Here is a 115,343-nt window from a genome sequence, read left to right as displayed (position 1 = left end):
CACCTCGTACGGGTTCTCCGCGGTGATCCGCTCGTACATGTCGAAGAGGTTGCCGTACTGCTCCTCGACCTTCTTGCGGCCCATGCGCGCCATCGCGTCGGCGAAGTCGAGGTAGACGCCCTGGCCGCCGGGGCCGACGCCGCGGCCCTCGTCGCAGACGTTCTTGGCGGCGCGGGAGGCGATGTCGCGGGGGACGAGATTGCCGAAGGAGGGGTAGAGGCGCTCCAGGTAGTAGTCGCGCTCGTCCTCGGGGATCTCGTTCGGCGGACGGTTGTCGCCCATGGCCTTCGGCACCCAGATCCGGCCGTCGTTGCGCAGCGACTCGCTCATCAGGGTGAGCTTGGACTGGTGGTCGCCGGTGCGCGGGATGCAGGTCGGGTGGATCTGCGTGAAGCAGGGGTTGGCGAAGTAGGCGCCGCGCCGGTGCGCCCGCCAGATGGCGGTCGCGTTGGAGTTCATGGCGTTGGTCGACAGATAGAAGACGTTGCCGTAGCCGCCGGAGGCGAGGACGACGGCGTCCGCGAAGTACGTGTCGACCCTTCCGGTGATCAGGTCGCGGGCGACGATGCCGCGCGCCCGCCCGTCGACGACGATCAGGTCGAGCATCTCGGTGCGCGGGTGCATCTCCACGTTGCCGGCGGCGATCTGCCGGGAGAGCGCCTGGTAGGCGCCGAGGAGGAGCTGCTGGCCCGTCTGGCCGCGGGCGTAGAAGGTGCGGGAGACCTGGACGCCGCCGAAGGAGCGGGTGTCGAGCAGACCGCCGTACTCGCGGGCGAAGGGCACGCCCTGCGCCACGCACTGGTCGATGATCCCGACGGAGATCTGGGCGAGGCGGTGGACGTTGGTCTCGCGGGCCCGGAAGTCGCCGCCCTTGACGGTGTCGTGGAAGAGGCGGTGGATCGAGTCGCCGTCGTTGCGGTAGTTCTTCGCGGCGTTGATGCCGCCCTGCGCGGCGATGGAGTGGGCGCGGCGCGGGGAGTCCTGGTAGCAGAACTGGACGACGTGGTAGCCCTGTTCGGCGAGGGTGGCGCCCGCGGAGCCGCCGGCGAGGCCGGTGCCGACGACGATGATCGTGTGCCCCCGCCGGTTGGCCGGGTTGACCAGCTTGGCCTCGAAACGCCGGGTGTCCCAGCGCTCGTTGATCGGGCCCATCGGCGCCTTGGTGTCGACGACCGGTGCGCCGGTCGCGTAGTCGGTGTAGACGGCGGAAGCAGTCATGTCAGCTCACCACTTTGGTCATGACGCCCACGGGTACGGCGATGAAACCGGCCGTGAGCAGCAGCGCAAGGACATTGGCGATGGTCTTCAGGGCACGGTCGCGGGTGCGGCTGCCGACGCCGAGGGTCTGGGCGGCGCTCCAGAAGCCGTGCCGGATGTGCAGGCCGAGGGCGAGCATCGCGACGATGTAGATGACGTCGCCGTACCAGGTGGAGAAGGTGTCCACGACGTTCTGGTACGGGTGGCCCTCCTGGAAGCCGCCGGGGTGCACGGTGCCGGTCGTCAGGTCCAGGAGGTGCCAGACGATGAACAGGCCGAGGATGATGCCGCCCCAGCGCATGGTGCGGGTGGCGTAGCTCGCCCGCGGCCTGCGGTGCACGTACGCGCTCGGACGCGCCTTGAGGTCACGGCGGCTGAGCTGGTACGCGGAGACGGCGTGGGCGACGACGGCGACGATCAGCACGACGCGGATCAGCCAGAGCGTCCACTCGTAGTGCATGAAGGGTTCGCCGACGGTGCGCAGCCAGTGGGCGTAGTGATTGAACTCGCCCGCCCCGAAGTAGATCTTCAGGTTCCCGATCATGTGGGCGACCAGGTACAGCAGCATGATCAGACCGCTGACCGCCATGACTGCCTTCTTGCCGACGGTCGAGCCCCACAGGGTACGGGCCATGGACGGCCGTCGGTCCGTCCGCGTTGCCAGAGCCATGGCAAGAACGCTAGGGCCGAGGGTCCCCATCGGTCCAAGAGATGGTCCGGCTCGTTTCGATAGGAGGTGCCTATCCTGACTCCATGCAGTTCCATCAGCTCCAGTACTTCGTGGCGGTCGCCGAGACCCGGCACTTCACCCGGGCCGCCGATCTGGTCCATGTCGCCCAGCCGTCGCTCTCGCAGCAGATCAAGGCGCTGGAGCGGGAGCTGGGAGCCGACCTGTTCCTGCGGGCCCGGGGCAACATCACGCTGACCGACGCGGGCGAGGCGCTGCTGCCGCTGGCCCGGCGCATCCTCGCCGACGCCGACACGGCCCGGCACGAGGTGCAGGAGCTGGTGCAGTTGCGCCGGGGCCGGGTGCGCCTGGGCGCGACGCCGAGTCTGTGCACGGGCCTGCTGCCGGATGTGCTGCGCGCCTTCCACGACCGCTATCCCGGCATCCGGCTGCTGATCGAGGAGGGCGGCTCGCACGACCTCGTACGGGAGCTGGCGCGCGGCGCCCTCGACCTGGCCCTGGTCGTGCTCCCGCTGCCCACCCCCTCACCCGCGCTGACCACGGTGGAACTGCTGCGCGAGGACCTGGTGGTGGTGTCCTCGCCCGACGCCCCGAGGCCCGGCGGCGGTCGCCGCACGGTCCGCATCCCGGACCTGGAGGGCGAGCGCCTGGTCATGTTCCGCCACGGCTACGACCTGCGGGAACTGACGGTGGCCGCATGCCGTGCCGCGGGCTTCGAGCCGGACTTCCCGGTGGAGGGCGGCGAGATGGACGCGGTGCTGGGCTTCGTACGCGCCGGGCTCGGGGTGGCGGTCGTACCGCGCATGGTCGCGACGCGGACCGGGCGCGGGCTGCGGGTCACCCCGCTGGCCCGGCCCGGACTCCACCGTACGATCGCGCTGGCCCACCGCAGCGATGTGGCTCCGCCGCGTGCGGCGCGGGAGCTTCAGCGGATGCTGCTGGAGCGGTGAGCGGGCCGCCCACCAGGCGTGCGCTCGGGCACCACCGGGCGTGCCGTCGGGCGTGTGCTCAGGCACCGTCGGCCGCCCGCTCGGACCGCGGCAGTCCCGTTCGGCGGCGACCACGGCGCTGACCCGGGCGGCCGCCTGCGTGGCCGGGACCGGTACGGGAGCGGACCGTGCCCGGGGAGGGCGTGCCGCCGACGCGGCCCGTACACCCCGTGGAGGTGTCAGCCCTTCGCGTCCACCAGCGCGAGTTCGTGCAGCCGCTCCGGCGGGCCCGGGCGGGCGTAGTACCAGCCCTGAGCCGTGTCGCAGCCCAGGATCCGCAGCTGCTCGGCCTGGGCGCCGGTTTCCACGCCCTCGACCGTGACCGCGAGGTCCAGGCTGTGAGCGAGGGAGACGATCCCCTCGACGATCTTGAGGTCGACGGGGTCCGCCGGGAACTGCTGCATGCTCTGGGTGAAGGAACGGTCCAGCTTCAGGATCCGCACCGGAAGCCGGCGCAGGTTGGCGAGGTTGGAGTACCCCGTGCCGAAGTCGTCGAGGGCGATGTCCACCCCCATCTCGGACAGCCGCCGCAGGGGTTTGAGCAGGTCGTCGTCCGCCCCGATCAGCGCCGACTCCGTGACCTCCAGGCAGAGCGCGTCCGGTTCCAGGCCGGCCTGCTCCAGAATGTCCACGGTGTCGGAGACCAGCCCGGGATGGGTGAGCTGGCACGGCGACAGATTGACGTTGATCCGCAGCGGGCCCTTCTGGTCGTGCTTCTTCTGCCACGCACGGGCCTGCCGCACCGCCTCCTTCAGGACCCACCGGCCCAGGGGCACGATCAGCCCGGTCCGCTCGGCGAGCGGGATGAAGCGGTCGGGACCGAGCACGCCGTGCTGCGGATGCAGCCAGCGCACCAGCGCCTCCGCCCCGTGCACGGTGCCGTCGCCGAGATGGACCAGCGGCTGGTACTCGATGAAGAACTCGCCCCGGTCCAGGGCGGTGGGCAGCGCCGTGGTCAGCCCGTGCCGGGTGATGGCGCGGGCGTCGGCCTCGGGGTCGGCGAGCTCGAAGCGGTTGCCGCCCGCCGACTTGGCCCGGTACATGGTGATGTCCGCGCTGCGCAGCACCTCCGCCGGGCCGCGCTCGTCCGCGGGTCCCTCGACGATGCCGATGCTGCCGCGCACGGTCAGCTCCCGCCCGTCGACGCTGATCGGTGTGACCAGCGCGTTCATGATCCGTCCGACGAGTTCGTCGACGCCGCGCTCGGTGTCCGGCCCGGTGGTGAGCGCCACGAACTCGTCGCCGCCGAGCCGCGCCACCATCTCGCCGGGCGCGGTGGCACACGCCTGGAGCCGGTCGGCGACCTCGACCAGCAGCCGGTCGCCGGCCGCGTGCCCGAGGCTGTCGTTGATGGTCTTGAAGCCGTCGAGGTCGAGGTAGCACAGGCCGAACCGCTGTCCCTCGCCCGCGGCGAGCGCCTTCTCCAGGCGCTCGAAGAACAGGGTGCGGTTGGGCAGCCCGGTGAGCGCGTCGTGGGTGGCCTCGTAGCGCAGCCGGAGGTTCAGCAGACGCCGCTCGGTGGTGTCCTCCATCAGCGCGAGCTGGTACTGCGGGTTGCCGTCCGCGTCCCGCAGCAGGGACACCGTCAGATTGGTCCACAGGACCGTGCCGTCGGGCCGGTAGAAGGCCTTCTCGACGTGATAGTGCTCGCGCTCGCCCCGGACCAGTTCGTCGTACAGGCGCCAGACCTGCGGTGCGTCGTCCGGGTGGGTCCACTCGGCGACGTTGCGGCCGCGCACCAGGTGCTCGGAACCGCCGAACATGCGCAGCAGCGCGCCGTTGGCCTCCAGGACGTTGCCGTCCAGGTCGGCGATCCCGATTCCTATGGCCGCGCCCTCGAACACCGCGCGGAAGCGGGCCTCACTGGAGTGGAGCGCCTGCGCCACCACGCCCTGGGCGGTGAGCGCGGCCTCCGCGATGGCCTCCTGCTCGGCGAGCGTGCGTTCCTTCAGGGCCGCCGCGAACCCGGCGGCGATCGCGTGCTGCAATCGCGAGGAGCGGGTCCGCAGGGCCTCCTGCGTCTCCGGGGAGGCGTCCGGGTCGCCGCAGTAGAGCACCAGATAGGCGTCGACGCAGTCGAGCGTGCGGCTCAGGGCCTCCGGGTCCGTGCAGTGCGACTCCATGAGCGCCGCGCCGATCGCCCTGGCCGCGGCCGCGTCGAACGCCCTGGCCCGCAGCGCGTCGCGCAGCCGCCGGGCCAGCGGCAGCAGTTGCTCCTCGAACTCCGGCCGGGTCAGCGAGGTCGAGGTCACGGGGAAGACGGCCCGGCTCCAGATCGTCGCGAACCTGCGCAGTCTGTCCTCCGGCCCGCCCGACTCCCCGCTCACGCGACGCGCCCCACGCCGCCGAATCCGGAGAAGGCATAAGGATCCTCGTCCTCGGGTGCCGTGTCGGGCCGCCACGTCGGCATCGGCACCAGTCCGGGTTCCACCATGTCGTACCCCTCGAAGAACCGCGCGATCTCCTCGCGCGAGCGCATGATCAGCGGATTGCGGATGTTGTTGTACACGCCGACCGTGCCCTCGGCGCGCTCCTGCGGCAGCGGGATTCCCTCGTACGAGGCATGCGTGAGGACGAGCAGGCTGCCCGGCGCGAGGGCGTCGCGCAGCTCGGCCACCGCACTGTACGGGTCGTCCGTGTCCTCCACGAAGTGCAGTATGGCAACGAGAAGGAGGGCGACCGGCCGGTTCAGGTCGATCAGGCGTTCCACCTGAGGGCTCGACAGGATCTCCCGGGGCCTGCGGAGATCGGCCGCGACGACGTCCGCGTCGTCGTTCCCCGCGAGAACGGCCTGGCTGTGCGCCACCGCGACCGGGTCGTGGTCGACGTACACCACACGAGCGCCCGGGTGTGCCCCCTGCGCCACCTCGTGGACGTTGCCGAAGGTCGGAATGCCGGAGCCGACGTCGAGGAACTGGGTGATGCCCTCGCCGACCGCGAAGCGCACCGCGCGGCGCATGAACGCCCGGTTCGCCTGCATGACCTTGGGGAGCCCCGGCATGAACTCCAGCGCCCTGCGCGCCGCCTCGCGGTCGACCTCGAAGTTGTGCGATCCGCCCAGGTAGAAGTCGTACATACGGGACACGCTCGGCACGGAGATGTCGATGCTCCGTGGCGCCCAGGCAGGACGCTCCATGTAGTTCTCCAAGGCGTAGGCGACGGCGAGGTGATCCGGTGTTCGAGCAGAGGCTACTGATCGTCCGCCAACGGAGCGAGTAAAAACGGAAATTGGCCGTCCGTTCCCGGTCACTGCCGCTGGCATGTGCCGTCGAAACCGGCGGACGCCGTCGCAGGCGGAGCGTGCGGCCGCTCGGCGCCCGCGGGTCCGCCGTGGCCCCGCGCGCGGTGCGGACGCCCGGCGGAGCCCGCGCGCACCAAAAGGGGTCCGCCCCCTCCATGCGGTGGAGAGGGGGCGGACCTGGTCGCGCGCGCCTGTGTCCCGTTTGTCCGGCTTGTGCGTCTCACTCCCTTCCGCGATCCGACTGACCGGGCGAGGCGATCGATCGACCCTGGGGAGGTGATCCCTACTGGGACGCGCCGACCGGCTTTCCGTCGGGCGAGACGGCGTACCACGTGCCGCCCACGCCCTGACCGTTGGTCTCTCCGGGGGCCTTGTCACCGGAGAAGGTGTAGATGGGCCAGCAGTTGATGGTCATCTGCTTGGCACCGTCGGGACGGGTGAAGCCCATGAGGCCCTTCTGCTTGACGCCCTTGGTGTCGCCCGCCGGCACCGGCGCGACGACGGGCCACTTCTCCAGGCAGGCACCGGTGCAGTGGGACACCGGCTCGGGCCACGCCTTGTCCTTGAGGAAGCGGTAGACCGTCATGCCGTTCTTGTCGACGACGATCGGGCCGAGCTTGGCGTCGTTGCGGACCGACAGGCCGGGCAGGTCGGAGACGGCGGCCTTCTTGCCGGTGGGCGCGGTCGCGAACCAGGCGCCCTTCACCCCCTCGCCGTTGGCGTCACCGGCCTGGGTGTCCTTGACGTACCGGTACATCGGCCAGCCGGCGATGGTCAGTTGCTTGGTGCCGTCGGACCGGGTGACCTCACCGAGCAGGGACGTGTCGATACCGGAGGCGACCGAGGCGCCCTCGGCGGGAACCGGCGGCCACGTCTTCGCGCAGTCGCCGTCGCAGGAGGACTTCGGCGGTTGTGCCGTGTCCTGGTCGAAGCGGTAGAGGGTGAAGCCCGCACTGTCGGTGACGATCTTGCCGAGCTTCGCGTTGTCGGCGACCGCCAGCGCACCTGCGGACTGGCCGTTCGCCGCGGCGCTCGGGGCGGTCGTGGAGTCGGCGCCGTAGCCGTTTCCGGGGTTGATCGAGGTGGAACCGAAGCCGCCCGGAGCGGCGGTGGCCCCGACGTTCTGGCTGCCCGTCGAGGGGGTGCCGCTCTCCTGACCACACGCCGTCGTGAGCGCCAGCACGGCCGCGGCCGTCGCCACGAGAGAGGCGCTCCGCCAGGATGTCTTCATTCTCAACTCCCGCTGTCCGCTTGGGTGTTGCAGCGTTCTCTGAGCGCCGCTTATGGCCCTAGGTACGGACGGGAGCGCCTTGGGTGTTCAAGCGGGCCGCAAAATTCTTTCCGGAATCCGCGACGCTTCTCGGTCACCCGCCCACACGCGCGGTACACGCTCGTACAAAAGTGCTGAACTCGGTGCGCCCCGGACTCCGTCGATGAAACCACCCGAAGCCGGAAGTCCCCCCTTCGAGCCAATTCGCCCTCGTCCGGGCGTGTACGGAGACGGACCGGCCCATGATCTCGGTCGTGCATCGACCCGAACGGACCCGGTCCGCCCTCGTCAGGGGGGCGTGGGCCATGGTGACGGTGGCGTGGGCCCTCATGGGCGCGGCTGCCCACCCGGCGTCGGCCGACGCGTGCGCCTACGCCTCGACGGGCCCGGACGGCACGGCGGCGGTGGCAGTCGCGGGCGGCGGCCCGCGGCCCTCCCCCACGCTCTTCGCGCCGGGGGCGCTCCCACCGCTGCCGTGCGTGCCTCCGAGCCCCACTCCGCCGCCGAGCCCCACGCCCACGCCCACGCCTACGCCCGAGCCCCCGCCGCCTCCCGAGCCGCCGCCCAGGACCGCCCCGCCGCCGCGGCCGCGCCCCGTGCCGCCGCCCCCGCCACCGCACACGGTGGTGCCGCGCACCCGCCCGGCACCGGTCCTCGCTCCCCCGCCCGCCCCCAAGCCGGCCTTCCCGGCCCCGCACCGGCCGAGTCCGCGTGCCCCGGCGCCCCCGGTGCACTACCCGGCCTACCACACGGTGTCGCACCCGCGACCGCCGCACGACAGTCCGTCGCCGCTCGTGTTCACCCTGCTCATCGCCGCGCCCGCGGTGTTCGCCATCGCCGCGCTGCGTCCGCGCTGACCCCTGGAGGGATCCCTTGTCGGAATGGCTTGTTCTCACCCTCGCGATGGCGGCCGCCTGTGCCGTCGTGATCATGGTGACCCTGGTACGGCAGCGCACGGCCGCCGCGGACGAGGATCCGTCCGAGACCCCCGATGTGATCGAGTACATGACGATGTGGATCGGCGTGGTCTACGCCATCGTGCTGGGCCTGGCCATCGCGGGCGTCTGGGAGGCCCGCAGCGCCGCCCAGGACCACGTCCAGGCCGAGGCCCAGGCACTGCACGAGATCTCGGAGCGCGTCCGCGTCTACCCGGCCGACGTCCGCGACCGCATCCGCGCGGACGTCAACGCGTATGTCGGCCAGGTCGTCGGCCCCGAGTGGAAGGCCATGGCCGACCACCGCAAGGTGACCGCGCACGGCGGGGAACTCCTCCAGCGGATCCGTCAGGACGTCACCGACTACAAGCCACGGTCGGACTTCGAGGCGCAGGCGTACCAGCCGCTCCTCGACCAGGTGACCGCGGCCGACACGGCACGGACCGCCCGAGCCGACGCCACCGGCTCCACCATGCCGCCGGTGGTGTGGTTCGGGCTGATCGCCGGGGCGGTGGTCACCATCGGGATGGTGTTCGCTCTGCAGATCCGGCGGACGCCCCGCGAACTGGTCCTCGCCGGGCTCTTCTCCGCGCTGATCGCCTTCCTGCTCTTCCTGATCTGGGACTTCGACGCGCCGTACACCCGGGGCATCACGGCCTCATCGAAGCCGTTCCTGGCCCTGTTCCCCCATCTGCCCGGGTGACGGGCCCGCATCCGCACCGGCCGGGGTGGCGGGGACGGCACCGCGCGTGTCCGTTCCCGCCGCCCCGGCCGTCGTCTCCCGGTGTGTGAGGCCGTCACCCGGCGCACGGCCGTGCCCCATTCGCCCGACTCCAATCGCGCCCCGACATCATCTTTCCTAGCGTTTCGATCACCGGGGTGCATTTCTGGCGCAAGCGGAAAAGGTCCGCAGCACGGCTCCTCGGGGACCTGGAGGCTCACCATGCGCGCGATATGCGTCGCTTCGGTCGCACTGCTGGGCGTCACCGCCCTGGCCTGCACCGCGCCGGGATCCGCCGTCGGAGGGGGTGGAAACTACTCGTCGTTCGGCTACGACCTGCAGCCCACGAGAATCGGCCCCGGTGAACGGGTCAGCCTGCCCATCCGGGGCTGTGCGGACAACGCCACCGTGTTCTCCGACGCCTTCGACACGGTCACCATTCCCAAGGGCCGGTCGAATGCGACGGCCACGGTCAACAGGAACGCCCGGCCCGGTGCCGACTACGACGTCACGTTCCAGTGCGGCCACCAGTCCGGCCACAAGCGGCTCGCCATCGCGGCCGCCGGAAGCAAGAACGAGCGCCGCGACGCCGGCGGGGGCGGGGGCGGCGGGGGCGGCGGGGGCGGCGGAGGCGGCTTCTTCGGCGGGGGTGGGGGCGGCGACTACGGGGGCGGCGGAGGCGGGGGCGGCGGCGGTGGCGGTGGCGGGGGGTCCTACGGTCAGCACGGAGTGCGGGCCGGGGTCGGCGGCAGCATCGGCGGCTTCGACCTGAAGGAGATCGGGATCGGCGCGGCGCTCATCACGGGGTCGCTCGGCACCGCCTGGTATCTGTCCCGCCGTCGTACCGCCCAGGACCGACAGGCGCGGTGACGGCCGCGTCGAGAGGTGAGGGAGCATGTCCGGGTCCGAGCCGGCCCAGGAGGAGCGGCGCACGAAACGCGCCCCATGGGGGGCGATCGCGCTCGTCCTGCTGACGGGCCTCGCCTTCGTCCGGCACGGCTCGGGGGAGTTCGCCGTGGGCCCGCCGCAGCCCGCATCGGCGGTGGCCCCCGACTCCCCGGGCAGCGTCAGCCCGAACTACACCGGGCCCGACGCCCTGCCCAACTCCGGGGCCGTCCGCGTCGCCATCCCGGCCCTCCAGGTCGATGCCCCCGTCATCCCGGTCGCCCTGGACACGTCCGGCTGGGTGGACGCGCCGCCGCCCGACGACCCGAACCTCGCGGGCTGGTTCACCGGCGCGCCCTCCCCCGGCGAGAAGGGCACGGCCGTGGTCGTGGGCCACGTCGACAACAGCCAGGGACCGGCCGTCTTCTACGGACTCGGCACGCTGAAGAAGGGCGACCGCGTCGAGGTCCGGCGCCAGGACGGCAGGACCGCCGTGTTCGAGGTGTACGGCGTCGAGGTCTTCAGCAAGGCGAACTTCCCCGGGGACCGGGTCTACGGCAGCAAGGGGGTCCCGGAGTTGCGCGTCATCACCTGCGGGGGAGCCTTCTCCGAGCAGAACGGCTACGCGGGGAACGTGGTGGTGTTCGCCCGGCTGGCCGCGGTGCGCTGACCGCCGCACCGCGGGCGGGCGCTCAGGTGAACCGCCGTCGGGGCACGGTGAGGCGGTAGCCGGAGTCCAGCAGGTGCGGCAGATACTCACGCAGCGCCGCCACGCTCTGCGAGCGGTCGCCGCCGGCGTCGTGGGAGAGCACGATGACGCCGGGGGCGGCGCCGCCCTCCACCCGCCGGACGATGGTGGGGGTGCCCGGAGTCGTCCAGTCGAGCGAGTCCACCGTCCAGGCGAACGGCTCCATGCCCAGCTCGGCGCCGAGCTGGAAGACGGCCCGGTTCCAGGCCCCGTACGGCGCGCGGAACCACCGCGGCGCCTCGCCGTACCCGTCCGCGATGACCTCACAGGTGCGTTCCATCTCGGAGCGGATCGCCGACCGGGACAACCGGGTGAGCAGGGGGTGCGTCCAGGTGTGGTTGCCGACGACATGGCCGTCGTCGGCCATCTCGCGCAGCAGATCCTTGTGGACGGCGGCCATCTCCCCGCAGACGAAGAACACCGCGCGCACGTCGTACGCTCGCAGCGTCCGCAGGATGCGGGGGGTGTAGCGGGGGTCCGGACCGTCGTCGAAGGTCAGCACCATACGGGTGCCGTGCCCCTGCATCCGCACGATCGGCTCGGCGCGGACGCGGGTCCCCGCCGACCGGCCGCGCGGCGGACCGTGGCCGGTCATGGGCCGCGGACCGAGGGCGGACGGCTTCAGCGGGGTGCGCGCCTGCGGGTGTCCGGCCGCGGCGGCGGTGCGGACCGGGTGCGCCGGGTCGTCCGCGGTGAGCAGCCGGGCCGTACCTGCCGCACCCAGGACGGCGGCGCCGGCCAGCAACGCCCGGCGTCGTGTGAGCAGCTGATTCCTGTTCATGGCGGTCATGGCGTTCATGGCTTATCAGTCGCGCGAAGGGGTCGCGCCGGGCCCGCGCAACACCGGTGCGGACAGGGAAAGCACTCGATGGGATCAGCCTATTTACCGATCACTGACCTTCCGGCCGACCCGCGCTCCCCGGCCACCGGCCCCGCCGTCCCCGGCCGCCGGCCCCGTCTCCCCGGCGATCATCCCGTCGCCCCGTGGCCGGTTTCCGTCGGCGTGTCTTCGTCCGGTGCCCGCCCGGTTCCGGACCTGCGGATTCCGATAGCCTCACGGTGTGACGGAACAGCACTCGCACCAGTTCGAGCGGGGTACGGACGGGCCCAAGGTCATCCTCGTCGGGGTGGACGGCTCCGACTCCTCGCTCCGAGCGGCGGCGTACGCCGGGGGCCTGGCGCGGCGGCAGCGAGCGCTGCTCGCGGTCGTGTACGTGCAGCCCGTGATGGCGGCGGGGGCGGCGCTCGGCGCACCGGTGGCCGACACGACGGACGAGATCGCGGAGGACCTGGTCACCTACATCCGTGAGGCCACCCAGCGCGTCAAGGGCATATTCGAGGTGCGCTGGGAGTTCCACACCTTCCGCGGCGACCCCTACAACGGCCTGGTGAAGGCGGCCGACGAACTCAAGGCGGACGCGGTCGTGGTCGGCGCGTCCGAGCAGGCCGGCCACCGGATCATCGGCTCGGTGGCGATCCGGCTGGTGAAGGCGGGGCGCTGGCCGGTCACCGTCGTACCGTAGGAGGACCGCCCCGGTCGCCGTACGCCCGGTCGCCCCGGCCGCCTCCTGACCGCTCGCCGCACCGTTCACCGACGAACAGCGACCGTCCACCGCACGGTCCGGTGCGCGCCCTGTCCCGGGGGCGCGGACCGCGTTGCCATACGCGCATGACGGCCGCAACCAGCACTCCCCCCAGGACGACCGCCGAGCACGAGCTGGCCGCGCTCCAGCGCGAGCACGGCCGGCCCCTCTTCGCGTTCCTGCTCAGGCTCTGCGACGGGGACCGGCAGCGCGCCGAGGATCTGGTGCAGGAGACGCTCGTACGCGCCTGGCAACACCCCGAAGCGCTCCGCGCGCATGAATTCGACTCCGTGCGCCCCTGGCTGCTCACCGTCGGCAGGCGGCTCGCCATCGACGCGCGCCGGGCCCGCCAGGCGCGTCCCGCCGAGGTCGGGGACCGCGTCCCGGAGAGCGCACGCGTGGTAGCCGACCACGCGGAGCGGTCCGCCGCGATGCTCGATGTGCGGGAGGCTGTGAAGACACTCACTCCCGAGCACAGGGAAGTCCTGGTGCAGGTGTACTTCCGCGGGGCGAGTGTGGCGGAGGCCGCCCGTGACCTGGGGATCCCGCCCGGTACGGTGAAGTCCCGCGCGTACTACGCGCTGCGCGCTCTGCGCCGAGTTCTTCCGGGATACGCGGCCGACCTGCGGTGAAACAGAAGGCCGAGTCAAGCCTCCGTAAAGCGCCTTGCCGTGGACCATGGTTGAGCAATCAGCTTGCCTCATCCGTGTTCCGGAGCGGGGCCCGGGATCGGGCGGCGCGCACGTACCGGAGGAAGGCAGGCAGGGATGCTGCACAGAGGACAGGAGAGCGCGGACGGCACCGGCGGCGGTGACCTCACCGTCCCCATGGCGTGGCTGTACGCCGAGTACATCGCGGACGAACTGCTGCGCACCGGCGACCTGATGCCGCCCACGTCCTTCGAGTTCCGCGCCGGGCGCGACGCCCTGGCACTGACCATCTTCCTGTCCGACACCGGCGGGGAGCTGCCCGGCATCCAGGTCGTCTCCCAGCTGGAGACCTGGCTTTCCCTGACGGCGTACGACCAGCCGTGGGAGGACTGGGTGCGCGAGCGGATGGCGCAGCTGGCCGGCGAGGCGGCCCGCTCAAGCGGCCCGGCACCGGACCTGGACCTCGCCTCGGCGGCCTGGCGCTGGCTGGAGGAGACCGAGCTGCTCGCCCCTGACCTGGACGCGGTGCCCGGCTCCCCGGCGGCCGGCGAGGACGACGGCCCCCAGGTCTGGACGCGAGCCTGGCAGCTCGGGCTCCCCCTGGGACATCTCGCCATTCATCTTTTCTGAAGATCGGACCAATCCGCGGGGCCGACGGCTCCGAAGGTCTTGGCCGCGATTCGGTAACGGGCTTGAGCGAATCGGCCGCCTGGCCCGTACCGGTGGGCAACAGCAGCACCATCCCCCACCCCGCTCACCGGCATGAGGATTTGCTATGAGGTCCCTGGAAAACCATCGCGACGCCGGCGCCTACGCGCTCGGCGTGCTGGACGAGGCGGAAGCCTTCCGCTTCGAGGACCACCTCATGGAGTGCCCGAGATGTGCGGCGCATGTGACCGAGTTCCGGCCCGCCGCACGGCAGTTGATGCTGTACCGGCAGGCGACCCCGCGGTCGGTGCACCCCTGCGCGTCCCCTGGGCCGCGGCTGCTGGAGCGGCTGCTTCAGGAGGTGACGGGCAAGCACCGCAGCCGGCGCAGGCGCCGGCTGTACGCGCTCGCGGCGTCCGTGGTGCTCGCGGTCGGCGGGCCCTCGGTGGCGACGGTCGCCGGCCGGCACGACTCTTCCCCGGCCGCGACGGCGGTGACCGCGACCGACCCGGACACGGGGGTGTGGGCGCGGATCAACACGCAGGACCGGGTCTGGGGCAGCCAGATCGCTGTGACGATCAAGGACAGGTCGGGGCCGCATCCCTGCCGGCTCGTCGCCGTCGCCACGGACGGCTCGGAGCAGACGGTGACGAGCTGGATGGTGCCCTCGGACGACGGCACGGCGACCACCGTGCAGGGCGGCGCGGCCCTCACCGCGCGGCAGATCGACCACTACGACGTGCGGACCAGGGACGGACAGCACCTGGTCACGCTGCGGTCCCGCTGACCCGTCCTCCCGTCGGCGGCTACTTCAGCAGCCGTGACATCCTGCGGTCCGCGAGCGGCTTTCCGCCGGTCTGGCACGTCGGGCAGTACTGCAGCGAGGAGTCGCTGAAGGACACCTCACGGATGGTGTCACCGCACACCGGGCAAAGCTCTCCCGTGCGGCCGTGGACCCTGAGGCCGCTCTTCTTCTCCGCCTTCAGCCGCCCGGCGGCCACCCCGCGTGAGCGCTCGACCGCCTCCGCGAGCGTGGTGCGCAGCGCCTCGTACAGGCGCCGGGTCTCCTCGGGCGACAGCGACGACGCCAGCTTGAACGGGGACATCCTGGCCGCGTGCAGGATCTCGTCGCTGTAGGCGTTGCCGACGCCCGCGATCAGGCTCTGGTCGCGCAGCGCGCCCTTGATCTGCCGGCGCTCGCCCTCGAGCAGCCGGGCGAAGTGCCGCTCGTCGAAGTCGTCGGCCAGCGGATCGGGACCCAGGCGGGCCACCCCGGGGACCTCCTGGACATCCCGGACGACGTACACCGCGAGCCGCTTCTGGGTGCCGGCCTCCGTCAGGTCGAAGCCCGCGCCCGTCTCCAGCGCGACCCGCAGGGCGAGCGGGCCCTTGCCGGGGCGGGGCGGGCCGTCGGGCAGGCGGTCCCGCCACTGGAGCCAGCCCGCACGGGCCAGATGGATGACGAGGTGCAGGCCGTCGGCCTGGAGGTCCAGGAACTTGCCGTACCGGCGCACGGCCGTGATCTCATGGCCCTCGACGGCGGTGACCGGCGGATCGTACGTCTTGAGGACGCTGATCGCGACAGGCAGCACACGGACGACCTCGTGGCCGACGGCATGGCCGGTCAGAAAGTCCTTGAGGGCTTCGACCTCGGGCAGTTCCGGCATGTGTCCAGGGTGCCACCGGCCGCCCCCTCGCCCATGTCAGTGGCGGGGTGCGACCTTGAACTCGGCCCATACGACCTTGCCGCCGCCGCGCGACTCCACTCCCCACACGTCCGTGAGCCGGTCGACGAGCAGCAGGCCCCGGCCCGAGGTACCCAAAAGGCCCGCGTCACGGCGGCGGGGCAGGGCACTGGAGGAGTCCTCGACCTCCACCCGGAGCCTGCGGTCGTGACCCGTGATGATCCGCAGAGTGACGATCGCGGAGCCGTCGGTGTGGATGAGGACGTTGGTGATCAGTTCGTCGGTGACGAGTTCGATCTCGTCGGACCGCTCACCGGCGCCCCAGGAGCGGACGGCGGCGCGGATCATGTGGCGGGCCCCGATCAGGGCCGCCGGGTCTGCGGGGGCGACATAGTGCTGCAGACGGCCCCCGGTGCGCTGGGTCAGGCCCCCGCGGCGCAGCAGCAAGAGGGCCACATCGTCGTCTCCGCCCCGTTTCGCGGCCGCGTCGATGAGCAGGTCGGCGAGGTCGTGCACATCGTCCGGGCCGATGCAGACCAGCTCCTGAAGGCTCTGTACGCCCTCGGAGAGGTCGGTGCCCGGCTTTTCGACCAGCCCGTCGGTGCACAGCAGCAGGGTCTGGCCCGGTTCCAGCTCGACGGTGGTGACGGGGTAGGCGAGCAGGCCGAAGTCCGCGGACAGGCCGAGGGGCAGCCCGCCGTCGACGGGCAGCGGCCGGCAGGAGCCCTGGGCCGTCCGCAGCATCGGGTCGATATGGCCGGCCCGGACCAGCTGCACCACCCCGGTGGACAGGTCGGCCTCGGCGTAGAGGCAGGTCGCGAAACGGTGGGTGTCGAGTTCGTTGAGGAAGACCGAGGCGCGGGCCATCACCGTGGCCGGGTTGTGGCCCTCGGCGGCGTACGCGCGCAGCACGATCCGCAGCTGGCCCATGACGGCGGCCGCGTGCGTGTCATGGCCCTGGACGTCGCCGACGACCGCGCCGACCCGGCCGCCCGGCAGCGGGATCAGGTCGTACCAGTCGCCGCCGATGTCCCGGCCGAGCGACGCCGAGCGGTAGCGGACGGCGACGTCGGCGCCGGGCACGCTGGGGATGGAACGCGGCAGCATCGTCTGCTGGAGGCCCTGCGCGAGGTCCTTCTCCTGCTCGTAGAGCATGGCGCGCTGGAGGCTCTGCGCGATGCTGCTGCCCAGCGCGAGAAGGACGTTGCGCTCCTCCGGGGTGAAGCCGCGCCGGTCGTCGTAGAGCAGTCCCAGCGCGCCGATGGGACGTGCCTGCGCGATCAGCGGCAGATAGGCGGCCGAGGTGACGTGCAGGTCGGTCAGGCGTGACCACAGGATCGGGTAGTTCTCGGCGAACTCCTGCGAGGACTCGATGAACCGGGGGCTGAGGGTGCGGACCACCTCGTTGAGGGGGAACGGCTCGTCGATGCGGGTGACCTTGGTGCCCGGTACCGAGCTGCCCGAGGGCCCCTCGGCGACCAGCCGGACGCGGCCCGCCTCCACCAGCCCCACCGCCAGCCTGGCGACACCCAGGTGAATGAGTCCGTGGCTGTCCTTGAGGACCTCGATGACGTCCTGGACGGTGCGGGCGTGGGCGAGCGCCGCGGTGGTGGTCTGGACGACGTTCGTCTGCTGGCGCAGCGCCTCGTCCTGAAGGGCCTGGTCGGCGCGCGCCCGGCTGTCGCGCAGCTCCTGGGTGGCGTCGCGGACGATGCCGACGATACGGCGCGCCCGGCTCGTCCCGTCCCGCCGGATGTAGCCCTGGGTGTGCGCCCAGCGCAGGGTGCCGTCGCGGCAGCGCAGCCGGAAGTAGGCGCCGTAGTTCTCGCTGCCGTCCTTGATGGCCTGGGCGATCAGGATGTCGAGGCGCTGGCTCTCGTGCCGCGGGAGCCGGTCGGTGAGGGTGGCGATACAGTCGTCGAACTCCTCCGGGCGCATGTCGAAGATCTCATGGGCCTGGGCGTCCATGTGGATGAGTCCGGTGTCGAGGTCCCAGTCGAAGCTGCCCATGCGATTGAGCGCCAGGATGGGGTCCGGGTGGACCGGCCAGTTCTCCGGGAGCGCCAGCGCGCTCGCTCCCCGCTCAGCCATGGGGCCACCATGCCAGCAATTCCCCGATTCTTCGAGTTCTGTTTGCTTTTGTCCGTGGAGCCGGGTGAGGGATGCGGCAGGGCCGCTCGCGCGCCGTGCGGGTCCCACCGGCCCGCGCGGGGTACCGGGGTCACACTGGAGGGAGAGGAGCGGTCGCCGTGGACTGGTTCGTCGCACCGGATTACTGGCTGAGCCGGCTGGTCTTCCAGCGGGCCCTCGCGGTGGTGTACCTCGTCGCCTTCCTGACCGCGGCCCTGCAGTTCCGTGCGCTGATGGGGGAGCGCGGGATGCTGCCGGTGCCCCGTTTCGTCGCCCGGGTCTCCTTCCGGCAGGCACCCAGTGTCTTCCACCTCCACTACTCGGATCGCTTCTTCGCCGCCTGGTCGTGGGCGGGGTGCGCGGTGTCGGCGGCGCTGGTCGCCGGGCTCGACTCCCTGGTGCCGCTGTGGGCCGGGATGGTGCTGTGGCTGCTCCCCTGGGCGCTGTATCTGTCGATCGTCAACGTCGGCCAGACCTGGTACTCCTTCGGCTGGGAGTCGTTGCTGCTGGAAGTCGGCTTCCTGGCGGTGTTCCTGGGCAACGACGAGGCCGCCCCGCCGATCCTCGTGCTGTTCCTGTTGCGCTGGATCCTGTTCCGGGTGGAGTTCGGCGCCGGGCTCATCAAGATCCGCGGGGACGCCTGCTGGCGGCGGCTGACCTGTCTGGACTATCACCACGAGACCCAGCCCATGCCCGGTCCGCTGAGCTGGTTCTTCCACCATCTGCCGAAGCCGCTGCACCGGGCGGAGGTGGCGGCCAACCATGTCACCCAGCTGATCGTCCCGGTGCTGCTGTTCACCCCGCAGCCGATCGCGACCGCCGCCGCGTCCCTGATGATCGTGACCCAGCTGTGGCTGGTGCTGTCCGGCAACTTCTCCTGGCTGAACTGGATCACGATCGTGCTGGCCCTGTCGGCGGTCGAGTTCCCCACCACCGCCCCGCCGGTGTCCGGGCCGCCGCTGTGGTACGAGGTCCTGGTGCCGGCGGTCGCCGCGGGCCTGGTGTGCCTCAGCTACCACCCCGTACGCAACATGGTCTCCCGCGCCCAGATCATGAACCGCTCCTTCGACCCGCTGCACCTCGTCAACACGTACGGAGCGTTCGGCAGCGTGAGCCGGACGCGCTACGAGGTCGTGGTCGAGGGCACGGCGGACGCGGTGCCGCGCGAGGACTCCGACTGGCGGGAGTACGAGTTCAAGGGCAAGCCGGGCGATCCGCGGCGCTGGCCGCGCCAGTACGCCCCGTACCATCTGCGGCTCGACTGGCTGATGTGGTTCGCGGCGCTCTCCCCCGCGTACGCGGGGTCCTGGTTCGGCGGCCTGGTCGAGGGCCTTCTGGAGAACGACCGGGACACGCTGCGGCTGCTGCGCCGCTCCCCGTTCCCCCAGGACGCGCCACCGCGTTATGTACGGGCCGGTCTGTACCGCTACCGGTACACCACCTGGCGCGAACTGCGGGAGACGGGGGCGTGCTGGCAGCGGACGTACGTCCGCGAGTATCTGCCGCCGACCCGGCTGGCCGCCCCGATGGCTCAGCGGCGGTAGCCGTGCCGCGCGGTGCCCTCGATGATCCGTGCGTGGTCGCCGTCGCCGAGGTCGGCTGTCATGACACCTCCTCGGCCTCCCCGGCCGGTCCCCGGCCCCGCGGCTGCGTCCCCGGCTCGTCCGACGGTTCCCCGGCGGGGACGGGGGCCTGGGCCGGCAAGAGGCCCGCGTCTTTGAGTTCCCGCCAGAATCCGGCCGGTACGGTGGCCGCGAACTGCTCGGCGCAGTCGCGGACCTCGGCCGCCGAGCGGGTCCCCACGAGCACGCTCGCGACGGCGGGGTGGGCGGCGCAGAAGGCCAGCGCCGCGGCCCGCACCGTGGTGCCGTACCGTTCGGCGAGCGCCCGGATCCGCAGGGCGCGGTCGAGCAACTCCTCCGGTGCCGCGGCGTAGTCGTAGGTGGCGCCCGGCCGTGGATCGGCCAGCAGACCGGAGTTGAAGGCGCCGCCGACGACGACCGACACCCCGCGTTCGACGGCCGCGGGCAGCAGGGCGGTCAGCGCGCTCTGATCGAGCAGGGTGTAGCGGCCCGCGCAGAGCACCACGTCCACATCCGTGTCGCGGACGAACCGGGTGAGCATCTCGGTCTGGTTCATGCCCGCGCCGATCGCGCGCACCACGCCCTGGGCGCGCAGCTTCTCCAGCGCCGGATAGCCCTCGTGGAAGGCCTGTTCGGCGTGGTCGTCGGGGTCGTGGAGGTAGACGACGTCCACGCGGTCCAGGCCGAGCCGCTCCAGGCTGTCCTCCAGGCTGCGTCGTACGCCGTCCGCGCTGAAGTCCCAGACACGCCGGTGGGTGGCCGGTACGGCGAAGCCGTTCGCCAGGTCGTCGCCGCCCGCCGTCACGGGCTCCAGCAGTCGGCCCACCTTGGTGGAGAGCGTGTACGAGGTGCGGGGGTACGCGCGCAGGGCCGCGCCCAGGCGGCGTTCGGACAGGCCGAGTCCGTAGTGCGGGGCGGTGTCGAAGGAGCGGATGCCGCTGTGCCAGGCGGCCTGGACCGCCTCGTACGCCTGCTCCTCGCTCACCTCGGTGTACAGGTTGCCGATGGCGGCGGCGCCGAAGGCCAGTGCGCTGACCTCGGCCCCGCTCCCGCCGAGGCGGTTCACCGGCCGGCCGGGCGCAGCCGCAGGCCCTGCATCCCGCCGTCCACGGCGAGAGCGGTACCGGTGGTCGCGCCGGACAGGGGACCGGCCAGATAGGCGATGGCGCCCGCGACTTCGGCGGCCGTGACCAGGCGTCCGGTGGGCTGCCGGGCCTGAAGGGCCGCGCGTTCGGCGGCCGGGTCGGGGGCCGCGTCCAGCAGCCGGCCGACCCAGGGGGTGTCGACCGTACCGGGGTTGACGCAGTTCACGCGGATCCCCTCGCGGACATGGTCGGCGGCCATGGCGAGGGTCAGCGACAGGACGGCGCCCTTGCTCGCGCTGTACAGGGCCCGCTGCGGCAGCCCGGCCGTCGCCGCGATGGAGCAGGTGTTGACGATCGCGGCGTGGGCGGAGGCGCGCAGCCGCGGCAGCGCCGCACGGGTCGTGCGGACGATGCCCAGGACATTGACGTCGAGCACCCGCCGCCAGGTGTCGTCGTCGTTGTCCTCGACGGTGCCCTGGGCTCCGATGCCCGCGTTGTTGACGAGGATGTCCAGGCCGCCGAGGTCGGCGACGGCGGCGCTCACCGCCGTGCGCACGGAGGTGTCGTCGGTGACGTCGGCCCGGTACCCGAGCAGCGGTTTGTCCACCGGTGAGGGATCGAGGTCCAGGACGGCCACCCGTGCACCGCGCGCCGCCAGCAGGTCCGCGGTGGCCCGTCCGATTCCGGAGGCGCCCCCGGTCACCAGGGCCGTGAGACCCTCGAAGTCGCTCATGCCGCATGTCCCTTCTTCCGGTCGGGATCGGCGGCCCAGAAGGTGCCGCCGGGGAACGTGTACCGCGCGAGGGACCCGGGCCGCATGGCCGCCGAGAAGCCCGGTGCGGTGGGTGCCGTGTAGCGGCCCTCGCGGATCACCACCGGGTCGAGGAAGTGCTCGTGGAGATGGTCCACGTACTCGATGACCCGGTCGTCGGTGGTGCCCGAGAGCGCGACGAAGTCGAACATCGACAGATGCTGGACGAGTTCGCAGAGCCCGACCCCGCCCGCGTGCGGGCAGACCGGCACTCCGAACTTCGCGGCCAGCAGCAGGATCGCGAGGTTCTCGTTGACGCCGCCGACCCGGGCCGCGTCGATCTGGAGGATGTCGATGGCACCGGCCTGGAGGAGCTGTTTGAAGACGATGCGGTTCTGTACGTGCTCGCCGGTGGCGACCTTCACCGGGGCCACGGCCGCGCGGATCGCCGCGTGGCCGAGCACGTCGTCGGGGCTGGTGGGCTCCTCGATCCAGTACGGCTCGAACGCGGCGAGGGCCCGGGTCCAGGTGATCGCCTCGTCGACGTTCCAGCGCTGGTTGGCGTCGACGGCGATCCGGATGTCCGGGCCGACGGCCGACCGCGCGACCCGGCAGCGCCGCAGGTCGTCGGCGAGGTCCGCGCCCACCTTCAGCTTGATCTGCCGGAAGCCGTCCGCGACGGCCTGCGCCGCCAGCCGGGTGAGCTTGTCGTCGCCGTAGCCCAGCCAGCCCGGGGAGGTGGTGTAGGCGGGGTAGCCCTCGGCCAGCAGCCGGCCGGTGCGTTCCCGGGCGCCCTGCCTGCCGCGCCGCAGCAGTTCCAGTGCCTCCTGCGGGGTGAGCGCGTCGGTGATGTAGCGGAAGTCGATCTGGCTGACCAGCCACTGTGGTGGAGCCTCCGCGAGCAGCCGCCACAGGGGCTTGCCCGCGCGCTTGGCGGCCATGTCCCACACCGCGTTGACGACGGCCCCGATCGCCATGTGCATCACGCCCTTCTCCGGCCCCAGCCAGCGGAGCTGGCTGTCGGCGATCAGGGCGCGGAAGACGGACCCCGGGTCGTCGCAGACCTCGTCGACGTTTCTGCCGACGACGTGTCCGCGCAGCGCCTCGATCGCCGCGACCTGGACGTCGTTGCCCCGCCCGATGGTGAACGTGAACCCGTGTCCTTCCAGGCCGTCGGCGGCGTCCGTGCGCAGCACGAGATAGGCGGCCGAGTAGTCGGGGTCGGGGTTCATCGCGTCGGAGCCGTCGAACTCACGTGAGGTGGGGAAACGGATGTCGAAGGTGTCGACCGCGGTGATACGGGCGGCAGTGGGGGACACGGAAGGCCTTTCGGTCCGGGGTCTGTTGGCTCCTCATCGAGCGTGATCGAGCAGGTGCCCGGCATATTTATCAGACCACTCGCCCCACACAACACCCTGCGTCGCCGAATTTCCCAGTGATGAGCCGTAGTGGTCCGACCACATCCCTCGTTAAACTGCGACGGCGCACGGCGACAGGAGGACTGGCGTGGAAGGCACCCCGACCGCGGAGGCGCAGGGCGCCGCGCACGCTCCGCAGAAGGGCACGGTGACACAGCGCGCCATCGAGCGGATCAAGGCGATGATCGCCGAGGGCGGGCTGGAGCCGGGCCAGCGGCTGCCCACGGAACGCGATCTGGCAGCCCGGCTGGGCATCTCCCGCAGCTCGATGCGGGAGGCGATCCGCGCGCTCACGGTTCTCGGTGTGCTTCAGGCCCGGCACGGCTCCGGCATCTACGTCACCCAACTTCAGGCCGGAGACCTGCTGGAGACGTTCGGCGTGGTGGCGGACCTCTCCCGGGGACCGCGCCTGGTCGAACTGCTGGAGGTCCGGCGCATCCTGGAGTCGACGGCCACGGCGCTCGCGGCCGCCCGGATCACGGACGACCGACTCGCCGAGGTGGAGAAGCACCTGACGGCGATGAACGCGACGGACGACCCTGAGGAGATCCTCGCCCACGACCTCGCCTTCCACCGGGAGATCGCGGCCGCCGCGGGCAACGAGACGATGGCGGCCATGCTGGAGGGCCTGTCCTCCCGCACCTTCCGCGCCCGGGTCTGGCGCGGCTACCAGGAGGAGGGGGCCTTCGCCCGCACCCGCCGCGAACACGCGGCGATCCACCGCGCTCTGGTCGCCCGCGACCCGGAGGCGGCCCGGGCGGCGGCGGCCGCGCACGTGGGCGCGGTGGAGGAGTGGCTGCGGAGCCGGCTCCGCCCGTAGCCGCCGGCGTCGGTTCCGCGCTGGACGTGACGCGAGTCGGTCACGCTCGGCTCCCTCCGGATCGCATGGCCGCAAGGGGCCCGGACACACCACGGGCCGAGCCCGTGGTGTGTCCGGGGCGCGTTCAGGCCCGCTTCAGCCGCAGGGTGACCAGTTCGAACGGGCGCAGCCGCAGCGTGACCCGGTTCCCCTCCCGCTCCGGCGCGGGTCCCCCAACTGCCGGCGGGCGCTCCAGGAGGTCCGTCGCGGTCACCGCCGCCACCTCGAAGTCCGCCGTGAGCGTGGCGCTCGTACGGCCGCCGCGGGACTCGTGGAAGCGTACGACGAGGTCACCGCTGCCGTCGTCGGCCAGCTTGACCGCCGTCAGCACCACCGCGTCCTCCGCCACACCCACCAGCGGCGCCACCGCGCGCCCGCCGCTCAGCCGGCGCTCCGGCAGGTTGATCCGCCAGCCCTCGCGGACCGCGTCCCCGATCGACGCGCCCGGCACCAGGGCGTGCCGGAAGCGGTGGACGCCCTGGTCGGTCTCGGGATCCGGGAAGCGCGGGGCGCGCAGCAGCGACACCCGGACGGTGGTGGTCGTGCCGGAATCCGTCTCCCGCACCGTGCGGGTCACATCGTGGCCGTAGGTCGCGTCGTTCACCACGGCCACCCCCCAGCCGGGCTCCTCCAGGTGGACGAAGCGGTGGTTGCACGCCTCGAACTTCGCCGCCTCCCAGGAGGTGTTGGTGTGCGTCGGCCGGTAGAAGTGCCCGAACTGGGTCTCGGACGCATACCGTTCGGCGTGCACGTCCAGCGGGAACGCCAGCTTCAGGAACTTCTCCGTCTCGTGCCAGTCCACCTCCGTGTCGATCTCCAGCCGCCGCTCCCCCGGCGCCAGCGAGAGCACCTGGGTGACGCGCGAGGTGCCGAAGGACCGTACGATCCGGACCGACCCGCCGCCCTCGCCGGGCCCGACCTCCTCGGCGTCCAGCAGGTCGGTGACCGTGTTCCGGTAGAAGGCGTCCACGTCCCAGGCGTCCCACATGTTGGGGAAGTCGGGGTGGAGCTGGAGAAGGTTCGCGGCGCGCCCCGGTGCGACGGTCTCGCGGCCGGCCTCGATGTCGTACGCGGACACGACCAGTCCCCGGCCGTCGATCTCCACCCGCAGCAGCCCGTTGTCGAGGACGAAGCCACCGTCCGGCCGCGGCTCGGGCGACACCTGGCCCGCGTCGCCGGGGGTGTCCGCGCCGCCCGCGGGGATGCCGGAACGGGCGTGCGGCGCCGCGTTGAACACCAGCGGCACGGTTCCCTCGCCCGCCAGCGCCCGCTGCGCCGCCTCGATGATCGCGTTCAGCTCCGCGGCGATCCGCTCGTAGGCCGCCCGGGCCTCCCGGTGCACCCAGGCGATCGACGAGCCGGGCAGGATGTCGTGGAACTGGTGGAGCAGGACCGTCTTCCAGATGCGGTCCAGTTCCTCGTACGGGTAGGGGAACCCGGTGCGGACGGCGGCCGTGGCCGCCCACAGCTCGGCCTCCCGCAGCAGGTGCTCGCTGCGCCGGTTGCCCTGCTTGGTCTTCGCCTGGCTGGTCAGCGTGGCACGGTGCAGCTCCAGATACAGCTCCCCCACCCACACCGGCGGGTGGGGGTACTCCGCCTCCGCGCGGGTGAAGAACCGCTCCGGCGTCTCCCACACCACCCTCGCCGAACCCTCGAGGTCGCGCAGCCGCGCCGCCTTCGCCACCATCTCCCGTGTCGTGCCGCCGCCCCCGTCGCCCCAGCCGGTCGGCGCGAGCGAGTGCCGGGCCACCCCCTTGTCCCTGAAGTTCCGTGCCGCGTGGGCGATCTCGCTGCCCTTCATGGAGCAGGTGTAGGTGTCGACGGGCGGGAAGTGGGTGAAGATCCGTGTCCCGTCGATGCCCTCCCAGAGGAAGGTGTGGTGCGGGAACCTGTTGGTCTGGCTCCAGGAGATCTTCTGCGTCAGCAGCCACTTGGAGCCCGCCGCCTTGATGATCTGCGGCAGCCCGGCCGCGAAGCCGAACGTGTCGGGCAGCCAGGCCTCGTCGTTCTCGATCCCGAACTCGTCGAGGAAGAACCGCTTGCCGTGCACGAACTGCCGGGCCATGGCCTCGGAGCCCGGCATGTTGGTGTCCGACTCCACCCACATACCGCCCGCCGGCACGAACCGGCCCTCCGCCACGGCCTTCTTCACCCGCGCCCACACCTCGGGCCGGTGCTCCTTCACCCACGCCCACTGCTGCGCCTGCGACATGGCGAAGACGAACTCCGGCTCGTCCTCGATGAGCGCGGTCATGTTGGACGTCGTACGGGCCACCTTGCGCACCGTCTCGCGCAACGGCCACAGCCACGCCGAGTCGATGTGCGCGTGGCCGACGGCGCTGATGCGGTGGGCGGAGTCGGCGGCGGGCGCGGCCAGCACGCCGGCCAGTCGCGCCCGGGCCTCTTCGGCCGAGCCGCCCACGTCCTGGAGGTCGACCGCGTCCAGTGCCCGCTCCACGGCGCGCAGGATCTCCCAGCGCCGTCCGGACTCCACCGGCAGCTCCGCCATCAGCTCACCGAGCACCTCCAGATCGAGGACGAGCTGCCACACGGTCTCGTCGAAGACCGCGAGGTCCATGCGTGCGAGCCGGTACTGGGGCTCGCTGCCCGCGGTCTCCTTGTCGCCGAGCCGCGTGGGCAGGAAGGGGTGGTAGTCCAGGATGACCGGATTGGACGCCGCCTCGATCCGCAGGTCGACCTCCTCGCCGCCCTCGACGGGGGAGCCGACGCGTACCCACTGGTTGCGCGGGTTGAGGCCCTTCACCGGGGTGCCGTCGGGCCGGTAGACGAGGCCCTCGCACTGGAATCCGGGCATGTTCTCGTCGAAGCCGAGGTCCAGCAGCGCCTCGACGGTCTTTCCGGCCCAGGCCTCGGGGACGGTCCCGGTCACCCGGAACCAGCTGGTGCCCCACGGGGCACCCCAGCGCGTGCCCACCGCGATCGGCTCGGCCGGGGCGGCCAGGCCCTCGGCGACCGGAACGGGCTCGCCGGGCGCGTGCCACACCGCCACCTTCAGCGGTACGGACTCGGGGTACACGGCGGGGCGGATGCGCTCGTCGAGGACGCGCCTCAGACGGGCTTCGACCAGGGTGCGGTCGTCATGCATGGGGTGCTCCGTGAGGTGAGGGTGCGGGGTGCCGGTGTCACCGACGAGGGGTGGTCGTGTCACCGGCGGTGGGTGGTCGTGGCGTGCGTCGAGACGTTGTAGAGCTCCCCGACCGCGCGCGGTTCGAACCGTGCGTCCCTCTCGTTCCGCTCCGGGGCGAGCCCGCCGACGTGGAAGGCGCGCCGGCAGGGGTGGTCGCCGCGTCCCGGACCGCGAGTCCGCCGAGCCGTCGGCGCACCCGGGCCGCCGCCCGTGCGCCGTACGGCCAGGGTACGCAGGGTGCCGCACAGGCCGTCAGCGGCACGGTCGTGGTCTGCCGGCCGTCGCCTGCGGCGAGCGGGAAGGAGGTGTCTGGTCAGGGGTGACGACCTCGGTGATGCCACGGGCCGCGAGATGGTCCTTGTCGTCGGCGCGGCACGCGAGAACGGTGGTGGGGCGGGCTCCGTCGGCGGTCAGCCGGGCGAAGGCCTCGAAGACCGCTCCGCCGGGGGCGCAGACCGAGCGGCCGGCCGTGGTGTCGACGACCAGCGCGGTGGTGCGGGGAGCGGGCTCGGGCGCCCGGTGCTCCTCGATGATCCGCGCGAGCGTCCGGGCGGCGGGCTTGGGGCGCCGGTCGTTGGTCAGCAGACCGAGGTCGTACTCCAGTTCGGGGAAGTCGGCGAGGTCGCGGCTGACGTCGTGCGAGCACCACCAGGTCACGCCCCACAGACCGGGACAGTCCAGGGCGCCCAGCACGGTCGCCTCGGTGAAGGCCGCCGCGTGCTCGGCGGGGATCAACGGTGCGGGGGCGCCGACCTCCTGGAGCCAGACAGGCCGGTGCGGGTCGTCCGCCCATGCCTTGGACAGTTCGACGAGGTACGCGGCGTGGTGCTCGGTGGCGGTGCCGGTGCGGCCGTGACGCTGGGCGGTGCCGTTGAACACCCAGGAGTGCACGGCGGTGAGGTCCCCGAGGCGGGCCGAGTGCTCGGGGGTGAAGGGCTGGTCGTCCTGGTACCAGGCGGCGTCGTACGAGGCGTGCAGATGCAGCTTGCCGGGAGCGCCCTCGGCGCAGGCGGCGAGCAGCCGGGTGAGCCACCGTCCGGCCTGCTCCTCGGTGATGCGGTCCGGGTCGGGGTGGGGGCCGGCGGCGAACTGGTTGACCTCGTTGCCGATCGTCATGCCGATGAAGTTCGGCCGGTCGGCGAGCGCGCCGGCGAGCGCCCTGAGATAGGCGGTCTCCCCCTCGACCACGTCCGGGTCGGTGAAGAGGTTGCGCCGGTGCCAGGTCCGTGTCCAGGCGGGCAGGAAGTCGAAGCTCGACAGGTGCCCTTGCAGACCGTCCACGGTGATGTCGAGGCCCCGTTCGGCCGCCGCGTCGGCGAGCGCGACGAGCTGCTCGACGGCGCGGGGGCGGATCAGGGTGCGGTTGGGCTGGAAGTAGGGCCACAGCGGGAAGACCCTGATGTGGTCGAGGCCCAGCGCGGCGATCGAGTCGAGGTCGGCGCGTACGGAGTCCAGGTCGAAGTCGAGCCAGTGGTGGAACCACCCCTCGCTCGGGGTGTAGTTGACGCCGAAGCGCACGGCACGAGGCATACGGGTTCCTTCAAACGGTGGGACGCGTACGGGGGTTCAGCCCTTGATCCTCCCTCGCCGGCACCACGGAAGAAGTACCGCTGGAGGCAGGCGGCAAGGACGAGGAGCGGTGCCACCGCCATGACCGTTCCCGCGGCGACGAAACGTTCGTCGTTGGCGAAGGTGCCGCGCAGGGAGTCGAGTCCGATGGCCGGGGTGACCTTGGCCGGGTCGCTCAGCACGATCAGCGGCCACAGGAAGTCGGCCGCAGGAAGTCGTCCCAGGAGAACATGAACGCGAAGATCGCGACGACGGCGAGGGCGGGCGCACGTCGGTGACGTGGTCGGCGCGCCGTCCGTGGCCGGTCTGACGTTCGTGCGTGCCCTGCGCGGTCCGGCTCGTCGGCCGGCCGGGGTCGCAGACGGCGCTGCCGGAGGCGGCGGGACAGTGGGAGGCGCTGCGGCCGTGGCGGCGTACGGCGCCTCCGGGCTGGTGTTCGCTCGTGATCGATACGCCTAGGCGTTCGGACTCGCGGCGCTGATGTCGCCGAGCGCCGACCCCGGGTCCTGTTCGATGGCCAGGTCGCCGAGGGAGATGATCCCCACCGGGTGTCCGCCCTCGACGACCGGGATACGGCGGATGTGATGGTCGCGCATCAGCCGCACCGCGTAGTGGAGGTCCTTGTCGGGGGTGATGGTGACGAGGTCTTCGCTGCAGGCGCGGGCCACCGTGGTCTCCCCCGGATCGGCGCCCTCCGCGAGTGCGCGGACCACGAGATCGCGGTCGCTGACCAGGCCACGCAGTTCGTCGCCCTCCGTCACGAGGACGGCGCCGATGTGCCGGTCGCGCATCATCTGGGCCACTCTGCCGACCGGGGTCCGCGGCTCCACTGTTACGGGGTGCGCGGTCATGATGTCGCGTACGTGCCGGGCCATCATGGGTCCCTCCTCCCGGGCGGCGGTGCGGTTCACCGCCGCTTCAGGGCCCGAGTACCCGCCGGACCGGACACTGCACGCGTTCCAGATGTTTCTTGCGCCTCTCCCGCCCCACCGGGCCGCGCGCCCCGGACCGTCTGCGCACGAACACGGATCGTGCCCGGACCCTGCGCCGCACCACCAGAGACGGAGACACACAGGCCGTACAGTTACCGTCCGTTACACGTGCCTCACCCTTTGCGGCGGCGACGATCCGGTGCCGGAAGAGCCGGATGCGCGGCCGGTCGCCGGCCGCCGCTTCCCTGATCAGCATGGACGCGAGTCCGACACGCCCATGCCGTCGGCGATCAGGACGGTGCTGTGAGGTCAGTCGACACTTGGCAGGATGTGCGGCTCGGCGAGATCCTCCTCGTAGCCCGCCAGCCGGATGGGGGCGGACCTGGCCCACACGTCGAGACTGCCGAGCTTCTGCTCCGTCCGACGGCCCCCGCGCTCCCCGCGCTCCGTGGGACGCTGATCGCGATTCGTCTTCTCCGGTGTCACCGCGCACTCCTTATGTGTCGGGTAACCCTCGGGACGTTCCGGTCCAGTCTGCCGCTGCACCGCCGACGCCCGCTCGGGTCTGGGTCGAAAACAGGTCGGACGCGGTGGCGTCGGCAACTCCTGAGAGAGCAGGCCGTGGTGACTGGCTTGTCCCGGGACGGACCGTGGGTCGGGTGGACCCAAAGGCTGTCCGTACGGTCCAGGTTAACCAAGTGAGCAGACGCCCGCTCGATGGGGCTGAAACAACCAGGTAACCATCGTGGGTCATCCCACGCCCATCCGGTGATGTTATTAACCGTTTTGACATCACGCATCCGTTTCGCCGTCACCCGTTCGGCCCAGTCCTCGTCCTTGCCACCGGCACCGCCGATGCCGGGCCCGCGCGTACGGTGCTCAGTTCAGGTCCCGTTGGCTGAGTCGCAAGCTCGTCATGATCTGCTGACCGTCGGCAACGGCTTTTCTCGCGGGAGGACTGACGCATGGAGCTGCGCAGCGTCGAGGAGCTGATGGATCTGCTGCACGCCTGCCAAGGCGCGCGGCACACCCCGGACCGGGCCGGCGAGCCGGTCGATGTGCACGAACACGCCCTGCAGACCGCCGCCCTGCTGCGCCGAAGTCACCCCGCGGACAAGGAACTCCAGGTGGCCGGCCTGGTCCACGACATCGGGGTGCTGCTACGGACGGACGACGACAGCGGGCATGCGGACCGGGCGGCCGACGCGGTGCGGCCGTTGCTCGGTGAACGGGTCTCCCGTCTCGTACGTCTGCACGCCGTCGCGGAGCGCTATCTGGCCGCAGCCTCTCCGGTACACGGTCGCTCCGCGTGGAGCGCGCCCGCCCCGGCCCGGCGGAGCGGACCGCTGACGCCCCAGGAGGCAGCCGCGTTCGCCCGTGATCCGATGGCCGACGACGCCCTCACCCTGCGTCAGGCGGACGAGACGGCGAAGGTGCGGGGCATGGACGCCGGCGTGCTGGAGGACTGGCGCACGGTCCTCGAACTGGTGGCGGCGGGACGTGCCCGGCTGGGGGCCGTGGACTAAAGGCCGCTCAAGGTCCCCGGGAGGGCGGCTGCGGCGCGGACGTACGACAGGCGAGGGCGAGCGCGCGACCTGCGGCGTGCGACGTGCTGCCGGTCGGAGCAATGACTTGGGCGGCCGTCCGGCCGTGCCACACTCAGCGGGATGCACCGCCGCCACGCAACCGCTCGGGGCCGGGTCATCGGCACGTGGATGACCCGGCACGCCGGGTGGTGCCTGGCCGTCTCCCTGGTTCTTCATCTGCTGGCCGTCGTCGTCTCCCCTCCCGCCCCCCTGGATCTGCGCGTCTACCGCGAGGCGTCCCCGCTGGTCCTCACCGGCGGCCTCTACGACTACCACCTGCACACCGCTCCGCCGATCCCGGTGCTGCCGTTCACCTATCCGCCGTTCGCCGCGCTGGTGTTCCTGCCGCTCGCGCGACTGCCCTGGACGGCCGTGGTCGTCCTGTGGCAGGCGGCCTCCGTGGTGGCCCTCGCGGTGATCGCCGGCTGCGCCGGCCGACTGCTGCGCGCCGGCCGCGACCGGCCTCCGCGCTCCCGTGTCCTGCTCTGGACCGCCGCCGGCCTGTGGCTGGAGCCGGTGCGCCACACCCTGGACCAGGGTCAGGTCAACCTGCTGCTGTGCGCCCTGGTCCTGGCGGCGCTCGCGGTGCCGCTCACGCCGGCGGCCCGGGGAGCGGCCCTCGGCCTGGCGGCCGCGGTCAAGCTGACTCCGGCCTTCGGCGGGCTGTATCTGCTGGCGACCCGGCAGTGGCGGGCCGCGGCCTGGGCCCTCGCCGCGGGCGTCGGGGCCACGGCTCTGGCCTGGCTGATCGCCCCGCGGGAGTCGGCACGGTACTGGTTCAGCCTGGTGAGGGACACTCAGCGCATCGGCCCCGCCTGGTCGGTGCGCAACCAGTCCCTGCGCGGAGCGCTCGACCGGCTTCTCGGCCCGGACACCCTCGCCTCCGTGACCTGGTGGACGGGACTGGTGCTGGTGACCGTGCTGGCGGCCGGGGCCCTGTGGAGCGCCGTGCGGCGCCATGACCTGCTCGGCGTCCTGGTCACCGCCGAACTGTACGGACTGCTGGTCTCCCCCATCTCCTGGAGCCATCACTGGGTCTGGTGCCTGCCGACGATGATGTGGCTGGCGCACGGACCGGGCCGGCGGCGGATGCTCCACCGGGTCACGCTGGCGGCCTGGGCCCTCGCCACGGTCGGCCGGCTGATCCCGCTGCTGATCCGCGCGGAGGACCGGCTGCCGCACCCGAGCCCGTACCCGGCGCTGCTGGCCTGGCCCGGCACGGCCTACGCCGTCTGCGCCGGCCTGTCCTTCCTCGCCATCGCCGCGAGCCCGGACCGGGCACCCGGCCGGATGCCCGCGGACCGCTCCCCCGCCCGGGTTTAAGGCTCCGACCGTAACGGGCGCCCGGCCCGCGACGCCTGACGCTGCGCCTCGCCGCGTTGTCGGGATCGTCCGCGTACGCCCCGTACGCGGACGACCCTCCGTCGTGCGACGCACCGCACCGGACGCCGCGGGTTCCGCCCTTCGGGCGGACGACGCTCCTTGTCGGCACACGCCGGTCGGCGTCAGTGCCGTTGGCCGGGGACGCCGAGGGGACGGCCGGAGGGGGCCGTGGCGGTCCCGGGTGCGCAGAAGTGGGCGCGGACGCGGCGCAGCCATGCCTCGGCCGGTGCCTCGTCGGGCCGCTCCGGCAGCACGCTGGGCGTCTCGTCGAAGGCCCTCTCGTAGGACCGGAGCAGGGGCAGCGCGGCCGACGGGTCCGCCGCCACGCGCTCGCCGAAGTCGTGGTACGCGTCCGGGTTCTCCACGCGGATCGTCAGCTGTCCCGTCGTGTACAGCTCCAGGCCCTGGTGGCACAGCCGCTTGAGGTGGCGGGCGTGTTTGGCGGTGCGTGCGCGGAGGTCCGCCGGGAGGGGACCGTCCCCGCGCGCTTCGAGGCGCCTGAACTGCTGGGTCGCGTACCCGAGATAGGCGTCGCGGACCCGCCCCGCGCCCAGGAACGACGTGCGGATGCCGATCAGTTCCTCGCCCAGTGGCGTCCGCACCTCGTACAACGCGGCGGGCAGCCAGACGAGTTCCATGGCGGTCGGGTTGCCGCCGAGAGCGAGCCGGCACCACTTGGCGGCCTCGTGCAGGGTGTGGTCCGGGGCCGTGGTGACATGGGACTCCTTCGGCCGGTGCAGACCGTGCAGTTGCTCGGTGGGCACCGCGAACAGGCCGAGCCGGTCCACGTCGGAGCCCTCGCGGGCGAGGCCGTAGGCGGTCGAGCCGACGATGCCGGAGAGAAGGACATGGCACACGGTCATGGTCGGTCGCCCTCCTGCGGCGGGGTGGTGCCGGGGGAGGCGGAGTCCGCCGGGCCGGTGTCCCGGAGGGCGGGCCGCTCCGACCAGGAGAGGTCACGTCCGCGGGGACGCGACTGCCGCAAGGGCCGGTCCCCCGCCTCGCCGTGGAGGCGCCACGGCCGCTCCCGTGAGTCCCTGGCCGCCGGGTGGTCGGGGCCGGTGTCGGCAGCCGTGACCGGGCGCGGGTGGTGACCGCCCGGCACGGCCCATCGGGCGGGGCGGACGACGTCAGCGGGAAGCCAGGTCATGCCGGGGACGCTAACCGGCGACGCGCGCTCCCGGCCAGCCGTTTTCCGCACGCGTGCGCGCAGCGCCGTGCGCCCCGGAGTCCTCCGCCTCCGGGGCGCACGCCGTTCACCCGTGGAACGGTGGCGTTCGCTCGCTCACGGGAACATAGCGATCCCGGCGGCGATCAACAGGATGATGCAGGCGATGAAGGCGACCGTGCCCCACGTTCCACGGTGCTTCAGCGGGACCGGCGGCCGGCCGCCGCGTGGCCGGTCCTCCGGCAGGACGGCGTCTGCCGGACGGTCGGAGCGGTAGAACTGTTCGTCGCTCATGTACCGGTTGCGGGGATCGCCGACGGCACGCGGGTCGATCTCGTGTGGAAAGGCCATGAGAACTCCTTGCGGTCTCCCGGGAGCGAGTTCCCGTCCGCCGCCGGCCTACGCGCCTTGAGGCGGATCACCACCGCCTGCCGGATCGCGACCCGGTTCACCACTTGCCGGGCGCGTAGTCCTTCAGGAAGACGCCGTACAGGTCCTCGCCCTGCTCGCCGCGCACAATCGGATCGTATACCCGGGCGGCGCCGTCCACGAGGTCGAGCGGGGCGTGGAAGCCGGCGTCCGCCAGACGCACCTTGTCCGGGTGCGGGCGCTCGTCGGTGATCCAGCCGGTGTCGACCGCGGTCATCAGGATGCGGTCCTTTTCGAACATCTCCTCGGCACTGGTGCGGGTCAGCATGTTGAGGGCGGCCTTGGCCATGTTGGTGTGCGGGTGCCCCGCGCCCTTGTACCCGCGGCTGAAGACGCCCTCCATCGCCGAGACGTTCACGACGTACGTGCGCCGGGCCGACGCGGCCGCCATCGCCGGGCGCAGTCGGCTGATCAGGATGAAGGGGGCCGTGGAGTTGCAGAGCTGGACCTCCAGCAGCTCGATCGGCGTGACCTCCTCGACGGGCTGCACCCAGCTGTTGGTGTCGTGGAGATCGGGTACGAGTCCGCCCGCGTCGATGGCCGTGCCGGCCGCGATCCGCTCCAGCGAGGCCGAGCCGGAGACCAGTGCCAGGTCGGTGACGTCCTGCGCGGTCAGGGCGCCGCCGCCGGGCACGGGCAGCGCGGCCACGGCGCCGGAGCCGAAGGTGCCGATGACCTCGGCGGCCGGCAGTTCACCCGCGGGCAGCGGCGCGGACTCGGCGGCGACCAGCTCGCTGTATGCCTCCGGAGAGCGGCGCACCGTCTGGGCGGCGTTGTTGATCAGGATGTCGAGGGGGCCCTCGGCGGCCACCGAGTCGGCCAGCGCCACCACTTGGGCCGGGTCACGCAGGTCGATCCCGACGATCTTCAGGCGGTGGATCCACTCGTCGCTGTCGGGCTGGGCCTTGAAGCGGCGGATCGCGTCGTGGGGGAAGCGCGTGGTGATGGTGGTGTGGGCGCCGTCCCGCAGCAGCCGCAGCGCGATGTACATGCCGATCTTGGCGCGGCCGCCGGTGAGCAGGGCCCGCCTGCCCGTGAGATCGGTGCGGGCGTCGCGGCGGGCCCGGTTCTCCGCGGCGCAGGCCGGGCAGAGCTGGTGGTAGAAGTAGTCGACCTCGGCATAGCGGGTCTTGCAGACGTAGCAGGAGCGGGGGCGCCGGAGTATCCCCGCGATACGGCCGGCCTCGGTGACCGAGGAGGGCAGGATGCCCTCGGTCTCGTCGTCGATGCGCTGTGCGGAGCCGGTCGCCGTCGCCTCGGTGACCGCCTTGTCATGGGCGGTCTTGGCGGCCCGGCGCTCCTGGCGGCGGCGCTGCTTGACCGTGCGGTAGACGTGCGAGGTGGCCCTGCGCACCTTGATCGCGTCGGGGTGGTCGACGTCCAGCCGGTCGAGTTCCTCCAGCACGCTCAGGCAGACGGCCAGACGCTCCGGGTCGATGCCGGGCACGTACGGCACCTCGTCCGTGGCCGCCGAGCCGCCGCCCGCCAGGCCGTCCTCTGTCACCGTCATCGCGCTGCCGTTCCTCGCTCACCCGCGGCGCTCCGACCGCGCTCGCCTTCGAACGCGGAATTTTACGGAGCGCCGGGCCGGGTCGCCAAACCCGCGCCGATCACGACGACGGACGGTGACCGGCCGGCGGCGCACCGCAGCGGGACGGGCCGGGCGTGCGAGGGCCTCCTCAGGCACCGCAGGCCGCCAGCAGCGTCTGAACCTCCTCCGCCACGGCGCAGGCCAGCAACTCCAGGTCCGGGACCGCCCGGCCGTCGGCGACGAGCCCGTAGTGGACACGGCCGCGGTACGTCGAGACCGCCACCGCCAGGGACTGGCCACTGGCCAGCGGGGCGAGCGGATAGATCTCGGTGAGCGGGTTGCCGCCGAGTTTCAGGCCGAGGCTGGGCAGCGGCACGCTGGTGACCAGGATGTCGAACCAGAGCCGTGCGGCCTGGCTGACCAGCGGTCCGCCCAGCCGGTGGCCCAGCGCGGGCACATGGTCCGCGAGCAGGGCGACGGCGCCCGCGCCCCGGTTGGGGCCGGCGTCCTTGTTGCGGTCCATGGCCGTGCGCACCGTCCGCAGCCGCTCCAGCGGGTCCGGGTCGGCGACCGGAAGCCGTATCAGGTAGCCGGAGAGCCGGTTGCCCTGAGGGTGGGCGGTGCGGGGGCGGCGGTTGGAGACGGGGATCAGGGCGCGGGGCTCGACGCCGTCGCTGCCGTCGCCGCGTTCGTCGAGCCAGCGGCGCAGGGCGCCCGCGACGACCGCGATGAGCACGTCGTTGACCGTGCCGCCCGCCGACTTGCGTACCCGGTGCACATCGTCGAGGTCGAGGACGACCCCGGCGGTGCGGCGGGTGCCGCTGGGCTCCGAGACCAGCGCGGAGGAGGTCCGCATGCCGAGGGTGGACCGCGCGACGGAGGCCCCGATGTCGAGGGCGCGGCCCACGTCGGCGAGCGTGCCGCGCAGCAGTCCGGGGAGTTTGCGCACGTCGGGCAGGAAGCCGCGGGCGGGCGCCGGGGGACGCGGGCGGGGCTCCGGCAGGTCCATCGGGTCCATGATCGCGGCCGCGAGCGTCAGGGCTCGTAGTCCGTCGGCGAGCGCGTGGTGGAACTTGAAGAGGATGGCGAAGCTGGTGCCGGACTCCCCCGGCAGCACATGCGCCTCCCACGGCGGCCGGCCCCGCTCCAGGGAGCACTCCATGAGCCGGCCGGCGGCGGCGTGGAAGTCGGTGGTGGGCGCGTGCAGCCGCACGTGGTCGAGCGGGTCGAAGTCGGGGGCGGGTTCGCGGGCCGCGCCGCCGAGGGCCAGCGGGAGGCGGACGTCGGCGAGGCGCGGCAGACGCACGTCCGGCAGCCAGACGTCGCGGATCCTCATGCGCAGGCCGGGCACCGCGGCGGCGCGCGCCGCGAGGAGATCGGCGGCGTGGGCGCCCGCGGTGGGCGAGTGGCAGGAGAAGACGCCGAGGGCCCCGAGGTGCATCGGGTGCCGGGCGGACTCGATGTTCCAGAACGCCAGGTCGAGTGGTGCGAGCAGGTCGGAAGTCAATGGCTTGCCTCGCGTCGACGGGGGGTGAAGCAAGAAGTCAACCTCCGACAGATGATTACGGTCAAGTACGATCAGGCTACGTACAGTTAACGTCGCATGAAGTCCGGGCCCTCCGGTGAGGGCGGGACCCGGGGAAGTCATGGGACATACGAGGTGAGATCCGGGGTCACTTCAGCGGCGGCGGTGCGGCGGCCGGCGCCGTACCCCACCCGGACGGGCGCGCGCCGACCGTGAACGCCAGCGTGCCCAGACGGCGCACCATGTCGGTCGTGACATAGGTCCGGTCGTGGTCCACCCCGTCGACGCGGACCCTCTGCACATACCGGTCCCTGTCCGAGGTGCCCGGCGCGGTGACGGTCAGCCTGCCGCGGGGGTAGTACGCCGGGTCCAGGACCAGGTCGACCCGGTCGAAGACGGGCGTGCTCAGGCCCCAGGTGCCGTAGCCGGGCTGGATGGGGAAGATGCCGATCGACGAGAACACGTTCCAGGCGGACATCGTGCCGAGGTCGTCGTTGCCGGTCATGCCGGTCGGCCCGTCCGTGAAGAGGGTCAGCGCCGCGTGCACCACGTCGGTCGTCTTCCACGGCTGGCCGGTCGAGAGGTAGGTGTACGGGGCGATGAGGTCGGGCTCGTTCTGCGGGTTGTACTTGTCCGCGTTGTAGTACGCGTACGGGCCGTTCACCCAGACGTTCCGCGCGGTCCCCGCCGGGTCCTTCAGCAGCCGGCCGTAGGCGAAGAAGGCGTCGAGGCGGTCGTTGGCCGCCTTCTCGCCACCGATGAGGCCGATCATGCCGCGCAGGTCCTGCGGCACGAGCCACTGGTACTGCCAGGCGGTGCCCTCGTGGAAACCCTCGCTCCGGGCCGGGTCGGCCCGCCCGGTGAAGGCGCCGGAGGCGTCCCGGGCGCGGAAGAAGCGGGTCGAGGGGTCGAAGACATTGCGGTAGTTGCGGGACCGGGCCGCGTAGCGCGCCGCGTCCGCGTGGTGGCCGAGGCCGCGCGCCATCTGGGCCAGCATCGCGTCGGACAGCGCGTACTCCAGCGTCACGGAGGCGCCGTGGTGGTAGTCGGAGTCGCCCGGCTTCGTGTACGGCCGGCCCTTGACGTACGGCGCGAAGCCGTGCGCGATGTACTCGCGGTTCGCCTCCCGGCCCACGTACATGGTGTCGGCGGGCGGGACGCCGTCGGCGTTCTTCCTGAGCGCGCGGTAGGCCCGCTCCTCGTAGCCCTTGAGCAGCCCCTGCTGATAGGCGTTGGTGAGGAACGGGGTGACCGGGTCACCGCTCATGATGTTCGTCTCGACCGTGCCGTAGCCCCACTTGGGCAGCCAGCCGCCCTCCTCGTCGATCTTGAGCACGGAGATCGCCATGTCGCGCGCCTCGCGCGGGGCGAGCAGGCCGAGCAGCTGGGACTGGGTGCGGTAGGTGTCCCACAGCGACCAGTTCTGGTAGTACGTGAACCCCCTCGCCCGGTGGATCCGCTGGTCCCAGCCGGTGTACCGGCCGTCGGCGTCGCTGCCGGTGTTCGGCGCCAGGAAGGACCGGTACAGGGACGAGTAGAACGTGGTGCGCAGGGTGTCGCCGCCCCCCTGGACCCGGACGGCGTCCAGGCGGTCCTCCCAGGCCCGGCGGGCGTCCTCCCTGATGTCGTCGAACGAACGCCCTTGCGTGGTAGTGAGGTTGACCTCGGCGCCGCGCGCGTCCACGTACGAGAGCGCGGTGGTGGCCTCGACGGTGCGATCCGCGGTCGTGTCGAAGGTGACGTACGCGCCGTTGCGCCCCGGACCCGACGACCTGGTCGCGCCCGGTGTGATCGAGTCCTGGTACCAGGTCCCGTGCGCGGTGAACGGCCGGTTGAAGCGGGTGACCGTGTAGAGCGTGTACGGGCGGGTGGAGCGGCAGAAGCCGCTGCCCGTGATCTGGGTGCGCACCGTGCGGTCGTCGAGGATCTCGATCCTGGACGAAACGTTCTTGTGCAGCGCCTGGCCCGCATTGAGCAGCACGTTCGCCTTGGCGGTGGCCGGGAAGGTGTACCGCTGCACCCCGGTACGCGCGGCCGCCGTCAGCTCGGCCTCGACGCCGCTGCCCAGCCGGACCCGGTAGTACCCGGGGCTCGCCTGCTCGTCGGCATGACGGAACGTGGCCGCGTACTTGGCGTAGTCCGTCTCGGTCACGTCCCCCGTCGTCGGCAGAACGGGCAGGTCCCCTCCGATGGCGCAGCCGACACCGGAGAGGTGCACCAGGGAGAAGCCGCGGATCCGGTGCTGGGTGTGGTCGTAGCCGGTGCTGTGACCCGTGTCCGGCGAGAGCTGCACCATGCCGAAGGGAACGGTGGCACCCGGGAAGGCGTTGCCTTCGTTCTGCGTGCCGATGAAGGGGTTGACCAGGTCGGTGAGCCTGCCGCCGTCCGACTCGGCGGCATCGCCGGCCGACGGCGAGAACAGCGCCGAGACCGCCACCGCGCCCACGGCGCACACCCGCAGCCACCGGGTCCATCTCATCTCGGAAGACCTCCGGAAGATCGACATCGTTGGTGCACATGGTGGTGGCGCGATGTCGGATTCCAGAGCAATGAGCCGATTCGGCCTGCGGCGCGTCGCGGCTCGGCGCCTTCTCGCGCGCCCCCCGGCGATGCCGGGGGGCGGCGCGGCTCACGGCACGCGTTGGCCCTTGCCCAGGGCGATCACCCCGCCCTTCGAGACCGTGTACAACTCCGCGTCCCGGTCCGGGTTGACGCCGATCGTCGCGCCCGGCGGGACCTCGACGTTCTTGTCCAGGACGGCTCCGCGCACGATCGCACCCCGCCCGACGTGCACGTTGTCATGGAGGATCGATCCCTGGACGACGGCAGCCGGGTCCACCACGACCCCCGGCGAGAGCACCGAGCGCGTCACCTGCCCCCGGATCAGACAGCCGGCGCTGATGATCGACTCGCTCGTGATGCCTCCCGCGTTGAAGCGGGCCGGCGACAACTGGCCTGAGTGGGTGTAGACGGGCCAACTGCGGTTGTAGAGGTTGAAGGCGGGGCGCTCGGCGATCAGGTCCAGGTGCGCCTCGTAGTAGGCGTCCAGCGTGCCGACGTCCCGCCAGTAGCCCTGGTCGCGGCTGGTCTCGCCGGGCACATGGTTGGCGCTGAAGTCGTACAGCCCCGCCTCGCCCCGGTCGGTGAGCGCGGGCAGGATCGAACCGCCCATGTCGTGAACGGAGTCGGCGTCCTCGGCGTCCCGCTGGAGGGCCTCGACCAGCACCTTGGTGGTGAAGACGTAGTTGCCCATCGAGGCGAACACACACCCGGGGGCGTCCGGCAGGCCGGGTGGGTCGGCGGGTTTCTCCAGGAAGCGCTCCACGCTCCGGCCGTCGGAGCCCGGAGTGATCACCCCGAAGGAGGACGACTCGGCGCGCGGGACGCGTATCCCCGCGACGGTCACCCCCGCACCGCTGTCGATGTGCTGGGCCAGCATCTGCCGCGGGTCCATGCGGTAGACGTGGTCGGCGCCGAACACCGCCACGTAGTCGGGCCGTTCGTCGTAGATCAGGTTCAGCGACTGCAGGATCGCGTCCGCGCTGCCCGAGTACCAGCGCGGTCCGAGCCGCTGCTGGGCCGGCACGGGGGTGACGTAGTTGCCGAGCAGGCTGGACATCCGCCAGGTGGTGGTGATGTGGCGGTCCAGCGAGTGGGACTTGTACTGCGTGAGCACGCAGATGCGCAGGATGTCGGCGTTGACGAGGTTGGACAGGACGAAGTCGACGAGGCGGTAGGTTCCGCCGAAGGTCACGGCCGGTTTCGCGCGGTCCGCGGTCAGCGGCATCAGCCGCTTCCCCTCGCCACCGGCCAGTACGATTCCCAGCACCGAAGGTCCACCGCGCATACCGCCCCCTCTACGCCCGGTTGTGCCGCTGCCTGCTCCATGACTACCCCTGTGCGAGGACTTTCTCGTACAGGTGGACCGTGCGGCGGGCCACCGCGGCCCAGCCGAACTCCCGCACCGCGCGCTGCCGGCCCGCCTCACCCATGCGCCCCGCGGCCACCGGGTCGGCGAGGACGGAGTCGAGGGCGCGTGCGAGGTGCTCCTCGAAGTCGTCGTCCACGTCCACCAGGAGACCGGTGCGGCCGTCGTCCACGACCTCCGGGATGCCGCCCGTGCGCGAGGCCACCACGGCCGTGCCGCACGCCATGGCCTCCAGGTTGACGATGCCGAGCGGCTCGTACACCGACGGGCAGACGAACACGGCGGCATGGGTGAGGAGCTGGATCACCTCGGGGCGCGGCAGCATCGTCGGGATCCAGTGGACACCCTCGCGGCTCCTGCTCAGCTCCTGGTACAGATCGCGGAACTCGCGGTCGATCTCGGGTGTGTCGGGGGCGCCCGCGCACAGCACGACCTGCGCCTCGGGGTCGATGTGCCGTACCGCGCGCAGCAACTGCGGCACGCCCTTCTGACGGGTGATGCGGCCGACGAACAGGACGTAGGGGCGGCTCGGGTCGAGGCCGAGGCGGGCGAGTACGTCCGTGTCGCCGTCCGGTTGGTAGAGCGAGGTGTCGATGCCGTTGTGCACGACGTGGACCCGCGCCGGGTCGAGGGCCGGGTAGCAGCGCAGGATGTCCTCGCGCATGGCGCCGGAGACGGCGATCACCGCGTCCGCGGCCTCGATCGCGGTGCGCTCCGCCCAGCTGGAGAGGGCGTATCCGCCGCCGAGCTGCTCGGCCTTCCACGGGCGCAGCGGCTCCAGCGAGTGGGCGGTCAGCACATGCGGGACCCCGTACAGCAGTTTGCCGAGATGGCCGGCGAGATTGGCGTACCAGGTGTGCGAGTGGACCAGTTCCCGGTCCTGGAGGCCGGCGACCATGGACAGGTCCACGGAGAAGGTGCGCAGTGCGTCGTTGGCGGTGTCGAGGGCGGACCATGGCTGGTGGCGTACGACACCGCCCGCGCCGCCCTCACCCCAGCAGTGCACGACCAGGTCGGTCAGCGAGCGTAACTCCCGGGCGAGGAACTCGACATGGACACCCGCACCGCCGTACACATCCGGCGGGTACTCCCGGGTCAGCAGTCCCACGCGCACCCGGAACCCCCTGTCTCAGCGGCTGGTTCCCCCATGGTCACCCAGATACGGCGGTTGCGGAAGACCGCGCGTACTCACCGGCGGCCCGGCGGGCGGTCGAAGCAGCAGTCGCCGCACAGACCGCCGCCGGGCAGCCGGTAGTACAGGCAGCAGGTGCGGCGGCGGCCGGTGGCGAAGTCGATGGTGCGGGCCAGGTCGGGGTGCGCGAACAGCCCGGCGGCCAGGGAGCGGGCCCGCTCCGCCACATCCGTACGGCCGCCCGTACGCGCCCAGCGGTCGATCATGCGGACGCTGCTCGCGAGCGCGGCACCCGCGTTGCCCCACAGCAGTCGCGCGGAGACCCGGTGACGGCTGATCAGTGCGGCCGTGAGCGGGACGAGGTGCCCCTCGCGCACGACCGCGTCGAGCGAGCCGGCCGACAGCCCGCGGACCTCGCCGAGCCACAGGTCGTCCGGTGCGCTGCCGTCCGGGTCGAAGCGCAGCAGCCGCGGATCGAGGTCCGGCACCCGCCCGTACACGGCTGCGGCACCGAGGGCGACGGACCACAGCCGGGCCGCGAGCCCCTGGTGGACGAGGGAGGCGGCGACGCGGTCCTCCGGCGTGCCGAGGGTGCGGGCGACCTTGCGGACGCGGAAGTCCAGCGGGTCCGCGTACGCGTCCGAGGCGGCGGACTCCTCCGTGGCGTACGTCCGTTCGAGGGTCGGCAGCCCGGACCGGGGTGGCACTCCGGTGTGCAGGGCGAAGAAGCCGCCGAGGGGGCCGAGCGCGGCGAGTTCGGAGTCGAGTTCCACGAGGGTCAGTACTACCAAGGACCCGGCGAAGCTCCCACCTGGGGCGATGTCCGCGCCGTCACCCGTCCTGGGGAGGAGGGACACGCGGCCGTACTCCGTCGGCAGTATGACCCAATGCGTGCTCAGGGACGACGACGGGAAGAGTCCGAGGCGGCATTGTGTTGACCATGCAAGCCGATTGTTCGCCGCGCCGGGGCCCCCGTCCCGGTCCCGCGCGAAGGAACCGCCGATGAGCGCTCTCGCGTTGTCCGTTCTCCTGTCGCTCGTCTCCGCCGTCGCCTACGCGGGCGGGGCGATCGTGCAGGAGCAGGTCGCCGTGTCCACTCCCGACCGGTCGTACGCGCCGTTACACCGGCCGGCCTGGTGGGCCGCCGTCGCGCTGAACGGCCTCGGCGGGCTGCTGCACGCGGTGGCGCTCGCCTACGGTCCCCTGAGCCTGGTCCAGCCGCTGGGCGCGCTGACCATCGTGTTCGTCCTGCCGATGGCCGCCCTGTTCGTGAGCCGCCGGGCGGGGGCGACCGCCTGGCGGGGCGCCCTCATGGCGACCGTCGGCCTCGCGGGCCTGCTGTCCCTGATCGGCGCCTCCGACACCCGGTCGCTCAGCGGCCCGCAGCGGACGGTGGTCGCGCTCGTGACGGCCGGCGGGATCGTGGCACTGATGGCCGCGGCCCGCGCGACGCACCGGCATCCTGCGGTCCGCAGCGTGCTGCTGGCGGCGGCGTCCGGTGTCGCGTTCGGCATGTCCTCCGTGTTCACGAAGACCGTCGCGATGGACTGGACGAACGGCATCGTGCTCACGGACCTGCCGAGCGTCGCGGTGATAGGCGTCCTCGCCACCGCCGGCATGCTGTTGTCGCAGGCCTCCTACCGGGGCGCGGGCCTCGCGGCACCGCTGTCCACGCTGACGGTCGTGAACCCCGTGGTGGCGGCCGTGGCGGGCATCACCCTGTTCGGGGAGACCTTCCGCGACGGCACGGCGGGCACCGCGGGGGCGCTGGGCTGCGCGGTCGTCGCCGCGGGCGGCCTGGTCCTGCTGACCTCGGGGCGGGTCAGCGCGGAGGAAGCGGCCCGGGTGCCGGAACCGGTCCGGCAGGGTCCGGCCCACGTACCGGCACCGGCCGGGCCGGGTCCGGCCCAAATACCACCGGCCCGGCAGGGAACGGCACAAATTCCACCGGCCCGGCAAGGAACGGAACACATACCAGCACCAGTCCGGCAGGGAACGGCCCACGTACCGGCACCGGCCGGGCCGGGTCCGGCCGGCGAGCGGGAGCCCCAGCCGCGCGGCGAGCCGTCGAGCCCGTACGGCCTCGTCCGCGACGAGCCGCTCGTCCCCATTCCCGCCCCGGCCCGGTCCCGGGGCCGGACCGGGGTCAGATCCTGAGGCCGCCCTCGCGGAGATAGGCGACCGGGTCGATGTCACTGCCGAACTCGGGCCCCGTCCGCACCTCGAAGTGCAGATGCGGGCCCGTGCTGTTCCCGGTGGAGCCGGAGCGGCCGAGCCGCTGGCCGGCCGCCACGCTCTGCCCGTCCTTCACGGAGATCGCCGACAGATGGGCGTACTGCGTGTAGCGGCCGTCGGCGTGCCGGATGACCACCTGGTAGCCGAAGGAGCCGCCCCAGCCCGCGCTGACCACGTGCCCGGCCGCCACCGCCTTCACGGAGGTTCCGGTGGGCACGGGGAAGTCGACACCGGTGTGGTAGCCCTTCGACCAGGCGGAACCCGCCGCGTGGTAGGGCGTGCCGGTCGTGGCGTTCACCGGGGCGAACAGCGTGTGGGGGGTGGCGGTCGTCCGGCCGGACGTGGTCTTCTCCGTGGACGACGTGCGGGACGGGTGGCTGGAGGAGTGGTCGGACGGCTTGTGAGACGGCTCGTGCGACGGCTTGCGGGTACGCGTCGAGGGCGGTGCCGGGTGCGCGGGGGCCTTGGTCCGCACGTTCAGCCGCTGGCCGGGCAGGATCAGGTCCGGGTCCGTGCCGACGGTGGCGCGGTTGGCCGCGTACAGGCGCTGCCAACCGCCCTGGACGCGCTGGGAGTCGGCGATACCGGAGAGGGTGTCGCCGGGCACCACCGTGTACATCTCGGTGGTGCCCGCCCGTGACTGCGGCGTGGTCTGCGGCTTCACCTCGCGGACGGAGCGCCGGGCGGTCTGCGTGGTGACGCGCGAGGTGTCGGGGTCCGCGCCGGCGGAGGTCTCCCCGCCCGCACGACGGGGAGCGTGGGAGGGGGTGAGTCCGGCGCGCCCGGAGCAGACCGGCCAGGCGCCGGGTCCCTGGCCGGCCAGGACCTTCTCGGCCACGGCGATCTGCTGGTCCCGGGTGGCGAGATCCGCGCGCCGGGCGTAGGCCGTACCCCCGTACGCCTCCCAGGTGGACCGGGTGAACTGAAGCCCGCCGTAGTGGCCGTTGCCGGTGTTGATGCTCCAGTCGCCGCTCGACTCGCAGGCGGCCACCTTGGCCCAGGTGTCCACCTCGGCGGCGTGCGCCACGCCCGCGCCGATGAGCGGGATCGCGATGCCGGCGCCTCCCGCCGTGACGGTGAGCGACGCGCGGTTGAACCTTGTCGGCTGGTACCGGCGGTGCCGATCGCGTACGGCCATGGTGAGCCCCCTCGGCATGCGTCAGGAGGGCCAAAAGTATGCGCCGCGAACAGGCCATGGCAAGACGGCAATCGGCCGCTCCCGGGCGCCAACTGACCGGCAGACACTCCTGGTTGAGGGAGCGGAGGGAAACGGCCGGGTCGGGAGGGAGCCGGGGGAACCCTGGGGCGCACATCCGACACGTCCGGATGCGCGAGGGGCGTACCGGCACGTCAGGGTGGTCACCGGGCAATACTGACCTGCACACCACCCATCGAGGACGTCTTCAGGACCGAACCGGCACCGACGATTCCAGTATCTCTAGACGATTCCAGTATCTCTAGGAGCCAACCGCTATGAACGCTTCCGCCCAGATCGGCGTCACGGGTCTCGCGGTCATGGGCCGCAACCTCGCCCGGAACTTCGCGCGCAACGGCTATACGGTCGCCCTGCACAACCGGACCCCCTCGCGGACCCATGATCTCGTGAAGGAATTCGGACACGAGGGCGACTTCGTGCCGACCGAGGCCCCGGAGGACTTCGTCGCGGCGCTGGAGCGTCCGCGGCGCCTGATGATCATGGTGAAGGCCGGCGCGCCGACCGACGCGGTGATCGAGGAGTTCGCCCCGCTCCTGGAGCCCGGCGACATGATCATCGACGGCGGCAACGCCCACTTCGCGGAAACCCGCCGCCGGGAGAAGGAACTGCGCGAGCGGGGCATCCACTTCGTCGGCACCGGCGTCTCCGGCGGCGAGGAGGGCGCGCTGCACGGACCGAGCATCATGCCGGGCGGCTCGGCCGAGTCGTACGCCTCGCTCGGTCCGATGCTGGAGAAGATCGCCGCGAAGGCGAAGGACGGCACGCCGTGCGTGACCCATATCGGACCGGACGGCGCCGGCCACTTCGTGAAGATGGTCCACAACGGCATCGAGTACGCCGACATGCAGCTCATCGGCGAGGCGTACCAGTTGCTCCGCGACGTCGCGGGCTACTCCCCCGCCGAGATCGCGGACATCTTCCGCACCTGGAACACCGGCCGTCTGGACTCGTACCTGATCGAGATCACGGCGGAGGTGCTCTCCCACGTGGACGCGGCGACGGGCAAGCCGTTCGTGGACGTGGTCCAGGACCAGGCGGAGCAGAAGGGCACCGGACGCTGGACGGTCCAGATCGCGCTGGACCTCGGTGTGCCGGTCTCGGGCATCGCGGAGGCGGTGTTCGCCCGCTCGCTGTCCGGGCACTCGGACCTGCGGGAGGCGTCGCGCCATCTGGCCGGCCCCAAGGCCGCACCGCTGGGCAAGGCGGAGGCCGGCGCCTTCGCGGACCGCGTGGAACAGGCGCTGTACGCCTCGAAGATCGTGTCGTACACACAGGGCTTCCACGAGATCGCGACGGGCAGCGAGGAGTACACCTGGGACATCGACCTCGGCAAGGTCGCCTCCATCTGGCGCGCGGGCTGCATCATCCGCGCGGCCTTCCTGGACCGTATCCGCGCCGCCTACGACACCCGTCCCGACCTGCCCAGTCTGCTGTCGGACGAGACCTTCGCCCAGGAGATCGGCGCGGCGCAGGACGACTGGCGCGAGGTCCTGGTCGCGGCGACCCGCCAGGGCGTCCCGGCACCCGGCTTCTCGGCCGCCCTCGCCTACTACGACGCCCTGCGCGCCGAACGGCTGCCCGCCGCGCTCACCCAGGGGCAGCGGGACTTCTTCGGGGCGCACACCTACCGGCGGACGGACCGCCCGGGCTCGTTCCACACGCTGTGGGGCCAAGACCGCTCGGAGGTCGAGGCGTAGCACGCGGGACCGCCGCCGCGGCCTCGCCGCCGCGTGGCACGTGCGCCCGCGTGTGCCGGTCTGGGCGGGACCCGGACCGCGCTCCACTCCGGCCCGTTACGCGGAACCTTGTCACTTCAGGGGCGGCCCCGGTTCGGGCCGGGGAACGGGGTCCGGACCCGGCGGTTCGGGGATCGGGGAAGGCGACGGCTCCGGGGTGGGACGGGGCTCCGGTTCGGGCACCGGCTCGGGTCCGGGCTGCGGTCGGTCGGGGCCGGGGCCGGGCGGTATGGGCTCTGGGCCCGGCGGCGTCGGGCCGGGCGCCGGGGGCGTGGGGGATGGTCCCGGCGGCCCGGGCTCGGGGCCGGGCGGCACGGGTTCGGGGGTCGGCTCCGGTCCCGGGGTCGGTCCCGGTCCGGGGAGCGGTCCCGGCTGTGCGGGATCGGGGAGCGGATGCGTCATCGTGTCCTCCAGCCGGTTGGTGCGTCGGCCTGGACCTGCCCCCCGGGTACCCGGCCGCCCCGCGCGCACGCACGCCTCGGCCGGCGCCTGTCCGGCTACGCCACGCACACCGTGCCGCCGGACGTGCCGGCCGCCTTGCGCGCACGCCGCCGTACCGTTCCACCCTGTGCGCACTCACGTCGTGCCGCCGGACGGTGCGTGCCTCCCTGCGCGCACTCGCGCCGCGCCGTGCCGCCCTGGCGCGCACTCACACCGCGCCGCCGGACGATGCCTGCCGCCCGCGCACCTCCACGGCCGACACCAGCCGGCCCACGCGCACTCACCCTGCACCGGGACGGGTGCCCACCGCCCTACCCGCGCCTCCACGGTCGGCGCCGGCCGACCCGCGCGCACGCGCGCCCTGCCGCCGGACGGGTGCCCGCCGCCCTGCGCGCGCTCATGCCGTCGGCCGCCGCAGGCCGAGTCGTGGGGCTCCATCGGTCACGGCCGCGGCGGCCGCCGCGAGGCCCGGACCGGGACTCGCGAGGACCGGCACGGCGGTCTTCACCAGATGCCGTGCGGAGGCCATGGACGCCTGGGCGAGGACGATGACGTCGGCCTCCGTGACCGCGTCGGCGGCGCGCGCGACCGCGCGGACGTAGCCGCCCGAGTCCTCCGACTGGAAGCGCTCCCAGGCACCCTCGACGACCAGGGTGCGCACCCGCACGGGCCGGTTCCCGGCCTCGTCGCGGATCAGGGCGACCGTCGGCTCCAGGGTGCTCGCCAGCGCGGCGAGCACCATGACGCGGGGGCCCGCCGCCACCGCGGCGGCCGCCATCGGCCGGTCCACGCGCAGCACGGGCACGCCGACGCCCGCGCGCTCGGCGACCCCACCGATGGTCGAGCAGGTGCAGAGCACGGCGCGGGCGCCCGTCGTGACGGTCCGGCCGAGGAGTTCCCGGATGTCTCCGGCCACCGCCTCGGGCCCATATGCGCGGGCGCGGTCCAGCAGTTCCTCCGCCACGAGGTGCGTCAACTCCAGTCCCGGGTGGGACGCGTCGCGCAGGGCCTCGAAGACGGGGATGTGGACCGGCGAGGTGTGCAGCAGAGCGAGTGAGCCGGCGTACGGGGACATCGGAACCGGATCCGGATTCGGTGGTCAGGCCGTGACGGCCATCGGGCTGCGCTCCTGGTCCGAGCCCGGCGCCGGCGCGGACGGGTCGGCGCCCAGCTCCACGATCCGGTTGTCGCCGTCCACATGCACGACCCGCGGCCGCAGCGCCCGCGCCTCGGCGTCGGAGACCTGGGCGTAGCTGATGAGGATCACCAGGTCACCGGGGTGGACCAGATGGGCCGCTGCCCCGTTGATCCCGATGACGCCGGAGCCACGCTCGCCCTCGATGACGTACGTCTCCAGACGGGCACCGTTGGTGATGTCGACGATGTGGACCAGCTCACCGGGCAACAGGTCGGCGGCGTCGAGGAGGTCGGCGTCGATGGTCACGGATCCGACGTAGTGCAGGTCGGCCTGGGTGACCGTGGCACGGTGGATCTTGGACTTGAACATGGTACGAAGCACGGAAAAACTCCCGATTTATCGGCTCCCTGCCGGCATTTTTGCAGGTCAAGGGCTGTTTTCACATCATACAGCCAGTCGCATTTTCGGGTGGCACACGCCTACCACCCCCTCTGGCAGTGCCTCTTCCGCCCATTCGGTCAGCTAGGCTTGCTGATCCCCGCGCCGCCCAGGGGTGATCGGCCTCCTCGCCCGATCCGGCCTCACGGCCGGAACGACCTCAGAACGCCCAGACGTTGCAACTCGACGATGTGCTCCGCCGCGCGCTTCGGCGCCTCGCCACCGGTCACCAGCACTCCCGCCTCGATGTTGCGATGGGCCGCGGACTCGGTCAGGTTGGCGCTGCCCAGGAACAACGTACGGCGGTCGGCGACCGCGAGCTTGGCGTGCTGGCGCGAGTGAGAGTGGTCGGCCGAGCCCCGGGCCCAGTGCCAAAGGGTCAGCCCGGGGACGGACGCGAACGCCTCGGCCGGCTCCCGGCCCTGGAGCAGGCCCCTCGCGCCGGTCAGCGTCTCGACCACGACGTGAAGGGTCACGCCACGCTCCGCGGCTGACGTGAGAGCCCGGGTCAGGGCCGGGTACGGGCGGGCCGCGTAGGTCATGGCCAGCAGTTCGTCTCGGGCATCGTCGATGACGTCGACGAGTACCTGGGCAGTCGCCCGCACCGGTACCGCGGGCGTCGAGGGGCCGGTCCAGACGGTGCGGACCCGCACCCTGTCCCGGGCGTTCAGCATGGCCGCGGCATAGCCGCGCACGTAGGCGGCTGCCTCGGTGAGCGGGACCGCATCCCGCTCCATGGCGTCGTACAGCGCCGTGACGGCGGCCTCGGCCCCTGGGGCAGTCAGCTCGGTCAGGGCCCGCTCCTTGCCGGCTCGCCGTGCCAGCAGGCCGGCGAGGTCCTTGCTCCGGGGCAGGCCCAGTGCCGCGACGGCGACCTCCGCCGCGGCCTCGAACGCGCGCCGGCTCACGACAGCAGACCGGCCGGTGTGAGTGTCTGTTCCCGGTCCGCGGACAGGGGAACGAGGAAGCGGCGGTCGAGGAACCGGTTGGCGCGCTCGCAGGTGGTCTCGGAGACGAAGAGACAGACGTGGCAGGCCGCTCCGTGCAGGTAGTCGCCCGGGTCGTGGGGCAGGCGGTCGGAGCACAGCGGGTCGGCGGAACAGTGACCTGCGTCGGCCAGGGCGCGGCGGACGATGCGGGAGAACTCGCGCTCCTCCGCGAGGGAAACCAGGCCGCCGAGGGTGCCCTCGGAGTCGGGTACCGCGGTGTAGATCAGGATCCCCGTCCGCGGGTTGTGTTCGTCGCCGGCGTAGATCCGCTCGGCCAGCGAGGCCGAGCTGTAGCCGCACTCCAGGGCGATGGTGCGGATCAGCAGGTGCGAAAGGGTGTGCAGGGCGATGTAGCGAGCGCCGGGCCAGCCGTGGAAGGGGTCGAAGTCGCTCGTCTTCCGGTCGGACTTGCGGTTGGTGCGGAACCGGCCGTAAGCCTCCTTGTGGGCCTCCATCTGCGGTGACTTCTCCATGCGCGTCACCCAGTCCGCCATGAGGTCGTCCCGCACGCGCAGGAAGACGCCCTCGCCGCGGACCTCGCTGGCCGGTACCCAGTTCTGGGTGCCCCGGGACAGGTCCACGCGGGTAGCGATCTCCGGTGACTCGGGATCAGGGGCGTCGAGGCGGCTGAAGCCGATCAGCGCACGTGCCTCGCGCAGCCGCTCGACCTGCCGGACGTCCGAGAAGAGTTCGTCCAGCGGTGCGGGAACGGTGACCGGTCGCAGAGCGAAGTCGTCACTGGGCGGGGGCACCGGGCCGGAGAGGGCGTCCCATTCGGGGCGGAAGAGGTCGGCCTGGACGTCGGGGGCGGAAGGGGCCGGCCCGCCGACTCCCTGCTTGCGGGCGGTGATCGCGGCGAAGACGGCGTCCGCGTCGAACTCCTTGAGGAAGCCGAACTGCGGCAGACGCGCCATGAAGGTGAGTTCGCCGCGGTCCTCGACCTTCTCCAGTTCCGGCCAGTGGTCCTCGAGCAGCTTGTCGATGTCGCCGCCCTGCCCCTTGGGCAGGGCGAGCGCGCTGAGGGTGAGCGGGAACCACTGGTTGGAGGCGCCCGCCACCATCAGGACCGAATCACGGTCGCAGCCGTTCGGTTCATAGGTGCCGAGGTGCGGGTGGCGACCGCGGCACTGGGGCAGGTGACGGCGCCCGCGTTCGCCCATCGCCTCGCGGATGTTGCGCTTCGCGCCGCAGGCGACGCATTCGATGGTGACGTTGGCGGCCTGGTTTCCGCCGTGGTCCTTCATACGCAGCTTGGGCCGCGGGATCTTTCCGCACGCCTGCCCGTGGTGGACGTACGGGGTGTAGGGGAACTCGTCGAGATGGCCGGCAGTGCAGACGAGGGTGAAGCGGGCGGCCACGGCGAGCGGTTTCTTGCCGCGCTTGCAGTCGTGGACGAACTTGGCCTCGTGCGGTGTGCGCGGATTGCCGTTGTGGAAGGCGAACTCGTCGGAGTCGATGGCGGCGAGGATGTTGCAGGCGGTGCAGCGCAGCCACTGCGGAAACGGTGCGACGGGCACTCCGACTCCCTGAGCCGCCCAGCCCCTCGGGTCGGTGTCGCCGCCCTCGAGCCAGGGGGCCGCTCGCAACTGCTCGATCTGCCCGCGCCCGTAGCGCTGGAGCGAGCGGTTGACGGCGGCGCGCAGCCGGGGTTCGTCGATGTCGTAGTCGGTGATGCCGGTGTAGCTCCAGGTGTCGAGTCCCCTGACGAGAACGGAGAAGTTGGGCAGGTCGACGAGGGAGCCGACACCGGCGGTGAACATGAGATGGCTGGGGCGGACGGCCCCGACCCTGCGGTTGGTCCTGGTGGTCATCGCTGTGCCCTCCTGGGCGTGTCCGCAGTGGTGGGTCCGTATTCGTCGCTGTCCACGGTGTCCGTCGCGTCTCGGTCGGCCCGGGTGTCCACCGCCCCGAAGTTCCAGTCCGGGCCACCGCCCGAGGGATCGTCGAGGAAGGCTTCGCCCCCGGGCAGCAGGAGGTTGATCTCGTTCTCCGTCTCGCGCATCGACATGCCGACGGTCAGGTCGGTCCACCGGGAGCCGTCCGCCCGTCGCAGCAGCCCGTTCACGACGGTGGTCTTGTGCTTTTCCTTGCGGTAGCCGAGAGCCGAGCTGTTCTCGTCCCGCTTGCGGCGCCACTCGTCCTTCAGCCGGTCCAGCCGCTCGCTCAGATACTGACGGGCTCGTTCGGTGCCCACCCGTTCGGCGCGTTCCAGCAGCCGGCGCTCGACGTCCCTGGCGAGAGGGCCGTCGAGATCCACGTGGTGGGCGTCCAGGTTGCGCGAGGTGTCGTAGGCCGCCTGACGCAGCGCCGCGACGTAGGTGGCGGCGACGCCCCGGTCCAGGGCGCGGCGGGTGAAGGGGGTGACGGAGAGGGCCTCGACCTGGCGGTAGAACGTGGCGTGGTAGTGCTCGAAGTCCTCGTAGTGGGCGAGGTCCCGGGGGCGTGACCAGTTGTACAGGGTCACGACGAGGCCGGGGCGCGAGGCGTCACGGCCGACGCGCGAGGACGCCTGGATGTATTCGGCGGTGTTCTTGGGCTGGCCGACGACGAGCATCAGGCCGAACCGGGAGACGTCCACGCCCACTTGCAGCATGGAGGTGGCGAGGACGACGTCCACCGCCTGCCGGGCGAGCGGCGTCATGGCGGCGCGGGGTTCCCGCTTCTCCTTCGCGGCGACGGCGTACTCGCGCAGGAAGGCACGGCGCCGCTCCGACGTGTCGCGTTCGGGGTCGAACTCGACCTCCAGACGCTTGAGGGCGGCCCCGATGTCGGAGGAGGAGATGCGTGAGGTCAGTTCCTGGATGCCGAGCATGCCGGTGCGGCTGACGATGCGGTCGGCGAGGGTGGCCTGACCCCTGCGGCTGCCGTTGGAGCGGACCCGGGTCGTGATGTCGTCGTCCATGTACCGGCGCATGCCCGCGAGTTCACGGGTCGCGTTGAAATAGCCGACCAGGGTCAGGTACGGGTCCGCCGGTGTGCCGTAGTCGTCGAAGAGTTGCTGCCCGGCCAGCAGCAGGATCTCGGCGACCCTGATCTCGGCGGCCTTGAGGCGAGTACCGTGTGCGCACACGCCCAGGTAGCGCCGGCCGGGGTTCTGGCGGCTCAGCTCGACCTGCCGGGAGAAGAACGTGTCTTTGACGTCGAGGACCTGCGGCGGGAAGATCGCGACCTTGCGCCCGAAGACGCCCAGCACCTGGTCCGCGGCGCGCTTGGTGGTCGCCGTCGAGGCGACGATCTTGGGGCCGGTCTCGTGGCGGTGCCCTTGGGCATCGGTGACGCTCCAGGTGCACAGCTGGTCGACGGCGGATTCGAAGAGACCGACGGTCGTACCGAGGGCACCGGAGATCAGGTGCAGCTCGTCCTGGATGATCAGGTCCGGGGGCCGCAGGCGGGTCACGGGCTGGGCGGTGACGCCGGGCAGGTCTCCCCTGGCGTTGTGGCGGCTGCCGCAGCCGGTCTTGGCGTCGAGGTCGTCGTGCCGGTAGCCGTGCCGCGGACACAGCTCGGTGACCCTGCCGAACAGCAGGCCGGCATAGCCGTTCCAGGGCAGCTGGGCGAACTTGTCCACGGTGGCGATCAGCAGGGACGGCGCCAGCCGGTAGATCTCCTCGTCGACCGTGAGCACCGGGATGCCCTCGCCGGGCGACTCGCGCCGGGAGAAGGGACAGCGGTCCTCGCCCTCACCACGCGGGCAGTACAGCAGGACGCGGCGCCGCCCTTCGTCGTACTCCATGTGGGAGCGAGCCGTCAGTCCCGTTCCGCACCACGGGCACGTGAGGACCTGAAGGACGCGGGCGTGCTTGTCGCTCGCGTTCTCCCGGGCCTCGGCGATCTGTTCCTTGGCCTCGTCGAACCAGTTGGGCGAGACGGAGGTTCCCACCCACAGCCCGATCCGGAACGGGGTGGCCCCCCAGCGGACGTCCCGGGCGAACTCCTCGCGGCGCAGTACTTCGCAGGCGCTGACGAGCGCCGCGGCTCGCTGGAACTGCTGGGCGGTCAGCAGACGCAGGGTGTAGCGCATGAGGACGCCGACGCCCGCTTCGCCGCTGCGTGCCTCCGTCCCCGTGCCGACCGTGCCCTGGAGGCGTCGCAGCGCGAACGTGTAGGCGGCGAGACCGAGATAGGCCTCGGTCTTGCCGCCACCGGTCGGGAAGAACAGCAGGTCGACGAGTGCCTCGCGGCCAGTGCCACGGTGGGGGTGTCCGAGCCGGCTCAGGGAGTCGAGGTTCAACAGCACGAAGGCCAGCTGGAAGGGGCGCCAGCTGGCGGCATCCTTCCCCTTGGCGTGGACCTTGTCGTACGCCTCCTGATAGGAGGCTCGGTCGTCCTCACGTCCGGCGCGGGCCGCGGCGATCGCGGTGTTGCGCCGCTGGAGCGCCATGGCCCGGTTGGCGAACCGGAAGGCTTCCAACGCGGTGTCGTCGGCCACGAGTTTGTCGATGCCGAGGGTGATGCGGTCGCAGACGTCCAGTGCCTGCTCGATGGCGACGTCGGCCGATTGGCGCAGGTCGTCGGGGAGCGTGAGGGCCTCTTTGCGCCGCTGTTCGAGCCAGGTTCCGTAGCCGTCGGCGAGCGGGGCGAGGGCGGCGCTCAGTTCGGTCCGGCGGGCGGGCACCGCGAGGGCCGCGAGCTCGTCCATGCCGAGTTCGAGTCCGCGGAGCAGGTCCTGATCCGCCAGTGCCGGCGCGGTGGTGGCCCGGACGTCGTACTCCGGCAGCCACGCGGTCGTGAGGCGGTGCGCGTTGCGTTCGCCGTCGCGCACGTGGGCGTGTACGGCGACGTTACGGCCCTTGGCGTGGCTGAGGCTGTCCCGGTAGAGGAGCCGGAGCTTGCGTTCCTCGGCGTCTTCGGCGCCGTTGCCGCGGTTGGCGGGGTCGAGCGGGTCGTCGACCGGAAGGAAGACGGCGGCCTGGTCGTCCGGGAAGGCGGTGACGTCGATCTCCGTCTGGAAGAGCCAGTGGGCGTCGCGTGCCTCGCTGCTGTCCTGCTGCCGGTTCACCAGGGCCAGTTCGACGACGCGCAGGTCCTCGGCTCCGGCCCGACCGGCGTGCCTTCGCACCTGCACGTCGAGGACGACCGCTCCCCCGTCGAGCTCGACGGTCCTGTCCGCCGCGCCCGTCACATCGATGTCCACCGGGTGCTCGACGGGTTCGCGCGACCAGACCCTGCGGGTGGTGCCACGGTCCGTCGCTTCCGCCGACTGCGTGTAGCGACCCCACCGGACGGCGGCGCTGAGCGTGCCGACGGAGGCGGGCACCGTGAAGGACATCCCCATGGACGACGCCCAGATGTGGCCGGCGGCCTGCGGGGTCAACCGGTCCTGCACCTCGGTGTCGTCGCCCTCCTGTTCGTCGCCGGAGTCTCCGTCCGCGCTCTGGGCGGCCGCGAGCGCGATCCCGTCGGAGGTGACGGTCCGGGGCCGCGGGCCGAGCATGCCCACGAGGTACCGGTCGCGCGGGCCGGAGGAGGCACTCGGCAAGGTTTCGGTCTCGCCGTCCCAGGGGCCGAGCAGATCGCGGCGGATGTAGGTCACCAGTCCGTCCCGCACCTCATAGGAGTCCCCTGCGCGAAACGTCTGGGGCACCTCGTCGAGGGGATGCGGGACAGCGGCCTGAGCAGGCTGGGCCGACATGCGGTGGGTCCTTTCGGACGGATCCGAGGAAGCACGAGCGGAGACCGAACGTGCGGCAGCACATGAACAATAGATCGTTGACTCAGTTCACACAATAAGTATCCGAGGTCTCGTCGCTTCACCCGGCCGGAGTCTCTAGGGTGGTCTTGACCGCACCCATCCGTCACCGAGGACGCCCATGCCCCGACTCGCTCTCTCCGACGAATTCGTCGCGGATCTCATCTCGTTGCAGAGACCGGTCCAGAAGGAAGTCAACGACGCCATCCAGATGTTCCGGAGCATGACCGTCCCTCAGCTCCACGCGAGCAAGGGCATGCATCTGGAGAAGCTCGAGCGGGCACGCGACCCCCGGATCCGCACCATTCGCATCACGAAGTCCTACCGCGGTGTTCTCCTGGCCCCCGACGACGGAAGCGAGTTGTTCACGCTTCTGCGGGTCGCCCCGCACGACGAGGCGATCAACTGGGCCTGCAAGCGCGCCTACTCGGTCAACGGTGCCACCGGCGGCCTTGAGGTGCGCAACGTCGAGGCTCTCGAGCAGATGGAGACCTACTTCGAGACGAAGGCGGACAACACCCCCGCCCGTCTCTTCGAAGGGCACTCCGACACCGTTCTGCGCGACCTGGGCATCGACGACCAGGTGCTGCGGCTGGCCCGGGTCTGTGTCACGGTCGAGGACCTGAACGTCATGGCGCCGCCCATGATGCCCGCCGACCAGTACGAGGTCCTGGAGTTCCTGGCGGCCGGCTGCTCCGCCGAGGACGTCTGGGAGCAGCTGATCGCTCCGCGGGGGCAGACGGTGCGCACGGCGGAGAACCGTCCGGCGGTCACGCTCACGGAGGCGATCCTCAACACGACCGACCGCATCGTGGAGGTGACGGGCCCCGGCGAGCTGGAACGCATCCTCACCGAGGACTTCACCCGCTGGCGGATCTTCCTCCACCCCGCCCAGCGCCGCTACGCCTACCTCCCCGGCTTCAACGGGCCCGCCCAGGTCACCGGTGGCCCCGGCACCGGCAAGACGGTGGTCGCGCTGCACCGGGTACGGCACCTGCTGCGCACGGGCCGTGAGGGGGACCGCATCCTGCTGACCACCTTCACCAACGCCATGGCAGCCGCACTCCGGGACAGCCTCGCGCTGCTGCTCGGCGACACCGACGCCCATCTGCTGGAGCGCGTCGACGTCACGACGGTGGACGCGCTCGCCGCGCGCGTCATCCGCGAGGCGAAGGGCAGTTCCCCGAAGCCGCTCTCCGCCGCGGCCGAGAAGAGCGCCTGGACCCGTGCCATCGCTCGCGAGGAAACGCCCTGGACGGAACAGTTCCTGTCCCAGGAGTTCCGCAACGTCGTCCTGGCGCAGGGACTGCGCACCCCCGAGGAGTACCTGCGCTGTGTACGGCGGGGACGCGGCACGCAGGTCGGGAGGGTGCAACGGGCCCGGCTGTGGCGGGTGATGGAGCGGTTCACGGCGGACCTCACCTCGCGCGACTCGGCGACGTACACGCAGCTGTGCGACCAGGCGGCGCGCATCCTCGCCGAGAGCGCACCGCGCTACCGCCATGTCGTCGTGGACGAGGCGCAGGATCTGCATCCGGCCCAGTGGCGCGTGCTGCGCGCCTGCGCAGCCGCCCAGGCCGATGACATGTTCCTGGTCGGCGACCCTCATCAGCGTATCTACGACACCCGTGTCTCCCTGCGCTCGTTGGGCATCAACGTCCGGGGACGCACGTCCCGTCTCCGCCTCAACTACCGCAGCACGGAGGAGATCCTGCGTTGGTCCGCGTCCCTGCTCGACGGTCAGCCGGTGGGCCGGCTCGGCGAGGACGACGACGATGACGGCGGCCACGACTCCCTGCGCGGTTACCGGTCCCAGCTGCACGGCCGCATTCCGACGGCACGCGGACACGGCAGTCAGGACGACGAGTTGAGGGCGCTGGCCGAGCAGGTCCGCACCTGGATCGAGCAGGACGGGGTCAAGCCGTCCGAGGTCGCGGTGTGCGCCAGGTTCAACACCATGGTCGACGCGGTCGTCGCGCGGCTGCGGCGGGAGCGCATCCCCGCGGTGGCGGTCAAGGACAACCCCGGGCCCGACGTGTCCGGAGTGCGCGTCGCCACCATGCACGCGATGAAGGGGCTGGAGTTCCGGTGCGTGGCGGTGGTGGGCGTGACGTCCAGTGTCCTGCCGTTCGCACCGCAGGTGACGCCTGCCGATGTCGATGCCGTCCAGCACCAGTCGGATCTGCTGGCCGAGCACTGCCTGCTGTTCGTGGCGTGCACGCGGGCCCGCGACGCGCTGGCGGTCTCTTGGAGCGGTGATCGCAGCCGCATGCTGGACCCCGTCGCGGGGTGAGCCGGGCGGGCCTGGGTGGCCCCGGACCCTGGAGCAGGGTCCGGGGCACCCAGGCCCGCCGTCGCCGGAGACTCTCTCCGGCTCCGTCTCCGTCTGCGTTCCGTCCCGCCGTCAGACCCTGATCTCCCGGACGACGACCGCATGGCTCCTGCCCTGGGAGACGTCGTACGAGATCTGACGCCCCGCCGGCTGCCACATCAAACGCCCTCAACGGCGACGACGGGCAGATGAACTCCGCCTCTTCGGTGGACAGTTCGGCGACCGTGAACACGGTGTCGTGGTCAACCCGCCCGTCGAACTCCAGCACCAGCAGGGCACCCGGGAAGACCACCTCTGTGAACTGAGCACGCGCACGCGAGAGTATCGGCAACACCCCAAATCCAGGTGCCGTTGACTGAGTTCACTGTAGATTGAGCGACCGTCGTCACCTTGGGCCTACAGCCGCCGGACCATCGCCAGGCCGCACCGTTCCGGCAGGGAAAGGAAGCGCATGCGCGCGCAGGAGATCACCTTGCTCAAACTCGTCCAAGGGGACAAGCAGTTCCAGGTGCCCCTCTACCAACGGACGTACAGCTGGGGCAGGGAGCAGCTGAACCGGCTCTGGGAGGATGTCGGCGAGCTCGTCGACCAGCACCTGTCGGGAGAGGCCGCCGCCGCGCACTTCCTGGGGTCCGTCGTACTCGCCCCCGGCCAGATCCAGGCCGGCGGTGTGCAGCGGTGGCTGGTCGTGGACGGCCAACAGCGGCTGACCACACTGATGTTGGCCTTCACAGCGTTGCGCGACCATCTCGGGAAGACGGGTGACTCCCGGGGTGTGGACCGGGTGCACCGGCAGATCCTCGTGAACGAGTTCCACGAGGGCCTCGACCACTATCGGCTGCTGCCGACGCAAGCCGACCGTGAGGCGTACACGGCCTGTGTCCAGTCCCGGGCGGAGGCGGGCGGGAGCGACAACATCGGTGCCGCCTACCGGTTCTTCCTCGGCGCGCTCGCGGAGGGACAGGAGGCCGTCTCCGACGACCGGTGGATCGCGACGGTCGAGACCGTCCTCAAGGATCTGCTGTCGATCGTGGAGATCACCGCGGATCCTGGTGACAACGTGTACCGGATCTTCGAGTCGATCAACAACACGGGCGTCGGGCTGAGCCAGAGCGACCTGCTGCGCAACTACGTGTTCATGCTGCTTCCCAAGCAGGGTGAGCGCGTCTACCAGGAACTGTGGCTGCCGATGCAGCAGAGCCTCGGCCCCAAGAACCTCGAACTCCTCGTCTGGCTGGACCTGGTCGTGCGTGGCCACCACAAGACCAAGCAGAGCGAGATCTACCGCGAGCAGCAGAAGCGGCTTCAGCCACTGACCGGCGACGAGGACGCGCTGCATCGTGAGATCGCACAACTCACGCAGCGCGGGCGGCGGTTCCTCCGCATCGTCGAGCCTGAACGTGAGTCGTCACCCGCGCTTCGCGCCGTGCTGGAGCGCCTCAACGCGTGGGGCGGGCAGACCCATTACCCGCTGGCCCTCCATCTGCTGGATCTCGTCGACGACGGAAAGACGACCCCCGACGACGCGGCGGAGGCCTTGCGGTACGTCGAGTCCTACCTGGTGCGCCGGCTCATCTGCCAGACGCCGACCACCGGCCTCAACCGCATCTTCATGGAGGCTCCCAAGGAACTGGAGACGGACCGCTCCGCTGCGGAGGCGGTCCGGCGGTTCCTGTCCGGCCGCCGACGCCGCTGGCCGAGCGACGACGAGCTGCGCGAGGCGATCCGCAGCAAGCCGTTCTACTGGAGCGGCCGTCCTCCGCAGCGGAGCTACATCCTGCGTCGTCTGGAGGAGAGCTACGGTTCCAGCGAGCCCGTCGACTTCGTCAAGGCCTCCCTGAGCGTGGAGCACGTTCTCCCGCAGCGACCGGCGCCCGCATGGTTCGACCTGCTCGCCGACGAGACCGAGCCGAACCAGACTCCCCAGGAGCTGCACGACCTTCTGGTGCACACGCTCGGCAATCTGACCCTCAGCGGAGACAACGCGAAGCTGTCCAACAGCCCGTTCGAGCGCAAGCAGCAGATCCTGGATTCGAGCGCCCTGCGGATGAACCAGGAGATCGCCTCGCAGCAGCGCTGGGGCAAGGCCGAGATCCTCGCCCGCGCCGACCGTCTGACGGAGCGGGCGGTGAAGCTCTGGCCCGGCCCCGTCGGCGGGGTCAAGCCGGCCGACGAGGAGTGGCCGGGGTGGGCGGATCTGCGGGCGGCCCTCGTGGCGATGCCGAGCGGCACGTGGACGACGTACGGCGACGTCGCCGAGCTGATCGGCAGCCACCCGGTGCCCGTCGGCGCGTACCTGAGCTCCAATCCGACGGTCATCGGGGCGTACCGGGTCCTGACCGCGGACGGCAAGGTCTCCTCCACGTTCCGTTGGGCGGAGGGTACCGACCGGCAGCCGCCACAGGAGCTGCTGAAGAGCGAGGGGGTGACCTTCGACTCGTGGGGCCGCGCTCGTGGTTCGCAGCGCCTGACCGCCGCGGAACTGGCCACCTTGCTCGGCAAGGACGTCGCGCAGCCCGTCTCGCACGACCCGCTCCCCCAGGGGGAGGACACGGCGGCGGCCGGGCAGTTCCGGGCGCAGTTGCAGGCGCACTGGCCGGATGCGTCCGCCGGAGTCCTGGCGGCACTCGACTTCTGGCGCCTCCAGGGCGGCTACGTCAACTACGGCCGGCACGAGGAGACGAGCTGCTTCCCGATGCTGGACGCCGGGACGAGCCAGCGGCCCCACCTGATGTGGCCGATCGCGATCTACCCGGTGAGCGGAACGGTCGAGGTCGTCTTCCAGTACCTCAGGTCGCGCAGCCCCTTCGACGACACGGAGCAGCGCCGTGAGCTCCTGAACCGTCTGAACAAGATCGACGGAATCGATCTGCCCGAGGCGAAGCTGGAACTGCGTCCGTCCTTCCCGGTCCGTGTCTTCGCAGAGCACAGCGACGCGATCTGCGAGGTGCTCGACTGGTTCGTGGGTGTGGCGGCGCTCGATCTGGCACAGCGGGACTGAGGGGCCTGCCTGAGCGAGAGATCCAGGCCATGACCGCGGTTGACCCTCGACCTTGTCGAGGGCTCAGAGTTCCGGTGTGGAGAACGAGATGCGCAGCATTGGGGAGATGGCCCGGAACGGCGGACTGAGCGTGAGCGCGCTCCGGTTCTACGACCGGGCAGGCGTGCTGGTCCCCGCCTGGGTGGACCCGGTCAGCGGCTACCGCTGGTACGCACCCGAGCAGCTCGACGAGGCTCGGGTGCTGGCCACGCTGCGCCGGGCCGCAATGCCCCTCGCGGACATCAGACTGGTGCTGGCCGGCTGGTCCGGCACGGACCCGGACCTGGTGCGCACGCTGCTCGAAGCGCACCTGCGCCGCCTCGCATCAGGGCTGTCCGATGCCCGCACCGAGTTCTCCACGCTCCGAGCCCTACTCGATCACAGGGAGAACCCCATGACCTCGCTCCGCACGGCCACCGTCCAGCTGTCCGTCCCCGCGCCCGAGCTGGCCGCCGCGTTGGACGCGGTCCGCTTCGCCGCCAGTACGGACCCCGAGCTGCCGATGCTCGGCGCTGTCCTGTTCGACGTGGAGAAGGACTCGTTCCGCGTCGTCGCCACCGACCGGTACCGGATGGCTGTCGCGCACTCGCCGACCGCCGGGTACGGCGGGCCCCGTGTTCAGGTCGTCCTGCCCGCCCCGCTCGCGGACGCGATGCGGGCACTGCTGAACGGGGAGAGCCGCGTACACCTCGGTGTGGACGGTGACCGCGTGACACTGGAGGCCGGGGACCGGCAGGCGGCCGGTCAGTGCCTCGCGTACGACTTCCCCGACTACCGCCGTCTCGTCCCCCTCCCGTCCGGGCGACGGGCACTCATCGACGTGCGGGACTTCCGGCACGCGCTCGAGACCGGTCCCGTCCGCCCGAGCGAGGTGCGCGAACAGGACGGTGTGTCCTGCGACCTCAGTGTGCTCAGGATGGCGGACGACGGCACCGTGACCCTCTGCGAGGACGGTGACGACGGCCAGGACCGTGTCGCCGTCAACCGCGAGTTCCTGCTGGACGCGCTCGCCGCCGGGGCCCGGGATCAGCTGATCCTGGAGTTCGGCGCCCCCACGGCCCCGCTCGCGATCCGCCGGGCCGACGACGAGGACGCGTTCTCCCTGCTCATGCCGGTGCGTCTGGAGGACTGACTCGGCCGCTTCGACGACAGCCGGTACCTGACCCACGCAATCCTCAGTGTCTCGGGGGCGCGGGAGCCGATTCAGCGATCCCGCCGCGCCCACCATTCCAGCAGAGCCGCTCTGGCCGTCTCGACATCCATGGGGCCCTGCTCGATGTGAAGCCGCCGCATGTGCTCGTACGCTCTTCCCAGTTCGGGCCCGGAACGGATTCCGAGAATCTCCATGATCTGGTGGCCGTTGAGGTCCGGGCGGGCGGCCTCCCGCGCGTCCTCGACAGCGAGGCGCTCGATGCGCTCCTCCAGGGAGCCGTAGGCGCGTGCGAGCGCTGTCGCCTTCCGCTGGTTCCGTGTCGTGCAGTCGGCGCGGGTGAGCTTGTGCAGCCGGTCGATCAGCGGGCCCGCGTCGCGCACGTAGCGACGGACGGCCGGGTCGGTCCACTTCTCCTCGACGTATCCGTGGAACCGGAGATGCAGCTCCACCAACCGGGCGACGTCCTCGGTCAGTTGATTCGGAAACATCAGGGTACGCAGGCGCCTGCGGGCCATCTTGGCGCCCACCACCTCATGATGGTGAAAGGAGACGCGGCCGTCCCGGCCGATCCGGCGGGTACGTGGCGTGCCTATGTCGTGCAGCAGCGCCGCCAGGCGCAGTGTCAGGTCGGGCCCGTCCGTTTCGAGAGCGATGGCCTGGTCCAGGACCGTCAGCGTGTGCTCGTAGATGTCCTTGTGACGGTGATGCTCGGCGCTTTCGAACCGCAGGGCGGGCAGTTCCGGAAGAACGTGTTCGGCGAGTCCCGTGTCGACGAACAGCCGCAGACCGGGACCGGGCCGAGCTGCGAGCATGGTGCCGGCGAACTCCTCCCGCACCTGCTCAGCGGGGATCGCGGAGATCCGCGCAGCCATCGCGCTCATCGCGGCCCTCAGCTCCGGTACCGGTTCGAAGCCGAGCTGGGCGGCGTGGCGAACCACTCGAAGCATCAGCAACGGATCCGCGGAGATCGACGCCGTAGGTGTGCGCGGCGTGCGCAGCACGCCCCGCTCCAGGTCCCGCAGACCGCCGAAGGGGTCTGTCAGAGTCACGCGTGAGAGTCCGAGGGCCATGGCGTCGACCGTGAAGTCACGGCGCCGGAGGTAGGCCTTCAGCGCTTGTTCGCGTGCTCCGAGCGGCGACTGCGAGACGTCGCCGCCTCGCGCCGCCGACACCGGGCACGCGCTGATCCGCATGGTGTAGCTGTCGCCACCCACGTTCTTGCTGAGACTCACGCCTCTGAATCTGCCCTCCCGGTACTCCCGGACGTCCTCCGACCAGCGGCGAATGATCTGCCGCACCTGTGGCACGTCGGCGTCCGTGGCGAACTCGAGTTCCCGCCCGACGCGCCCCGACAGCGCGTTCCGCGCGGAGGCACCGACCAGCACGAGGCTCGACCCCGCGGTGGTGAAGCGGCGGAGGAGATCGTCGACGACCGGCGGGAGTCCTGCCCGTGCTGCCTTCAGACGCGGATCGACCGGTTCGTCGGGCACGGCGGCAGCCGGCTCGTGCGAGGGGGAAGCGGCGGCCCGTGACGGCTCTCCCGGCGTTGCCGGGAGTTTCGCGCTCCTGAAACGCAGGATCTCACCATCCGGGGCCAGTTCGAGCGACGGCGTCACAAGCCCTGCGTCACTGAGGCGGCAGCGGTCGAGAGACGTCCACTCGACCTTGTGATCAGGTGACTGCGTACCGATCAACACGGTGCGTGTGCCGTCGCGCGTCTCGCACCGGAAGCGCAGTGCGTAACCGGCAGCCTGCACCTCGTACAGCGCGAGCTCGCTCTCCGGCCCGTACGTGCGCATCGTCGAGCGCCCGCCGGGCGGGGCTTCGAGTCTCCGTCCGTCGTCCTTCCACTCGGAGAAGGAGCGGCGGGCCATCTGTACGTGTAGAAGGCGGCGCTTCCCCTTCGCACCGAATCGGATCTCGACCGAGTCGCTGCGGGCACGCATCTGCTGGACGTACGTGGCCCTGACTTTCGGCTGCCCTTGTCTGCGAAGCCAGTTGACGAGCGCTTCTCCGATGTACAGGTGGTCTGCGCTGCTCTCCCCCACGGCGGTACGACCGCACCGTACAGGCGGGCGGTGGGCGAAGTGGGACTTCCTGTCACCGCAGGCGCGCAGAGTCAGCACCTTGCCGCACCCGCCCAGCAGGACACCACAGCTGAAGGCATCGGCGCCGTGGATCTTCCTCAGACGCTCGGCGGCTTCCTTGTCATAGGGAAGGATGACAGGCCGATGCCCGTCGGATCCGCCCAGAACGGCGGTCTGTACCTTGCGGGTGTCTTCGTCCGTCTCGGCCCATGCCATCTGAGCGCGCCCCCTCATGTGTCACGCGAAGGCCACCAGAGGGCCACACGCTCCTGGTGTGGGAGCGTCCACGCCAGGACAGTATTACCTCCATGCACTTAGTTCACAAGAGTTGACTCCGCTACTGGCACGTCCGCCCAGACGATCTTCGTCCAGGGATCGTGACGGACGCAGCCCCAGCGCTCCGTATACGCCTCGACGAGGAGCAGCCCACGGCCCGACGCGGCGTCGGCAGGCGGCGCCGGGTCGGCAGCGGGGTGACGTGGAAGGCGATCCGGGCGGGTGTCCGTCACCTCGATGCGAACGGTGGGCGCGGGCAGGAGAAGGAGCGTCAGCCGGAAGTCCCGGCCGGGAAGGCTGCCGTGAGTGATCGCGTTGGCCGCCAGCTCCGCCGTGACGAGGGCGACGGCACGCGCGGTGTGGGAGTCGTGCGGGAGACCGGTCCACTCGGTGAACTGCTGGACGGCGAGTTGGCGTGCCAGCCGGGCGCCCCGTCTGGTGCTGCTGAAGCGCAGGCTCAACTGGCGGGCGGGGGTACCGGACTCGTGGGTGATCTGGTGTTGCGTCACGGTGCCAGCGTGGACGGGCGGGGACGCAGGTGGCCAGGTACTCCGGCCGTACGCCGCCCTGGTCGTACGGGGTGGGTAGTGCGTGCTCGCCTTGGTTGTACTGGTCCTGTACGGGCGTTGTACGGGTCCGGGGCCGTGTCCCGGGCGTTCGGGTCGACGTTGGACATTACCCCCCAATGGTGTGCGCGCGGGGGCACTCCGGGACGGAAGGGCGTGAGGGCGGTGCGGGACACGCAGAACGGTCGTGCGGTCAGGACGAAGGAGGAGGGCGGCGACCTGCCGGGGGCGTGGTCGTCCTACGGCAGGCTGCTCCAGCATCTGCGTAAGCAGGCCGGGCTGACCCAACAGGAACTCGGGGACGCCATCGGCTACTCGGTGGAACAGGTCGCCTCGGTCGAGCAGGGTCGGCGTCCGGCCAAGGCGGTGTTCACGACGGCGGCGGAACGGGTGCTGGATGCGGGCGGAGTCCTGGAGGTGTTGCAGGACGAGGTGGACCGGGCAAAGCTGCCGCGGTTCTTCCGAAGCTTCGCGCTGCTCGAGGCGGAGGCGGTGAGTCGGTGCTCCTACGATCCGCTGTTGGTGCCGGGGTTGTTGCAGACGGAGGCATACGCGCGAACCCTGTTCGCCGGGCACTGCCCGCCGCTGAGCGAGGAGACCGTCGACCAGCACACGGATGCACGGCTGAGCCGCCAGAAGCTGCTGACGCGGGTGCCGATGGCGGAGCTGTCGTTCATCGTGAGTGAGGAGGCGTTGCAGAACCCGGTGTGCGATGGGGACGTCATGCGGGCACAGTGGCAGCGCTTGCTGGAGGTAGGTGCGCAGCGGAACGTCGAGGTGCAGGTCATGCCCGCCTCGCCGGGGTTCCACTCGGGCCTGAACGGGCCGTTCGTCGTGCTGGAAACAAACGAACATCGACAGCTTGGTTACGTGGAATCCCAGGAAGTCGGGTGCGTCGTCCGTGATCCGGCGGAGGTCAGCTCCTTCGGGCTGCGGTATGGCAAGCTGCGATCGCAGGCTTTGAACGCCATCGAGTCTGCGCGGCTCATCGAACGGCTGGCGGGGAGGACATGAGCGTGGAGCAGGTATCCGAGAACGTGGACGAGCTGCATTGGTTCAAGAGCAGCTACAGCGGCTCGGGCGGCGGCGACTGCGTGGAGGTCGCTATGACGCCCGAGTGTGTGCGGGTCCGGGACTCGAAGGACACCGGGCGACCGGGCCTGCGGGTCGCCGACACGAGCTGGACGGAGTTCGTGGCGTACGCATGTGACTGAGCGCGCGAACGCCACACCGGGGCGGCCGGCCTCCCCTCTCGACGGAGGGGTAGCCGGCCGCTTGGGTACGGGGCGCGCCCAGCCCGTCAGAACAAGTGCCCGCTGGTCACGCCGTCCTGGAGCTTCTTGATCGCCGCAGCGGAGGGCCTGGGCATGCCGGGGTGCTTCTTCGGCTTCTTATGTTTGCCGAGGTAGACCTCGTCGGCGTACGCCTGATGGTTCAACTGGCGCAGCCGGTCGATGATCTCGGTCCGAGCGAGCAGGCCGATGGTGTAGCGCGGCCCTTGATCCGTGTCGTGGAAGCCGTGCTCCAGCGGAAACGTCTCGTGGGTCGGGTCGGCGGGCGCCGTCTGCCCCGACTCGTCCAACAGATCATGCCAGCCGTACGCCTCCACGGTCGCCTTGTCAATCTCCTCGTGGATGGCGCGGAGTTCGGTGATCGCGGAGCCCTGGCAGGCGGCGTCGTGGAACAGGTTGTAGGTCGCGGTGAGGCCCATGTTCCGGGCCCTCATGAGGTCGCTGCGGTAAGTGTGCAGGCGGGTTCCGGCGGCCCGGAGGCGGTCGGTCAGTGGGGGTCGGACCAGGGTTTCGAAGACGTCGGTTGGACTGTAGTTAATCCGGGTTTCCAGCGTCGATGTTCTATCAATGGTCCACCAGTAGTGCGGGGCGCTGCTGAGGGAGGCGAAGAGGGCTGGGTCGTCGGAGGCGAAAACACCCAGCTTATGCGCAAAGACGGGGCCCGTTGACACCATCACCGGCATGACAACCTTGCTCACGAGGGTGATCACGATGCACCGCTCCAACCCCTCAAGAAGCCCGTAGAGTTCCGGCCGACTGCGCTCGTACAGCCACCATTGTTCGCGAGCCGACTTGCTGAACTTAACCAGTAGACGTTCGGGCTTCACCTCCCTCAACACCTTCTCGAACGCCTTCGGGTACTCCTCAGCCTTACTCAGTTCACGCGCCCCGAAGTCGATGACCCACCGCTCGGTCCCATGCTCCGGGTGGTTGTTGATGTCCTGCCCGTTGAGGTACGGGAACAGTACTTCCGCGTACCGTCTGTCTTCGCTGATCCAGGATCGGGCCTCGGACTCGGGAAGCGTGAAGCCAAGGCCCAGCACGATCGAGCCTTGGAACGCCACCCCTCCGTTCCCTTCCAGCGCCTCCACCCAAGCCGCCTCCCTTGTCCCCGGGTTCAGCGAAGTCGTGATCCCGTTCGGTACCGCCGCCCCGCTCAGCACCCGGGGAGCCGCATCGGCTATCCGGGCCCGGCTCGTCCACACCGCGCAGTACTCCAACACTGCCGAACTCGAAGGCCAGGGCTTGCTCTTGACAGCTCGCCGGATGGAGACACCCCGGGCCTCCAACTGGTCAAGGCCGACTTCCCGCGAGTCCCCCTGCGCAAGGGTGTTCGTGGCGATCAATCCAGTCTGCCCCGCCCCGTTCAGCAGCTCATGCACCCGCAGTTCGAAGTACGCCACCAGGTCGGCACTGCCTCGCTTGCCTCCGGCCAGGTACCGCACCAGGTACTCCCGGTACGCCTCCCCCAGCGCGCCCGTGAGCTTCTGCCCGCCCAAGAACGGCGGATTCCCCACCACCGCGTCGAACCCGTCCCGCCCCCCGCTGAACACCTCGGGGAACACCAGTGGCCAGTGCACCGGTGCCCGTTCGAGCCCGTCCTCCGGCAGTTCCGCCGCCAGCCACTCCTGCGCCGTGGCCCGCGCCGCGCGCACCACGTCCGTGTCGTCGGCGACGTCCTCCGACGCGATCTCGCGGACGATGTTCGCGGCCACAGGGAACAGATCCCGCACCGGCTCGCCGCCCGCGCTCTCGTACCAGGGGACGCGGCCGGAGGAGCAGGTGGCCAGGGCCGCGCCGGCGATGAGGTCGCCGACCAGGCGGAGCCGGGCCGAATGCCGGTTGACCGCCGCCAATCGCTCCCGCTTCTTGGCCAGGGCGACCAGGTCGACGCCCTTGATGGTGGTGATGGCGAGGCGTTCGCGGGTCAGGGCGTCGACGCGGTCGCGTGCGTCGAGGGCGAAGGAGTCCTCCTGGCCGCCCGCGTCGAGGTGGATGCGGGTGATCTGGCCCATGTCGGTGACCCCGAGGAGCGAGTCCCCCGCCACCAACCGGTCGTCGAGGAAGGTGAAAGGCCGTCCCGGGTCCATCGACACCAGCCACAGCGACAGCTTGGCCATCTCCACGGCCATCGGGTTGATGTCCGCCCCGTACAGGCAGTGCTCGATGATCTGGCGGCGGGCCTCGACGACCACCGGGTCCTGTTCCGCGTCCGCCGCCGTCACGGCCTCAACAGCCCGCCCGGCCCGGTAGACCATCGCGCCCGTGTGGCCCTCGTTCTCCCAGGCCTCTATGAGCCGGTCGCCCAGGTAGCGGCAGGCCGCCACCAGGAAGGCCGCCGAGCCCATCGCTATGTCCGCGACCTTCAGGTCCAGGATCTGCTCGGAGGACTTCAGCCGCCACTGCCCCGTGTCCGCCGTCTGCAGCGGGCCCGGCTCGTACGCCAGGGGCTGCAGTGCGTGCAGCACGACCTCCTCCGCGAGGAAGCGGGGCGTGTAGTGCGTGCCCGTGTTCTTCCGGAGCGAGGACTCGGTGACGTACAGGGTGCCGTTCGGGATGACTGTCGGCAGGCCGCGCAGGTCATCCCGCAGGATCCCGACGAACGGCAGCAGCCGCTCCGTCAGGCCCGGGTGGTCCTTCGTCACCGCGTTCAGCCGGCGCCGCGCCTCCGCCGCCTCCTCGGCCCCCACCGGGGCGAGCTTCTTCTCCAACTGTCCGGCCGTCGCGGGCGGCTTCGGCTCCTTCCACTTCTCGTGGATGGCCTTCGCCAGCGCCTTCACGAAGGCACTGGGCGATGAGGCGGCGGCCTTCGCCGCCAGCGACTCCAGCTCCCGCAGCGGTACCTCGTGCTCCAGCCCCTCGGGGCCGATCAGCCCCACCATATGCTCGGTCGCGCGGCGGCCGTCGTACGACAGCAGGCCCTCGTAGACGTAGCCGATCTGTTCGACGTCCAGGGCGCGGAAGCTGAGCGTGCGGACCTCGCGGTCCTTGCCCTTGCCGACGCGGACCTCCTGCACCGCCTGGAGCATGTGCAGGACCGTGCGGTCGTCTATCGGCAGGAGCGGGGTGGTGCGCTCCAGCCAGGGATACGTGTCGGGGTCGAAGATCGAGCCGTCGTACGCGGGCAGGTGGAAGCCGGAGGCGGGGTGGTCCACTCCCCCGTACACGGCGTGGAAGAGGGCGATCAGGCGGTGCCACGCGGACGTGGTGTGCTCCAGCGAGGTCTCGCCCTCCTCGTCCGCGCGCGCCTTCAGCTCGTCGCGCAGGAAGCGGGCGGAGTAGGAGCGGGCGTACACCTCGTTGTCGGCGGGCAGCATGCCCCGTTCCTCCGCGAACAGGAGGAAGACGACGCGCATCATCACCGCGACCGACGCGCGGTAGACCTCGCCCGCGCCGACGCCGGACGCGTACAGGCCGGGGGCGCCGTGTTCGACGGCCCGTACGTCCGCGCGCCCGATGGCGTCGACGAGGAGTTCCACGGCCTGGCGGACCTGGACGCCCAGCGCCTCGGTGACGTCCTCGCCCGCCGCGAGGCTCGCCTTGAGCAGGCCGACCAGGGTCTCGGCGTCCTCGTACTCGAAGAAGCGGCGGCGTCGGAGCAGCGACACGAAGGCGCGGACGACGTTGCGCTCCGCCGCCTCGTTCCAGCCGATGGTGTCGAAGACCGCCGTGCTCGTGACGCCGCCGAGCGGGGCCCAGACCAGGCACCACCAGCGGCCGTCGGTGACCAGGCCGAGCGGTACGCCGTGGTGGCGGAGGAGTCGGGCGAGGCGGTCGGCCGGGGCCGCGGCCCAGTCGCCGCCTCCGCCTGCGCGGGCGGTGGGCGCGGTGCCGGCCGGGACCGTCAGGCCGAGGAGTCGTACGCGCTTGGCGGCGGCCTCGGTGCTGGGTTCCACCGCGAGGTCGGTGCCGGGGTCGGTGAGCGCGAAGTCGGGGCGGACCTCGGTGTTGTGCTCCGCGACGCGCAGCGTGAGACGGTCCAGGCCGTGGTGTTCGGACTCGCCCAGGCGGAGCGTCAGGGCGTCGTTCCAGCCGAGGAGCCGCGTGAGGATGTACGCCACCCACTCGTCACGGCCCGCGGTCGTGTCGGTCTGCCAGTCGGCGTGGCGGGCGCGCAGCCGGGCGCGCTCGTCCTTCTCGAGGGCGTCGAGCTGGGGCCAGGCCCGCAGCAGGACGGGCATGGTGAGGAAGGGGCCGGAGACCTCGGTGAGGTCCAGCCACTCCTGGTGCTGCCGGCGGCCGTCGGTGGCCTGGGCCTTGGCGGCGGCCATTCCACGGCTCACGGTGCGACGGGGGCTCATCGGCGGGCTTCCTTTGCGGGGACGACGAACACGACGGCGGCGGGGAAGAGGTGGGAGCGGGGTTCCCGGTAGCGGGCGGCGATGGCGGCGAGTTCGCGTTCGCGCTCGGCGGGGAGGCCTTCGAGGCGTTCCTGCCAGCGGCGGCGGTCGTCCTCGAACTGGCGGCGCTCGTGGCCGGTCAGCTCGTGGGTGGACAGCAGGGTGAGCTGTTCGCCCTCGCCGTCGCCCTCCTCCTTGAGCTTGGCGCGCAGGGTGGCTTCGAAGCGGTCGAGGGTGGCGGTGATGCGGCGCTCCTCCTCCGCGCGGCGGTCGGCGAGCCTGCTCTCCAGCTGGCGGCCGAGTTCGGTGGCGCGCGCCTCCAGGGAGCGGTAGAGCGGGTCGCGGAGTCTCGGCCAGGCCTCGGTGAGTTCGCCGCGCAGGTGCGGGGCGGCCTCGGTGCCCTGCGTGAGCGCCTCGGACAGGACCCTGCCCTGTTCACCGACCGACTCCCAGCGGCGGAACCGGCCGGTGTCGCCGAACCAGCCGCCCGCGTACAGGACTTCCTCGTGCAGGCGGGTGCCGTCGGTGCCTACGAGGACGTAGCGGGCGTAGGCGGAGACCAGGGTGGTGGTGACGGCCGGGTCGTCGGAGACGACGGCGGTGACGCGGTGGAGGCCGACCGAGTCGGCGTTCCAGACGGCGGCGGTGAGCAGGCGCGTGGACAGGGCGACCAGCGGGTGCTTGAGGTGGGCGAGGACCACGTCGTCGTGGGCCTGCGCGGCGACCGTCGGGGAGAAGGTGAGGGGGCGCTGCTCGCCTTCGCGGAGCTTGTGGGCGAGGCCGCGGGTGGCGCGCTCCCAGCTTCCGGAGAGGGGCTGTACCTCGAAGAGGTCGCCGGGTTCGAACTGTTCGGTCCGGAAGGTGGAGGGCAGGAGCGGAGGCTGGTGGTCGAGGGCGAGGGCGGTGTCGACGACGCGCTGGACGTTGGCCGGGGTCAGGCCGAGGGCCGACACGGTGCTTTCGTACTGGTCGGCGAGCCTCTTGGCCTGGGCGGTGACGTTCTGTTCGGGCGCGACCTCACCGCCGGTGCGACGCCCCTTGATCGGCTTGGGCCTGGCGTGCTCGATGTCGACGGGCGCGGTGTCGCCGGTCATGCGGCGCTGTACGGCGTCGGCGAGTACGGCGTTGACGGAGCCGAGGTCGTGCTCCATGCGCGCGACCTTCTTGGCGACGCGGGAGAGGAATTCGAGGTCCGCCTCGTAGGAACCCGCCTGCGCCTGCTGCCAGCCGGAGCCGATGAAGTGGGTTATCTCCGGGTCCTTCTTCTGACCCCAGCGGTCGATGCGGCCTATTCGCTGTTCCAGCTTGTTGGGGTTGAAGGGTATGTCGTAGTTGATCAGGCGGTGGCAGTGGTTCTGGAGGTCGATGCCCTCGCCGGCGGCATCGGTGGCCAGGAGGATGCGCACCTTGCCCTCGGGGAGGGAGGGATCGGCCTGGAAACCGAGGCGGATGCGTTCGCGTTCCTCGGCGGACAGTCCGCCGTGGAGGCGTTCGACGCGGCCGCCGTCGGTGAGTTCCTCCTGCTGGAGGAGGTCGTGGAGCCACTCCTGGGTGTCGCGGTACTCGGTGAAGACGACGACCCGCTCGTTGGTCCAAAACGTGCCGTCGGACGGCCGGCAGATCGACTTGAGCTCGCGGATCAGGGTCTCGGCCTTGGAGTCGGGGGCGGCCTCGTGGGTGAGGGCCCATCGCTCCATGTGCTGGAGCAGTTCGAGTTCCGTGCCGTCCTCGGCGGGGGTGAGGGAGGTGGAACGGGTCAGGGCGTCGTCCTCGGCGTCGGCGAGGCCGCTGTCGTCGAGGTCGGCGACGAGGTCGGCGAACTCCTCCAGCCACTCGGGGACTTCGGCGGCGGCCGTGCGTCCGCGGGCCGGGCCTGCGTCCTCCAGGTGGGAAAGGTACACCTGGACGGTGTGGAGGAAGGCCGCCGGGGAGGAGAAGAGGCGCTTCTTCAGCAGCAGGGTCACCAGGTCGGCGGCGCGGCGCCCGCCACGGGCCTTCGGCGTCAGCTTCCGGCGGCGCAGCTCGGCGAACTCACCGAGCACCTGGTGGATCTCGCGCTCCTGCGGGGTGTAGTCGACGGGGAGTTCGAGGGTCTTGCGGGTGCGGAAGCGGGGCGTGCCGTCGGCATTGGTGACGCTGGACTTGAGGCGCCGTACGACGGTGTCCTTGAGGGCCTCCTTGTCGGGGTCGACGCCGCGGGCGAAGCGCTGGTCGTCGATGAGTTCCAGGAGGGCGGTGTACGACTCGGGGTAGCCGTTGTGCGGGGTGGCGGAGAGGAAGAGCCGGTGCTCGAAGTGCGGGACGAGGCGCCGGATCAACTTCGTCTGCTGCGAGTCGACGGCGTACACCTGCTTGGGCGCGGCGGGCGCGACGTGGTGGGCCTCGTCGAGGACGAGCAGGTCGAAGAAGCGCTTGTGCTCGCCGTCGGGGCTCTCCTCGGGGGCGCCGATGACCTCGTCGAGGAGGCGCTGGGCCTTCTGGCCGCGCAGCCAGGGCAGGGAGACGATGGTGAGCGGGTGGACGCGGAAGGGGTTCGCGGCCGTGCCGTGGGTGCGACGCAGCCGGGCGCTGTGCTCGGAGTCCACGATCGTGAATTCCAGGCCGAACTTCTCGGCCATCTCGTCGCGCCACTTGAGGGTGAGTCCGGCCGGGCAGACGACCATGGTGCGGCGAGCACGTCCGCGGAGCAGCAACTCCTGGACGACGAGACCGGCTTCGATGGTCTTGCCGAGGCCGACGTCGTCGGCGAGGAGGAGGTTGACGCGGGGAGCACCGACCGCACGGGAGACCGGCTCCAGCTGGTACGGCTCGACGGCGACGCCCGAACGGAACGGCGCCTGGAGGGTTCTGGCGTCGGCGGAGGCGACGGCGGACCAGCGTACGGCGTCCAGGAACGCGGCCAGGCGGTTCGGGGAGTCGTAGGCACCGGTGGAGGCGTCGGGCAGGGAACCGGCGGGCAGCACGCGGCGGCCGGGCTCCACCTCCCAGATGACGGAGAGGGTGTCGCCGAAGCGGCCGTCGGCGACGGACTGGAGGTGGACCAGGGTGGCGCTGCGGCGGTCCTCTTCGCCGTCGGTGGCCGGCGACGCCTCGACGCGGGCGACCACCCAGGACTGGCCGCGCACCTCGACCAGTTTGCCTTCCTCGGGAAGCTGCTGCGCCCCCGTCCGTTCGGTCTCGCGCTGAACTGCAGGCGTCATGGGCGCTGTTCCCCTCGGTGTTTCCCGCAGCCGTTCCTAGACAGTGGCCTGTCTCCCCATCAAAATTGCTGCGATCGGAGAGTAACACGACCCGTCAACTGTGAACAGAGATTACAAACTTGCGCTTTGTCGGGCGGCGCGCTTCAGCCGATGCGCCGGAGCCGGTCCAGCAGCGCGCGGGCCCGTCCGTGCCGTGGGTCGGCGTCGGGCAGGGCCCGGTCCTCATCGTCCGCCAGGCGCTTGAGCAGTTCCCTCGCCGCGTGGCGCTCACCCGTGCGGGCCAACAGCACGGCGATCTCGTACCGGGTTTCCAGCACTCCGGGATCGTCCGGCCCGAGAAGGCTGCGCTGCTCGGCGAGAACCGACTTCAGTTCGTCCAGCGCCTCGCGGGTGCGGCCGAGGGCACCCACGCACAGGGCGTGTCCGGCTCGCGCGGCGAGTACGTCCGCCCGTCCGAGCACGTCACCGGCCAGGAGATCGCCGTACTCCCCCAAGGCGCGGGCGGGTTGGCCCGAGCGGCGAAGACGGTCGATCTCGGCCAGCCGGGGATGGGGGATCGCCGGCGCCGAGGGACGTACCGGGGCGGGCGCCCAGGCGGCTGCGCGTGTCGCCACCTCCGTCGCCGAGGCGGGTCGGCCCTCCGGCTTCTTCTCCAGGAGCGCCTCCACCAGCTCCCGCAGTCCGGACGGGATGCCGGAGCGGCGCTCGTCGATCGGCGGCACGGGCTCGTGCGCGTGCTGGTGGTAGAGCATGAACGGGCTTCCGGAGGCGAAGGGCGGGGCGCCGGTCAGCAGTTCGTAGAGCACGCAGCCCAGTGAGTACAGGTCGCTGGCGGGCACGGCCTGGCCCACGGCCTGCTCGGGAGCCATGTACACCACGGTGCCAGGGGTGGCGTTCGCTGCGGTGAAACGGGTCTCGCCGGGTTGCGGGTCCAGGGCAGCCGCGACGCCGAAGTCGAGGACCTTGATGTCGCCGTCGGACGTGATCATCAGGTTCGACGGCTTGAGGTCACGGTGCACGACGTTCTGCCCGTGGGCGTAGGCGAGCACCTCGGCCGTGCGCCTGACGATGTCCGCGGCGCGCTCGACGGCGAGGGGGCCCTCACTCTTGAGCACGGCGTCGAGGGCACGGCCGGGGATGAGGTCCATGACGAGGTAGAGCTCGCCTTCGTGGCTGCCATGGTCGTGGACAGCGGGGATGCCCGGATGGTTCAGGCGGCTGGTGAGGCGTGCCTCGCGGAGGAAGCGGCGCTCCAGTGAGGTGAAGTCCGCGTCGCCCGCGCGGGGAGCGACGAGCTTCACCGCGACCTCGCGGCCGTGCTCCCGGTCGTACGCCGCCCATACGACTCCCATGCCGCCCCGGCCCAGCTCTCGGGTGAGGTCGTACCGTCCAAGGCTTCGCCGCATCGCGCCCGTCCCCAGTCCCGGCGCCCGCGGCGCCCTTCGCTCCCCTGCGGCCGGGGCGCGGTCACGCACCCGGTCGGCACGGTCATTTTCTCACTGCCGCGTGCGAGGTCCGGTCCTCGGATGACCGGGACCGCTCACACCGGGATCGGCCCTTGCGGAACCATGAAGGGGCGACGGGGGTCCTCGGGGAGGCCGGGCCTGGTCGCCAACTCGGGGCAGGGGGCGGGCAGATAGGGGGCGAGGGCCTCGTACACCTCGGCCGCGGAGGACGGACGGTCGTCCGGACGCTTGGCGAGCAGGGCGGTGACCAGCTCCCGCAGGTCAGTCGGAAGGGCGAGACCCGAGTCCGCCATCACGGGCGGCGGGGCGGTCAGGTGATGCGTGACGAGCAGTGCCGGCTGGTCGGTGAGGAAGGGGGTCTCGCCGGTGAGCATGTGGTGCAGCAGACAGCCCACGGCGTAGAGATCGCTGCGCCCGTCGAGCCGGCCCTGCCCGGAGAGCAGTTCGGGCGAGGCGCACACGATGTTGCCGATGCTCTCACCGGTCATGGTCAGGCGCGGGTCGGTGTCGCTCAGGACCTTCACCAGTCCGAAGTCCAGGATCTTCACGACGCCGTCCCTGCGGACCATGATGTTCTGGGTCTTCAGGTCACGATGGACGAGACCGGCCGCGTGGGCGGCCGAGAGGCCGGCACAGAGTTGGGCCGCGACAGCGGCGGCCGTGGGCACGTCGAAACGTCCGTGCTCCTGTTGGTCGAAGAGGAACTCGAGGGTGGTGCCCTCGATCAGTTCCATCACCAGGCAGCACGTACCGTCCGTGATCGACGCGTCGAAGACGGTGGTCGTGTTCGGATGGCCGAGGCGCGCCGCCGCCTTCGCCTCCCTCTGGAAGCGCTGCAGCGCCTCTTCCCGGCTCCGGGGGGCGGCGAGCAGGTCCGCGGCGACGGTCTTCACGGCCACGGGCCGCTCCAGGCGCAGGTCACGCCCCTGCCACACCTGCCCCATCAGGCCACGGCCGAGCACCGAGGTCAGCTGATAACGGTCCAGAAGCACGGTTCCCGGCGTGAATCTCTGCATTTCTCCCATCCTCCACACTTCCTGCACGGTGGTTGCGGATATTTGCACTGTGAACAAAGTCAATGAGCGTAGTAGCCTTTCACGCGCAGCCACCACCACCCCACAGACCCGTACATCGCCCGCCCCGCATACAAACGCCCCAGCACCTCGGAGACTGCCGATGAGTACAACCGATTCCGTACCCGTCAGCCTCGCCGAGATCGCTCGGATCGCCGGCGTGGGGCGTGCCGCGGTGAGCAACTGGCGGCGACGTCACGACTCCTTCCCCACGCGTATCGGTGGCACGGACGTCAGTCCCCAGTTCTCTCTGGCGGAGATCGAGCAGTGGCTGAGAGACAACGGCAAGCTCGACACCATCGGTGGGCGTGAACTCCTGTGGCCCCGATTCGAGGCGCTGGGCAGCCGGGACGAGTCCGGCCTGGCCATCGCCGAAGCGGGCCGCCGCATGCACTCTCCTCGCTCCCGCGCCTCACGGGTCGAACTCACGGCGGAAGCCGAGAAGCTGGCGGTCGAGGCGGCGAAGCTGGGACGGAGTGAGGGGGCCCGCGCGACATTCGAGTTCCTGCTCCAGCGGTGGCTCGAAACCCATGTGCGCCAGCTGAGCACCACACCGCCGCCGCTCGCCGCCCTGATGGTGCGGATCGCGCTCGGCGTCCGCATCGGTCGGCGCAACGAGGAACTCACCGTCCTCGACCCGGCCTGCGGCACGGGTCATCTGGCGGCCGCCGCGGTGCAGGAGTACACGGGGCCGGGCCTGACGGTGCTGGCATGCGAGCGGGACCCGGCCCTCGCCGCGCTGGCCTCGGCGCGGCTGGCCTTCGTCACGGACGACCACGGCATCCATGCGCAGGTCGCCACGGCGGACGCGCTACGCGAGGACCCGTTCACCGGGATCCCGGCGGACATCGCCCTCTGCAATCCCCCGTTCAACGAACGTGACTGGGGCTACGAGGAACTCGCCACCGACCAGCGCTGGACACACGGCCTGCCTCCCCGTACCGAGCCGGAGCTGGCCTGGGTGCAGCACCTGCTCGCCCATCTCAAGCCCGGCGGAGCAGCCGCCGTCGTCCTGCCTCCGGCTGTCGCTTCACGCAAGGCCGGCCGGCGCATCCGAGGCTCGTTGCTGCGTACCGGCGCGCTGCGAGCAGTGGTCGCACTCCCACCCGGCAGCGCCCAGCCGCACAGCGTCTCACTGCAGCTGTGGATCCTCAGGGCCGCTCCGGACGGCCCGGGTGCCGTTATGCCCGGCGAGGACGCGCTCCTCGTCGACGCGACGGGTTTCGCGAGGACCGGCACGCGTGAACCCGGCCCCAACTGGGATGCCCTACAGGCCTTTGTCCTCTCCGCCCTGGAAGCCCTCGACCGCCCGAACGGGTATCTGCCGGACGGAGCCGTCCGTGTTCCACTCATCGAACTCCTGGATGACGAGGTCGATGTCACCCCAGGTCGCTACACGTCGGCGAGCAGCGAGCCGTCCGGCGTCGAACTCGCGGCGACCTGGAAGGAAGCGGAGAAGCTGCTGACCGACCTGGCCCGTCGAGCCCAGCGCCTGTCGGAACTGGGATTCGCCACCGGCAGGCCGCAGACCACGGCCGGCGTGGGAGACCTCGTCAAGGCCGGTGCCCTGTCGCTGCGCGCGGGACAACAGCCGTTGGACGGCGCGGCAGCGCCCGGCCATGCCTGCGTACCTCTCCTCAGCGTTGCCGATCTGCTGACAGACGGTGCTCCCAGCGGGCTCGCCCCCGCCGACTCGGCGCCCGCGATCGTCGAGAAGGGCGACGTGGTGGTCGCCGGTGTCGTGCGTGCGTTCAAGGCATGGGTGCACGAAGGGCCTCCGATGGCCCTGGGGTCTCAGCTCTACGCCCTGCGCGTGGACCCGACGAAACTGGACGCCCACTTCCTCGCCGGCTGCCTGCGGGCGCCCTCCAACGGACGCCAGGCAGGCACCCACGCCTCCAGCTCGTCACGCGTCGACATCCGGCGCTTGCAGGTACTCCAACTCCCTTTGGAGGAGCAGGCGGCGTACGCCGAGGTATTTCGCGACCTCAGGGCATTCGAGACACAACTCGTCCAGGCCAGGGGCGTAGGCAAGGGGTTGGTGAGCGACGTGGTCGATCTCCTCGCGGCAGGTGGGCTGAACATCTGACGGAGCACTGGCGGGCCTTCGGCGGCTCCGGCCACGGTGCCGGAGTTCGGCTGCAGGCGCCGTCCACCGAAGCCCCTTAAGGAGGTTCTCCGCGAAGCACCCCTTCTCCGCCGCAGTGTCGAGAGCTTCGTTGAACGCAGCCCTCTCGCGTCGAGCCGTGTTGGCCGCAGCCGCCTTGCCGTCCAGTTTGCGGAGGTGGCAGGCAGCGGGCAGAGAGCGAGGTGCTACGCGCGTAAATTTCTGCCGCCGATGACTTGCCGACGCCCCCTAAACTCACGACACTTCAGTAGTGCACCTGTCAGGAGCACGTCCAACCCATCGACAGGTGAGCTCGCGCTGTACCCACTCGCCCCTCTGACCCGCATCCCCCCACAGGAGGAACGCATGCGGATCACGAAGCCCAGCACCGCGAGACGCACGGGACCGATCGCCACAGTGTCCGACCCGTTCGTGGCAACCGTACCCACCACCTTCACCGCCCCCACCACTCGGACCGCCTCCACGGCCGGGCTCGCCGAGGACCCGCTCGACTTCCGTCGAACCCGAATCCGCCGCCGCTGCGCGCGCCCCTGCGACCCCGTCTCCAGGCCCGCGACCGAGACGCCGAACACGCGCGGCACCAGCATGCACTGACGATCCGCCGGCTACGCCCTCGCGGCACCCATGTCACCCCCACCGGCCCGCCGGGGGCATCCCACCGCCTTCTCGCGGCGGCCCTGCGCGTTCGGCCCGCCCCTGGCCCCATCCCCGTGAGACCAGGGCACGGACGCGGAGTCCAGCAAGAGGGTTGATCTGTCATGTCCGCCTCATCACGCAGTCCTTCCGTCTGCCGTTCGGCGGAATCCAACATTCCATTTCTGGAGGTCTCGTGAGATCGACCAAGCCGCTGTCCGTGCTCGCAGCCCTCGGCGCCGCAGTGCTGCTCAGCCTGGGCCTGACCGCTCCGGCCCAAGCCGCCGGCCCCGTGTACGTCGCGCTCGGCGACTCCTACTCCGCCGGCAACGGCGCGGGCAACTACGACAGCGCGAGCGGCGGCTGCCACCGCAGCTTCAGCGCCTACCCCTACCTGTGGAAGAACGCGCACGCCCCGTCCTCCTTCGCGGACACGGCGTGTTCGGGCGCGGTCACCACGGACGTGACGAACTCCCAGCTCGGGCCCCTGAACTCCTCCACCACCCTGGTCTCCCTCACCATCGGCGGCAATGACGCCGGCTTCGCCGACGTCATGACGGCCTGCGCGACGGATTCGGACTCCGACTGCGTCAACCGGGTCAACCAGGCAGAGGGCTACGCGCAAAACACGCTGCCCGCACGCCTCGACGCCACCTACAACGCGATCCGGGCCAAGGCTCCCAACGCCAAGGTCGTTGTGCTGGGTTACCCGCACCTGTACACCCTCAACATCTTCTGCGTCGGGCTCAGCGACACCAAGCACCGCAAGATCGACGAGGCCTCCGACGTCCTCGACAACGTCATCCAGAGCAGGGCCGCCGCACACGGCTTCGTCTTCGGTGACGTCCGCACCACCTTCAACGGGCACGAGCTGTGCTCCGGCGACAACTGGCTGCACTCCATCGTCATCTCGCCGTCCTGGGAGTCCTACCACCCCACCGCCACCGGCCACGCCTCCGGCTTCTACCCCGTCCTCAACGCCAACAGCTGACCGACCCGCACCGACAGCCGACCCCTTTGCCCTCCAGGGCCCCTGTGCGCACCGCACCGCGCACGGGGCCCGCCCCTCCCCCACACCGCCCCCGGGGGCAGGGTGCCGTTTCGTTGCGTCCGCGCCGCTCGTCCGGTGAACGCCCGGGTGGGCGGGCTCGGTTCGAGGAGCAGCTCGCTCACCGATAACGTGCGTCACCATGATGCGCGCCTGGATCCTGCCCCTGATGCTCGTACTGTGCGGCTCGGCCGTCGCAACCGGGCTGATACTCAACTGGGAGCTCGGCTCGGCCGTTGCATTCCTGCTGGTATTCGTGGTGCTCGCCGGCGTCAACTCGCCCCTGGTGTTCCCGAGGTCGATCGGTGCGGTGGAGGCACAACGCCGCAGCGCGGCCGACGGCCGGCCGGTCGTCTACTGGCGGCCGGGCTGCACGTACTGTCTGCGGCTGCGCATGCGGTTGGGCCGCAGCGCTCACCGGTTGCACTGGGTCGACATCTGGCGTGATCCGGCTGGGGCGGCAGTGGTGAAGGCGGCCAACGACGGCAACGAGACGGTGCCGACCGTCGTCGTGGCGGGCCGTGCGCACACCAACCCCGATCCCGCATGGGTGCGCGAACAGCTCTCCACTGCTCCCTGACCGGGCGTGGCGCCTACGTGCGCGACCTCTTGGCTGCGCTACCTGCTCCAGCCCGAAGCCAGGTGTACGCCGGCGAGTGCGACGACCAGTCCCCCGCCGAGCGCTACCGCGAGCAGCGACCAGCGTGCCACGCGCTGCGGGGCGGCGATTCCGTGGCGCGCCGGCCGTCTGCGCAGGTCAGCTCCGATGAGGCCTGGCAGACGCCATAGGTAGGCGAGGACGTGCACGGCCATCACAGCGATCCAGCAGAGGAAGCTGGCCTTGTGCAGCAGGAGCACCGGAACCGGACCGGTATCGCGTCCGAGCAGCGCCAGCGTCACTCCCGTACCGAGGACGGCGACGCTCGTCGCGACGACCAGCGGGCCGAGCAAGCGCAACAGCAGTGCGGGCGGCCCCTTGCGGCGGTACGCGGGCGAGCCCGTGTAGTAGCGGTAGAAGCGGTAGCCGGTGGAGCCGATCTTGAGGCAGACCGGGCCGGTCAGCAACAGTCCGATGAAGAAGTGCAGGGTGAGGAGTTGCCCGAGGAAGAGGACGGTGACGCCCTCGACGGCGAACAGGATCAGCAGGACCGCACCGGTCGCGGCGGTCAGCCGCTCATTCCCCTCCGGCCCGCCGGACGTCGTACCGGGCGGCTCGAACGAGGTGTCCACCGGTGTCCTGCCGCCGATCACGGTCACTCGTCCGTCCTCCTGGTGATCAGGCCCCGCCCGGCCCGGATGGCAATGCTGTTCTGCCCGCTCCGGCGCATGCGCCGGAGCGGGCAGAAGTATGTCTGACATGAAGTTAAGAACTGGTTCACGTCCGCTGGTCCGGCCGCCGGTCCGAAGCACGCCCCGGTGCCGGGTTCAGGCGCAGTGCCGGTGCCGGACCACTCAGGCATTCCTCATCGGCGTACCGCCGGAGTCGGCCTTGCCGCCGCGGTCGTGCAGGTGCCGGGACGCGGGCAGCGACAACGCGACGGTCAGCCCGCCCCCGGGCGGATCCAGTAGCTCGGCGGTGCCGCCGTTGGCGGTGACCAGCCGGTGGACGATGGCCAGGCCCAGCCCGGTACCGCTCGCCTCGGGGTTGCCGAATCTACGGAACGCGCTCTCCCGCGCGGCCCGGCCCATCCCAGGGCCGTTGTCGACCACCCGGAGCTGTACGCTTCCGCCCTGCCGCTTGCCGGTGATCAGCACCCGGCCGCCCTCCTGGACCGCGTCGAGGGCGTTGGCGATCAGGTTGTCGAGCACCTGCTCCAGATCGCCCTCGCCGAGGAAGGCGGCGAGACCAGGGCGGCAGTCGGCGGCAAGCCGGACCCGGCCCGCGTCGGCCACGGGCTCCCATGCGGCGACCCGCTCGGCCACGAGGCGGTCCACCCGGACCGGCACCGGACGCGGCACCGCGTTCTCGGCGCGCGCCACCGCCAGCAGGCCGTCCACCAACCGGGACAGGCGGGCGATCTCGCCTTGCGCGTCGGCCAGCTCGGCTGCGGTGTCCCCCTCGGCATCGGCGGCGAGCAGGTCGAGCCGCAGCCGGAGCGCCGCCAGGGGGGTGCGCAACTGGTGCGACACATCGGCCACCACGGCACGGTGACCGTGCACCAGGGCCTCGGTGCGCGCGGCCATCGTGTTGAACGTCGCGGCGAGGCGGCGCACCTCCTGCGGCCCCGCCTCGGCCGGCGCCCGCGCGTCCAGCTCCCCTTCGCCCAGCCGCCGCGCCGCCTGGTCCAGCACCCGCAGCGGACGGCCGGCCCAGCGGGCCAGCAGCACCGCGAGCAGCACGGCGGCACCGAGGCCGCCGATGCCGATCAGCGCGAGCCAGCCCCACATCGCCAGGATCCGGTCGTGCAGCGGATCGGTGGAACGGCTCAGGACGGCGATGCCCACGGCATCGGAGGTGTCGCCGACCGGTACGGCGGTGGTCAGCCACTGATCGTCCTGGCGCACCAGGGTGCCGGGGTGGGCGAGTACGGCGGAGACCAGACCTGCGGATTCGTCTCCGGCCACCTCGGAGCACGCGGTCGACAGCAGCACATGGCCCGCCCTGTCGTAGACGCTCGCGCAGTCGCCCCTCTTGTGGGCCTCTTCGACGAGGCTCCGCGCCGGTGCGTCCGACTTGTGGTCGGACAGGTGCTCCTCGGCGGCGGAGGCGATTGCCCTCGCCTTCGCGGCCGCCTCGTCCCGGAACGAGGTCTGCTCGCGCTGCGTCATGATCAGCCCGAGCGGCACCACCGCCAGCACCAGGATCGCGGTGATCAGGGCGAGGACGCTGAGGGCGATGCGGCGGGTCACGGCGCGTCAGCCGACTTCACCGAGGCGGAAGCCGCGCCCGTAAACCGTCTCGACCAGCCCGGGGACACCCAGCTTGCGGCGCAGCGCGGCCATGTGGACGTCCAGCACCTTCGTGGGCCCGTACCAGTGGGCGTCCCAAGCGCGTTCCAGGATCTCCTGACGCGTCACGACCCGGCCCGGATCGGCGGCGAGGCACTGGAGGATGTCGAACTCCTTCGGAGTCAGCGCGATCTCCTCCCCGTTGACCGTGACCTTGCGGGTGCGCGGGTCGACGACGAGCGGGCCGTGGGTCAGCAGTTCGGGCCCGGACGGGCGGATGCGTCGCAGTACGGCCCTGATCCGCGCCAGCAGTTCCGCCAGTCCGAAGGGCTTGACCAGGTAGTCGTCAGCGCCTTCGTCGAGGGCGGCGACCCGGTCGCCCTCCTCGCCGCGCGCGGTCACCACGATGATCGCCACGTCCGACTGGTGGCGCAGCACGCGGCAGACCTCGATGCCGTCCATGTCCGGCAGACCGAGGTCGAGCAGGACCACGTCAGGTGCCGGTACGTGGGTGAGCGCGCCTCGTCCGGTGCCGACGCCGGTCGCCTGGTACCCGGCTCGCTCCAGGCCGCGCACCAGCGACCCGGCGAGCCCCGGGTCGTCCTCGACGACCAGCACGGTGAGCGCGTCGGAATCGTCGCGGAGGCCCTTTTCCTCTTTCACGGCACCCAGCGTAGGACGACGGGGACGGCTCTCCGGATCGACGGCGGGCGGGGCACGCACGGCAGCCGCTGCCGCGTTCTAGTAGTTTCTGCGGCGCAGGCATCGCGCGAGGAGCGGCACCGACAACAGCAGGAGAGCTCCTTCCACAGCCAGGCTTGCCAGCCCGAGCGGTTCCGTCCAGTTGCCGATGTCGTCGGTGTAGCCGGGAAGTCCTGGGCCTCTGGAGAGGATGTACCCCAGCAGAGGACAGACGGCGACCCCGGCCGCCAGCAGCCACCCCAGTCGGACGAGACCGGCGAGAAGCAGCGCGGCAGCGACCACGGCGACGATCTCCAGGACGTGGTAGGCGACACCGATGTAGTGAGGGCTCCTCGTCGTCGTGACGCCGCCTTGATCCACGACATGGATGGCGGCCACCGCCAGGCACAGCAGGGCCCCCGCACACCTGGCCACCCAGGTGGCCTCCGGCCCCCTCGCAGTGTGCTGTGACATCCGACGGCACCTTCTCCCTCCACCGGCGGTACGCGCCTGTCGCACCGCGATCGCATCTGCGTGGTCGAGTCCTGGATGGGCAGCGTGCCGGACGTGCGTTACGTCCAGCCTCGTGGGACGGCCGCTCGCCGTCGCCCCCGACAAGGCAGACGAGTGATACGAAAGAGGCACGTCGCGGACGGCACTCCTCCGTTGAGCCGTCCGTACCCCACTCGGAGGTGATCGCAAGCGCGGGAACGGGTGGCGGTGCCCCTGCGCCAGGAATCGCCGCGTGGTCAACTCTCCTGTCTTTCCCGCCACTTCCGATGGTTTGCGCACCACCACGCCGCACCGTCCGGAGCGGCTCAGCGCGCTCGACCCCGAGTACCCCCGGCGGAGTAGTCACGATGGCTCCCCCGAAGGATGAGCGCAGGTGCGCCCTCGGCGATGCTGTGGGCTGTGACAGCTGATCCTCACCGAGCCGAAGCCGAAGCCGACACTGAAACCGGAGCCGGAGCCGACGCCGGAGATGGCGACGGAGACGGGAGCGCACCTCCCGCGCCCGCTCCGCCGTCGGTCCCTGCCGAACGCGCGCACCGGCCGCGCCCCTCCCGGCTGCGTCGGTGGCTGCGGCGCGCCGCGCTGGGCTGTGCCGTCGTGCTGGTGGTCGTCACGGCGGCTTCGTTCGTCTACAACGGCGTCACGGCCGGGCGCGCCACACCGCCGCGGGGGCTCAGGTACGTACAGGCCGCCGACATCCACACGCGTTACCAGACCTGGGGTACGGCGGGCCCACCGGTCGTCCTGGTGCACGGCGCCTTCGAATCCGTGGACACCTGGTCGCGCCTTGCCCCGCTGCTCGCCCGCGACCACCGGGTGTACGCGCTCGACCTGACGGGCGACGGATACAGCGAGCGCCACGGCCCGTACACCGTCGACCATTTCACCCGGCAGCTCCTGGGCTTCCTGAGCGCCATGCACCTCGGCGGTCCGGGCGAGCGCCCGCTACTGGTGGGGCACTCCAGCGGAGCCGCCGTGGTCACCGAGGCGGCGTTGCGGGCTCCTGGCCGGCTGGGGGGTGTGATGCTCCTCGACGGCGACGCCCTCGACACGGGTGCCGGGCCGCCGCCCGCCTTCAGGTACCTGCTGATCGACCCGTACCGCACCAGCCTGCTGCGGCTCGGGCTCGGCGTCGACGCGGTGATCCGCAGCGTGTACGACGCACAGTGCGGGCCGGCCTGTCCGCGCCTGGACGCCGCCGGTCTGGATCAGTGGCGCCGTCCGCTCCGGGTGCCGGGCGCGGAGAGCGCGCTCTGGAGCATGCTGGGCGCCGGGGTGCCGGGGCTGCCGGCGGACCAGGTGGCTCGGCTTGCCGGGGTGCGCCTGCCCAAGTCGGTGGTGTTCGGTGCCCGGGACGACGTGTTCACCCGGCAGACGCCGCAGGAGACCGCCCGACGCATCGGCGCACCACCTGCGACGCTCATCCCGGGCGCCCGGCACCTGACGATGATCTCCAGCCCCGAGGCGGTCGCGGCGGCCGTGGACAGACTCACAGCGGCATCGGTCGCGGCATCCCGGTGACCGGTCGGCAAGGAGCTCTACGCGCCCGCCCACCTCGTGCGTGCGGCGGTGCCGGGTGCTCTGATCTCGGCCCGGCGGCAACCGGCCACCGATAACGCAACTCAGCCAATCTCTTAACTCGGTTCAGTTATGCTGTGACGCGGAACCGCCGTCCGGCCCTGCCGGACGGCGCGCAGGACCGTCGGCTTCGGAAAGGTCTCGTTCGATGACGTCACACGTCCAGGACACGTACGGCACCCAGGAGGCCGTCGGGCTCGACGACGAGCTCGCCCGGGAGCGTGCGTACGTCGCCGTGTGCCGCGAGGCGATGACCCGCCAGGTCGACGATGCCCGCCACCAGGTCGTCGCGGGCGAGGACGTTTCGGGTGACGGCGCGAGTGCGGAGGCTCTCGGACGGTATCTGCGCACCCGCGCACGGCAGATGGCGCAGGAGCCCGACAGCCCGCTGTTCTTCGGCCGGCTCGACTTCGAGGACTCCGTCGCCGCGGGAGACCACCGGCGGCAGCGGTACTACATCGGCCGCCGGCGCGTCTCGGAACACCCCGCCGCGCCGCCCCTTGTGATCGACTGGCGTGCCCCGGTCTCCCGTATCTACTACCAGGCGAGCACCCTGGACCCGCGCGGAGTCTCGGTGCGGCGTCGCTTCGGCTGGGCACCATGGAGCCACGGCGCTCCGGAGGACCTCACCGGGCTGGAGGACGAGCACCTCGACCGGTCCGGTCGGGCCGAGGAACACGACGCGGCGAGCGCCCTCGTCGCCGCCGAGATCGAGCGCCCACGGCTGGGCCCGATGCGCGACATCGTCGCCACCATCCAGCCGGAACAGGACGACCTGGTCCGCGGCGAGCTGAAGGAATCGGTCTGCGTCCAGGGCGCTCCGGGCAGCGGCAAGACCGCCGTCGGCCTGCACCGCGCCGCGTACCTCCTCTACACCTTTCCCGAGCGGCTGCAGCGCGGCGGTCTGCTGATCATCGGTCCGAACCGGACCTTCCTCCGGTACATCTCCGAGGTGCTGCCGTCGCTCGGTGAGATCGACATCGCCCAGCTCACCGTGGAGGACGTGGTCGCCCGGCATCCGGTGCGGCGGGAGGACGGAGAGGACGTGGCCGCCCTCAAGCACAGCGACCGCATGGCCGTGGTGCTGGAGCGGGCCCTGTACGCCCGGGTCCGTTGCCCCGAGGAGTCCCTCGCCGTCACCGACGGCTCCTACCGCTGGCGGGTGGGCTCCGCGGACATGGCCCGGGTCATCGACGACGTACGGGCGCAGGGCGTGCCGTACGCGGTCGGGCGTGAACACGTACGCACCCGCGTGGTGAACCTGATCCAGCAGCAGGCCGAACGGCGAGCCGGCCCCAAAAGCGTCACCTGGGCCCGGAGAATCGGCAGGTCGAAGCCGGTCGCCGCGTTCCTCGACGCCGCGTGGCCGGCGGCGCGCCCCGAGGAGGTGGTGGCCACGCTGCTGAGCGACGCCGCGGTGCTGGGCGACGCGGCCGAGGACTTGTTCGACGCGGACGAGCAGGCGGCCCTGTTGTGGGCCAGGCCGCCGAGGTCGGAGAAGAGCGCCCCGTGGTCGGCCGAGGACATGCTGCTCCTGGACGAGGTCGCGGGGCTCATCGACCGCCCCGAGGGTTTTGGACACGTGGTCGTGGACGAGGCCCAGGACCTGTCGCCGATGCAGTGCCGGGCGATCGCCCGGCGCAGCGCCTTCGGTTCGGTCACGGTGCTGGGCGACTTGGCGCAGGCCACCGCGCCCTGGTCGGCCAGGACCTGGCGACAGCAACTGACGTACCTGGGCAAGGCGCAGGCCACGGTTGTGCCGCTGACCACCGGGTTCCGTGTGCCCGCCGCCGTCATGGAGTTGGCCAACCGGCTGGTGACCGCGCTCGACGCCGATGTGCCCCCTGCCCGCTCGCTCCGGCACGACGGGGAGTTGAGCGTCCGTGAGGTGGCCGACACCGCGGTCGCCGCCACGACGGCGGTCCGGGCGGCCCTTGAGCGCGAGGGCTCGATCGCCGTCATCGCCGCCGACGACGAGGTCGCCAGGATGTCGGCGGCACTGCGGAAGGCCGGCATCGAGACGGCGACCGCCGAGGACGTCGGCACGGCCGCGCGGGTGACGGTACTGCCGGCGACGCTGGTGAAGGGACTTGAGTACGACCACGTCATCGTGGTGGAGCCGGCCGCGATCGTCGAGTCCGAGCCGCGCGGACTGAACCGGTTGTACGTCGTGGTGACCCGGGCGGTGTCCCGGCTCGACGTGCTGCACACCCGTCCGCTGCCGGAGCCGCTTGCCGACTGACGGAACGGAAGGGTTCGGCCGCATCCGCCGCCCGGGGAATTGGATTAACCAAGTTAAACAACATATCGAGTCACCTGATTGCCTTGGTGAGCGCGCGCTAGGGTGGAGGCGTGGTAGCGCCGACGGGCTTGCGGGAACGCAAGAAGCAACGCACGCGAGAGACGATCTCCGATGCGGCGATCAAGCTCTTCCTCGAGCACGGCTTCGACCATGTGTCGGTGGTCGACATCGCGGCGGTGGCCGAGGTCTCCAAGCCCACGCTGTTCAAGTACTTCCCCACGAAGGAAGACCTGGTCGTCCACCGGTTCGCCGACCACCAGACGGTGAGCGGCACCGTGGTGGCGGAAAGGCCGCCGGGGGTGTCCGCCATCGACGCCCTGCACCAGCACTTCCTGGACGGGCTGGCGGACCGGGACCCCATCACGGGACTCAACGACACCGAAGACGTGCTGGCCTTCCACACGCTTGTCTATTCCACGCCGGGCCTCGTGGCGCGCGTCAGCCAGTACCTGGCCCAGGCGGAGGAGACACTGGCCGAAGCCCTGGTCGACGCCCTGGTCGACGCCCTCGACGGGAAGTGCCGCGAGATCACCGCAGCCCTGCTGGCCGGCCAGGTGATCGCCACGCAGCGCATCCTGGCATCGGTGAACTGGCGACGCATCGTGGGCGGCCGTTCCGCGGACGAGGTCTACCCCGAAGCGGTGGCCGACGCCGACCACGCCTTCGCACTGCTGCGCCGCGGCCTGACGGCCGTCGGCGACTGAGCGAGCACGGCGACTTCGGCGACTTCGGCGCGAGCGTGGCCTCCTGGTCCTCGATCAGGCCGTCCGGTCCGGCAGGGCAGAACGATCACCCCGGCCTCCATGGTTCCGCAGCAGCCTTCCCCGCACTCTCGCGGGCCCGGTGGCCGACGACCGGCCCGTCCCGTCGAGCGCCCGGTTCATGATCTGTACGATATGAAGATCAATGGCGTGTTTCGTGCGCTATCGGCTGTCGGATGAATGCGCGTCAGCTGACGGTCCCTGCACCGCCGGGTCACCGGACACGGCCACCCACCGGTCCGCTGGGCGCAGACCCGGCCGCCCGTGGCCCCTGACACGTCCGGACGACACCTTCGAGATGGTGGTGGAGAAGACCCATGACTGATCACGGAGCCGACCTGGTGATCCGGGCCGCCGCGGTGCACACGCTGGTCCCCGGCCAGGCCCCGCAGCAGGCGCTGGCCGTGCGGGGCGACCGCATCGCGGCCCTCTCGCCCGACCCCCACGGTCTCGACCAGTGGGTCAGCGCACGCACCACGGTCCACGACCTGCCCGGTGCCACGGTGCTGCCCGCGTTCGACGACACCCACACCCACCTGATCTACGCCGCGCGCGGCGCGCACGACGTTCCCGTCCACCAGGCCCGCACCATCCCCGAGTTCCTGGACCTGATCCGGCAACGGGCCCGGACCACCCCCGAGGGTCAGTGGATTCGCACCACCACCAACTGGCAGGAACTCAACCTGGCGGAACGGCGCATGCCCACCGTGGCTGAACTCGACCGGGCCACCGACCGTCACCCGATCCTGGTCAAGCGCGGCGCCCACAACGACGTCGTCAACAGCTACGCGCTGCGCCTGGCGGGGATCACCGAGGACACCCCCGTGCCGCCGGGCGGTGTCATCGGCCGCGACGCCGACGGCAGGCTCGACGGCCGACTGATCGACAACGCCATGGGCCTGGTGGAGCAGTTGGTCCCGGCACCGGACCGGTCGCGGCTCATCGACGGGCTGCGTCTGGCCAGCGGCCAGTACGCCGCCACGGGCATCGGCACCGTGCGCGACTGCGCTGTCTCCCCCGACGACTACGCGACGCTCCTCGCCGCCCGCGAGGCGGGGACGCTGCATACCCGGGTGCGGGCCCTCATCTCGGCGATCGGCCTGACCAGCGCGGCTCAGGTGGAGGACCTGCTCGACGCCATGGAGGACTGGCGCTACAGCTCCGACCCATGGCTGCGGGTGTGGGGAGTGAAGTTCGTCCTCGACGGCGGGCTGGAGGCCGGGGCCACCGAAGAGCCCTACGTCTGCGACCACACCTTCTCCGGCACGCTGACCTGGGAACCCGACGCGCTGGTCGAGGCCGTCGAGGCCGCTGTCCGGCGCGGCTGGCGGGTCGGCACCCACGCCTACGGCGACCGCGCGGTCCGCGTCCTCCTGGACGTCTACGAACGCGTCCTCGAGCGCAACCCCGGCCTGCCGGAGGGCACGCTGGTGATGGAGCACGGCGGCCTGGCCGGCCCGGAACAGCGCGCACGCGCCGTCGCCCTGGGCGTCCCCGTCACCATCCAGCAGCCGTTGCAGCACGACACCGCCGAGGTGGAACTGGGCTTCTGGGGCCCGGAACGCGTCGCCGCGCTCTTCCCCGCCCGAGGCTGGCTCGACCAGGGCGCCCTGGTCACCGCCGGATCCGACTTCCCCGTCGGCCAGTTCGGCGCCATGCGCTCCGTCTGGGGCATGACCACCCGGCAGACCGTCATCGGTGTTCAGGGCCCCGAGAACGCCATCACGTACGACGAAGCCCTCACCCTGCACACCACCCGAGCCGCCCGGCTGCTCGGCGAGGAACATCTGCGCGGCACCCTCACTCCCGGCCGCCTCGCCGACCTCACCGTCTGGGACCAGGACCCCGCCCACTGCCCCAGCGACACCCTGCGCGACCTCAACCCCATCCACACCCTCGTCGGCGGCCTCCTCGTCACACCGGCCGGCGCGCGGTAAGAGACCGCGCCCGACAGAGGAAAGGAACACGGCCACACCCCGGCGGCAAGGCGCCACTTCATGTGGCGTCCGTCAGAGGACGGGGAGGGATTCGAGGGCCTGCACCGGCCTGGGGTGCAGGAGTCGTAGATGGAGCACCCGCCCGGCGTGGTCCAGGGTCATGATCCAGGCCACGGAGGGCGGGCAGTGCTCAGGGTTGTCCGCGGGACTGAGGATGTCCATCTCCCAGATGGTCAACGACCGCCCGGCAACCGCCTGGACGAGGTGCTGTCGCACGCCGTCTTCGATGTCGTTGTCCATCGAGCGGACGAGAAGATCCCGGCCCCCGACCCGGTCCCTCCCCCTCATGAGGGCGAGTCCGGGCGCCCAGCGCTCCGTGAGCAGCTTGCCGAAGTTTCCGCTTTCGGCGGCGTCAAGCGTCTCGCGGGCCTCGATCCGGCTGGCGCGGACGCGCCGCTCGACATCTCCGTGCGAAGCATCCGCCGTCGCAGCGAGGGCAGTCGCGAGCTTGGCCCGCCCCTGGCTGAGCCGACTGCGGACCGTACCGACCGGGACCCCGCAGACGTTCGCTATCTGCTCGTAAGTGGTGACTCCGGTGGTGAAGTGACGCAGCGCCAAAGGCATGCGCAGCACCGGGGAGAGCTCCTCCAGGGCTTCCCAGATCCAATCCCGCAACGCGTTCCGCTCGAGCCACTGCTCCGGGCCGCCGTCCAGGGCGGGCAGCGCCAGGTCGTCCACCGGCCGGGTGTGAACGGAGTCCCGCAGCAGGGACCGACTGGCGTTGCGCACGATCATCCGCAGCCACGCCCCCACGGCCTCAGGGGCACGGACATCGCCGATCCGCCGCAGCGCGGTCAACGCCGCGTCCTGCATCACATCGTCGGCATCGACACCCGGCCCCAACATGCTCAGCGCCACGGCACGCATGCCTGCCCGATGCCGCTCCAGCAGCAGGCCCAGCGCGGCGGCCTCACCCGCCTGGGCGGCGCGTGCGAGCATCGCATCCTCACGGCGTTCGGCTTCGGCCACGTCACGCATCATGAGACCCCCTCCAGCACCCGGCCCCGCTGCCGCCGTGCATCCCGTGGAGAAGGTACCCCGCATGTGCGCCATACTTTTCCGTCGATCGATCGCGCGAGACCCGGTCAGGCATTCCAGCCGCCGTCGACGCTGATATCGCTTCCCGTGACGCAGGAGGCCTCAGGGCCGGCCACCCGCCCCGCGTACCGCAGCAGTCCGCCCCCCCCAAAGCCAAGAACACAAAGCGTAAAGAAAGCCTCAAATCGCAAGTTCAGTGATCATCTCGCACATACGATGAGGGGCCGATTCCGCGATCAGGGGGAAGCTGTGGGGGGTCAGGGATTTCGGGTCCATCCGGGCGCGCTGAAGTCGTACGACCAGGTCATCCAGGCCCAGGCTGAGCAGATCGCGCGGATCCGGCCGAGAGTGGCGTCAGTGCCGCTCTCGTCGAACGATTTCGGCAAGCTGCCGAACGCGCAGAACCTTTACGAGGCGTACCAGGAGCACGTGCAGGCCGAGCAGGGCAACTTCGCCGACCTGCTCGAGATCCTTCGCGACACCGGTGAGGGTCTCCAGGACTCGGCGATGAACTACGAGCGCCAGGACGTGCACATCGAGGCCTCCTTCGGAGGCGGACAGTGAGTGGCGGCACCTTCCAACAGATCGGCGACGCGTACAAGTGGACGCGGGACTTCGTCGACGAGCCGTTGATCCCGCTGCCGCAGATCGAGAATCCCGTCGCGGACGGCTTGGACGCCGGTCTGGACAGCATCGTCAAGGCGGCGCTCGACTCCACCGGGCTGATGGACATGCTGGAGGAGGTCACCGGCAACCTCGCCGGACTCACTGCGGCCGCCCACGAGTGGCAGGCCCAGGCGAAGGCGATGCGGGAGGTCGGCAACGCTCTGCGCGAGGGCGGCGGCACACTCGCCGGACAGTGGGAAGGCGACGCGTCGGACGCGTTCGGCAGGCACATGGGCCAGGTGGTCGAGGCCATCGACGGCACCGCCAAGGACATGGACGAGATCGCACAGATCATCAGCCAGGCGGCTGCCGCCTGCCAGCTCGCCGAAAACATGATCATCGAGATCATCCGGGAGGCGATCGAGGCGCTGATCGTCTCACTCGCCGCGATGGTCGCGGTCGACATCCTGACCCTCGGCCTTGCGACCGCTGCCGACGCCCTCGTGGCGGATGCCGAGATCACGGCGTTCATCGCACGGGTGGAAAAGGTATCGGCCCGCCTCGCCGAGACGCTGGACAAGCTGATGAAGGCGGTCCGCGAAATCAAGGAGGCCGGTAGGTCCTTCGATAGGATCAAGGAAGGCCTCAAGGCGGCCAAGGCCGTGCGGAAGATCGGCGGCATGGGCAACAGGACCACGAGCATCAAGGACCTGGTCAGCTCCCCGTCGATGGAGAACCTCGGAGAGTTCGCGGCCGCCGGCGGCACCAAGGCGGTGTACGGCGCCGCGAAGGGCGTCATCGCAGGCGGCATCGGAGTGACGGTCGGCGCCGACGGCCCGATGAGCGCGGTCACGGACGGGCTGAGCAAGGACCCCGCCGTCGACGCCGTGGCCGGCCAGCTCGACGGCCGCAAAGACGAGGCACCGTACCGTGTGCCGAAGACACGGATCGAGGAGGACTTCGGATGAGCACCGGCCAGTACGGCCCGCCACAGCCCATCTTCGAGCCGTACCTGTACGGCGTCGGCTCCCATGTGCCCTTGATCGCACCATGGCTGCAGCCGCACGAGCGACTGCTCGGGATCGTCAACGTGAAACTGAGCGATCTGATCCGCCGCACCCTCCCCCGCGAGTTGCGGTCCGGCAAGCAGTGGACGGGCACGCTCGGCGCGGTGCAGGACACTGTCGAAGCTGCCGCCTCGGCCGTGGATGCCGTCGAGAACTTCGACTTCGGCATCATCCGCAGGTTCCGACGCATGGTGCGCGGGGCCGGTCTCACCGGCGGATGGCAGAGCATGGCCGGCCAGTTCGTGATCGTTGTGCGCACCGGACCCCGCACCCCGAGCACCTACGACAACGAACAGGTGCTGATGGTCTTCACCGACCGCAGGATCCTGCTGATGTGCACGGTCTCCGCCAAGAAGGTGCCCCTGTTCGGCAAGATTCCGCCCGGAACGCCGCTCAAGGAGGCCCGGTGTCTGGGTGAGATCCTGCCGGGACAGCTCCAGAGCGTCGCCGTCCGGCACACATCGCTCTCGAATCGCGTGGACCTGCACTTCGCCGACGGCTCCCTGGCTGCGGTCGAGGCGACCAAAGAGCAGGCCCAGGCTCTGGAGGCGCTGAGTCGGGGCATCGTCCCACCCCCGCGGCCCTGACCCGGCGCGACGTTCCGACGATCGACCTCCGGCGAGCCGAACAGGCGCGGCATCCTCAACCTGCTTGACGCGGCTGGACCGGCGGCGAAAACAGCGGGAGGGTCTGCGAAGGTCAACTCCGCGGTCTAGATTGCTCGTTGCCCGCGTATCCGTCTCACCCTCGCAGGAGTCCATCCGTGACCGAGAACCCGTCCGCCGGAGCTGACCCCGCCGCCCAGACGCTGCACGCCCGCATCGACACCACTCAGCCGCACACGGCCCGCATCTGGAACTACTGGCTCGGCGGCAAGGACAACTACGAGGTCGACCGCGCGGCCGGCGACCAGATCCGCCAACTGCACCCGGACATCGGCGAGTACGCCCGCGCGGACCGGCTCTTCCTGGGCCGTGCCGTACGTCATCTGGTCGCCGACAGGGGGATACGCCAGTTCCTCGACATCGGCACCGGGCTGCCGACCGCGGACAACACGCACGAGGTGGCACAGCGGATCGCCCCGGAGTCGCGGATCGTCTATGTCGACAACGACCCGCTCGTCCTGACGCATGCCCGCGCGCTGCTCACCAGCACACCCGAGGGCCACACCGACTACCTCGACGAGGACCTGCGCAACATGGACGCGATCCTCGAACACGCCGCGAAGACACTGGACTTCACGCAGCCCGTGGCGCTGATGCTGCTCGGCGTGGTCATCTTCATCGGCGACGACGAGGACCCGTACGGTCTGGTACGGCGGCTGGTCGACAGGCTTCCCTCCGGCAGCCACCTCGTCCTGTCGCACACGATCACCAGCCCGGCGATGCCGGACGTCGACGAGGCGGTGAAGTTCTGGAACGAGCACGGCACACCGAAGCTGACCCAGCGCACGCCCGAGGACGTCACCCGCTTCTTCGACGGTCTGGAACTGCTCGAGCCGGGCGTGGTGTCCTGCTCGCGCTGGCGTCCGGACGGCACCGGCGGGGCGGAGCCGGAGGAGGTCGCCATGTTCGGCGGGGTCGGCCTGAAGCGTTGATCACTTCCGGGCGTGGAGTTCCGCACGTCGCGCTGCCCGGATGCTTCGCGCCACGCGCGTGCACGGTCGCATGGATCGGTCAGGCCACGACGCACCTGAGGAAATCACGCCACGCGGAAGGGGAGACCGCGAACCGTGGCCCGTCCTTCTCCTTGGAGTCGCGTACGTGCACGGCTCCGGGAGCATGTGCGACCTCCACGCAACTGTCGCCCTCGGACCCGCTGTAGCTGCTCTTGAACCAGTCCAGCTCGCTGCCGGTGCTCATAGCGCTCCTCGCATCCGCTGCAACAACTCCGCCGAGTCCGCCGGGGACAGGGCCTGTGAGCGCATCTTGGCATAGCGCATCTGCATGACGCTCACTGGTTCCCGGCCGGAGACCAGTTGCCCGGTCTTCTGCCCCTCCGCGTACCCCAGCCACTGGCGCTCCGGGGTCTCCAGGAGCTGCATCGGTCCGTCCGGGCCCGCGTGGTACGGCTGCCGCAACGGCATGATCTGGAGCTCCACGTTCCACAGTTCCGCGCAGGCGAGGAGGCGGCCGAGCAGTTCCCGGGTGACCTGCTCACCTCCTGTGTGCCGCAGCAGCACCGACTCCTCGACGATGAAGCTGAACGCGACCGGCGGCCTGCGCGTCAGCAGTTCCTGGCGCGCCCGCCGGGCGGCCATCCGCTCCTCGAGTTGCTCCTCCGTCGGCGGAGGCGGGACGTTGAGCATCACGGCCCGCGTGTACGCCTCGGTCTGCAGCAGCCCCGGCACGACCCGGCACTCGTACGTGCACAGAGTGACCGCCGTCTCCTCCAGTTGCGCCCACTCCCGGAACCAGACGGCCAGCCCGCGCTCCCGCCCGACGTGCCGCGCCATGGCACGCAGCACTCCGAACGCCTCCAGCACCTCCTCCGCCCGCTCGATGAACTGGGCGGTCGGCATCCGTCGGCCCTGCTCGACCGAAGCGACCAAGGCGAGCGAGTAGTTGAGCCGCTCGGCGAGCTGCTCCTGTGTCAACAGGGCTCGCTCCCGGAACACCTTCAAGGCCGCCCCGAACGCCCTCAGGCTGCCGGACGGTTCGAGTGCACTGCTCATCGCCATGAACGACGACCCCCTTGTCGTACTCGTGGCACATCTTGCACTCGGGTACAACGGTCCGACCTTCAGCCGGGGTTACGCGCGCGGCGCAGCCAACGCCCGTACAAGAGGGCCTGTACGGGCAGCGAGCGACCGGCCCCGGCGCGCAGGTGAAGCGATCAGGTGCCCTCGGGGAATGGGGCGACCTCCGCCATGGCCGGCGCTTCGGCTTCCTCCGTCTCCGCCGCCTCTCCCGTCCGCTCCGTCCGCGACGCCACCCGTGCCGTGTCGAACTGCGTCCGGTACAGCTCCGCGTACCGTCCGCCCACGGCCAGCAACTCCTCGTGCGTGCCCCGCTCCACGATCCGGCCGGACTCCACGACCAGGATGACGTCGGCGGCCCGCACGGTGGACAGACGGTGGGCGATGACGACGGCGGTACGGCCCTGAAGGGCTTCGGCCAGGGCCTCCTGGACGGCCGCCTCCGAGGTGCTGTCGAGATGGGCGGTGGCCTCGTCGAGGATGACGACGCGCTGGCGGGCCAGCAGCAGCCGCGCGATCGTCATCCGCTGGCGTTCGCCGCCGGACAGCCGGTAGCCGCGCTCGCCGACGACGGTGTCGAGGCCGTCGGGCAGGGACCGTACGAGGTCGTCGAGCCGGGCCCGGCGCAGGACCTCCCACAGGTCGTCCTCGGTCGCGTCCACGCGGGCCAGCAGCAGGTTGGCCCGTACCGTGTCGTGGAACAGGTGGCCGTCCTGCGTGACCATGCCCAGCGTCTCGCGCAGGGAGGCCGCGCTCAGCTCCCGGACGTCGATCCCCCCGACGCGCACGGCGCCCGCGTCGACGTCGTACAGCCGCGGCAGCAGAGCGGCGACGGTGGACTTGCCGGCGCCCGAGGAGCCCACGAGGGCGACCGTCCGGCCGGGCTCGGCGCGGAAGGAGACGCCGTGCAGGACCTCGGCCCCGCCGCGGCTGTCCAGGTTCGCCACCTCCTCCAGCGAGGCGAGGGAGACCCGGTCGGCGGCCGGGTAGCCGAAGCGGACGTCGTCGAACTCCACCGACACCGGCCCCTCGGGGACGGTGCGCGCCCCGGGCTTCTCCTCGATCAGCGGCTTGAGGTCGAGCACCTCGAAGACGCGCTCGAAGCTCACGAGGGCGCTCATCACCTCCACCCGGGCCCCCGCGAGGGAGGTGAGCGGTGCGTACAGCCGGGTGAGCAGCAGGGCCAGCGAGACCACGGCGCCCGGCTCCAGGGTGCCGCGCAGGGCGAACCAGCCGCCGAGGCCGTAGACCAGGGCGAGCGCCAGGGCGGAGACAAGGGTCAGGGCGGTGAGGAACGCGGACTGCGCCATCGCCGTGCGCACCCCGATGTCCCGCACCCGCCGGGCCCGCGCCGCGAACTCGGCGGACTCCTCCTCCGGACGTCCGAAGAGCTTGACGAGGGTGGCGCCCGGGGCGGAGAAGCGCTCCGTCATCCGGGTGCCCATCGCGGCGTTGAGGTCGGCGGCCTCCCGCTGCAGCCGTGCCATCCGGCTGCCCATCCGGCGCGCCGGCACCACGAAGACCGGCAGCAGGGCCAGGGCGAGCAGGGTGATCTGCCAGGACAGCGTGAGCATCACGGCGAGCGTGAGCAGCAGCGTGACGATGTTGCCGACGACGCCCGACAGGGTGTTGCTGAAGGCGCGCTGGGCGCCGATGACGTCGTTGTTGAGACGACTGACGAGCGCTCCCGTACGCGTACGGGTGAAGAACGCGACCGGCATGCGCTGCACATGATCGAACACGGCCGTCCGCAGATCGAGGATGAGGCCCTCCCCCAGCGTGGCCGACAACCGGCGGCCGAGCAGCCCGAGCCCCGCCTCGGCGAGCGCGATGAGGGCGATCAACGCCGACAGCCCCACGACCCTGCTCTGGTCCCCGTGCGACACGATCGCGTCGACGACGCGGCCGGCGAGTACGGGAGTCGCGACGGCGAGCAGCGCGGTCACCACGCTGACCACGACGAACTGCGCTATACGCCGTCGGTGCGGGCGTGCGAAGGCCCCGATGCGCCGCAGCGTCGCCCGGGCGAAGGGCCGGCGCTCCTGTTGTGCGTTCATGACACTGTGCATCTGGTGCCAGGCGGTGGTTTCCATGCTCATGAGACCGACGGTAGAACCTCAAGCGTTGTCGAGGTCAACGCCCGCGGTGCGAGCACCCCGGACACCCCCGTGCCTTGCCCCGCGCGTCAGCCTCCGTCTGCGCGCACGCAACCCAGCGTTGGTGCGGTGCGGAAAGCCTCTGGCGATGTGACTGCCGTACGTCTCCCGCAGGGATTCCCCAGACGTCTTCCGGTCCGCCAGGTCCTGTGTCTGCTTCCGCTCGCCCTCGTGCTCGTGGTCGCGGCAGAGCACTGGTCCGTGCTCGCGGAGGGTTTCGGCCGGCTTAGGTCGGCCGAGTGGCCGTGGCTGGTGGCCGCCGCCGGTGCGACCTGTCTGACCTGGGTCGCGGCCGCCTTCACCCGGCAGGGCGCGGTGATGCAGCGGCTGCCTCCGCGGCGGCTGCTGGCCACGCAGTTCGCGGCGGGCGCGGCCAACCATCTGCTGCCCACCGGGCTCGGTGCGAGCGCGGTCAATCTGCGCTTCATGACGGTGTGCGGGGTGCCGCTCGCCCGCTCGTCGGCGGCGGTGGCGCTGTACCTGCTCGCCGAGGCGATCACCCGGGTCGGTCTGCTGCTGGTCCTGCTGGTCTCCTTCCCCGACGCGCTCCGCCTCGGCTCCTTCGTCCCCGCGTGGGCGGCGGGTCCGCTGCTGTTCGCGGCGGCCGGAGCGGTGTGGGGGGCGGTGACGGTCGTGCTGGTGGTACGGCGGCTGCGCACGGCCGTGTTCTCGTTCCTGCGCACGGCGCTCGGCGAGGCCCGCTCGGTGCACACCCGTCCCGCGCGGGCACTCGCCCTGTGGGGAGGCTCGCTGGCGTTCCCCGCGCTCCAGGCGGCCGGGCTGGCCGCGGTGGGCCGCGCGCTGTCGCTTCCGGTGCCGCCCGTGCACATGGTGGTCGCGTATCTGGCGGCGACGGTCGCGGTCGCCGCCGTGCCCACCCCGGGCGGGATCGGTTCGGTGGAGGCGGCACTGATCGTCGCCCTGGTCGCGGCGGGCGGTCCGGTGGCCGTGGCGACGGCGGTGGTCCTGGCGTACCGGATCATCACGGTGTGGCTGCCGCTGCTGCCGGGTGCGCTGACGCTGGGGGCGCTGGTGCGGCTGAAGGTGATCTGACCGGGGGCGGTGCGCCCGGCGGTGATCCGCTGCGGTCCGCCGCCGGACAGCGGCGGTACCGGGGAGTAGCCTCTGCGGGGCCAGTGCTCCCCCGCCCGTGAGAGAGGCAGCCTGATGCCGGTCCGGATCGAACGTCAGGGGTATGTCACCACCGTCGTCCTCTCCCGCCCCGAGGCCCGCAACGCGGTGGACGGGCCGACCGCCGCCGCGCTCGCCGACGCCTTCCGGGCGTTCGACGCGGACCCGTCGGCGCGGGTGGCGGTGCTGTGGGGCGAGGGCGGAACGTTCTGCGCGGGTGCCGATCTGAAGGCGGTCGGCACCGAGCGCGGCAACCGGGTGGCCGAGGACGGCGACGGCCCGATGGGGCCGACCCGGCTGCGGCTGTCCAAGCCGGTGATCGCGGCGGTCGCCGGGCACGCGGTGGCCGGCGGTCTGGAGCTGGCGCTCTGGTGCGATCTGCGGATCGCGGAGGAGGACGCGGTGTTCGGGGTCTTCTGCCGCCGCTGGGGCGTACCTCTCGTCGACGGCGGCACGGTACGGCTGCCGCGGCTGATCGGCACCGGCCGTGCGCTGGACATGATCCTCACCGGGCGCGCGGTGCCGGCCCGGGAGGCGTACGGGATGGGGCTCGCCAACCGCGTCGTGCCGGCCGGCCGCGCCCGCGCCGAGGCGGAGGAACTGGCCGCCGAGATCGCCCGGTTCCCGCAGGCGTGCCTGCGCGGCGACCGCGCCTCGGTCCTGGACCAGGAGGGGCTGGACGAGGGGACGGCGCTGTTGGGTGAACTCCGGTACGGCAGAGCCGTGCTGGCGGAGGGTCTGGACGGCGCGGCCCGCTTCGCGGCCGGGGCCGGCCGGCACGGTTCGTTCACGGACCTGTGACGGCGGGCCGAGCCGACAACACGCCACGGGACCGCCAACGGCCGTTCGAGGTCGGCCCTTTCACGGTCGGGCACCGGCGTACGGCAGGATGAACCCTCGCTCCGGACGACGACAACCCGTCCGGGCAGTGATCGCGCATCCCGTGAAACGAGCAGGTGGCAAGGTGACAAGTCCTCATGTCCGGCCCTGGGGCCCTCTCTTCGGCGCGGGAGGTGACCGGTGAACCGCGGGCTCACTCTCGACGACCTGATCCTCGCCGGAATCGCCCTGGCCGCCGGCCTGTTGGCGGCCTTCCTGCTGCGGATGCTGCTGCGCTGGCTGGGCCGGCACGCGACCCGCACCAAGTGGAGCGGCGACGACGTCATCGTGGCCGCCCTGCGCACCATGGTGCCCTGGGCGGCCGTCGCGGGCGGCGCGGCCTCGGCGGCGGCGGTGCTGCCGCTCACGCGGACGGTGCAGCACCATGTCAACCAGACCCTGAGCGTGCTGCTCATCTTCGTGACGACGCTGACGGCCGCCCGCGTCATCGCGGGCCTGGTGCGGGCGGTCACCCAGTCCCGGTCCGGGGTCGCCGGATCGGCCACGATCTTCGTCAACATCACCCGGATCGTGGTGCTGGCCATGGGCTTCCTGGTGATGCTGCAGACGCTGGGCATCTCCATAGCGCCCCTGCTCACCGCCCTGGGCGTGGGTGGTCTCGCCGTCGCCCTCGCCCTGCAGGACACCCTCGCGAACCTGTTCGCGGGCATCCACATCCTTGCCGCCAAGACCGTTCAGCCCGGTGACTACATCCGGCTGAGCAGCGGCGAGGAAGGCTATGTCGTCGACATCAACTGGCGGCAGACCACCGTCCGTCAGCTCTCCAACAACCTGGTCGTCATCCCCAACGGGCAGCTCGCCAGGACGAACATGATCAACTACACCCGTCCCGAGCAGCAGTTGACCGTCCTGGTGCAGGTGGGGGTGGGGTACGACAGTGACCTGGAGCATGTCGAGAAGGTCACCGCGGAGGTCGTCGCCGAGGTGATGACGGAGATCACGGGTGCTCTCCCGGACCACGAACCGGCGGTCCGGTTCCACACCTTCGGCGACTCCCGGATCGGCTTCACGGTGATCCTGGGCGTCGGCGAGTTCAGCGACCAGTACCGGATCAAGCACGAGTTCATCAAGCGCCTGCACAAGCGGTACCGGGCCGAGGGCATCCGCATCCCGGCGCCGACGCGGACGGTGGCGCTGCACCCGGGCTCGGCGGCCATCCCGCACCCGCGCGCCAGCGCCGAGGCAGTGGCCGACTACGGCGGCCCGGACGCCTCCTGACCCGCACATCACCGCCGGCCTCCCGCCGGACCGGCCGGGGCCGGCAGCGGCGCGCCGAGTGAGGACCGGCCCCGACCCGCCCTGCCGCGTCGGGCCTCGCGTCACGCCGGGAGCCGGGCCACGCGTACCGGTGTCCGTGACGCGGGCCACTGTCGAGTGGGGTGCGCACACGAGATATCTTGATGTCGAGCAATGTTGCAGACGTGGAGCGGAGCACCCGGTGACTGACTCGACCATCATTTACACGCACACTGACGAGGCCCCGGCCCTGGCGACGTATTCCTTCCTGCCGGTGGTCCGGGCATACGCCGCGGAGGCGGGTGTCGCTGTGGAGACGCGTGACATCTCGCTGGCCGGGCGCATCCTCGCGGTCTTCCCCGAGTACCTGCACGAGGAACAGCGGATCAACGACGACCTCGCTGAGCTGGGCGAGCTGGCCAAGAGCCCCGAGGCCAACATCATCAAGCTGCCCAACGTCTCGGCGTCCGTCCCGCAGCTGAGGGCGGCCGTGGCCGAGCTGCAGGCCAAGGGCTACGCGCTGCCGGACTACCCGGACGAGCCGAAGACCGACGAGGAGCGGGAGACCCGCGCCCGTTACGACAAGATCAAGGGCTCCGCCGTGAACCCGGTGCTGCGCGAGGGCAACTCCGACCGCCGCGCCCCCGCGTCGGTGAAGAACTACGCCAAGACCCACCCGCACCGCATGGGCGCCTGGACCTCCGAGTCCCAGACCAACGTGGCGACCATGGGCGTGGACGACTTCCGCTCCACCGAGAAGTCCGCGGTGATCTCCGAGGCCGGTTCGCTGCGTATCGAGCTGAAGGGCGACGACGGCTCCACCACCGTCCTGCGCGAGTCCGTCCCCGTCCTCGCGGGCGAGGTCGTGGACGCCTCCGTGATGCGCGTCGCCGCGCTGCGCGAGTTCCTGACCGCTCAGGTCGCCCGCGCGAAGGAGGAGGGTGTCCTGTTCTCGGTGCACCTGAAGGCCACGATGATGAAGGTCTCCGACCCGATCATCTTCGGCCATGCGGTGCGCGCCTTCTTCCCGAAGACGTTCGCGCGGTACGGCGAGACGTTCGCCGCGGCCGGCCTGACCCCGAACGACGGTCTGGGCGGCATCTTCAAGGGCCTCGAAGGCCTGCCGAACGGCGAGGAGATCAAGGCGTCCTTCGACGCCGAGCTGGCCGAGGGCCCGGCGCTGGCGATGGTCGACTCCGACAAGGGCATCACCAACCTGCACGTCCCGTCCGACGTCATCGTCGACGCCTCCATGCCCGCCATGATCCGCACCTCCGGCCACATGTGGGGCCCGGACGGCCAGGAGCACGACACCCTCGCGGTGCTGCCGGACTCCAGCTACTCCGGTGTGTACCAGGCGGTGATCGACGACTGCCGCGCGAACGGCGCCTACGACCCCGCCACCATGGGCTCGGTGCCGAACGTGGGCCTCATGGCGCAGAAGGCCGAGGAGTACGGCAGCCACGACAAGACCTTCGAGATCCCCACCACGGGTACCGTCCGTCTCGTCGACCAGGCCGGCAACGTCGTCCTGGAGCAGACCGTCTCCGCCGGTGACATCTTCCGCGCCTGCCAGACCAAGGACGCCCCGATCAAGGACTGGGTGAAGCTCGCCGTCACCCGCGCCCGCGCCACCGGCGACCCGGCGGTGTTCTGGCTGGACGAGACCCGCGCCCACGACGCCCGGCTGATCGCCAAGGTCAAGGAGTACCTGCCGGAGCACGACACCGAGGGCCTGGACATCCGCATCCTGGCCCCCGTGGAGGCCACCAAGCTGTCCGTGGAGCGCATCCGCCGCGGCGAGAACACCATCTCCGTCACCGGCAACGTGCTGCGTGACTACCTGACCGACCTGTTCCCGATCCTGGAGCTGGGCACCAGCGCCAAGATGCTGTCGGTCGTCCCGCTGATGGCGGGCGGCGGACTGTTCGAGACCGGCGCCGGCGGCTCCGCCCCGAAGCACGTCCAGCAGCTGGTCAAGGAGAACTACCTGCGCTGGGACTCGCTCGGCGAGTTCTTCGCGCTCGTGCCGTCCTTCGAGCAGTACGCGAAGACCACCGGCAACCAGCGCGCCCAGGTCCTCGCCGACACCCTCGACCGCGCCACGGCGACCTTCCTCAACGAGGACAAGTCCCCGACCCGTCGCCTCGGCGGCATCGACAACCGTGGCAGCCACTTCTACCTGTCCCTGTACTGGGCGCAGGAGCTGGCGCGGCAGACCGACGACGCGGAGCTGGCGAAGGTGTTCGCCCCGCTCGCCGAGTCGCTCTCGTCCCACGAGCAGAAGATCGTCGACGAGCTGCTCGCCGTCCAGGGCAAGCCGGCCGACATCGGCGGCTACTACCAGCCCGACCCGGCGAAGGCCACCGAGGTCATGCGCCCCTCGGAGACCTGGAACCTGCTGCTGTCCTCGCTCGCGTAAGCGGCGTCCGCGCGGCACCCGCACGGTGTGACCACCGCCCCGGCCGGATCCGATCCGGCCGGGGCGGTCGTGTCCGCGGAACCGGGTGCGCCGGGGTACTACGACGCCGCCCGCCCGGCCGGCGTCCCGGCATCGGGGTGGGCCAGGCCCAGGTGGTCGCGCAGGGTCGTGCCCTCGTACTCCGTGCGGTACACACCGCGCTCCTGCAGCAGCGGGACCACGGTGTCCGCGAAGGCGTCGAGCCCGCCCGGGGTGATGTGCGGGACGAGGATGAAGCCGTCGGACGCGTCGGCCTGGACGAAGGCGTCGATGTCCCGCGCCACGGTGGCCGGGGACCCCACGAAGGCCTGGCGGTTGCCGGTGTGGATGACCAGGTCCCGGATCGACCAGTCGTGCGCGGCGGCCAGCTCCCGCCACTCCCGCGCGGTGGCCAGGGGATCGCGGTACATCCGCACCTGGGCCCGGCCGCGCGCGATGGTGTTCTCGCCGGGCAGCGGGTCGATGTCCGGGAGGGGGCCGTCAGGGTCGTAGGCGGACAGGTCGCGGTTCCAGACGAACTCCAGGTGCTTGATCGCGGTGGCCCCGCTGACCTGCGCCCGGCGCACCTCGTGGGCCAGTTCCTCGGCCTCCGCGTCGGTGTCGCCGAGGACGAAGGTCGCGGCGGGCAGGATGAGCAGGTGGTCGGGGCGGCGGCCGTAGGCGGCCAGCCGGCCCTTGACGTCCGCGTAGAAGCTCCGGCCGGACTCCAGGGTGCTGTACCGGCTGAAGATGGCGTCCGCGCTCGCGGCGGCGAACTCGCGGCCCTCGTCGGAGTCCCCGGCCTGGAAGATCACCGGGCGCCCCTGGGGGCTGCGCGGGACGTTGAACCGGCCGTGGATGTCGAAGTGCCGGCCGTGGTGGACGAAGGCTCCGGCCTTCGCGTCGCGCAGGAAGGCTCCGGTCGCCGGGTCGGCGACGATCTCGTCGCCGCGCCAGGAGTCGAAGAGCTCGTTCGCCGTGGCGAGGAACTCCTTGGCGCGGGAGTAGCGCTCCTCCTGCGGCAGGAAGCCGCCGCGGCGGAAGTTCTCTCCGGTGAAGGCGTCCCAGGAGGTGACGACGTTCCAGGCGGCGCGTCCGCCGGAGAGGTGGTCCAGGCTCGCGAACTGGCGGGCCACCTCGTAGGGCTCGTTGAAGGTGGAGTTGATGGTGCCGGTCAGGCCGAGGCGGTCGGTGACGGCGGCCAGCGCGGCGAGCACGGTGAAGGTGTCGGGGCGGCCGACGACATCCAGGTCGTAGATCTGCCCGTCCTGTTCCCGCAGGCGCAGCCCCTCGGCGAGGAACAGGAAGTCGAACCTGGCTCGCTCGGCGGTCCGTGCGAAGTGCGCGAACGAGCTGAACTCGATGTGGCTGCCGGCCTTCGGGTCGCTCCACACGGTGGTGTTGTTGACGCCGGGGAAGTGGGCCGCGAGGTGGATCTGCTTGAGCGGCTTGCTCATGGTCGGGTGTCCTTCCGGCTCAGGCGACGGGGGCCGCGTAGCGGTTGGCGGGGCGGGCGAGCCCCAGCAGCCCGCGCAGGGTGCCGGCCTCGTACGCGGTCCGGAACGCGCCGCGGCGCTGGAGTTCGGGGACGAGACCGCGGGTGATCCGCGGCAGGTCGTGTCCGGCGACGGCGGGGCGGAGCCGGAACCCGGTCAGCCCGGCTGACCGCAACTCCTGGAGCAGGTCGGCGAGTTGGGCGGGGGTGCCGGTGAAGATCGGAGCGTCGCCGGTGTACGGGGCTTGGGCGGCGGTGTCGAGGCGCTCCCGGCGGGCGGCGGCCTCGGCGGGGTCGTCGTCGAGGAAGACCACCAGATCGCCGAAGAGGTGCAGCGGCTCGTCCGCGCGGCCGGCGGCCGCCTGCTCGGTCCGCACCTCGGTGACGATCGCACGGGCCTGCCCGGCGTCGTGCGGGGTGACATAGCCGAGGTCGGTGGAGCGGGCGACGAGCCGCAGCGGCACGCCCTGGTGGGCGAGCGCGGTCACCGGGGGCAGGCCCTGGGGCGGGCGCGGAGTGATGGAGGGGCCCTTGACGCTGAAGTGCCGGCCCGTGAAGTGGATGTAGTGGAGCTTGTCGCGGTCGATGAACCGGCCGGTGGCCGTGTCGCGGATCTCCGCGTCGTCCTCCCAGCTGTCCCAGAGCCGGCGCAGGACCTCGACGTAGTCGGCGGCCTCGTCGAAGAGATCGGTCACCAGGTCCTGTGCGCCGGGACTGTCGTAGGCGTCGATACGGGGCAGGGTGCGGCGGCCGAAGTGCGCGGCCTCGTCCGGGCGCGCGCTGATCCGGACCCGGACGCCCGCACGACCGGTGCTGACGTAGTCGAGGGTGGCGATGGCCTTGGAGATGTGGAACGGCTCTGTGTGGGTGACAACCACGGTCGGCACCAGCCCTATGTGTCGCGTCAGCGGGGCGACCCGGGCGGCGATCAGGACGGCGTCGAGGCGGCCACGGACCTGGTCGGTGCGTTCGTCCGGGCCGAAAGCGTGCGACGACTGGGGGCCGAGCCCGTCCTCGAAGGTCACGAAGTCGAGGAGACCCCGCTCGGCCTCCGCGACCAGGCCGGCCCAGTAGCCGGCGGTGAACAGGTCCCGGGGCCGGGCCTCCGGCTCGCGCCAGGAGGCGGGGTGCCAGCCGGTGCCGTCGAGCGCCACGGCGAGATGCAGGGGGGAAGGAGAGGGTGAGGACACGAGTGGGTGCCTTCCTGGAAGTCCGTAACGAGAGTGCCGGGCCCTCACGCGAGGAGGGCACGGCGACGGGGTCGGGACGAGGCCGAAGGGGCCGCGCGGGCGGTCAGGAGTTGTCGAGCGGCAGGCCCGGCGGGTTGAGCTGCGACCTGGTGACGGCCTCGTTCGACAGGTTCCAGGCGGCCAGCCACTTGGCGTACTGGCCGTTCTCGATCAGGTGGTTGATGGCGTCGGCGACCGGCTTGGCCAGACCGCTGTCCTTCTTCGCCGTCGCGGCGATCAGACCCTGGAGCGTCTCGCCGGCACCGGAGAACGTGCCCGCGTTGCGGGTCGCCCGAGGTGTGTGCGCGGTCTGGGCGATGTGGTAGGCGATGGCGGGGTTGGGACCGAAGTACGCGTCGATCCTGCCGGCGGCCAGCGCCAGATGGATGCTGTTGGTGTCCTGGAAGTACTTGACGGTGAGCTTCTTGCCCTCCTTGGCCAGCTTCGCCTTCCACTCCAGGAGGATGCGCTCCTGGTTGGTGCCGGAGCCGACGGAGACGGTCTTGCCCGCGAGGTTCTCGTAGTCGCCGGCGAAGTTCCAGGTGCTCTTCTCGGGCACCTCGAAGGCGAGGTCGTCCTTGCGGTAGGAGGCGAACTCGTACTTCTTCTTGCGCTCTTCGGTGTCGGTGACGTTGGAGAAGGCGACATCGACCTTGCCGCTGTCGATGCCGACGAAGAGGTTCTCCCACGTCGAGTTCTTCACCTCGGGTCTGAGGCCGAGGACCGCGGCCACCAGGCGTCCGAGGTCGGGTTCGGCCCCGGTGAGGGTCTTCTGGTCGCTGCCGACGTACGCCAGCGGGGGGAAGCCGGAGGGCAGGGCGCCGACGCCGATCTCCAGGGTGCCTCTGCGGCGCAGGGCCGCGGGCAGTTCGGCGCTGATCGACTTCACCTCGGACACCTTCAGGGTGGTCCCCCGGGCGGCGCCGTTGGAGAGCCGCCCCACGGCGACCGTGCCGGAGGCCGCGCTGTCCGTGGTGGTGGCGGCGGTGCTGTCGCCCCCGCAGGCGGCGAGCCCGGCGGCGAGGGCGACGACGGCGGTGCCCGCGGTGAGGCCACGGCCCAGGCGGGTGCGGAGAGTGAGAGTACGCATGGCGGTCCTTGTTCGGTGAGCGGTGGGGCGGGACAGGGCGGTGCGGGTGGGGGGAGCGATGGGGGCCAGGGGTGTGGGGCGGCAACGGATGTGCGGCGACGCGGACCGGGCGGGCCGCGGACGGCCGGGAGGGGTGAGGGGTGACGGGTGAGGTCAGAGCACCTTGCTCAGGAAGTCCCGCGTCCGCTCGTGCCGTGGATGGTCGAGAACCTGGGCGGGCGGCCCCTGTTCGACGATCCGGCCGTCGTCCATGAAGACCACCCGGTCGGCGACCTCGCGGGCGAAGCCGATCTCATGGGTGACGATGACGAGGGTGGTGCCGCCGCGGGCCAGGTCCTTGATGACGGCGAGCACCTCGCCGACGAGTTCGGGGTCGAGGGCGGAGGTGGGTTCGTCGAAGAGGATGACGCCAGGGCGCAGGGCGAGCGCGCGGGCGATGGCCACGCGCTGCTGCTGGCCGCCCGACAACTGCCGGGGATACGCCCCCGCCCGGTCGGCGAGTCCGACCCGCCCGAGCAGGTCGCGGGCCAGTTCCTCGGCCGCGGGTCTGCTCAGTGCCCGGGTCGCGACCGGGGCGGCGGTCACGTTGTCCAGCACCGTCAGATGCGGGAAGAGGTGGAAGTTCTGGAAGACGAACCCGATGCGGCCGCGCTGGGCCAGGATGGCCCGCTCACTCAGTTCCTTGAGGCGGTCGCCGTGCCTGCGTACGCCGATGGGTTCGCCGTTCACGCTGACATAGCCGCGTTCGGGCTGCTCCAGGTGGTTGATCACCCGCAGCAGCGTCGACTTGCCGGAGCCGGACGGGCCGAGGATCACGGTCACCTCGCCCGGCCGTACGGTCAACTCGATGCCGTTCAGCACCCGGTGGGCGCCGAACGACTTGTGCACGTCGTGGACCTCTACGGCGGCGGGGCGGGTCGGCGACGTCTCGGTGGTCATACGGCGGCCTCCCTGCGCGCACGGTCCCGCAGGTCGCGAAGACCGTTGCGGAGCTGGTGGAACGGGGTGGGCGGCAGGGTCCGGGCGGCGCCCCGGGCGTAGTGCCGCTCGACGTGGAACTGGACGACCGACACGAGGCTCGTGAGGATCAGGTACCAGACGGTGACGACCAGCAGCAGCGGGACGATGTCGCCGGGGTAGGTGCTGCCCATGGTCTGCGCGGAGCCGAACAGGTCCAGCAGCGAGACGTAGAACACCAGTGAGGTGCCCTTGATCAGGCCGATGAGCTGGTTGACGTACGCGGGGATGAGGGACCGGAGGGCCTGTGGGAAGACTATCCTGCGGAACTGGTAGCTCCTGGGCAGCCCGAGGGCGGCCGCCGCCTCGTGCTGGCCCTGGTCGACGGAGAGGATGCCGCCGCGGACGACCTCCGCGGCGTAGGCCGCCTCGTTCAGGCTCAGGCCGACGACGGCGACGGTCATGTCGGTGGCGAGCCGTGACTCGTCGAAGGCGAAGAAGGCGGGGCCGAAGGGGACGCCGATGCTCAGCGTCTTGTACAGCGCGCTGAAGTTGTAGAGGAAGATCAGCACGACGATCAGCGGTGTGGAACGCAGCGCCCATACATAGGTCCAGCTCACCGCGCGCAGCACGGGGCTCCTGGACAGCCGGGCCAGAGCGAGGAGGATTCCGCCGAGCAGGCCCAGTACCGCGCTGAGCGCGGTGACTTCGAGGGTGACGAGCAGTCCGTCGAGGAGGGTGGGGCGCAGGAACCAGTAGGCGAAGCGGTCCCACTGGTAGAAGGGGTTGGACACCAGTCCGTGGACGAACTGGGCCACCAGCACGAGCACGACGGCGGTGACGATCCAGCGGCCCGGCCGGCGCAGCGGCAGCACCCGCTGGGCCGTCGGGGGCGCCGCGCCGGTGTCGTCGGGCGGTGCCGGGGCGAGGGACACGGCAGTGCCGAGGGGTTCAGTCATGGCAGGCTCCAGCGGAGTCGGACGCCCCGGGGCGGCGCGCGCCACCGCACGACCGGGCGGCACGGGCCGTCGGGAGCGAGGGGGCGTGGGAGGCGCACGGGACCGGGGGCGGGACGGAAACATGGGCGCACCACGGCGGCGGTGCGCGTCAGGGAGGGGGAACGCCGTCAGCCGTGACAGCGGGCAGAGCCCGGGGTGGTACAGAGTGCGCTGTTGACGCGGAGGAGATCGACGGAGCGGTTCGCGCACAGCAGGACGCTGCAACGGGGCCGCTGAGCGGCTGTCCTCGAAGCTGCGTCCATCACTGCCACCGTCACTCTTCCGGCCCGTGGGGCCACGCGCTTACCGAAACGTCATCCGGTCGGGTCGTCACCTGGGGCACCCCACTGCGGAGCGAGGGTTGCCGGTCAGCAAGCCAGGGCTTGTCGCTGACGCTCATGACCTTTCTGGCCGTAAGTTAAGACAGGCGCCCGAAGCGCTGTCAACGTGCGTCCGTCAGGTGATACGTGCGCGGGAGCGCCGGCCGCCGGTCAACAGGGCGTCGCCGCCGCGCCGCCCGTAACGTGCGCCGCCCAGTCCAGGATCTGCACGGCCGCGCCCGCGGCCTCCGGACCGCGGCAGTGGGCGTGATGCCGGCGGGCGATCCCGTCGAGGTCGAGGTGCGGGCCGAAGGCGGGATCGGCGGCCAGCCGGCGGGCGTAGGCCCACAGGTGCGGATGGCCGGCGACGCGGTGCACGGCCTCGGCGTCCAGGTGCCAGCGGTGCACGGTGTCGAGCTGCACCAGGGTGACCCACAACTCCACGTCTGCCGCACTGAGTTGATTGCCCAGCAGATACTTCTGGCGGGACAGCCGGCCTTCCAGTGACCGCAGGGTGCGCAGCAGCGAGCCGAGTGCGGCGTCTCTGTCCTTGCCGTCCTCGCCCTCGGCGTCGGCGCGTCCGGCGCGCTGGGCGGCCGCGTCGATGCCCTGGGCACACAGGCGCCGGACGCCCTCGATCTCCGGGTCGGCGCCCTGCGGGTAGAGCGCGGGGCGGCCCGCGCCGAAGCGGCGCGCCAGGTCGCGCATGATGTCGGGGGCGTGGGTGCTGACGATCCGGCCCGACCAGTCGTCGCTGAGCACCGGCGCCACGGCGGCTCCCGGGTAGCGATGGGCGCTTGCCTCGTACAGCGGGCGCAGCGCGGAGTGTTCGCCGCCGGGTCCGTCGGGCACCGCGGGCAGCAGGGTGACGGGCAGGACCTCGTCGAGGCCCAGCAGGCTGTGGGTGATGGCGATCCGCAGACAGTGCGGACAGGACGGGGACAGGTGGAGGCGGTAGCGGCGCGGTACGGCGTAGTGGCCGCTGCGGGCGTCGCCGCCGATCCTGCCCCGGAAGGCGGGACCGGGCGAGGCGTACGGGAGGGCGGTCAGGGCATGGGCGGACATGTCTCTCCCCGGGGTCTGGGTGCGCGAGGGTGCGGTGGGTGGCGGCCCACGGGCGGGCGGTGCTCCCCGGTCACGGGACGGGGCGGGTCGCGAGCCCGGCACCGCCGGTTCAGCGCAGGGGACCGGACGCGCTGCAGACACGCAGCAGGTCGATGTGACGGCGGGAGGTCAGAAGGAGGGACCGCCGGCGGGTGCGGTGCACACGGCCGATGACCGGCTCCAGGCGTCCCATGCTTCCCTACCTGTTCACTAGGAAATCCCTACTGGAGTGTCGATCGGGCTCCGGCCCGCGTCAAGAGGGGGTCCACGGGGTGAGAGCGCCGCACGGGAGGGGCGGATCACGGTAGTTGGGCGCCGACGAGTCCCCCAGCGGGAGGTCTCTCCGGCGCCGGCCAAGGCTGCTGCCGAGGCGGAGACGGGGAACCTTGACACCCCAAAGTGTGACCGATTGGGTACTCACATGCAGAAGGACCGCCCTCGCCAGTTGTCCACCGCCGAGGAACGCCGCGAGACGGTGCTGCGCACCGCGATCGGGGCGTTCGCCGCGCGAGGCTACTTCGGCACCACCACGGCCGAGGTCGCCAGGGCGGCCGGGATCTCCCAGGCGTACGTCTACCGGCTCTTCCCCAACAAGGAGCTGCTGTTCGTCGCCGTGGTCGAGCACTGCTTCGTACAGGTGCGGGCGAGTCTGGAACGGGCGGCCGCCGAGGCCGGGGGAAGCTCTCCCGAGGCGGTGCTCTCGGCCATGGGGGATTCCTACGCCAAGCTCATCAGCGACCACGACCTGATGCTGATCCAGTTGCACGCGCAGGCGGCGGCCGTCTCGGAGCCCGCGGTGCGCGAGGCCGTCCGGCAGGGGTACGCCCGGCTGGTGGAGTACGTCCGCGGGGTGTCCGGCGGCAGCGAGCGGCGGATCCAGGACTTCTTCGCCATGGGTATGTTGTGCCACCTGATCGTGTCGATGGGGGCCGACGAGGTGGCGGCCCCCTGGACGCGGACGCTGGCGGCGGGAATCACCCACCACTGACGCGGCCCGCCGCGTGCGCCGTCACCCGGCGCCCGGCCCCTCTACCCGCCCCGCACGCCGTTGACCAGCCATTTCCCCGATGTGTTCAGGTCGCTTTCAGGTGGGGACGCCCCTGTGGCAACTCATGCACCAGAAGCCCCAAAACAATGGCAAAGAAACCTGGGAGAGCGGCAGTTGGTCATGACATCGTGCGTGCCATGACCACAGAGCACGTCCTTGATGACCGGCCGCACTCCCGTACCGCACTACGCCGCATGGCGAACAAGGTGCCGGAAGTGACCGTGTACTTCTGGATCATCAAGGTTCTCACCACGGGCATGGGCGAAACCGCGTCCGACTATCTCGCGCACCTGCTCGGCCCGATCCCTGCCGTCGGTCTGGGCGGTCTGGCCCTGCTGGTGTCGCTGGTCGCGCAGTTCACCGTGCGACGGTACGTGGCCTGGGTCTACTGGACCGCCATCGTCATGGTCAGCGTGTTCGGCACGATGGCCGCGGACGTCCTGCACGTGGGCCTCGGCGTCCCCTACACGCTGTCGACGCCTCTCTTCATGGTGGCGCTGGCCGCCGTCTTCATCATCTGGTACGCGAGCGAGCGGACCCTGTCCATCCACAGCATCGACTCCCGCCGCCGCGAGGCGTTCTACTGGGCGGCGGTCCTGGCCACGTTCGCCCTCGGCACGGCGGCCGGCGACCTGACCGCCACCATAGGCCTCGGCTACCTCGGTTCCGTCGTCCTGTACGCCGTCGCGATCTGCGTCCCGGCCGTGGCGCACCGCGGGGGCCTGCTGGGCGCGGTGCCCGCGTTCTGGTCCGCGTACGTCATCACCCGCCCCCTCGGCGCCTCGATCGCCGACTGGATGGCCCTCGGTCACAGCCGTGGCGGTCTGGGCTGGGGCCTGGGCCCGGTCACCCTGTCCTGGACGGTGGCCATCCTCGGCTTCGTGACCTATCTGGCGGTGTCACGGCGCGACACCGCCACCGTGTGAGGCGGCCCCGCCACGTCACGGCGCCGGCGCGGTCCGGAAACGGAACGCGCCGGTACCGCCGCCCATGGTCAGCCAGACGTCCTCTCCGTCCCTGACCAGTCTGAGGGCGATGTGCGCGCACCCGGGGCAGCGCGCGGTGAGCCCCGGCTCCGGTCCGTAGACCTGGAGTTCGGCGAGCGAGCCCGACCGCGCGCACTCGGGACAGCGCCACCAGGCCGTGGTGGGTTCCACGGCGAGGATCTCCGAGAGCGGGCCGGCAAGGCAGTTGCCGTCGAGGTGCGCGGTCGTGTCCGCCATGGTGGACCTCCGGTGCGGTGGGGTGTGACGGTTCAGCCGAAGCGTTCGGTGCGGATGGTGACGGGATCCCGTCCCCCGTCGATCAGCAGATCGGCGACGACCTCGACGAAGGCGGTGGGTCCGCAGACGTAGACGGGGCTGGTCGGCCGGAGCCCGCCCGTCGCGGCGTCGAGGTCGGCCGCGGTGACGCGGCCGGGCGCGCGCGACGCGTCCGGCGGGGCCTTGCGGGTGTACACGACGTGGACGTCCAGGCCGGGGTGCCCGTCGGTGAGGTGGTCGCCGTACCAGACGTCGTCGGGCGTGCGTACGGAGTACAGCAGACGGAAGGGGCCGGCGTGCCGCGCCTCGCGATGGGCGCGGACCATCGCGGCCAGGGGCACCACACCGGAGCCTCCGGCGACCAGGAGCACCGGTTCGGTCTGCGCGGGCCGCCACACGAACCAGTTGCCGAGGGGCCCGCGCACCTCCACGTCCGCGCCGAGCGGCAGGCCGTCGGCCAGATACGGCGAGACCTCTCCGTCCGGCACGGACTGGACGCCCAGCTCGATCCGGTCACCGTTGACCGGTGCGGCCAGGGAGTAGCTGCGCACGGCCTGGTAGCCGTCGTCGGCGGTGAGCCGTACGTCGACGTGCTGGCCGGGCAGATGTCCCGGCCAGCCGGGCACGGTGAAGACGAGGGAGCGGGCGGTGGCGGTCTGGGCGTGCCGCTCGACCAGCCGTGCGCGGCGCCAGGCGATACCCATGGTCAGTCGCCCCAGTTGCGCTGCTCGCGCCACGGGTCGCCGTAGTTGTGGTACCCGACGGACTCCCAGAAGCCCGGCTCGTCCTCCGGCGTGAGGGTGAGTCCGCGCACCCACTTGGCCGACTTCCACAGGTACAGGTGCGGGACGAGCAGCCGGGCGGGACCACCGTGTTCGGGTGACAGGGGGAAGCCGTCGTAGGTGTGGACGATCCACGCCTTGCCGTCGAGCAGGTCCTCCAGCGGAAGGTTGGTGGTGTAACCGCCGTAGCTGTTGACGACGACGTAGTCCGCGGCCGTGTCGACGTCCTCGAAGAAGGCGTCGAGGGGCACCCCGCGCCAGTGGGTGTCGAACTTCGACCAGCGCGTCACGCAGTGGATGTCCTGGACGGTCTCCTGCTGGGGCAGGGCCAGCATCTCGTCCCAGGTCCAGCGGTGCGTGTCGCCGGCCTCGGTGGTCACGGTGAAGTTCCACGTCTCGGTGGGGACACGCGGGGTGGGGCCGGCGGACAGCACGGGGAACGACTCGGTCGGGTACTGCCCGGGGGGCAGCCGGTCGGCCAGGGCACGGTCTCGCCCGCGGAAACCGGGTGAGAAGGAATTCACAGCGTCATCTCCTGAACGGATGTGCGACCGACGTCCGGCCCCGGTGCGGGCCGCCGTCGGCTGTGGAGCGGGCCCGCCGGCGGTGCGGGCCGGTCTGCGACCGTGGGGTGCGGGCCGGTCCCCGATCGTGGTACGAGCCGCTCGCCGACCGTCGAACACACCGGACCGTCCGCCGTCCGGTTCCCGCATTCGGTGCCAGGGGCGCCGAACGGGCTGACCGCTCGGCGCCCTTGAGACGTGTGTCGGCCGCGCGGACGAGGCAAGGGAACACCCGTCCGCGCGGCCCATGGTGACGAACCGTCAGCCTGGTCCGCAGACCGAGGGAACGGCCCCCTCGGCGACGGTGACCTCGACGGCGGGGTCGCCCGCCGCCACGGGGTTCGTCGATTCCTTCAGGTCGCTCACCAGCGGGGAGGCAGGGAAGCGGCCCTGAAGAGATCAGGCGGTGTGCAGCGCCTTGTGCAGGGTGCGGACGGCCATCGTGATGGCGGCCTCGGCGCCGTGCGTCTCGCGCAGCGCGTTGAGCATCACGAAGTCGTGGATGACGCCCTCGATCCGCACGGCGGTC

The 115,343-nt window shown here is 71.3% G+C and carries 92 protein-coding genes, 2 pseudogenes and 1 riboswitch (1 of these 95 running past the window's edge); of the genes and pseudogenes, 38 read left to right on the top strand and 56 right to left on the bottom strand.

Annotated features, from left to right (window positions below):
- Together ACWD5Q_RS10035 and ACWD5Q_RS10030 are read right to left on the bottom strand one after the other, a co-directional pair.
- Nucleotides 1-1,218, bottom strand: partial view of a fumarate reductase/succinate dehydrogenase flavoprotein subunit gene (locus ACWD5Q_RS10035; RefSeq protein WP_451426535.1) — the 5' portion only. It extends 741 nt beyond the left edge of the window; only the first 1,218 of its 1,959 coding nucleotides appear in the window; it begins with the start codon at nt 1,216-1,218; its stop codon lies off the left edge, out of view.
- A 1-nt stretch (nt 1,219) separates the two neighbouring features.
- On the bottom strand, nt 1,220-1,891 hold the full coding sequence (locus ACWD5Q_RS10030) for a succinate dehydrogenase (protein WP_451426590.1): 672 nt from the start codon (nt 1,889-1,891) through the stop codon (nt 1,220-1,222).
- A 119-nt stretch (nt 1,892-2,010) separates the two neighbouring features.
- Between ACWD5Q_RS10030 and ACWD5Q_RS10025 the strand changes: the two genes are divergently transcribed.
- Nucleotides 2,011-2,895, top strand: a complete 885-nt coding sequence (locus ACWD5Q_RS10025) for a LysR family transcriptional regulator (RefSeq protein WP_451426534.1) — start codon at nt 2,011-2,013, stop codon at nt 2,893-2,895.
- A gap of 218 nt (nt 2,896-3,113) precedes the next feature.
- Here ACWD5Q_RS10025 and ACWD5Q_RS10020 read toward each other — a convergent pair whose 3' ends face one another.
- The 3 genes from ACWD5Q_RS10020 to ACWD5Q_RS10010 all read right to left on the bottom strand — a co-directional run bounded on the left by ACWD5Q_RS10020 (nt 3,114) and on the right by ACWD5Q_RS10010 (nt 7,406).
- A complete protein-coding gene (locus ACWD5Q_RS10020) occupies nt 3,114-5,261 on the bottom strand; it encodes a putative bifunctional diguanylate cyclase/phosphodiesterase (protein ID WP_451426533.1) in 2,148 nt (715 codons plus the stop codon).
- On the bottom strand, nt 5,258-6,070 hold the full coding sequence (locus ACWD5Q_RS10015; protein ID WP_451426532.1) for an SAM-dependent methyltransferase: 813 nt from the start codon (nt 6,068-6,070) through the stop codon (nt 5,258-5,260). The genes ACWD5Q_RS10020 and ACWD5Q_RS10015 overlap by 4 nt, the downstream gene beginning before the upstream one ends.
- Nucleotides 6,071-6,458: 388 nt before the next feature.
- Entirely contained in the window at nt 6,459-7,406 is a 948-nt protein-coding gene (locus ACWD5Q_RS10010) for an SCO0930 family lipoprotein (protein ID WP_451426531.1), read from the bottom strand.
- Nucleotides 7,407-7,699: 293 nt separating this feature from the next.
- Here ACWD5Q_RS10010 and ACWD5Q_RS10005 point away from each other — a divergent pair, with 293 nt between their 5' ends.
- The 4 genes from ACWD5Q_RS10005 (at nt 7,700) to ACWD5Q_RS09990 (ending at nt 10,656) form a co-directional block, all read left to right on the top strand.
- Nucleotides 7,700-8,302: a hypothetical protein gene (locus tag ACWD5Q_RS10005; protein WP_451426530.1), complete on the top strand. Its 603-nt coding sequence runs from the start codon at nt 7,700-7,702 to the stop codon at nt 8,300-8,302.
- Nucleotides 8,303-8,318: 16 nt separating this feature from the next.
- Complete coding sequence (locus ACWD5Q_RS10000) at nt 8,319-9,083, top strand: bestrophin-like domain (RefSeq protein WP_451426529.1); 765 nt, start codon at nt 8,319-8,321, stop codon at nt 9,081-9,083.
- Nucleotides 9,084-9,323: 240 nt separating this feature from the next.
- On the top strand, nt 9,324-9,971 hold the full coding sequence (locus tag ACWD5Q_RS09995) for a hypothetical protein (RefSeq protein WP_451426528.1): 648 nt from the start codon (nt 9,324-9,326) through the stop codon (nt 9,969-9,971).
- A gap of 25 nt (nt 9,972-9,996) precedes the next feature.
- Nucleotides 9,997-10,656, top strand: coding sequence for a class F sortase (locus ACWD5Q_RS09990; protein ID WP_451426527.1), 660 nt, complete (start codon nt 9,997-9,999; stop codon nt 10,654-10,656).
- 22 nt (nt 10,657-10,678) lie between these two features.
- On the opposite strand, the gene ACWD5Q_RS09985 is transcribed toward ACWD5Q_RS09990, so the two are convergent.
- Complete coding sequence (locus ACWD5Q_RS09985; protein WP_451426526.1) at nt 10,679-11,515, bottom strand: polysaccharide deacetylase family protein; 837 nt, start codon at nt 11,513-11,515, stop codon at nt 10,679-10,681.
- 280 nt (nt 11,516-11,795) lie between these two features.
- Between ACWD5Q_RS09985 and ACWD5Q_RS09980 the strand changes: the two genes are divergently transcribed.
- From ACWD5Q_RS09980 to ACWD5Q_RS09965, 4 genes are all read left to right on the top strand, one after another.
- Nucleotides 11,796-12,257, top strand: coding sequence for a universal stress protein (locus ACWD5Q_RS09980; RefSeq protein ID WP_451426525.1), 462 nt, complete (start codon nt 11,796-11,798; stop codon nt 12,255-12,257).
- Between the two features lie 146 nt (nt 12,258-12,403).
- Complete coding sequence (locus ACWD5Q_RS09975) at nt 12,404-12,949, top strand: sigma-70 family RNA polymerase sigma factor (protein ID WP_451426524.1); 546 nt, start codon at nt 12,404-12,406, stop codon at nt 12,947-12,949.
- Nucleotides 12,950-13,084: 135 nt separating this feature from the next.
- Nucleotides 13,085-13,597 (top strand): hypothetical protein, encoded by a 513-nt coding sequence (locus tag ACWD5Q_RS09970; protein ID WP_451426523.1) that lies wholly within the window; start codon nt 13,085-13,087, stop codon nt 13,595-13,597.
- A gap of 145 nt (nt 13,598-13,742) precedes the next feature.
- Entirely contained in the window at nt 13,743-14,402 is a 660-nt protein-coding gene (locus ACWD5Q_RS09965) for a zf-HC2 domain-containing protein (RefSeq protein WP_451426522.1), read from the top strand.
- 19 nt (nt 14,403-14,421) lie between these two features.
- Here the strand turns inward: ACWD5Q_RS09965 and ACWD5Q_RS09960 are convergent, their stop codons facing one another.
- Both ACWD5Q_RS09960 and ACWD5Q_RS09955 read right to left on the bottom strand, forming a co-directional pair.
- Nucleotides 14,422-15,282: an Fpg/Nei family DNA glycosylase gene (locus tag ACWD5Q_RS09960; protein ID WP_451426521.1), complete on the bottom strand. Its 861-nt coding sequence runs from the start codon at nt 15,280-15,282 to the stop codon at nt 14,422-14,424.
- Between the two features lie 36 nt (nt 15,283-15,318).
- A complete protein-coding gene (locus ACWD5Q_RS09955; protein ID WP_451426520.1) occupies nt 15,319-17,391 on the bottom strand; it encodes a SpoIIE family protein phosphatase in 2,073 nt (690 codons plus the stop codon).
- Nucleotides 17,392-17,549: 158 nt separating this feature from the next.
- Here ACWD5Q_RS09955 and ACWD5Q_RS09950 point away from each other — a divergent pair, with 158 nt between their 5' ends.
- A complete protein-coding gene (locus ACWD5Q_RS09950) occupies nt 17,550-18,974 on the top strand; it encodes a lipase maturation factor family protein (RefSeq protein ID WP_451426519.1) in 1,425 nt (474 codons plus the stop codon).
- Nucleotides 18,975-19,032: 58 nt separating this feature from the next.
- Here the strand turns inward: ACWD5Q_RS09950 and ACWD5Q_RS09945 are convergent, their stop codons facing one another.
- The 3 genes from ACWD5Q_RS09945 to ACWD5Q_RS09935 are packed head-to-tail and all read right to left on the bottom strand — an operon-like array spanning nt 19,033 to nt 22,168.
- Nucleotides 19,033-20,079 carry an aldo/keto reductase gene (locus ACWD5Q_RS09945; protein WP_451426518.1) on the bottom strand — a complete coding sequence of 349 codons (1,047 nt, stop codon included), beginning with the start codon at nt 20,077-20,079 and terminating at the stop codon, nt 19,033-19,035.
- Nucleotides 20,076-20,831, bottom strand: coding sequence for an SDR family NAD(P)-dependent oxidoreductase (locus ACWD5Q_RS09940; protein ID WP_451426517.1), 756 nt, complete (start codon nt 20,829-20,831; stop codon nt 20,076-20,078). Before ACWD5Q_RS09940 ends, ACWD5Q_RS09945 begins: the two co-directional genes overlap by 4 nt.
- On the bottom strand, nt 20,828-22,168 hold the full coding sequence (locus tag ACWD5Q_RS09935; protein ID WP_451426516.1) for an L-fuconate dehydratase: 1,341 nt from the start codon (nt 22,166-22,168) through the stop codon (nt 20,828-20,830). The genes ACWD5Q_RS09940 and ACWD5Q_RS09935 overlap by 4 nt, the downstream gene beginning before the upstream one ends.
- A 187-nt stretch (nt 22,169-22,355) precedes the next feature.
- Between ACWD5Q_RS09935 and ACWD5Q_RS09930 the strand changes: the two genes are divergently transcribed.
- Complete coding sequence (locus ACWD5Q_RS09930) at nt 22,356-23,087, top strand: FadR/GntR family transcriptional regulator (protein WP_451426515.1); 732 nt, start codon at nt 22,356-22,358, stop codon at nt 23,085-23,087.
- 124 nt (nt 23,088-23,211) lie between these two features.
- On the opposite strand, the gene ACWD5Q_RS09925 is transcribed toward ACWD5Q_RS09930, so the two are convergent.
- From ACWD5Q_RS09925 to ACWD5Q_RS09905, 5 genes and pseudogenes are all read right to left on the bottom strand, one after another.
- Complete coding sequence (locus tag ACWD5Q_RS09925) at nt 23,212-26,232, bottom strand: alpha-mannosidase (protein WP_451426514.1); 3,021 nt, start codon at nt 26,230-26,232, stop codon at nt 23,212-23,214.
- A gap of 294 nt (nt 26,233-26,526) precedes the next feature.
- Complete coding sequence (locus ACWD5Q_RS09920) at nt 26,527-27,804, bottom strand: glycoside hydrolase 5 family protein (protein WP_451426513.1); 1,278 nt, start codon at nt 27,802-27,804, stop codon at nt 26,527-26,529.
- A gap of 50 nt (nt 27,805-27,854) precedes the next feature.
- Nucleotides 27,855-28,102 (bottom strand): annotated as a pseudogene (locus ACWD5Q_RS09915) (carbohydrate ABC transporter permease); the annotation flags it as partial.
- Between the two features lie 196 nt (nt 28,103-28,298).
- Nucleotides 28,299-28,718 carry a CBS domain-containing protein gene (locus ACWD5Q_RS09910; RefSeq protein ID WP_451426589.1) on the bottom strand — a complete coding sequence of 140 codons (420 nt, stop codon included), beginning with the start codon at nt 28,716-28,718 and terminating at the stop codon, nt 28,299-28,301.
- Nucleotides 28,719-29,084: 366 nt separating this feature from the next.
- Nucleotides 29,085-29,261, bottom strand: coding sequence for a hypothetical protein (locus ACWD5Q_RS09905; protein ID WP_451426512.1), 177 nt, complete (start codon nt 29,259-29,261; stop codon nt 29,085-29,087).
- 479 nt (nt 29,262-29,740) lie between these two features.
- Between ACWD5Q_RS09905 and ACWD5Q_RS09900 the strand changes: the two genes are divergently transcribed.
- Both ACWD5Q_RS09900 and ACWD5Q_RS09895 read left to right on the top strand, forming a co-directional pair.
- On the top strand, nt 29,741-30,301 hold the full coding sequence (locus tag ACWD5Q_RS09900) for an inositol oxygenase family protein (protein WP_451426511.1): 561 nt from the start codon (nt 29,741-29,743) through the stop codon (nt 30,299-30,301).
- A gap of 141 nt (nt 30,302-30,442) precedes the next feature.
- The gene (locus tag ACWD5Q_RS09895) at nt 30,443-31,684 is read left to right on the top strand and encodes a glycosyltransferase 87 family protein (protein ID WP_451426510.1); all 1,242 of its coding nucleotides are present in this window, start codon (nt 30,443-30,445) and stop codon (nt 31,682-31,684) included.
- A gap of 182 nt (nt 31,685-31,866) precedes the next feature.
- Here ACWD5Q_RS09895 and ACWD5Q_RS09890 read toward each other — a convergent pair whose 3' ends face one another.
- The 9 genes from ACWD5Q_RS09890 to ACWD5Q_RS09850 all read right to left on the bottom strand — a co-directional run bounded on the left by ACWD5Q_RS09890 (nt 31,867) and on the right by ACWD5Q_RS09850 (nt 42,230).
- Nucleotides 31,867-32,607, bottom strand: a complete 741-nt coding sequence (locus tag ACWD5Q_RS09890) for a nucleotidyltransferase domain-containing protein (protein WP_451426509.1) — start codon at nt 32,605-32,607, stop codon at nt 31,867-31,869.
- On the bottom strand, nt 32,604-32,894 hold the full coding sequence (locus ACWD5Q_RS09885) for a hypothetical protein (RefSeq protein WP_451426508.1): 291 nt from the start codon (nt 32,892-32,894) through the stop codon (nt 32,604-32,606). Before ACWD5Q_RS09885 ends, ACWD5Q_RS09890 begins: the two co-directional genes overlap by 4 nt.
- A gap of 135 nt (nt 32,895-33,029) precedes the next feature.
- The gene (locus ACWD5Q_RS09880) at nt 33,030-33,263 is read right to left on the bottom strand and encodes a hypothetical protein (RefSeq protein WP_451426507.1); all 234 of its coding nucleotides are present in this window, start codon (nt 33,261-33,263) and stop codon (nt 33,030-33,032) included.
- 97 nt (nt 33,264-33,360) lie between these two features.
- Nucleotides 33,361-34,851, bottom strand: a complete 1,491-nt coding sequence (locus ACWD5Q_RS09875) for an SDR family NAD(P)-dependent oxidoreductase (protein ID WP_451426506.1) — start codon at nt 34,849-34,851, stop codon at nt 33,361-33,363.
- Nucleotides 34,852-35,020: 169 nt separating this feature from the next.
- Complete coding sequence (locus ACWD5Q_RS09870; protein ID WP_451426505.1) at nt 35,021-36,379, bottom strand: wax ester/triacylglycerol synthase family O-acyltransferase; 1,359 nt, start codon at nt 36,377-36,379, stop codon at nt 35,021-35,023.
- A gap of 166 nt (nt 36,380-36,545) precedes the next feature.
- Nucleotides 36,546-38,876, bottom strand: a complete 2,331-nt coding sequence (locus tag ACWD5Q_RS09865; protein WP_451426504.1) for a GH92 family glycosyl hydrolase — start codon at nt 38,874-38,876, stop codon at nt 36,546-36,548.
- Between the two features lie 150 nt (nt 38,877-39,026).
- Nucleotides 39,027-40,244 carry a glucose-1-phosphate adenylyltransferase gene (gene glgC / locus ACWD5Q_RS09860; RefSeq protein WP_451426503.1) on the bottom strand — a complete coding sequence of 406 codons (1,218 nt, stop codon included), beginning with the start codon at nt 40,242-40,244 and terminating at the stop codon, nt 39,027-39,029.
- Between the two features lie 43 nt (nt 40,245-40,287).
- Nucleotides 40,288-41,439 (bottom strand): glycogen synthase, encoded by a 1,152-nt coding sequence (glgA, locus tag ACWD5Q_RS09855; protein ID WP_451426502.1) that lies wholly within the window; start codon nt 41,437-41,439, stop codon nt 40,288-40,290.
- Between the two features lie 74 nt (nt 41,440-41,513).
- Nucleotides 41,514-42,230 carry a (2Fe-2S)-binding protein gene (locus ACWD5Q_RS09850; RefSeq protein WP_451426588.1) on the bottom strand — a complete coding sequence of 239 codons (717 nt, stop codon included), beginning with the start codon at nt 42,228-42,230 and terminating at the stop codon, nt 41,514-41,516.
- 229 nt (nt 42,231-42,459) lie between these two features.
- Between ACWD5Q_RS09850 and ACWD5Q_RS09845 the strand changes: the two genes are divergently transcribed.
- Complete coding sequence (locus ACWD5Q_RS09845; protein WP_451426501.1) at nt 42,460-43,614, top strand: DMT family transporter; 1,155 nt, start codon at nt 42,460-42,462, stop codon at nt 43,612-43,614.
- Here the strand turns inward: ACWD5Q_RS09845 and ACWD5Q_RS09840 are convergent.
- Nucleotides 43,604-44,830 (bottom strand): transglycosylase family protein, encoded by a 1,227-nt coding sequence (locus ACWD5Q_RS09840; protein ID WP_451426500.1) that lies wholly within the window; start codon nt 44,828-44,830, stop codon nt 43,604-43,606. The genes ACWD5Q_RS09845 and ACWD5Q_RS09840 overlap by 11 nt on opposite strands.
- Before the next feature lie 335 nt (nt 44,831-45,165).
- On the opposite strand from ACWD5Q_RS09840, the gene gndA reads away from it, so the two are divergent.
- Complete coding sequence (gndA, locus tag ACWD5Q_RS09835) at nt 45,166-46,605, top strand: NADP-dependent phosphogluconate dehydrogenase (protein ID WP_451426499.1); 1,440 nt, start codon at nt 45,166-45,168, stop codon at nt 46,603-46,605.
- 877 nt (nt 46,606-47,482) lie between these two features.
- On the opposite strand, the gene ACWD5Q_RS09830 is transcribed toward gndA, so the two are convergent.
- From ACWD5Q_RS09830 to drmA, 5 genes are all read right to left on the bottom strand, one after another.
- Nucleotides 47,483-48,160, bottom strand: coding sequence for an aspartate/glutamate racemase family protein (locus tag ACWD5Q_RS09830; RefSeq protein ID WP_451426498.1), 678 nt, complete (start codon nt 48,158-48,160; stop codon nt 47,483-47,485).
- A gap of 24 nt (nt 48,161-48,184) precedes the next feature.
- The gene (panD, locus tag ACWD5Q_RS09825) at nt 48,185-48,604 is read right to left on the bottom strand and encodes an aspartate 1-decarboxylase (protein ID WP_451426497.1); all 420 of its coding nucleotides are present in this window, start codon (nt 48,602-48,604) and stop codon (nt 48,185-48,187) included.
- 200 nt (nt 48,605-48,804) lie between these two features.
- On the bottom strand, nt 48,805-49,569 hold the full coding sequence (gene drmC, locus ACWD5Q_RS09820; RefSeq protein ID WP_451426496.1) for a DISARM system phospholipase D-like protein DrmC: 765 nt from the start codon (nt 49,567-49,569) through the stop codon (nt 48,805-48,807).
- Nucleotides 49,566-51,461, bottom strand: a complete 1,896-nt coding sequence (gene drmB / locus ACWD5Q_RS09815; RefSeq protein ID WP_451426495.1) for a DrmB family protein — start codon at nt 51,459-51,461, stop codon at nt 49,566-49,568. Before drmB ends, drmC begins: the two co-directional genes overlap by 4 nt.
- Nucleotides 51,458-55,282 (bottom strand): DISARM system helicase DrmA, encoded by a 3,825-nt coding sequence (drmA, locus tag ACWD5Q_RS09810; RefSeq protein ID WP_451426494.1) that lies wholly within the window; start codon nt 55,280-55,282, stop codon nt 51,458-51,460. Before drmA ends, drmB begins: the two co-directional genes overlap by 4 nt.
- Nucleotides 55,283-55,460: 178 nt before the next feature.
- Between drmA and ACWD5Q_RS09805 the strand changes: the two genes are divergently transcribed.
- From ACWD5Q_RS09805 to ACWD5Q_RS09795, 3 genes are all read left to right on the top strand, one after another.
- The gene (locus tag ACWD5Q_RS09805) at nt 55,461-57,632 is read left to right on the top strand and encodes a UvrD-helicase domain-containing protein (RefSeq protein WP_451426493.1); all 2,172 of its coding nucleotides are present in this window, start codon (nt 55,461-55,463) and stop codon (nt 57,630-57,632) included.
- Nucleotides 57,633-58,122: 490 nt separating this feature from the next.
- Nucleotides 58,123-60,672, top strand: coding sequence for a GmrSD restriction endonuclease domain-containing protein (locus tag ACWD5Q_RS09800; protein WP_451426492.1), 2,550 nt, complete (start codon nt 58,123-58,125; stop codon nt 60,670-60,672).
- Between the two features lie 88 nt (nt 60,673-60,760).
- Nucleotides 60,761-61,843 carry a DNA polymerase III subunit beta family protein gene (locus tag ACWD5Q_RS09795; RefSeq protein WP_451426491.1) on the top strand — a complete coding sequence of 361 codons (1,083 nt, stop codon included), beginning with the start codon at nt 60,761-60,763 and terminating at the stop codon, nt 61,841-61,843.
- 71 nt (nt 61,844-61,914) lie between these two features.
- Here the strand turns inward: ACWD5Q_RS09795 and ACWD5Q_RS09790 are convergent, their stop codons facing one another.
- Together ACWD5Q_RS09790 and ACWD5Q_RS09785 are read right to left on the bottom strand one after the other, a co-directional pair.
- Nucleotides 61,915-64,167, bottom strand: coding sequence for a CCA tRNA nucleotidyltransferase (locus ACWD5Q_RS09790; RefSeq protein ID WP_451426490.1), 2,253 nt, complete (start codon nt 64,165-64,167; stop codon nt 61,915-61,917).
- A gap of 98 nt (nt 64,168-64,265) precedes the next feature.
- Nucleotides 64,266-64,736, bottom strand: coding sequence for an ATP-binding protein (locus ACWD5Q_RS09785; RefSeq protein ID WP_451375975.1), 471 nt, complete (start codon nt 64,734-64,736; stop codon nt 64,266-64,268).
- 222 nt (nt 64,737-64,958) lie between these two features.
- Here ACWD5Q_RS09785 and ACWD5Q_RS09780 point away from each other — a divergent pair, with 222 nt between their 5' ends.
- Nucleotides 64,959-65,807 carry a helix-turn-helix domain-containing protein gene (locus ACWD5Q_RS09780; protein WP_451375976.1) on the top strand — a complete coding sequence of 283 codons (849 nt, stop codon included), beginning with the start codon at nt 64,959-64,961 and terminating at the stop codon, nt 65,805-65,807.
- Complete coding sequence (locus ACWD5Q_RS09775; RefSeq protein ID WP_451375977.1) at nt 65,804-66,007, top strand: DUF397 domain-containing protein; 204 nt, start codon at nt 65,804-65,806, stop codon at nt 66,005-66,007. Before ACWD5Q_RS09780 ends, ACWD5Q_RS09775 begins: the two co-directional genes overlap by 4 nt.
- Before the next feature lie 86 nt (nt 66,008-66,093).
- On the opposite strand, the gene ACWD5Q_RS09770 is transcribed toward ACWD5Q_RS09775, so the two are convergent.
- The 4 genes from ACWD5Q_RS09770 to ACWD5Q_RS09755 all read right to left on the bottom strand — a co-directional run bounded on the left by ACWD5Q_RS09770 (nt 66,094) and on the right by ACWD5Q_RS09755 (nt 76,107).
- A complete protein-coding gene (locus ACWD5Q_RS09770) occupies nt 66,094-70,386 on the bottom strand; it encodes an Eco57I restriction-modification methylase domain-containing protein (protein WP_451426489.1) in 4,293 nt (1,430 codons plus the stop codon).
- Nucleotides 70,383-73,625 carry a DISARM system SNF2-like helicase DrmD gene (drmD, locus tag ACWD5Q_RS09765; RefSeq protein ID WP_451426488.1) on the bottom strand — a complete coding sequence of 1,081 codons (3,243 nt, stop codon included), beginning with the start codon at nt 73,623-73,625 and terminating at the stop codon, nt 70,383-70,385. Before drmD ends, ACWD5Q_RS09770 begins: the two co-directional genes overlap by 4 nt.
- A gap of 143 nt (nt 73,626-73,768) precedes the next feature.
- Complete coding sequence (locus ACWD5Q_RS09760; protein WP_451426487.1) at nt 73,769-75,031, bottom strand: protein kinase domain-containing protein; 1,263 nt, start codon at nt 75,029-75,031, stop codon at nt 73,769-73,771.
- Between the two features lie 134 nt (nt 75,032-75,165).
- Nucleotides 75,166-76,107, bottom strand: a complete 942-nt coding sequence (locus ACWD5Q_RS09755) for a serine/threonine-protein kinase (protein ID WP_451426486.1) — start codon at nt 76,105-76,107, stop codon at nt 75,166-75,168.
- A gap of 160 nt (nt 76,108-76,267) precedes the next feature.
- Here ACWD5Q_RS09755 and ACWD5Q_RS09750 point away from each other — a divergent pair, with 160 nt between their 5' ends.
- From ACWD5Q_RS09750 to ACWD5Q_RS09735, 4 genes are all read left to right on the top strand, one after another.
- Nucleotides 76,268-78,253 (top strand): N-6 DNA methylase, encoded by a 1,986-nt coding sequence (locus ACWD5Q_RS09750; protein ID WP_451426485.1) that lies wholly within the window; start codon nt 76,268-76,270, stop codon nt 78,251-78,253.
- Between the two features lie 384 nt (nt 78,254-78,637).
- Complete coding sequence (locus tag ACWD5Q_RS09745) at nt 78,638-78,886, top strand: hypothetical protein (protein WP_451426484.1); 249 nt, start codon at nt 78,638-78,640, stop codon at nt 78,884-78,886.
- Nucleotides 78,887-79,121: 235 nt separating this feature from the next.
- A complete protein-coding gene (locus ACWD5Q_RS09740; RefSeq protein ID WP_451426483.1) occupies nt 79,122-79,916 on the top strand; it encodes an SGNH/GDSL hydrolase family protein in 795 nt (264 codons plus the stop codon).
- Between the two features lie 199 nt (nt 79,917-80,115).
- Entirely contained in the window at nt 80,116-80,553 is a 438-nt protein-coding gene (locus tag ACWD5Q_RS09735; RefSeq protein WP_451426482.1) for a glutaredoxin domain-containing protein, read from the top strand.
- A 38-nt stretch (nt 80,554-80,591) separates the two neighbouring features.
- On the opposite strand, the gene ACWD5Q_RS09730 is transcribed toward ACWD5Q_RS09735, so the two are convergent.
- The 4 genes from ACWD5Q_RS09730 to ACWD5Q_RS09715 all read right to left on the bottom strand — a co-directional run bounded on the left by ACWD5Q_RS09730 (nt 80,592) and on the right by ACWD5Q_RS09715 (nt 84,017).
- Nucleotides 80,592-81,230, bottom strand: coding sequence for a hypothetical protein (locus ACWD5Q_RS09730; protein WP_451426481.1), 639 nt, complete (start codon nt 81,228-81,230; stop codon nt 80,592-80,594).
- Between the two features lie 195 nt (nt 81,231-81,425).
- Nucleotides 81,426-82,823: a sensor histidine kinase gene (locus tag ACWD5Q_RS09725; RefSeq protein ID WP_451426480.1), complete on the bottom strand. Its 1,398-nt coding sequence runs from the start codon at nt 82,821-82,823 to the stop codon at nt 81,426-81,428.
- Nucleotides 82,824-82,829: 6 nt separating this feature from the next.
- Nucleotides 82,830-83,525, bottom strand: coding sequence for a response regulator transcription factor (locus ACWD5Q_RS09720; protein WP_451426479.1), 696 nt, complete (start codon nt 83,523-83,525; stop codon nt 82,830-82,832).
- A 78-nt stretch (nt 83,526-83,603) separates the two neighbouring features.
- Entirely contained in the window at nt 83,604-84,017 is a 414-nt protein-coding gene (locus tag ACWD5Q_RS09715; protein WP_451426478.1) for a hypothetical protein, read from the bottom strand.
- Nucleotides 84,018-84,455: 438 nt separating this feature from the next.
- Here ACWD5Q_RS09715 and ACWD5Q_RS09710 point away from each other — a divergent pair, with 438 nt between their 5' ends.
- The 4 genes from ACWD5Q_RS09710 (at nt 84,456) to ACWD5Q_RS09695 (ending at nt 90,634) form a co-directional block, all read left to right on the top strand.
- Complete coding sequence (locus ACWD5Q_RS09710; protein WP_451426477.1) at nt 84,456-85,577, top strand: alpha/beta fold hydrolase; 1,122 nt, start codon at nt 84,456-84,458, stop codon at nt 85,575-85,577.
- Between the two features lie 205 nt (nt 85,578-85,782).
- On the top strand, nt 85,783-87,876 hold the full coding sequence (locus ACWD5Q_RS09705) for a HelD family protein (protein WP_451426476.1): 2,094 nt from the start codon (nt 85,783-85,785) through the stop codon (nt 87,874-87,876).
- A gap of 110 nt (nt 87,877-87,986) precedes the next feature.
- Complete coding sequence (locus ACWD5Q_RS09700) at nt 87,987-88,640, top strand: TetR/AcrR family transcriptional regulator (RefSeq protein WP_451426475.1); 654 nt, start codon at nt 87,987-87,989, stop codon at nt 88,638-88,640.
- Nucleotides 88,641-89,014: 374 nt separating this feature from the next.
- A complete protein-coding gene (locus ACWD5Q_RS09695) occupies nt 89,015-90,634 on the top strand; it encodes an amidohydrolase (RefSeq protein ID WP_451426474.1) in 1,620 nt (539 codons plus the stop codon).
- A 72-nt stretch (nt 90,635-90,706) separates the two neighbouring features.
- On the opposite strand, the gene ACWD5Q_RS09690 is transcribed toward ACWD5Q_RS09695, so the two are convergent.
- Nucleotides 90,707-91,672, bottom strand: coding sequence for an RNA polymerase sigma factor (locus ACWD5Q_RS09690; RefSeq protein WP_451426587.1), 966 nt, complete (start codon nt 91,670-91,672; stop codon nt 90,707-90,709).
- A 309-nt stretch (nt 91,673-91,981) separates the two neighbouring features.
- Here ACWD5Q_RS09690 and ACWD5Q_RS09685 point away from each other — a divergent pair, with 309 nt between their 5' ends.
- From ACWD5Q_RS09685 to ACWD5Q_RS09670, 4 genes are all read left to right on the top strand, one after another.
- Entirely contained in the window at nt 91,982-92,296 is a 315-nt protein-coding gene (locus tag ACWD5Q_RS09685) for a hypothetical protein (RefSeq protein WP_451426473.1), read from the top strand.
- Nucleotides 92,293-93,306: a WXG100 family type VII secretion target gene (locus tag ACWD5Q_RS09680; RefSeq protein ID WP_451426472.1), complete on the top strand. Its 1,014-nt coding sequence runs from the start codon at nt 92,293-92,295 to the stop codon at nt 93,304-93,306. Before ACWD5Q_RS09685 ends, ACWD5Q_RS09680 begins: the two co-directional genes overlap by 4 nt.
- Entirely contained in the window at nt 93,303-93,992 is a 690-nt protein-coding gene (locus ACWD5Q_RS09675; protein ID WP_451426471.1) for a hypothetical protein, read from the top strand. The genes ACWD5Q_RS09680 and ACWD5Q_RS09675 overlap by 4 nt, the downstream gene beginning before the upstream one ends.
- 176 nt (nt 93,993-94,168) lie before the next feature.
- A complete protein-coding gene (locus tag ACWD5Q_RS09670) occupies nt 94,169-95,002 on the top strand; it encodes an SAM-dependent methyltransferase (RefSeq protein ID WP_451426470.1) in 834 nt (277 codons plus the stop codon).
- A 79-nt stretch (nt 95,003-95,081) separates the two neighbouring features.
- Here ACWD5Q_RS09670 and ACWD5Q_RS09665 read toward each other — a convergent pair whose 3' ends face one another.
- The 3 genes from ACWD5Q_RS09665 to ACWD5Q_RS09655 form a co-directional block, all read right to left on the bottom strand.
- Nucleotides 95,082-95,267, bottom strand: coding sequence for a DUF397 domain-containing protein (locus ACWD5Q_RS09665; protein WP_451426469.1), 186 nt, complete (start codon nt 95,265-95,267; stop codon nt 95,082-95,084).
- Nucleotides 95,264-96,085: a helix-turn-helix domain-containing protein gene (locus ACWD5Q_RS09660; protein ID WP_451426468.1), complete on the bottom strand. Its 822-nt coding sequence runs from the start codon at nt 96,083-96,085 to the stop codon at nt 95,264-95,266. The genes ACWD5Q_RS09665 and ACWD5Q_RS09660 overlap by 4 nt, the downstream gene beginning before the upstream one ends.
- Nucleotides 96,086-96,240: 155 nt before the next feature.
- Nucleotides 96,241-98,196 carry an ABC transporter ATP-binding protein gene (locus tag ACWD5Q_RS09655; RefSeq protein WP_451426586.1) on the bottom strand — a complete coding sequence of 652 codons (1,956 nt, stop codon included), beginning with the start codon at nt 98,194-98,196 and terminating at the stop codon, nt 96,241-96,243.
- Between the two features lie 153 nt (nt 98,197-98,349).
- Between ACWD5Q_RS09655 and ACWD5Q_RS09650 the strand changes: the two genes are divergently transcribed.
- The 4 genes from ACWD5Q_RS09650 to ACWD5Q_RS09635 all read left to right on the top strand — a co-directional run bounded on the left by ACWD5Q_RS09650 (nt 98,350) and on the right by ACWD5Q_RS09635 (nt 103,948).
- A complete protein-coding gene (locus tag ACWD5Q_RS09650; protein WP_451426467.1) occupies nt 98,350-99,312 on the top strand; it encodes a lysylphosphatidylglycerol synthase transmembrane domain-containing protein in 963 nt (320 codons plus the stop codon).
- A 114-nt stretch (nt 99,313-99,426) separates the two neighbouring features.
- On the top strand, nt 99,427-100,191 hold the full coding sequence (locus ACWD5Q_RS09645; RefSeq protein WP_451426466.1) for a crotonase/enoyl-CoA hydratase family protein: 765 nt from the start codon (nt 99,427-99,429) through the stop codon (nt 100,189-100,191).
- A 219-nt stretch (nt 100,192-100,410) separates the two neighbouring features.
- Entirely contained in the window at nt 100,411-101,508 is a 1,098-nt protein-coding gene (locus ACWD5Q_RS09640) for a mechanosensitive ion channel family protein (protein ID WP_451426465.1), read from the top strand.
- Between the two features lie 220 nt (nt 101,509-101,728).
- A complete protein-coding gene (locus tag ACWD5Q_RS09635; protein WP_451426464.1) occupies nt 101,729-103,948 on the top strand; it encodes an NADP-dependent isocitrate dehydrogenase in 2,220 nt (739 codons plus the stop codon).
- 98 nt (nt 103,949-104,046) lie between these two features.
- Here the strand turns inward: ACWD5Q_RS09635 and ACWD5Q_RS09630 are convergent, their stop codons facing one another.
- From ACWD5Q_RS09630 to ACWD5Q_RS09600, 7 genes are all read right to left on the bottom strand, one after another.
- Nucleotides 104,047-105,423 carry an NtaA/DmoA family FMN-dependent monooxygenase gene (locus ACWD5Q_RS09630; RefSeq protein ID WP_451426463.1) on the bottom strand — a complete coding sequence of 459 codons (1,377 nt, stop codon included), beginning with the start codon at nt 105,421-105,423 and terminating at the stop codon, nt 104,047-104,049.
- A 19-nt stretch (nt 105,424-105,442) separates the two neighbouring features.
- The gene (locus tag ACWD5Q_RS09625) at nt 105,443-106,651 is read right to left on the bottom strand and encodes an LLM class flavin-dependent oxidoreductase (RefSeq protein WP_451426462.1); all 1,209 of its coding nucleotides are present in this window, start codon (nt 106,649-106,651) and stop codon (nt 105,443-105,445) included.
- 103 nt (nt 106,652-106,754) lie between these two features.
- Nucleotides 106,755-107,780: an ABC transporter substrate-binding protein gene (locus ACWD5Q_RS09620; protein ID WP_451426461.1), complete on the bottom strand. Its 1,026-nt coding sequence runs from the start codon at nt 107,778-107,780 to the stop codon at nt 106,755-106,757.
- 153 nt (nt 107,781-107,933) lie between these two features.
- Complete coding sequence (locus tag ACWD5Q_RS09615) at nt 107,934-108,719, bottom strand: amino acid ABC transporter ATP-binding protein (protein WP_451426460.1); 786 nt, start codon at nt 108,717-108,719, stop codon at nt 107,934-107,936.
- Nucleotides 108,716-109,696: an amino acid ABC transporter permease gene (locus ACWD5Q_RS09610; RefSeq protein ID WP_451426459.1), complete on the bottom strand. Its 981-nt coding sequence runs from the start codon at nt 109,694-109,696 to the stop codon at nt 108,716-108,718. Before ACWD5Q_RS09610 ends, ACWD5Q_RS09615 begins: the two co-directional genes overlap by 4 nt.
- Nucleotides 109,697-110,029: 333 nt before the next feature.
- A riboswitch (SAM riboswitch) is annotated at nt 110,030-110,139 on the bottom strand.
- 87 nt (nt 110,140-110,226) lie between these two features.
- A complete protein-coding gene (locus ACWD5Q_RS09605; protein WP_451426458.1) occupies nt 110,227-111,120 on the bottom strand; it encodes a glutathione S-transferase C-terminal domain-containing protein in 894 nt (297 codons plus the stop codon).
- A 109-nt stretch (nt 111,121-111,229) separates the two neighbouring features.
- Nucleotides 111,230-111,352 (bottom strand): hypothetical protein, encoded by a 123-nt coding sequence (locus ACWD5Q_RS09600; protein ID WP_402432530.1) that lies wholly within the window; start codon nt 111,350-111,352, stop codon nt 111,230-111,232.
- A gap of 228 nt (nt 111,353-111,580) precedes the next feature.
- Here ACWD5Q_RS09600 and ACWD5Q_RS09595 point away from each other — a divergent pair, with 228 nt between their 5' ends.
- Together ACWD5Q_RS09595 and ACWD5Q_RS09590 are read left to right on the top strand one after the other, a co-directional pair.
- On the top strand, nt 111,581-112,147 hold the full coding sequence (locus ACWD5Q_RS09595) for a TetR/AcrR family transcriptional regulator (RefSeq protein WP_451426457.1): 567 nt from the start codon (nt 111,581-111,583) through the stop codon (nt 112,145-112,147).
- 197 nt (nt 112,148-112,344) lie between these two features.
- Complete coding sequence (locus tag ACWD5Q_RS09590) at nt 112,345-113,133, top strand: COG4705 family protein (RefSeq protein ID WP_451426456.1); 789 nt, start codon at nt 112,345-112,347, stop codon at nt 113,131-113,133.
- A gap of 15 nt (nt 113,134-113,148) precedes the next feature.
- Here ACWD5Q_RS09590 and ACWD5Q_RS09585 read toward each other — a convergent pair whose 3' ends face one another.
- The 4 genes and pseudogenes from ACWD5Q_RS09585 to ACWD5Q_RS09570 form a co-directional block, all read right to left on the bottom strand.
- Nucleotides 113,149-113,430, bottom strand: coding sequence for a DUF6510 family protein (locus ACWD5Q_RS09585; protein ID WP_451426455.1), 282 nt, complete (start codon nt 113,428-113,430; stop codon nt 113,149-113,151).
- A 32-nt stretch (nt 113,431-113,462) separates the two neighbouring features.
- Nucleotides 113,463-114,173, bottom strand: coding sequence for a ferredoxin reductase (locus tag ACWD5Q_RS09580; protein ID WP_451426585.1), 711 nt, complete (start codon nt 114,171-114,173; stop codon nt 113,463-113,465).
- A 2-nt stretch (nt 114,174-114,175) separates the two neighbouring features.
- Complete coding sequence (locus ACWD5Q_RS09575) at nt 114,176-114,775, bottom strand: sulfite oxidase-like oxidoreductase (RefSeq protein WP_451426454.1); 600 nt, start codon at nt 114,773-114,775, stop codon at nt 114,176-114,178.
- A gap of 438 nt (nt 114,776-115,213) precedes the next feature.
- Nucleotides 115,214-115,343: pseudogene (locus ACWD5Q_RS09570) on the bottom strand (esterase); the annotation flags it as partial.

The organism is Streptomyces sp. NPDC002513 (genome assembly GCF_053595355.1).
The sequence above is the reverse complement of the archived record's forward strand: the minus strand, read 5'-3'. Positions and strand labels throughout refer to the sequence as shown.

Excerpts from the sequence above, each read along its gene's own strand:
- ACWD5Q_RS10030 (WP_451426590.1), bottom strand. The coding sequence starts at position 1,891 with ATGGCCCGTACCCTGTGGGGCTCGACCGTCGGCAAGAAGGCAGTCATG.
- ACWD5Q_RS10025 (WP_451426534.1), top strand. The coding sequence starts at position 2,011 with ATGCAGTTCCATCAGCTCCAGTACTTCGTGGCGGTCGCCGAGACCCGG.
- ACWD5Q_RS10015 (WP_451426532.1), bottom strand. The coding sequence starts at position 6,070 with ATGGAGCGTCCTGCCTGGGCGCCACGGAGCATCGACATCTCCGTGCCG.
- ACWD5Q_RS10010 (WP_451426531.1), bottom strand. The coding sequence starts at position 7,406 with ATGAAGACATCCTGGCGGAGCGCCTCTCTCGTGGCGACGGCCGCGGCC.
- ACWD5Q_RS09995 (WP_451426528.1), top strand. The coding sequence starts at position 9,324 with ATGCGCGCGATATGCGTCGCTTCGGTCGCACTGCTGGGCGTCACCGCC.
- ACWD5Q_RS09990 (WP_451426527.1), top strand. The coding sequence starts at position 9,997 with ATGTCCGGGTCCGAGCCGGCCCAGGAGGAGCGGCGCACGAAACGCGCC.
- ACWD5Q_RS09985 (WP_451426526.1), bottom strand. The coding sequence starts at position 11,515 with ATGAACAGGAATCAGCTGCTCACACGACGCCGGGCGTTGCTGGCCGGC.
- ACWD5Q_RS09975 (WP_451426524.1), top strand. The coding sequence starts at position 12,404 with ATGACGGCCGCAACCAGCACTCCCCCCAGGACGACCGCCGAGCACGAG.
- ACWD5Q_RS09970 (WP_451426523.1), top strand. The coding sequence starts at position 13,085 with ATGCTGCACAGAGGACAGGAGAGCGCGGACGGCACCGGCGGCGGTGAC.
- ACWD5Q_RS09965 (WP_451426522.1), top strand. The coding sequence starts at position 13,743 with ATGAGGTCCCTGGAAAACCATCGCGACGCCGGCGCCTACGCGCTCGGC.
- ACWD5Q_RS09960 (WP_451426521.1), bottom strand. The coding sequence starts at position 15,282 with ATGCCGGAACTGCCCGAGGTCGAAGCCCTCAAGGACTTTCTGACCGGC.
- ACWD5Q_RS09955 (WP_451426520.1), bottom strand. The coding sequence starts at position 17,391 with ATGGCTGAGCGGGGAGCGAGCGCGCTGGCGCTCCCGGAGAACTGGCCG.
- ACWD5Q_RS09940 (WP_451426517.1), bottom strand. The coding sequence starts at position 20,831 with ATGAGCGACTTCGAGGGTCTCACGGCCCTGGTGACCGGGGGCGCCTCC.
- ACWD5Q_RS09925 (WP_451426514.1), bottom strand. The coding sequence starts at position 26,232 with ATGCATGACGACCGCACCCTGGTCGAAGCCCGTCTGAGGCGCGTCCTC.
- ACWD5Q_RS09920 (WP_451426513.1), bottom strand. The coding sequence starts at position 27,804 with ATGCCTCGTGCCGTGCGCTTCGGCGTCAACTACACCCCGAGCGAGGGG.
- ACWD5Q_RS09910 (WP_451426589.1), bottom strand. The coding sequence starts at position 28,718 with ATGGCCCGGCACGTACGCGACATCATGACCGCGCACCCCGTAACAGTG.
- ACWD5Q_RS09900 (WP_451426511.1), top strand. The coding sequence starts at position 29,741 with ATGGAGCTGCGCAGCGTCGAGGAGCTGATGGATCTGCTGCACGCCTGC.
- ACWD5Q_RS09895 (WP_451426510.1), top strand. The coding sequence starts at position 30,443 with ATGCACCGCCGCCACGCAACCGCTCGGGGCCGGGTCATCGGCACGTGG.
- ACWD5Q_RS09890 (WP_451426509.1), bottom strand. The coding sequence starts at position 32,607 with ATGACCGTGTGCCATGTCCTTCTCTCCGGCATCGTCGGCTCGACCGCC.
- ACWD5Q_RS09885 (WP_451426508.1), bottom strand. The coding sequence starts at position 32,894 with ATGACCTGGCTTCCCGCTGACGTCGTCCGCCCCGCCCGATGGGCCGTG.
- ACWD5Q_RS09880 (WP_451426507.1), bottom strand. The coding sequence starts at position 33,263 with ATGGCCTTTCCACACGAGATCGACCCGCGTGCCGTCGGCGATCCCCGC.
- ACWD5Q_RS09875 (WP_451426506.1), bottom strand. The coding sequence starts at position 34,851 with ATGACGGTGACAGAGGACGGCCTGGCGGGCGGCGGCTCGGCGGCCACG.
- ACWD5Q_RS09865 (WP_451426504.1), bottom strand. The coding sequence starts at position 38,876 with ATGAGATGGACCCGGTGGCTGCGGGTGTGCGCCGTGGGCGCGGTGGCG.
- glgC (WP_451426503.1), bottom strand. The coding sequence starts at position 40,244 with ATGCGCGGTGGACCTTCGGTGCTGGGAATCGTACTGGCCGGTGGCGAG.
- ACWD5Q_RS09845 (WP_451426501.1), top strand. The coding sequence starts at position 42,460 with ATGAGCGCTCTCGCGTTGTCCGTTCTCCTGTCGCTCGTCTCCGCCGTC.
- ACWD5Q_RS09840 (WP_451426500.1), bottom strand. The coding sequence starts at position 44,830 with ATGGCCGTACGCGATCGGCACCGCCGGTACCAGCCGACAAGGTTCAAC.
- gndA (WP_451426499.1), top strand. The coding sequence starts at position 45,166 with ATGAACGCTTCCGCCCAGATCGGCGTCACGGGTCTCGCGGTCATGGGC.
- ACWD5Q_RS09830 (WP_451426498.1), bottom strand. The coding sequence starts at position 48,160 with ATGTCCCCGTACGCCGGCTCACTCGCTCTGCTGCACACCTCGCCGGTC.
- drmB (WP_451426495.1), bottom strand. The coding sequence starts at position 51,461 with ATGACCACCAGGACCAACCGCAGGGTCGGGGCCGTCCGCCCCAGCCAT.
- drmA (WP_451426494.1), bottom strand. The coding sequence starts at position 55,282 with ATGTCGGCCCAGCCTGCTCAGGCCGCTGTCCCGCATCCCCTCGACGAG.
- ACWD5Q_RS09805 (WP_451426493.1), top strand. The coding sequence starts at position 55,461 with ATGCCCCGACTCGCTCTCTCCGACGAATTCGTCGCGGATCTCATCTCG.
- ACWD5Q_RS09800 (WP_451426492.1), top strand. The coding sequence starts at position 58,123 with ATGCGCGCGCAGGAGATCACCTTGCTCAAACTCGTCCAAGGGGACAAG.
- ACWD5Q_RS09795 (WP_451426491.1), top strand. The coding sequence starts at position 60,761 with ATGCGCAGCATTGGGGAGATGGCCCGGAACGGCGGACTGAGCGTGAGC.
- ACWD5Q_RS09790 (WP_451426490.1), bottom strand. The coding sequence starts at position 64,167 with ATGGCATGGGCCGAGACGGACGAAGACACCCGCAAGGTACAGACCGCC.
- ACWD5Q_RS09775 (WP_451375977.1), top strand. The coding sequence starts at position 65,804 with ATGAGCGTGGAGCAGGTATCCGAGAACGTGGACGAGCTGCATTGGTTC.
- ACWD5Q_RS09770 (WP_451426489.1), bottom strand. The coding sequence starts at position 70,386 with ATGAGCCCCCGTCGCACCGTGAGCCGTGGAATGGCCGCCGCCAAGGCC.
- drmD (WP_451426488.1), bottom strand. The coding sequence starts at position 73,625 with ATGACGCCTGCAGTTCAGCGCGAGACCGAACGGACGGGGGCGCAGCAG.
- ACWD5Q_RS09760 (WP_451426487.1), bottom strand. The coding sequence starts at position 75,031 with ATGCGGCGAAGCCTTGGACGGTACGACCTCACCCGAGAGCTGGGCCGG.
- ACWD5Q_RS09755 (WP_451426486.1), bottom strand. The coding sequence starts at position 76,107 with ATGCAGAGATTCACGCCGGGAACCGTGCTTCTGGACCGTTATCAGCTG.
- ACWD5Q_RS09750 (WP_451426485.1), top strand. The coding sequence starts at position 76,268 with ATGAGTACAACCGATTCCGTACCCGTCAGCCTCGCCGAGATCGCTCGG.
- ACWD5Q_RS09745 (WP_451426484.1), top strand. The coding sequence starts at position 78,638 with ATGCGGATCACGAAGCCCAGCACCGCGAGACGCACGGGACCGATCGCC.
- ACWD5Q_RS09735 (WP_451426482.1), top strand. The coding sequence starts at position 80,116 with ATGATGCGCGCCTGGATCCTGCCCCTGATGCTCGTACTGTGCGGCTCG.
- ACWD5Q_RS09715 (WP_451426478.1), bottom strand. The coding sequence starts at position 84,017 with ATGTCACAGCACACTGCGAGGGGGCCGGAGGCCACCTGGGTGGCCAGG.
- ACWD5Q_RS09705 (WP_451426476.1), top strand. The coding sequence starts at position 85,783 with ATGACGTCACACGTCCAGGACACGTACGGCACCCAGGAGGCCGTCGGG.
- ACWD5Q_RS09695 (WP_451426474.1), top strand. The coding sequence starts at position 89,015 with ATGACTGATCACGGAGCCGACCTGGTGATCCGGGCCGCCGCGGTGCAC.
- ACWD5Q_RS09690 (WP_451426587.1), bottom strand. The coding sequence starts at position 91,672 with ATGCGTGACGTGGCCGAAGCCGAACGCCGTGAGGATGCGATGCTCGCA.
- ACWD5Q_RS09675 (WP_451426471.1), top strand. The coding sequence starts at position 93,303 with ATGAGCACCGGCCAGTACGGCCCGCCACAGCCCATCTTCGAGCCGTAC.
- ACWD5Q_RS09665 (WP_451426469.1), bottom strand. The coding sequence starts at position 95,267 with ATGAGCACCGGCAGCGAGCTGGACTGGTTCAAGAGCAGCTACAGCGGG.
- ACWD5Q_RS09660 (WP_451426468.1), bottom strand. The coding sequence starts at position 96,085 with ATGGCGATGAGCAGTGCACTCGAACCGTCCGGCAGCCTGAGGGCGTTC.
- ACWD5Q_RS09655 (WP_451426586.1), bottom strand. The coding sequence starts at position 98,196 with ATGGAAACCACCGCCTGGCACCAGATGCACAGTGTCATGAACGCACAA.
- ACWD5Q_RS09645 (WP_451426466.1), top strand. The coding sequence starts at position 99,427 with ATGCCGGTCCGGATCGAACGTCAGGGGTATGTCACCACCGTCGTCCTC.
- ACWD5Q_RS09630 (WP_451426463.1), bottom strand. The coding sequence starts at position 105,423 with ATGAGCAAGCCGCTCAAGCAGATCCACCTCGCGGCCCACTTCCCCGGC.
- ACWD5Q_RS09620 (WP_451426461.1), bottom strand. The coding sequence starts at position 107,780 with ATGCGTACTCTCACTCTCCGCACCCGCCTGGGCCGTGGCCTCACCGCG.
- ACWD5Q_RS09615 (WP_451426460.1), bottom strand. The coding sequence starts at position 108,719 with ATGACCACCGAGACGTCGCCGACCCGCCCCGCCGCCGTAGAGGTCCAC.
- ACWD5Q_RS09610 (WP_451426459.1), bottom strand. The coding sequence starts at position 109,696 with ATGACTGAACCCCTCGGCACTGCCGTGTCCCTCGCCCCGGCACCGCCC.
- ACWD5Q_RS09605 (WP_451426458.1), bottom strand. The coding sequence starts at position 111,120 with ATGTCCGCCCATGCCCTGACCGCCCTCCCGTACGCCTCGCCCGGTCCC.
- ACWD5Q_RS09600 (WP_402432530.1), bottom strand. The coding sequence starts at position 111,352 with ATGGGACGCCTGGAGCCGGTCATCGGCCGTGTGCACCGCACCCGCCGG.
- ACWD5Q_RS09595 (WP_451426457.1), top strand. The coding sequence starts at position 111,581 with ATGCAGAAGGACCGCCCTCGCCAGTTGTCCACCGCCGAGGAACGCCGC.
- ACWD5Q_RS09590 (WP_451426456.1), top strand. The coding sequence starts at position 112,345 with ATGACCACAGAGCACGTCCTTGATGACCGGCCGCACTCCCGTACCGCA.
- ACWD5Q_RS09585 (WP_451426455.1), bottom strand. The coding sequence starts at position 113,430 with ATGGCGGACACGACCGCGCACCTCGACGGCAACTGCCTTGCCGGCCCG.
- ACWD5Q_RS09580 (WP_451426585.1), bottom strand. The coding sequence starts at position 114,173 with ATGGGTATCGCCTGGCGCCGCGCACGGCTGGTCGAGCGGCACGCCCAG.